The sequence below is a fragment of the Pseudomonas syringae pv. cilantro genome (assembly GCF_001293775.1).
GTDB classification, from domain to species: domain Bacteria; phylum Pseudomonadota; class Gammaproteobacteria; order Pseudomonadales; family Pseudomonadaceae; genus Aquipseudomonas; species Aquipseudomonas syringae_P.
Genome location: NZ_LGLN01000033.1, coordinates 371,532 through 472,417 on the forward strand (window position 1 = coordinate 371,532; position 100,886 = coordinate 472,417).

Consider the following 100,886-nt stretch of genomic DNA (forward strand, 5'->3'; position numbering starts at 1 on the left):
TTGCGCGAGCGCTGCGGGCGTGTCGTGCAACTGTACCGAAATAACTGCCTGTACGACCAGTGGGCCGCCATCGAGTTCCTCGGTGACGAAATGCACGCTGCAACCATGTTCGGCGTCACCGGCTTCCAGCACCCGCTTGTGAGTGTGCAAGCCTTTGTAACGCGGCAGCAGGGAAGGGTGGATATTAAGCAGGCGACCCTGATAGTGGCGCACGAATCCGGCGCTGAGGATGCGCATGAACCCGGCCAGTACCACCAGTTGCGGCTGGAACGTGTCGATCAGTTCGATCAGCGCTGCATCGAATGCCTCGCGGCCCTCGTAGGCGGTGTGGTCCATTGCGCAGGCATCGATGCCTGCGTCCCGGGCGCGTTGCAGACCGAAGGCATCTTCGCGGTTGGAAATCACCGCGCGGATGCGGACGGGGCTGTCCGCGTCCTGGAAACTGTCGATCATCGCTTGCAGGTTGCCGCCGGTGCCGGACAGCAGCACCACGACATCGCAGATGGCTGGCATCAATGTGCCTTGAGGTTTTTCAGCTCGACCTGTGCGGCACCTTCGGCGGCGGTCGCGATCTGGCCGATCACCCATGGCTGCTCGCCGGCTTCGCGCAGAACGTTCAGGGCTGTATCAACGTGTTCCTGAGCGACACAGATGACCATGCCAACGCCGCAGTTGAGCACGCGGTGCATTTCGTTTTCGTCGACGTTGCCTTGCTGCTGCAACCAGTCGAACACCGCCGGACGCTGCCAGCTCGCCACATCGACCACCGCCTGAGCGCCTTCCGGCAACACACGAGGGATATTGTCCAGCAGACCGCCACCGGTGATATGCGCCATGGCCTTGACCGCGCCGGTTTCCTTGATCAGCTTGAGCAACGGCTTGACGTAGATACGCGTCGGCGCCATCAGCAGCTCGGTCAACGGCTTGCCGTCCAGCTGGATGTTTTCGATGTCGGCACCGGCGACTTCGATGATCTTGCGGATCAGCGAGTAGCCGTTGGAGTGCGGGCCGGACGATGGCAGGGCGAGCAGGGCATCACCGGCAGCGACTTTCGAACCGTCGATGATTTCGGCCTTTTCCACGACGCCGACGCAGAAGCCTGCCAGATCGTAGTCTTCGCCTTCGTACATGCCTGGCATTTCAGCGGTTTCGCCGCCGACCAGCGAGCAGCCCGCCAGTTCGCAGCCAGCGCCGATACCGGTGACCACCTGAGTGGCGGTGTCGACGTTGAGCTTGCCGGTGGCGTAGTAATCGAGGAAGAACAGCGGCTCAGCGCCACACACCACCAGATCGTTGACGCACATGGCGACCAGGTCGATGCCGATGCTGTCGTGCTTGTTCAGGTTCAGGGCCAGACGCAGCTTGGTGCCCACGCCGTCGGTGCCGGAGACCAGTACCGGTTGCTTGTAGCCAGCCGGGATTTCGCAGAGGGCGCCGAAGCCTCCCAGGCCGCCCATGACTTCCGGACGCTTGGTGCGCTTGGCGACGCTCTTGATGCGTTCGACCAATGCTTCACCGGCGTCGATGTCTACACCGGCGTCTTTATAGCTCAGGGAGGGTTGCTTGCTCATAGAAAATCCAGGCCTTTAGGGGGGATTCGGAGGTATCGACCGCTGCGTTAGGACCCGTTCAGCACCGCGCTGTGAGGCGATGTTAAGGTTGGGCCTTGGCAATTGCCGGTCTGCGAAGGCGCGCGATTTTATCAGGCTTGCTCCTCAGGGGCCATCCTTGCGCCGACAACAGGGCGGTGTCGGGCTAAATAAACCTGACCTGAGGTCCACGATCAGTGCGATTCCAGACGGTTAAGGTGTACTTTATGCCGAAATTGAATGATTGGCGGCTCACGGCTGTCCCAGTCTGTGCACCTCCTGAAGCTGCTTCTTTATTACTTTTTTCCGTTCGGGAACTGTCCATGCGTTTTTCCAGAATCCTTCTCGTCGGCTGCCTGTCCCTGGTCAGCCTTCCCGGTCTTGCCGAAACGGTGAGCAATCTTTACCAGGTGCGCGAGCCCGTCAGCGGCCAGTCGCCTGATGAGCGCACCCGCGCGACCCAGGCCGCCGTCGAAACCCTGGTGCTGCGCCTGACCGGCGATGCCAAGGCCGCGCAGGGTTCGGCGATTGCCGCGTTGCGCAAGGACCCGCAGCAAATCATCAGTCAGTACGGCTATGAGGCCGGTCCGCCGGAAACCCTGTTGGTGGATTTCGATCCGGCGACCACCGAGCGTGCGTTGCGCGACGCCGGGCTGTCGATCTGGGGCAGCAATCGCCCCTCGATCCTTGGCTGGTGGCTGAATGACTCCGTTGAAGGTGCCAACCTGGTCGGCGACGGCCAGACTGCTGCCGAGCCATTGCGCCGAGCTGCGCAGCACCGCGGTCTGCCCTTGCGCCTGCCGCTGGCTGACCTGAGCGAACAAAGCATTGGTAACGCGAAGACCCTTGAGGGCACTGATCCTGCGCCGCTCAAAACGGCGTCCGAACGTTACGGCGCTGACGCGATTCTCGCCGTGCACGCCAGAGAAGAAGCCGGCCAGTGGCAGGGCAAGTGGCGCCTGTGGCTGGGCGATCAGCGTGAGCAGGGCACCGCGACCGGGGCAACCTCCGAGGCGCTGGCCGATGCGGTGCTGCTGTCAGTCAGCGAGCGCCTGGCGCCACGCTTCGTCGCCAGGCCCGGTGCTTCGACCGGCATGCTGGTGCAGGTGCAAGGCATGACGCTGGAGCGATATGCGCAATTGCTGCAGTTACTCGAACCGTTCGGCGTGCGTCTGAGTTCCGTACAGGGCGATCGGGTGGTCTTCGACGTCAGTGGCAGCGCCGATCAGCTACGCTCGCAGATGTCGCTGGCCAGATTGCAGGAAGTGCCTGCCGCTGAAGCAGCGGCTGCAACTGCGCCCGCCGTTGCTCCTGTCGATGCTGCGGCACCGGCACCGGCTGCGCCAGCCACGGCGCCTGCGACTGCGCAGGCACCGATGATTGTTCCGGCCGCAGCGCCACAACTGTATTTCCGCTGGTAACCCGGCAAGAATGCTTTTTCATTGGGTTGAGGGATGTTGATGACTGATACGCGGCGTTGGTTCTGGATTGGCGGGCTGGCCTTGCTGGTCGCTTTCGTGGTGCTGCTGCACACGATCCTCACTCCTTTTCTGGTGGCGTTGCTGCTGGCGTACATGGGCGATCCGCTGGTCGATCGTCTGGAGCGTGCCGGGTTGTCCAGAACCCTGAGTGTGGTTGCGGTGTTCGGCCTGTTCACCCTCATATTGATGGCGTTACTGCTGGTGCTGGTGCCCATGCTCGCCAAGCAGCTGTTCCGCCTGTACGAACTGGCACCGCAGATTCTCGACTGGTTGCAGCACTCGGCTCTGCCGTGGGTGCAGGCCAAGTTCGGTCTGGCGGACGGCTTCTGGAAATTCGACAAGATCAAGGCCGCCATTTCCGAGCACATGGGGCAAGCCGGGGACATCGTTTCCATTGTCCTGTCCCAGGCCACGGCGTCGAGCCTGGCGCTGATCGGCTGGCTGACCAATCTGGTGCTGATCCCGGTGGTGTGTTTCTACCTGTTGCGTGACTGGGACATCATGACCGGCAAGATCCGTGGGCTGCTGCCGCGTCAGCGTGAAGGACAGATCGTCAAACTCGCAGGCGAATGCCATGAAGTGCTGGGCGCATTCATTCGCGGGCAGTTACTGGTCATGGTCGGTCTTGGAGTGATCTACGCAGCCGGTCTGATGCTGGTCGGTCTGGAGCTGGGGCTGTTGATCGGGGTGATCGCCGGTCTGGCGGCCATCGTGCCTTATATGGGCTTTGTGATCGGCATTGGTTCGGCGCTGGTGGCTGGCTTGTTCCAGTTCGGCGGTGATCTGTACCCGATGATGGGCATTGTCGCGGTGTTCATGATCGGCCAGGCTCTTGAAGGCATGGTCCTGACGCCGCTGCTGGTGGGTGACCGCATCGGTCTGCACCCGGTGGCGGTAATCTTTGCGATCCTGGCGGGTGGTGAGCTGTTCGGTTTCACCGGCATTCTGCTGGCCCTGCCGGTGGCGGCGGTGATCATGGTGCTGGTGCGCCACATGCACGACGTCTACAAAGACTCGGAAATCTACGCCGGTGCGGACGATCCTGAGTTGTAACCTTTCAAACGGTTGCTTCATATCAAAAGGCCTCTGCACAGCCCCGTGTTGAGGCTCGCCGGAAGGGCGCATGCACTGCGCCAAACCGGCTCTCTCCGTCCGCGCTTTCCCTGTCCTGACGCAAACCTTTGATTTTGCTTGAGGTCTGTCGCATTGTGCGACCCGCCTCACGGGTATAAACTTCGTGCACTTTACACAGAGGCCCTTGACGGTTTGCATGAGCCGTTAGTCAGCATGAAACCGATTCAGCTGCCCCTGAGTGTGCGTCTGCGTGATGACGCCACTTTCGTCAATTACTATCCAGGCGCCAACGCCGCTGCACTCGGCTATGTCGAGCGGCTGTGCGAAGCCGATGCCGGATGGACGGAAAGCCTCATTTACCTATGGGGCAAGGACGGAGTAGGGCGCACGCACCTGCTGCAGGCGGCGTGCCTGCGTTTCGAGCAGATGGGCGAACCGGCGGTTTACTTGCCGCTGGCGGAAGTCATCGATGAAGGCATCGAGCTGTTCGACCACCTGGAGCAGTACGAGCTGGTCTGTCTCGACGACCTCCAGGCCGTGGTCGGCAAGCCGGACTGGGAAGAGGCCCTGTTTCACCTCTTCAACCGCCTGCGTGACAGCGGCCGTCGCCTGCTGATTGCAGCGTCCAAATCTCCCCGCGAACTGCCGGTCAAACTGCCTGACCTCAAATCCCGGCTGACCATGGCGCTGGTGTTCCAGATGCGCGGGCTGTCCGACGAGGACAAGCTGCGCGCGCTGCAATTGCGTGCTTCACGGCGTGGCCTGCACCTGACCGATGATGTAGGTCATTTCATCCTGACGCGTGGTACGCGCAGCATGAGCGCGCTGTTCGAATTGCTCGAGCGCCTCGATCAGGCCTCGCTCCAGGAAAAACGCAAGCTGACCATTCCCTTCCTTAAAGAGACGCTTGGGTGGTAGATCAGGCGCTGGTTCTGCAAACCGCCGCAGCGTTACGCCATGCACAGCGGATTCTGGTGATTACCGGGGCGGGCCTCTCGGCAGACTCCGGGTTACCAACCTATCGCGGCGTAGGCGGGCTCTATAACGGCAAGACCGATGACGGGCTGCCTATCGAAATTGCCCTGTCCGGGCCGATCCTGCGCCGCGATCCTGAGCTGTGCTGGAAATACATCGCCGAGCTGGGCAAGGCTTGCCTGGGCGGTGAGCCGAACGTTGCTCACTACGCGATTGCCCAGTTGCAACGCCTCAAGCCCGAGTGCTGGGTGCTGACCCAGAATGTCGATGGCTATCATCGCGCGGCGGGCAGTCCGCCCGAGCGTCTGATCGAGATCCATGGGCAACTTGCGCCGCTGTTCTGCCAGTCCTGCGGCGCGCAAGATTCGCAGCTTGGCGAGCACTTGCAGCGTCCGTTGCCGCCGTTGTGTCGTGTATGTAGTGGCGTTTTGCGACCGCCCGTCGTTCTTTTTCAGGAAATGCTTCCTGAAAAGGCCCTGGAAACACTGTATGAACAAATGGCTACAGGCTATGACGCAGTGCTGAGTATCGGCACCACCGCCAGCTTCCCCTATATCCATGAACCGGTCATTCGCACCCGCGTTTCCGGGGGATTCACCGCAGAAATCAACCCTCAGCCGACTGACCACAGTGCGCAGATGGACGTTTTTCTGCAGTGCCGCGCGGCACATGTCATGGCCGAACTCATAAGTCACATCTAGTTCGATTGAATTTGCAAATCGCTTTCATTGCGGGCATAGTCTCGACTTCTTAACAGTCAGCCACGGTTGTGCCCATGCAAGTTGTTCGCTTCGCACCCCTCGTGCCCCTCGCACTCGTCACCTTCCTGTTCGGTTGCTCGGCCAATATGCCGGTTGCACAGCAAGAACAGGCCCAGCCCGTTCCACGTTATCAGAACACGGTCACTGCACAGTCCGCAGCCCGCCGCGCCGATGCCGCAGCTCTGCAGGACGAGATGGCCACTGAAGATGAACTGGCCCAGTTCGCTGATAACAAATCCTACAAACTGCCGGTTCTTGCCGACAGCATCCTCGAACGTGGCAAGTCACTGATCGGTACTCGCTACAAGTTCGGCGGCACGTCCACGTCGTCAGGTTTCGATTGCAGCGGTTTCATCGGTTACCTGTTTCGTGAAGAGGCCGGCATGAGCCTGCCGCGCTCCACGCGCGAAATGATCAACGTTGATGCTCCGCTGGTTTCACGCAACAACCTCAAGCCTGGCGATCTGCTGTTCTTCAGCACTCGCGGCAAGAGCAGTGTGGTAAGCCACGCAGCAATTTACGCCGGTAACCAGCAGTTCATTCACTCCAGCAGTCGCCGCAGTGGCGGGGTGCGCATCGACAGCCTCGATGACGCCTACTGGAGCAGGACCTTCATTGAGGCCAAACGGCCTTTGGCGATGGTGCCGGGCACAGTCGCTGTAAAATCTACACCGGTTGCCACGCAGACAACGGCGATGACATCGACTACAGTCAAAACCGCGCAAAAGCAGCGTAAATAACCCAATAGAATGCGCAGACCAGGACCTTCGGGTCTTTCTGTGTTTTTGAGCTTCCCGGCAGCGTAAGCCGCATCCAGATCAGGTTGTTGTGGTTATGTCGATTGCGTTACGCCTGATGGTCATCTCTGTTGCCGCGCTGCTGGGGGCTTGTGCCAGCGCGCCGCCACCGCCCCAGGCGCCCCGGATCGCTCAGCGTCCGGTGGTCACCGCTCCCCCTCAGATTCTCTCTCCGGCTGCCGAAGACGTGCTTTTCCGTGCGCTTGGCCTGGTCGGTACGCCTTATCGCTGGGGCGGCAACACGCCTGACTCGGGTTTCGATTGCAGCGGCCTTATAGGTTATGTCTATCGTGATGCCGCGGGCATTTCCCTGCCGCGTTCGACCCGCGAAATGATCGTGATGGGCGCACCGAATATTCGTCGTGAGCAGTTGCAGTCAGGTGATCTGGTGTTCTTCGCCACGTCGGGTGGTTCGCAGGTGTCCCACGCGGGCATCTACGTCGGCGAAGGCCGCTTCGTGCATGCACCAGCCACGGGCGGCACAGTCAAACTCGACAGCCTCGACAAGCCTTACTGGCAGCGCGCCTACCTCAACGCCAAACGCGTGATCCAGCCAGCAAGCCTGGCGCAGATTCGGCCGTAGTGCCCCGCTCGGTCCTGCTCAAGATCGGACGCAGAACGGCATGCCGACGCAGAGCGTTGCACGATAGTTGATAATCGAAGCGCTTTTTTATCGCGATGGNNNCAGAACCGCTGTGTGACGCACACTCAAGGTCGGACGCAGAGCGTCCAGAACGGCATGCCTACGCAGAGCGCAGGCACGATAATCAAGACTTGTGTGACCGAAGAGCGCATAGGCGTTACTGAGCCGCCTTGGCCGATGTCACGCGCCAGATTTTGTTGCCGACGTCATCCGCCACCAGCAAACCGCCATGCTGATCATTGACCACGCCGACCGGGCGGCCCATGGCTTTTTCGTCTTTGTTGAGGAAACCGGTCAGCACGTCGACGGGCGCACCATTGGGTTTGCCACCGCTGAACGGGATGAACACCACTTTATAGCCGCTGTGCGGTTTGCGGTTCCATGAGCCGTGCTGGCCGACGAACAAACCTTCGTTGAACGGTGCGGCCAGTGTTTTGCCGTCAGCGAACACCAGGCCCAGCGAGGCCGTGTGCGGGCCGACGGCATAATCCGGGGCAATTGCCTTGGCGACCAGTTCCGGGTTTTGCGGTGTCACACGCTGGTCGACATGCTGGCCGTAGTAGCTGTAAGGCCAGCCATAGAAAGCGCCATCCTGCACCGACGTCACGTAATCAGGCACCAGATCGCTGCCGATCTCGTCGCGTTCGTTGACAGCGGTCCACAACTTGCCGGTTTTCGGCTCCCAATCCATGCCGTTCGGGTTGCGCAGGCCTGACGCGAAGATGCGGTGCTTGCCGGTGGCGGCATCCACTTCCCAGATCGCTGCGCGACCTTCTTCCTTATACATGCCGTTCTCGGCCACGTTGCTGTTCGAGCCGACGGTCACGTACAGCTTGCTGCCGTCCTTGCTGGCGATGACGTTCTTGGTCCAGTGGTGATTGAGCGTGCCGCCCGGCAGGTCGACCACTTTGGTTGGCTGTGCGCTGATCGACGTCTGACCCGCTTCATACGGGAAGCTGATCAGGCGGTCGGTATCAGCGACATACAGCTTGTTGCCCACCAGCGTCATGCCGAACGGCGAATTGAGGTTCTGCAGGAAGACGGTGCGGGTTTCTGCGACGCCGTCTTTGTCTACATCGCGCAGCAACGTGATGCGGTTGGCGCTCGGCACGCCAGCGCCTGCACGGCCCATGACTTTTTCCATGACCCAGCCGCGAATGCCCTTGGAGTCATCCGGTTTGGCGGGCGAGTTGGTTTCCGCCACCAGCACATCGCCGTTGGGCAGCACGTACAGCCAGCGCGGGTGATCCAGGCCTTCAGCGAAGGCAGCCACCTGGGTGCCGGATGCGGCCACCGGTCTGGCGCCTTTTTCCCAGCCGATGGCAGGCGCGATATTGACGGTCGGGATCAGCGTCTTGTTGGGCTCCGGCAGCTGGGGCGAGGGGCCTGTTCCGTCCGAGACTTGCAGCCTGGACGACTCGCCGCAGGCCGCAAGGCCGCCGGCAACCAGAAGCAGCACTGCGTAGTGGGGTCTGAGTTTGAACATGTTGGATCTCCATAAGTTAAGGCGTGGTCCTGTAACTGATAGAGGCGTGCTGATCCACCGAGGTTCAATCGCGTTCCATAACGCCTGCGCTGTCGATTGACGCTCCCGGCCCAACCCTCTACCCTTCGCGGCTTGTTTCAGGTGCTCTGCAATCCTCGATTGGCAGAGTGAAACAGGGAAGCCGGTGTGGATCGACCGATCCGATCCCGGCGCTGCCCCCGCAACGGTAAATGAGTCAAGGCTGTGCATCGTGCCACTGTGTTTCGACACGGGAAGGCGTTCAGCCGGGGTAACCCGCTCATGAGCCCGGAGACCGGCCTGAATCAGTCAATGGCATCACGGAGGGTGATGTTCTGTGCAGGCCGTTGCCGTGCTGTCCAGTGCTGTCCTTCCGTGTGCTTTCGCCTGCCCCGAGCGGAGAGCCGACATGAACGAATCCCCCGAACGCGACGAACGCCATCTGGCGCGCATGCAGCGCAAAAAAGCCGTGATGGACGAGCGCATTGCCAGTTCGCCCAATGAGTGCGGCCTGCTGCTGGTCTTGACCGGCAACGGCAAAGGCAAGAGCAGCTCCGCTTTCGGCATGCTCGCCCGAGCCATGGGCCACGACATGCAATGCGGTGTGGTGCAGTTCATCAAGGGCCGCAACAGCACCGGCGAAGAAATGTTCTTCCGGCGCTTTCCCGAGCAAGTGCGTTATCACGTGATGGGCGAGGGTTTCACTTGGGAGACCCAGGACCGCCAGCGCGACATCGCCGCCGCCGAAGCTGCCTGGGCCGTGTCGCAGGAAATGCTCCGCGACCCGAGCATCGGTCTGGTGGTGCTCGACGAATTGAATATCGCCCTCAAGCATGGCTACCTCGACCTGGAACAGGTGTTGACCGACTTGCAGGCGCGTCCGCCGATGCAACACGTGCTGGTCACCGGCCGGGGTGCCAAGCCCGAACTGATCGACCTGGCCGACACCGTTTCCGAGATCGGCGTGGTCAAGCATGCGTTCCAGTCCGGTATCCGCGCGCAAAAAGGTATCGAGCTGTGAGCCATTCGTCATGAGAGCACTGCAATGAGAGCCTGCCAATGAGAGCCCCGCGCCACTGCCCGGCGGTATTGATCGCCGCGCCAGCCTCCGGGCAAGGCAAAACCACGGTGACCGCCGCACTGGCACGCCTGCATCGCAATCAGGGCCGCAAGGTTCGGGTGTTCAAGTGCGGGCCGGATTTTCTCGATCCGATGATTCTCGAGCGGGCCAGCGGCGCGCCGGTATACCAGCTGGACATGTGGATGGTCGGCGCCGATGAAAGCCGGCGCCTGCTCTGGGAAGCGGCCGACGAAGCGGATCTGATCCTGATCGAAGGCGTCATGGGCCTGTTCGACGGCACACCGTCCAGTGCCGACCTGGCGCGGCACTTCGGCGTGCCGGTGCTCGGCGTGATCGACGGCACGGCCATGGCGCAGACTTTTGGCGCTCTGGCGCTGGGGCTGGCGCGCTACCAGCCGGACTTGCCGTTCGCCGGGGTACTGGCCAACCGCGTCGGCACGGTACGCCACGCGCAACTGCTGGAGAACAGCCTGACTGAAGGCCTGCGCTGGTACGGCGCGTTGTCACGGGAAGTCGGTTTCGAGTTGCCCAGCCGCCATCTCGGGCTGGTACAAGCCAGCGAGCTGAATGACCTCGACCTGCGTCTGGACATGGCTGCCGCCGCGCTGGCCAGCACTTGTGAGGTGGCATTGCCGCCTGCCGTGACGTTCACGGCACCCGACCCGGTTCAGGTCGAGCCGTTGCTCAGTGGCGTGCGCATAGCCATAGCGCGTGACGAAGCCTTCGCTTTTCTCTATGGCGCGAGCCTCGAGCTATTACTCAACATGGGGGCCGAGCTGAGCTTTTTCTCGCCGCTCCATGACAGCGAGCTTCCTGAAGCCGACAGCCTGTACCTGCCGGGCGGCTACCCGGAGCTGCATCACGTCGCGCTGGCGGCCAACCTGACGATGCAGGCCTCGATCAGGGCGCACCACATCGCCGGTAAACCGATCCTCGCCGAGTGCGGCGGCATGCTTTACCTGCTCAATGCCCTGACCGACGTGGACGGCGTGCGCGCCGAGCTGGTCGGGTTGCTGGCCGGTGAAGCGGTGATGCAGAAGCGCCTGGCGGCGCTGGCCTTGCAAGCGGTCGAGCTGCCCGAGGGCACGTTGCACGGGCACACCTATCACCATTCGCTGACCAGCACTGAGCTGCAACCGATTGCCCGTGGCCTCAGCCCCAATGGCGGGCGTGGCGCGGAGGCGGTGTATCGCCTCGGACGCCTGACCGCTTCCTACGTGCATTTCTATTTCCCGTCCTGCCCGCAGGCAATCGCGGCGCTGTTCAAACCATGACCGAGCCAGCGTTCAGCCCTGAAGAGCGGGCTGCGGTGTACCGAGCCATTGCCGAGCGCCGCGACATGCGGCACTTCATTGGCGGTACGGTGGCGCCCGAGCTGCTGGCCCGTTTGCTGGAAGCCGCGCATCAGGCGCCCAGCGTTGGCCTGATGCAGCCCTGGCGGTTCATCCGGATCAGCGATCCGGCGCTGCGCCGCAAGATGCAGGCGCAGGTGGAAGAAGAGCGCATTCGCACCGCCGAAGCGCTGGGCGAGCGCACTGACGAGTTCATGAAGCTGAAAGTCGAAGGCATCAATGATTGCGCGGAAGTGCTGGTCGCCGCGCTGATGGAAGGGCGAGAGCAGCACATCTTCGGTCGTCGCACCTTGCCGGAAATGGACATGGCCTCGCTGTCCTGCGCGATCCAGAACCTGTGGCTGGCCTCGCGTGCCGAAGGGCTGGGCATGGGCTGGGTATCGCTGTTCGACCCTGAAGCGCTGGCTGGATTGCTGGGCATGCCCGACGGCGCCAAGCCGTTGGCGATCATTTGCCTGGGGCCGGTCAAGGAGTTTTACCCGGCGCCCATGCTGGTCATGGAAGGCTGGGCGCAAGCGCGTCCGCTGAGTGAACTGCTGTACGAAAATCAATGGGGAGTCAGTCAATGAGTGTGGCGCTGTTGAGCGTCGCCGGGGTGGCGCTGGATGCGTTGCTCGGTGAGCCAAAACGCTTCCATCCGCTGGTGGGGTTCGGAGGCTTTGCCAGCCGCGTCGAACAACGTTTCAACAGTGGCGGCCGTGGCTGGCGCAGTCATGGCGTGACGGCGTGGTTCATTACCGTGGTGCCGCTCACGCTGCTGGCCACGCTGCTGAGCTGGCTGCCTTATATCGGCTGGCTGTTCGAGATTCTGGCGCTTTACTGCGCGCTGGGCATGCGCAGCCTGGGTGAACACGTCCAGCCAGTGGCGCAGGCGTTGCGCAGCGATGATCTGGTCGAAGCGCGGCAGCGGGTCGGTTATCTGGTCAGCCGCCAGACCAGCGAGCTGGACGCTACCGAGGTCGCCCGTGCTGCCACCGAATCGGTGCTGGAGAACGGCAGCGACGCGGTATTCGCTGCGCTGTTCTGGTTTGTAGTGGCCGGTGCGCCCGGCGTGGTGCTGTACCGGCTGAGCAACACATTGGACGCCATGTGGGGCTATCGCAACGAGCGGTTCGAGCGCTTTGGCTGGGCAGCGGCAAAAATCGATGACCTGCTCAACTACATTCCCGCACGCCTGGTGGCGTTGACCTACGCGCTATTAGGTAAAACCCGACTGGCGTGGCGCTGCTGGCGCACTCAGGGCCCGACCTGGGACAGCCCGAATGCCGGTCCGGTAATGGCGGCTGGCGCGGGCGCACTGGGTGTCGAACTGGGGGGCGCGGCGATCTATCACGGCGAGCTGCATCAACGTCCGCAGCTGGGCGAAGGCGTTCCGGCCGATGCGGACTCGATCGAACGCGGCTGGCAACTGGTGCAGCGCGGTGTCTGGTTGTGGCTGCTGGTGATCTGCGTGGCGGCTGAATTCTATGCTTGAGCACGGCGGGCGACTGCGCGCTGCGGCGCAACATTATGCGATCGATCAAGCCGACTGGCTCGACCTGTCCACCGGCATCGCACCCTGGCCGTGGGCGATTCCGGAGATTCCGCTGCGCGCCTGGGCGCGACTGCCTGAAACCGACGACGGTCTGGAAGCCGCGGCCTGCGCCTATTACGGTGTGCCTCGACTATTGCCGGTGTCCGGTTCGCAGGCTGCGATTCAGGCATTGCCCAGAGTGCGTCGCGGCGGGCGGGTGGGCGTCCTGTCACCGTGTTATGCCGAGCATGCGCATGCCTGGCGCAAAGGCGGTTACGTGGTTCGCGAGGTGGGTGAGCAAGAAGTCGATGATTTTCTCGACAGCCTCGACGTGCTGGTGGTGGTCAACCCCAACAACCCCACCGGCCTGCACCTCAGCGCCGAGCGCCTGCTGGCGTGGCACGCGCGGCTGGCTGAGCGCGGTGGCTGGCTGGTGGTCGACGAAGCGTTCATGGACAACACGCCGGACCTGAGCGTGGCGGCCGAAACCTGGCGTATCGGGCTGATTGTGCTGCGCTCGTTCGGCAAGTTTTTTGGTCTGGCCGGGGTCCGGCTGGGTTTTGTGCTGGCTGAACCGGTGCTGCTCAAATCTTTGGCGCAGGAAATAGGCCCCTGGTCTGTCAGCGGACCGACCCGCATCATCGGTCAGGCCTGCCTGAGTGATCGGCAAGGGCAGGCCCGGCAGATCGAGCGCAGTGATCAGGCGCGTGATCGGCTGGTGGCGCTGCTCACCCAATACCATCTTGCCCCGGACGGCGGCTGTGCACTGTTTCAATGGCGGGTGACTGCCGAAGCGCCGTCGCTCTACGAGTTCTGTGCCCGACGGGGCGTACTGCTGCGCCTGTTCGCGGGTGCCACACCGGAATCCGCCAGCCTGCGCTTCGGGCTGCCCGGCACCGAGGCTGACTGGCGGCGTCTGCACACTGTTTTGCTTGAATACCGCAAGGAATACCCATGGCCACGCTGATGGTACAAGGCACCACTTCGGATGCCGGCAAAAGCACGCTGGTGACGGCATTGTGCCGCTGGCTGACCCGGCAGGGCGTGAAAGTCGTGCCCTTCAAGCCGCAGAACATGGCGCTCAACAGTGCCGTGACAGCCGATGGCGGCGAGATCGGCCGCGCCCAGGCGGTGCAGGCGCAGGCGTGCTTTCTCGAGCCGCACACCGACATGAACCCGGTGTTGCTCAAGCCCAACAGTGACACCGGCGCGCAGGTCATCATTCACGGTCGTGCCGTCACCACCATGAACGCAGTGGCTTATCACGGCTACAAAGAGATCGCCATGCGGGCGGTGCTGGAGTCGCACCAACGGCTGGGCGAAAGCTACCCGGTGATCATGGTCGAAGGCGCCGGTTCGCCTGCCGAGATCAATCTGCGCGCCAACGACATCGCCAACATGGGTTTTGCCGAGGCGGTCGACTGTCCGGTGCTGCTGATTGCCGACATCAATCGCGGCGGGGTTTTTGCTCATCTGGTCGGCACGCTGGAGCTGCTGTCGCCCAGCGAGCAGGCACGGGTCAAAGGCTTCATCATCAACCGTTTTCGCGGTGACATTGCCTTGCTGCAACCGGGGCTGGACTGGCTGGAGGCACGCACCGGCAAACCGGTGGTCGGCGTGCTGCCTTATGTGATGGACCTGCACCTGGAGGCCGAAGACGGTCTCGATCAGCGCCAGACCGACAAGGCCGAGCAAGTGCTGAATGTGGTCGTGCCAGTGCTGCCGCGCATCAGCAATCACACTGATTTCGACCCGCTGCGCCTGCATCCGCAGGTCAATCTGCAATTTATCGGCCCTGGCCAGGCGATTCCGGCGGCTGATCTGATTATCCTGCCCGGCTCGAAAAGCGTGCGCAGCGACCTGAATTACCTGCGCGCCAATGGCTGGGACACGGCCATCGACCGGCACCTGCGCTATGGTGGCAAATTGCTTGGCATCTGCGGCGGCCTGCAAATGCTCGGCGAGCAATTGCACGACCCGCTGGGGCTGGAAGGCGCGGCGGGTTCCAGTGCCGGGCTTGGCCTGCTCGCGATGAGCACCATACTGGAAAGCGAAAAACAATTGCGCAACGTGCGCGGCCGCCTGACGCTGGAAGACGCAGAAGTCAGTGGTTACGAAATTCATGCCGGCGTGACGACCGGTGCGGCGCTTGAGCATGCTGCGGTTCGGCTGGACGATGGTCGTTGTGATGGCGCGCAGAGTGCCGACGGCCAGATTCTCGGCACGTACCTGCACGGCCTGTTCGAAGCGCCTGCTGCGTGCAGCGCGCTGTTGCGCTGGGCGGGGCTGGAAAACGTGCAGTCGGTGGATTATCACGCGTTGCGCGAGCGCGACATCGAGCGGCTGGCGGACCTGGTGGAAAATCACCTGGACGGCAAGTTGCTCCGCGAACTGTGTGGCCTGGAGGCAAACTGAATGCTGCAACTGATCCTGGGTGGGGCGCGTTCCGGCAAGAGTCGGCTGGCGGAGAAACTGGCGGCCGATTCGGCGCTGAAGGTGATCTACATCGCCACCAGTCAGCCCCTCGACGGCGAGATGAATCAGCGGGTTGCCAGCCATCGCGCCCGTCGTCCCGAGCATTGGGGGTTGGTCGAAGAGCCTGTCGAACTGGCGCGGGTGCTGCGCGAAAACGCCGCGCCTGACCGTTGCCTGCTGGTGGATTGCCTGACCTTGTGGCTGACCAATCTGCTGATGCTTGACGACGCCGAGCATCTGGTTCGAGAGCGTGAAGCGCTGCTCGACTGCCTTGCCGGCTTGCCGGGTGAAATCATTTTTGTCAGCAACGAGACCGGGCTCGGCGTTGTGCCGCTCGGTGAGCTGACCCGCCGTTACGTCGATGAAGCCGGTCTGTTGCATCAGGCGCTGGCCGAGCGTTGCCAGCGTGTCGTGTTAACCGTTGCAGGTCTGCCCCTGACTTTGAAAGGAACCGCGCTATGAGTAATTCCTGGTGGCTCACGCCCGCACAGGCCATTGATGTGCCGATGCGCGAAGCTGCACTGGCGCGTCAGCAGCAACTGACCAAGCCGGCCGGCTCGCTGGCGCAACTGGAGCGGCTGGCGGTGCAGCTTGCCGGGCTGCAAGGGCGCGAGCGCCCGGCTGCCGACACGCTGTGGATCGCGATCTTTGCCGGTGACCATGGCGTCGTCGCTGAGGGTGTGTCGGCGTATCCGCAGGAGGTCACCGGCCAGATGTTGCACAATTTCGTCAACGGCGGCGCGGCAATCAGCGTGCTGGCGCGTCAGCTTTCTGCGCAACTGGACGTGGTCGATCTGGGCACCGTGTCGCCGATGGATTTGCCGGGGGTGCGCCATCTGCGCCTCGGCGCGGGCACTGCCAATTTTGCCCATGGGCCGGCCATGACGGCCGAGCAGGGCATGGCTGCGTTGCAGGCCGGGCGTGACAGCGTATTACGTGCCAAGGCGGTCGGCACCGAGTTGTTCATTGGTGGCGAGATGGGCATTGGCAATACCACGGCAGCCAGCGCGGTGGCCTGTTCGATACTGGAATGCGCCGCGCCGCTGCTGGTCGGTCCGGGCACCGGGCTGAACGCCGAGGGTGTTGCGCGCAAGACTCAGGTCATCGAACGCGCATTGGCCTTGCACGCCGAACAGTCTGGCGATCCGTTGCAAAGCCTGTTCTGTCTCGGCGGCTTCGAAATTGCCGCGCTGACCGGCGCTTATCTGGCGTGCGCGCAGGAAGGTATCGTGGCGCTGGTCGACGGCTTTATCTGTAGCGTGGCAGCACTGGTGGCGGTGCGTCTCAACCCGTCCTGCCGCAACTGGCTGCTGTTTGGCCATCGTGGCGCCGAGCCGGGCCATCGGCATTTGCTGGAGACCCTGCAAGCCGAACCCTTGCTGGACCTCGGCTTGCGTCTGGGCGAGGGCAGTGGTGCAGCGCTGGCGGTGCCGTTGGTGCGTCTGGCCTGTGAACTGCACAACGGCATGGCGACATTTGCCGAAGCGGCTGTGGCGGATCGCCCGGCATGACCTTGCGTCTGGACCTGCTGCGCCACGGCGAAACCGAACTGGGCGGCGGCCTGCGCGGCAGCCTCGACGATGCGCTGACCGACCTCGGCTGGCAGCAGATGCGTTCGGCTGTTATTGACGCTGGCCCCTGGGACCGGATTGTCAGCTCTCCTTTGCAGCGTTGCGCGCGTTTTTCCGAGGAGTTGGCGCAGCGCTTGTCGTTGCCGTTGCAACTGGAGCCGGGTGTGCAAGAACTGCATTTCGGCGATTGGGAAGGTCACAGCCCTGCGCAACTGATGGACACCGATGCTGAAGGTCTGGGTCTGTTCTGGGCTGATCCGTATACCTTCACGCCGCCCAATGGTGAGCCGGTTGCTGATTTTTCGGCGCGGGTGCTGAGTGCCGTGCAGCGCTTGCATCAGGCGTATGCCGGTGAGCGCGTTCTGCTGGTCAGTCACGGTGGCGTCATGCGTCTGTTGCTGGCTCAGGCGCGCGGCTTGCCCCGCGAGCAACTGCTGCAAGTGGTGGTCGGTCACGGCGCACTGCTGTCGATTCAGGTCGCCGCAGGCGGCGTCCTCACAGAGGCCTGACATTCATGCTGCCGTTCTGGATCGCCCTGCAGTTTCTCAGTAGCCTGCCGATCCGCCTGCCCGGCATGCCGCGCCCCGAAGAGCTGGGGCGTTCGCTGCTGTTCTATCCGCCGGTGGGCGTGGTGTTCGGCACGCTGTTGCTGGTTTTCAACGCAGTGCTCGACGGTACGCCGCCGATGCTGCATGCGGCGTTGCTGCTCAGCCTCTGGGTGCTGCTCAGTGGTGGTTTGCACCTGGACGGTCTGGCGGACAGTGCCGACGCCTGGCTAGGCGGTTTCGGTGATCGCGAACGCACGCTGACCATCATGAAAGACCCGCGCAGCGGACCGATTGCCGTGGTCACACTGGTGTTGGTGCTGCTGCTCAAGTTTGCCGCGATTCTGGCGCTTGTCGACAGCCACAACAGCAGCGGATTGCTGCTGGCACCGCTGATCGGGCGCAGCGCGATGCTCGCTTTGTTTCTGGGCACGCCCTATGTGCGTTCTGGTGGTTTGGGGCAAGCGCTTGCCGATCATTTGCCGCGCAGCGTCGGGCGCAAGGTGTTGTTGGCCAGTGCGGTGGCCTGCGTGCTGTTGGCTGGTGGGTCAGGGGTCGCGGCGCTGCTGGTCTGCGTTGTGTGTTTCTTCTGGTTGCGGCACCTGATGATGCGCCGCCTGGGCGGGAGCACGGGCGACACGGCCGGGGCGCTGCTTGAGCTGTTGGAACTGGCGGTGCTGTTGACGCTGGCCTTGCTCTGACCCGCTGCCAATGCGTTGTTGACAGCTTTTACCGGCAGCGCGTAGCTTCGCGGCTCTTATGTAAAAAGATGTAAAACCATGTAACACAACGTGCAGGGAGCTCACCATGACATCGATCTGGCGTACCAGCGGCTGGATTCTGCTGGGCAGCGCGTTGATTCTGGCGTTATCGCTGGGTACACGCCACGGCTTCGGTCTGTTTCTGGCACCCATGAGCGCGGATTTCGGTTGGGGGCGTGAGGTCTTCGCGTTCTCCATTGCCTTGCAAAACCTGATGTGGGGGCTGGCACAGCCATTTGCCGGAGCGCTTGCGGACCGCTTTGGCGCGGCGAAAGTCGTGTTTGTCGGCGGTATCCTGTATGCCGTGGGGCTGCTGTGCATGAGTATGGCGGATTCGCCCCTCAGTCTTTCGTTGAGTGCGGGCTTGTTGATCGGCATCGGCCTGTCGGGCACCTCGTTTTCGGTCATCCTCGGCGTCGTGGGCCGAGCGCTGCCTGCCGAGAAGCGCAGCATGGGCATGGGGATTGCCAGCGCGGCAGGTTCATTCGGCCAGTTCGCCATGCTGCCCGGCACACTGGGATTGATCAGTTGGCTGGGCTGGTCGGGTGCCTTGCTGGTGCTGGGCGTGATGGTCGCGTTGATCCTGCCGCTGGTGGGTATGCTCAAGGACACGCCAAGCGTATCGACCGGTGTCGAATTGACCCTGGGCGAAGCGTTGCGCGAGGCCTGCGCGCACTCGGGCTTCTGGCTGCTGGCGCTGGGCTTTTTTGTCTGCGGCTTTCAGGTGGTGTTCATCGGCGTGCATCTGCCTGCCTATCTGGTGGACCAGCACTTGCCGGCCAAGGTCGGCACCACCGTGCTGGCACTGATCGGGCTGTTCAATATCTTCGGCACTTACACCGCCGGCTGGCTTGGCGGACGCATGTCCAAGCCAAGGTTGCTGACAGCGCTCTATCTGCTGCGCGCGGTGGTGATCGTATTATTTATTTCGGTTCCGCTCAGTCAGACCAGCGCCTACCTGTTCGGCGTGGCGATGGGCTTGCTGTGGCTGTCCACCGTGCCTCTGACCAATGGTACGGTGGCGACGCTGTTTGGCGTGCGTAACCTGTCGATGCTGGGCGGTATCGTTTTTCTGTTTCATCAGCTGGGTGCTTTTCTGGGTGGCTGGCTAGGCGGTCTGGTGTACGACCGAACCGGCAGCTACGACCTGATCTGGCAGGTCTCGGTGTTGCTGAGCCTGCTGGCGGCAGCGCTCAACTGGCCGGTGCGCGAACGCCCGGTGGCCAGGTTGCAGGCGCAGGGCGGCCTGGCATGAGCGGGCGCTGGCCTCTGCTGTCTGCCTTGCTCGCGGGCGCGGTGTTGTTGGGGGCGGTCTGGTGGGGCTGGCAACAGGTCGGGCTGGCGGCACTGCAATTGGGCCTGGGTGCCTGCTAGGCAGACGGCATTGCTTGGGGTAGCGTGTCGGCAGACGACAACACTCTTCAGGGACGCCATGATGAAAATTCGCTTTGTTTCGATCCCTCTTCTGCTGCTGGCCATGAGCGGCGCGGCAATGGCCGCCGATTGCCCGCCGTTGCTGCAAGGCGAGCTGCCGAAGCTGCGCGCCAAGGAAAACATCGACCTGTGCAAACGCTTCGCCGGCAAGCCGCTGGTGGTGGTCAATACCGCCAGCTTCTGTGGCTTCGCCCCGCAGTTCAAAGGGCTTGAAGAACTGAGCCAGCGCTACAAGGGGCAGGGGCTCGAAGTGCTCGGCGTGCCGTCCAACGACTTCAAGCAAGAAGCCAAAGACGGTGAAGAGACCGCAAAGGTCTGCTACGTCAACTACGGCGTGACCTTCACCATGACCGAGCCACAGCCCGTGCGCGGTGACGATGCCACCCACCTGTTCAAAGTGCTGGCCGAACAAAGCAGCGCACCACGCTGGAACTTCTACAAATACGTCGTTGATCGCCAAGGCAAAGTAGTGGCCAACTTCTCCAGCATGACCAAACCGGATGATCCTGAGCTGATTGCAGCGATTGAAAAGGCGATTGCGTCGAAGCCTTAGGGAGTGGTGGGGTATGAATACGGTGTCATGTCCTGCCAATAGCAGCGCTTTCTTACCGCTATGGCACTGACGACGCAGAGTGCGACGTCAGTGACAGGGCGAAGGAACCCGACGAAGTCGGGCCGGAAANCGCAGAACCGCTGTGTGACGCGCAGGCGCCACACAGAGGACGCAGAGCGTCCAGAACTGCATGCCGACGCCGAGCGTCGGCACGATAGTCAACCAATGCAGGCCTGAGGGCACCAAGCGCGCAACAAAAAGCCCGCAACCATCACCGGTTGCAGGCTTTTTTTCAGCCTTGCAGTTGTTTATCAGAAACGATAAGTAACCGAAGTGCCCAGGCCGTGCGCCGTGTTGCGGTAGTCGGCGCTGTACGACTGTTTGGTCGGGCTGCTGTCGCGGATCTTGGTTTCGTCTTCGCGCAGGTACGAGTACGCCACATCGATGGTCAGCTCGTCACTCGGGCTCCAGCCAGCACCGAAGCTGATGATCTTGCGATCGCCAGTCGGGATGCGTGGAGAACGGTTGTTATTGTTGGTTGGCGACTGATCGACCGAGAAGCCAGTACGCAGCGTCCACTCTTTATTGACCTTGTACGAAGCACCGATGGCGTGAGCCCAGGTGTCATGCCAGTTCTGCTCTTCGGTGATGGTGCCGATGCTTGGGGCCAATGGTGTGGGCACGCCGCTGTTTTCGACGGTAATGTCCTGCAGACGACTCCAGCGAGTCCAGGTACTGCCTGCGTAGACAGTCCAGTTTTCATCAATTTTCTGGGTGACGGAGAGATCCACCGACTCAGGTGTCGAGATGTCCAGCGAAGCGTCGTATTTCCGGCCGGAGAAACCGCCAAAGCCCGACCCCTCGATCTTGGTCTTGCCTTCAAGCTTGTAGTCGACCTTGGAATGGTAGGTCAGGCCCAGGCGCGTGGTATCAGTCGCCTGCACCAGAATGCCCGCATTGAAACCGATAGCAGTGTCATCGCCTTCGATCTTCACCTTGCCGTCATTGCGGCCAGGGCTTCGGGCGTTCAGCGTAGCCGAGGTCAGCTCGCCATCAATGCGGTTGATGGTCGGGCCGAAACCGATGGAAACCTTGTCATTGAACGCGTAGCTGACAGTCGGTTGGAAAGTGACCACCTGGACGTGGCTCTTGTCACCCCAGTAGCGGCCTGCGAAGCCTTTTTCATAATCAGTGACCAGGCCGAACGGTACGTACACGCCCAGGCCGAATGCCCAATGATCGTCGATAGGTTTTACGTAGTAGCCCATCGGCACGCCAACCACGGGAACCATGTCACCGTCGTTGCTGCCGCCGAAAGTGCCACGACCGTTGTCGATGTCGGTCTTGGCGATCACGGCTGCGGCGCCTACGCTGATTTGTTCGCGTTTGAGACGGGACATGCCGGCAGGGTTGCCAAACACAGTGCTGGCGTCATCAGCTGAAGAGGAGCGACCTGCGAAACCGGTGCCCATGCCGCTGATACTTTGTTCGTTGAGGGCGAAGCCGGCAGCGAGCAGTTGAGAAGATGCCAGACCCAGAGCGAGCCCAAGCGTTGTCCGGTTAAGTGTTTTTGTCATTATTTTCATTATTAGAACTCCTTGTTGTTCACCGCTGGAAAATTACCAACATTTTCGATGGTGCGCTATAGCCTGAGGAGCCCGATTTAGAGCTATTCTTGTAGGACAATCCCGATAGTGCAGTAGGAATTTTATTTTCGGCGAAGTTCTGGTGTGGATGCGTCAGCTGGTTCAGTCATTAAAAGAACGCACAATAAAAAGCCCCGCCTTGCAGGGCGGGGCTTTTCAGTCGCGTGCGTTCAGAACATCACCGCTGTCAGGCAACGAGTGCCTGACGAGTACGCTCGATCACGGCCTGCAGCGGCTCTGCGCTTGCATACTGATCGGGGTACAGGCGTTCGCTGTGACGAGCGATGCCGTGTTCGTTGACAATAGTGAAACTGAAGCAGCCTTTGCGAGCAGCCATTATCAGGCAGTTCATTGGGGCAAACGCGTGGGTAAGCGTGTGGATAGCGTGTTGAGTTTGAGTGTTCATAATCAAGGTGTTCCTGAAGCAACACGGAACAATACCGTGCATAAATAAAGATTCCAGTAAACGCGGGCCGACATTTGATATAAAAGCCTGGCTGGGCGGAGAACCTGACTGGAACAAAGACAGGCAGTTTAAGCGCACTTTTATCGTATGGCGCTCTTGCTGACCGGTAGGTACTTAGGAGGGCAGGCAACACAACAGGAGCAAAGGTTCGACGCTCCGGGTGAAGATCCTGATCAATTGCAGGCTGGTTGAAGCAGGCCATGAGCGCCGTGTCTACACTGTCACCTGACTGGGTGGATCAGTGCGAAAGGTTCATGCCTGGAAACCATCGAGGTGGTCGATCCCTTGTTGCCAACATTCTCGTCGCATGGAGGAGTGTCTGTCGGGGGACGTGTCGACCGGAATTGATTTTTCAGCTTGGTACTAACGGCGGCAATGTTATCTGCGCTGTTCGATCATTGCAAGAGGCGCATGAAATAAATTTACCAGTGCCCGGCCAGTCGGTAGGTAAGCACCGTCGCAGATGCGACCATCGAGCATCCCAGCACGTAGGCAGCGATGGTCAGGTGCAGCGGGTGTCGATCTCTGATAGCGCGCATGATGTCACCGGACTCGTTGATACGCCCTTTGCTCAGGCCGCTGCAGATGATCAGCATCAGAGCGATGGCAGACAACAGCACGGTATAGGCAAAGACGCCGCCGTCCGGTGGGGGCAGAACGATGCTTGTTGCCAGGGCGATGAAGCAGACGGCCATCAGCAGCAAGAAGAATTTCGATATCTCCTTCATGGATCCCTTTACTGAATCGATAGTGACTGGCGATAAAGCCTTCAGGCACGCCTTTTTCTAATTTTTCGCCTTAACGACTTCCACGGCTGGCGCGGAGTATGAAACAGGCGAGTGCAGAATGGAATTTACTGTTGCCAAAACAGAGCTGTGGGCCGCGTATTCATTGAGAATTCGACGCAATTGAGCCATTTTGTGCAAGTGCGTGAAATGCCTGGAAAAAGCCCCGGCGGTGAATTGTGCACATTAGCTTCACAAGCTGCCACATCACTGTCACAAGCGTGGCTAAGGGTTTGATTTATGATGGTGAATTATTAAGTCAATGAAAAACATCGTTTTTTTTAGCTGGTGAAAAAATCGTCAGTTTGAGTGCAGGCCCCATCCCGTCTACGTTTGCGGAGGTTAAAGGGGGGTTGTCCACTGAGTTATCCACAGCTTCTGTGGATTGTCCCGAATCAAATGTCCCCAAAATGGGGGCTGTGCGTGGCAGTGAAAGCGCGTAGAATCCGATCCCCCGATTTGCTCCCGCCTGTGATCTCGCCTCGCCTGAGAGGCTGTTTCTGCTGCACTATCCACGCTTTCATCACACTGCCGCTGGCGCCGATTCAGCCTGCATGGAGTCTTTATGGCACTGGACCTCAACAGCCTGTTACTGGGGCTTGCCGCATCAGGATTGCCATTGTTGGCACTGCTCTGGCACATGCAGCGGCGTCTGGCGCTGCGTCAGGCCGAGAGCGCCTTGCTGGACGAGCGCCTGAGCATGGCGCAGATGGCCCAGGAAGGTCTTAACGCGCAACTGGATGCCTGCCGTGATGAGGTCAGCGATCTGGGGCAGGCCAATTCCGCCAAGCAGGCTGATCTTGCCGCGCTGCGCCGTGAAGTCGAATTGCTGCGCGAGGAAAGCGACAATGCCCGCGAAATGGCCCAGGGCTGGGCTGTCGAGCGTGCCGGCAGAGAAGCCGAGCTGCGTCGCCTGGATGCCCAATGTGCAGCGCTGAGCGCCGAGCTGCGGGAGCAACAGGATAGCCATCAGCAACGCCTTAACGATTTGCAAGGCTCACGGGACGAGTTGCGTGCGCAGTTTGCGGAACTGGCAGGCAAGATTTTCGACGAGCGCGAACAACGGTTCGCCGAGACCAGCCAGCAACAACTGGGGCAACTACTCACGCCGCTCAAGGAGCGCATCCAGTCGTTCGAAAAGCGCGTCGAAGAAAGCTATCAGAACGAGGCGCGTGAGCGTTTTTCGCTGGCCAGGGAGCTCGAGCGTCTGCAGCAACTGAATCTGCGCCTGAGCGATGAGGCCACCAACCTGACCCGCGCGCTCAAAGGGCAGAAAACCCAGGGCAACTGGGGGGAGCTGATTCTGGAGCGGGTGCTTGAGCATGCCGGGCTGGAAAAGGGGCGTGAGTATCAGACCCAGGTCAACCTCAAGGGGCCGGATGGCGAGCGGTTTCAGCCAGACGTGTTGATCATGTTGCCGGGCGACAAGCAGGTGGTCGTCGATGCCAAGGTCAGCCTGACCGCTTACCAGCAATATGTGTCGGCCGACGATGACGTGATTGGTCAGGCGGCGCTGAAACAGCACGTATTGTCGCTGCGCAATCACGTCAAAGGTCTTTCCGGCAAGGATTACAAGCGTCTGGAAGGGCTGCACAGCCTGGATTTCGTTTTGCTGTTCGTGCCCATTGAAGCCGCTTTTTCGGCGGCATTGCAGGCTGAGCCCAATCTGTTTCAGGAGGCGTTCGACCGCAATATCGTGATTGTCAGCCCGACCACGTTGCTGGCGACCTTGCGCGTCATCGACAGCCTCTGGAAGCAGGAACGACAGAGTCAGAACGCCCGGGAAATCGCCGAGCGCGCAGGCTGGCTGTACGACAAGTTCGTGCTGTTCATTCAGGATCTGGACGAGGTGGGTAACCGCTTGCAGCAACTGGACAAAGCTTATTCGGCGGCGCGCAACAAGCTGACCGAAGGGCGCGGCAATCTGATCAGTCGTAGCGAACAGCTCAAGTTGCTGGGCGCGCGTGCCAGCAAGAGCCTGCCTGCCGACTTGCTGGAAAGAGCGATGACCGATGGAGAAGGGCTGATTCGCCAGCCAGAGTGACGCCTTCGAGGCGTTGGTGTAATGTCCGGTAACAGGCCGTCCGTCGTAAAGACTAGAAGCGGCCCTGCACAAATGTCACATTGGCTGCATCGGAAAAATTGTTTTCCGTGTCACTCGGCTAACGGTTCATTTGCTTCTATGATCTATTAGTGAGTAATGAGTACAGATTGACTGCCGGGTTTTTCCCTCAAGGGGGCTTTATGAATAGCAAGTTGCAAGAGTGGCTCCATGATCTGGGCGTTGCGCTGGGTCTTATCGAACGACCTAAACTGCAACCCATTCCGGTTCGTGCCGACGATAACCGTCGTCGCCCACGCCGCTAAGCGTTTCGCTTCACCCTGTTGACTGGGGGCGCATGCTTAGTCACCTCAAGTATCGCAGCGGGGCGTAAAGGACGTCCCGGCAGTAGACGTTTACTCAATGCCGATGCCTCGGCCTTGCTCCTTACCGGCTTTTCTTGCCCTCGTTCGATTGTGTCTCTCGTTCCGATTCCCGCCCCAGCAACAGAATCATGTCGACTACCATGGTCAGTGCGGTGGTTTGCGTTGTCATGAAGTCAGGGAACGTGAAACCGAACTTTTCTCCCAGGGTGCCGAGCAGCTTCTCGATGTCTTCGTCATCCAGAACCAGGTCCTCAAACGTGGCTTCTTCGCGAATTTCGGATTTGTCCACCAGGATGATGCCCAGCGTGTCAAACACACTCTGTTTAATTGCCGCGCGATTCATGAGTACTCCTGATAGTGATCTTCAGGATTAGGCAGGCGTACATCATGTCACCAGCTTGGACCGTTCAGATTAGTTCAAATAGGCGGCACGACCCGGGATGACAGGGGCGCAAGTGTGTGAAGTTGTTTAAACTGCGCGATTGTTCGACAGGCGGTGGCTGCACGAGCCGCTCGCCATCCCCGCTGCTGATGCGGATCTTCGCTGTTGACCCTTGCCGCAGGGCTGCCCGAGAGAGAATCGATGTCCCGTGCCCGCTGTGAACGTTGTCTGCGCCCGACTGCCTATTGTCTGTGCGCATTGATCCCGCAATTGGGCAGTCGCACCCGCGTGCTTATCCTGCAACATCCCGGTGAGGTCAATCACGCGCTGAACACGGCGCGGCTGGCCGCGTTGGGGCTGCTCAACGCAGAGTTGCGCATAGGTGAGGTATTCGACGATCTGCACACGCTGTTGAACCCGCCTGGCTATCAGCCGCGATTGCTGTTTCCCGGCGAAACTGCCGAAACACTCACGCCTTATGCCGGTGAGTCGCTGCCGATGCTGCTGGTCGTGCCGGATGGCACCTGGCGCAAAGTGCGAAAAATGCTGCACCTCAACCCGTTGCTGGCGGCATTGCCGCGCGTCAGCCTGAGTGACGTGCCGGCGTCGCGTTATCGGTTGCGCAAAGCGCCGGGGCCGGATGCGTTGTCGACGCTGGAGGCGATCGTGCATGCCTTGCAAGCGCTGGAAGCATCGAGTTCCTTCGACGCGCTGCTTGAGCCCTTCGATGCCTTGATCGAGGGCCAGATTCAAGCGATGGGCAGCGAAACGTATCAACGTAATCACGGCGGTTGAGCGGCGGTAACACAATTTGCGGCATTAACCGCGCCCGGTTGTGGCTATCGCTTTCCTGCATTGCACCTTAGGCAAAGTGGCTACACTCGGTGATGCTGCGTTAAAAACAGGCTCGTGCGCGAGTCCGATCGGAATGCTCATTTACAACCAGTAGAGTCGGGCGCGACCCCGGCCGTTCCTTGCCTGACCTTCGCTCGCCGACTTTTCGTACAGAGCCTAAAATGATGCTGTCGTTCCACTTCTCACGGGATTTCCGATGCATATTTCTTCTGGTCGCCGGGCCTATGGGCTGTGTCTGTCGCTTCTGACTGCGCTGCTCTGGGGCATTTTGCCTATCAAGCTCAAGCAGGTTTTGCAGGTGATGGATCCGGTGACTGTCACCTGGTTTCGGCTTCTGGTCTCTGGCGCTTTGTTATTCGTCTGGCTGGCTTCGGCCAAGCGTCTGCCCAGTTTCAAGGTGCTGGGTCGCAAGGGCAAAATACTGGTGCTGCTGGCGGTGTTCGGGCTGGTCGGCAACTACGTGCTGTACCTGATCGGCTTGCGCCTGCTGAGCCCGGGCACCACGCAATTGCTGGTCCAGGTCGGGCCGATTTTTCTGTTGATCGGCAGTATCTTTCTGTTCAAGGAGCGCTTCAGCGTGGGGCAGGGCATCGGCCTGCTGGTGCTGTTGATCGGCTTCGGGTTGTTTTTCAATCAGCGTCTGGTCGAACTGTTCACCTCGCTGGGTGATTACACCCTCGGGGTGCTGGTTGTGCTGCTGGCGTCGACCATCTGGACGTTTTACGGGTTGAGCCAGAAACAGTTGCTGACCGTATGGAATTCGCTGCAGGTCATGATGGTGATCTACCTGTTCTGCGCCTTGCTGCTCACGCCGTGGGCACACCCTGCCGAGGCCTTGTCGCTGAGCCCGTTGCAGGGCTGGTTGCTGCTGGCCTGCTGCCTGAATACGCTGGTCGCTTATGGCGCGTTCGCCGAGGCTCTGGCGCATTGGGAAGCGTCGCGGGTCAGTGCCACGCTCGCTTTGACACCTCTGGTCACGCTGGCGGCTGTGGCGTGCGCCGCCTGGTTATGGCCGGATTATGTGCAGGCCGAAGAGCTGAATGTACTGGGTTATGGTGGGGCGCTGCTGGTGGTTTTGGGGTCAGCACTGACCGCGCTCGGGCCTTCGCTGATTGCCGGGCTGCGGGCGCGCAAGGCGAGGCTGGCCCAGGCCTGACGGCTTGTGTTCAACGTTGAATGAACGTCAGCGTTTGCCCAGCCTCTGTGCTTGCAAAATCCACTCCTGACGCTGTTGCTCGGTAGCACTGTGCACCGGGGCGAACTCGGTCAGGCGTTTGGTCTTTATTCCGCAGAACCCGAGAATGGTGCGGACCATCTGGCGGTGCGCAGGTGCGCCGTATATCCAGTGAAAGTAGCGGGCGGGCGTGTCCATGGCGACCAGCAATTCCGCGGTGCGGCCCTTGAGCAGCTCATTGGAAGCATGCTTGCGGCCGTGGGTCTTGAACGCAAAACCGGGCATCAGCACCCGGTCGAAGAAGCCTGTCAGCAGGGCAGGCAGGCCACCCCACCAGACGGGATAGATGAACACCAGATGTTCCGCCCAGTGAATCTGGCGCTGGGCGTCGAGCAGGTCGGCTTCCAGGGTCTGCGTCTGGCCGTAGCCGTGGTGCAGAATCGGGTCGAAATCCAGTTCGCCCAGTTTGATGATCCGCACCACATGGCCTTCGCCCCGCGCCGCCTGCGCATAGGCGTCACCCAAGGCGTGACAAAAACTGATGGCTTTCGGCGTGCCGTACACCATCAGGATTCGTTTGCCATTGCCTTCCAGTGGCGTTGCGCCGCTTTTGGCATCAGCCATTGCTGCCTGCCTCGAGCATTTTTTCCGGCCGGACCCAGGCGTCGAACTCCTCATCGGTCAGGTAGCCCAGCGCCAGCGATGCTTCGCGCAGTGTCAGGCCTTCGGTATACGCCTTTTTGGCAATTTGTGCGGACTTGTCATAGCCGATGTGCGGATTGAGTGCAGTCACCAGCATCAGGCCACGTTCCAGGTGCTCGGCCATTTTTTCCGCATCCGGCTCCATGCCGGCGATGCAGTGTTCGTTGAAATTGCTGCAGCCGTCGGCCAGCAGGCGGATCGATTGCAGAATGTTGTGAATGATCACCGGCTTGTATACGTTCAACTGCAGATGGCCCTGACTGGCCGCAAAGCCGATGGTCACGTCGTTGCCCATAACCTGACAGGCGAGCATCGACAGCGCTTCGCATTGGGTCGGGTTGACCTTGCCAGGCATGATCGAACTGCCTGGCTCGTTGGCTGGCAAGCGGACTTCTGCCAGCCCGGTACGCGGACCGGAGCCCAGCAGGCGCAGGTCGTTGGCGATCTTCATCAGCGTCCCGGCCAGGGTTTTCAGGGCGCCGGAGAGTGCCGCAAGCGGTTCGTGCCCGGCCAGCGCGGCGAATTTATTGGGCGCCGTGACGAAGGGCAGCCCTGATAACGCAGCCAGTTCTGCCGCGATGGCCTCGGCAAAACCTTTCGGCGAGTTAAGCCCGGTGCCGACAGCGGTGCCGCCTTGCGCCAGCTCGTAGACGGCGGGCAGGGCGGCACGAATGGCTTTTTCTGCGTAATCGAGTTGGGCAACGAAGCCTGACAGCTCCTGGCCAAAGGTGATCGGCGTCGCGTCCATCATGTGCGTGCGCCCGGTCTTGACCAGTTTCATGTGCCGGGCGGCCTGTTCGGCCAGCCCGCTGGACAGCTCGGCAATCGCTGGCAGCAGGCTGTTCCTGACCGCCTGAGCGGTGGCGATGTGCATGGCGGTCGGGAAGCAGTCGTTGGAGCTTTGCGAGCGGTTGACGTGGTCGTTGGGGTGAACCGGCGACTTGCCGCCACGGCCTTGACCCGCAAGTTCGTTGGCGCGACCGGCGATCACTTCGTTGACGTTCATGTTGCTCTGCGTGCCGCTGCCGGTCTGCCAGACGACCAGCGGGAACTGCGCGTCGTGCTGGCCGTCGAGCACCTCGTCGGCAGCCTGTTCGATCAGGCGGGCGATGTCGGCAGGCAGATCGCCGTTACGGTTGTTGACCCGCGCGGCAGCCTTCTTGATCAGGGTCAGCGCGTGCAGCACGGGCAGCGGCATGCGCTGATCGCCAATCGCAAAGTTGATCAGTGAGCGTTGGGTCTGAGCCCCCCAATAGGCGTCTTCGGGGACTTCGATCGGGCCGATGCTGTCGGTTTCGGTGCGGCTCACAGGTCTTACTCCTTTAAGTACGTTGCAGGGTTAGGTCATCATAAGCAGACAGGGTTCCCGAACAGTGCTTTTTAACCGCTCGGTGAACCGGGGGTTGAGCCAAAAGCCCACATAAGCGCAGAATGGTCGGCCCTGGGGTAAAGCCTCGTTTGCAAGATAAGGAAACTCGATGACCCGTCTTCGTGCCATCTGTACCGCGGTAGCCCTGGTCTGTGCCAGCGGTCAGGTCTTCGCCGACACCGCCAGTCACAACGCGAGCGCCGAAACGTTCCTGAAGCTCGCCAACGCCGATCGCCTGGGCGCTCCGGTCTATGCGCAGGTTCAGCAGATGTTCGCTCAGCGTTTCGCTGAAACCAAGGCGCCTGCATCGAAAAAGGCTCTGCTTGAAACCTATCAGGCCAAGGCCAACACTGCTCTGGACCAGGCCATTGGCTGGAACAAGCTCAAGCCTGAAATGGTCAAGCTCTACACCGCCAATTTCACCGAAAGCGAGCTGAAGGACCTGGTTGCGTTCTACCAGTCGCCACTGGGCAAGAAAGTGATGACCAAGATGCCTGAGCTCGCTCAGCAATCTGCTCAGCTGACCCAGAGCAAACTGGAAAGCGCCGTGCCTGTCGTCAACAAGCTGCTGGCTGACATGACGGCCGAGCTGGAACCTGCCAAGGCCGCCGCACCTGCTGCTGCCCCGGCCAAGAAGCCCTGATCGGCGAGTCATACCATGACCATGCAAAAACGAATCGAGTCGGCACTCGCGCTGCTGCAACCGCACCATCTGCAAGTGCTCGACGAGAGCCACATGCACAGCCGGGGCGAGCAGACGCACTACAAAGCGATTCTGGTCAGTGACCAGTTTCAGGGCCTCAATTCGGTCAAACGGCACCAGAAGGTTTATGCCACGCTGGGCGGTCTGATGGGCGAATTTCATGCTTTGGCACTGCACACCTACACCCCGGAAGAGTGGGCGAAGACCAGTGCAGCGCCGGCGTCACCCACCTGTGCCGGTGGCCACTGACGGGCACGCGTGGTGATCTTGCCCCTTTTGCAGGGGCATTATTTGCTGCGCTGACCCGCCTGTACCCGTTTGGTTTTTGCTAGAATCCGCACCGCGCCGCCTGGCCGGTGCGTTTTTTTTGTCCGGAATTTTTGCCCGGTAGGCCCTTTGCGAGGGTCGCCACTGGAGAGATGCATGACTCAAGAGCCGATGACTCAGCCGATCGTCGTAGCTGCGCTATACAAGTTCGTCACCCTCAGCGATTACGTAGCCCTGCGCGAGCCGCTGTTGCAGGCGATGGTCGATAACGGTATCAAGGGCACGTTGTTGATTGCCGAAGAAGGTATCAACGGTACGGTGTCCGGCAGCCGCGAAGGCATCGATGGCCTGATGGCCTGGCTGAAGAACGATCCGCGCCTGATCGACATCGATCACAAGGAATCCTACTGCGACGAGCAGCCGTTCTACCGCACCAAGGTCAAGCTCAAGAAGGAAATCGTGACCCTGGGTGTCGAGGGCGTTGATCCGAACAAGAACGTGGGGACCTACGTCGAGCCGAAAGACTGGAACGACCTGATCACCGACCCTGAAGTGCTGTTGATCGACACGCGTAACGATTACGAAGTGTCCATCGGCACCTTCGAAGGCGCAATCGATCCCAAGACCACGTCGTTCCGTGAGTTTCCGGACTACATCAAGGCGCATTTCGACCCGGCGGTGCACAAGAAAGTCGCCATGTTCTGCACCGGTGGCATTCGTTGCGAGAAAGCCTCGAGCTACATGCTTGGCGAGGGCTTCGAAGAGGTCTACCACCTCAAGGGCGGGATTCTCAAGTACCTGGAAGAAGTGCCTGAGCAGGAAAGCCAGTGGCGGGGCGAGTGTTTCGTGTTCGACAACCGGGTGACAGTGCGTCACGATCTGACCGAAGGTGATTACGATCAGTGTCACGCCTGCCGCACGCCGATCAGCGCCGAAGACCGCGCCAGTGAGCACTATTCGCCGGGTATCAGTTGCCCGTATTGCTGGGACTCGCTGAGCGAGAAGACCCGCCGCAGCGCCATCGACCGGCAAAAGCAGATCGAACTGGCCAAGGCTCGCAATCAGCCCCACCCTATCGGGCGCAACTATCGTCTGCCATCCGAGGCCTGAGCCATGTCCGCCCGCCTGATCTATGTCATGGACCCCATGTGTTCCTGGTGCTGGGGCTTCGCGCCGGTGGCCGATGCGCTGGTGCAGAAGGCTCGGGCGGCGGGCGTGCCTCTGCATCTGGTGATGGGCGGCTTGCGCTCCGGCACGGTAGCGCTGGAGCCCGCCAAGCGGCGTTACATTCTTGAGCACTGGCGTGCCGTTGAAGAGGCGACCGGCCAGCCTTTTCAGCATGAAGGCGCCTTGCCTGAAGGTTTCATCTACGACACCACGCCGGCCTGTCTGGCGGTCACTGCTGCACGCTATCTCGACCCGGACCGGGCCTGGGCGCTGGTCGGGCTGATTCAGCAGGCGTTCTACACCCAGGGGCGGGACGTGACGCTGCCTTCGCTGCTGGCCGAGCTGGCCGAACAGACAGGCCTGTCGCGGCAGGCCTTTGCCGATGCGTTTGAAAGTCGTGAGCAGCAGGCGGCGACCGCGGCTGACTTCACCTGGGCGCAGGACCTGGGCATCGCCGGGTTCCCGACCCTGCTCGCCGAACGCAACGGTCAACTGGCACTGCTGACCAACGGTTATCAGCCGCTTGGCGACCTTTCGCCCTTGTTGGGGCGCTGGCTCGAGCGTGCTGCCAGTGAGTGAAACTTCGTCTGACGGGGCCTCGTCCAGTCGCACCGATGCACTGAGCTGGGCCGAGATCCGGCGCCTGGCGTTGCGCCACAAAAAGTCGCTGTGGCTGGCCAACGGTGTGGCGGTTCTGGCGACGCTGTGCAGCGTGCCGATTCCGTTGCTGCTGCCGTTGCTGGTTGACGAGGTGCTGCTGGGGCGCGGCGATGCGGCGCTGAAAGTCATGGATCACCTGCTGCCTGACAGCCTGCAAAAGGCTGTCGGTTACATCGGCCTGATGCTGGTGCTGACCCTGCTGCTGCGTGTCGGGGCGCTGGTGTTCAACGTGTTGCAGGCGAGGTTATTCGCCGGTCTGGCCAAGGACATCGTTTATCGTATCCGGCTGCGCTTGATCGAGCGCCTCAAGCGCATTTCTCTGCGCGAATATGAAAGCCTGGGCAGCGGCACGGTGACCACCCATCTGGTCACCGACCTCGACACGCTGGACAGGTTTGTCGGCGAAACCCTCAGCCGCCTGCTGGTCGCCACGCTGACTCTGGCCGGCACTGCGGGCATTCTGATGTGGATGCACTGGAAGCTTGCGCTGCTGATCATGCTGTTCAACCCGCTGGTGATTCTGCTCACTGTGAAGCTCGGCAAGCGGGTCAAGCACCTGAAGAAGCTGGAGAACGACAGCACATCGCGCTTCACCCAGGCGTTGAGCGAAACGCTGGAGGCGATTCAGGAAGTGCGCGCGGGCAATCGGCAGGGCTTTTTCCTCGGTCGCCTGGGGTTGCGAGCGCAGGAAGTGCGCGATTACGCGATCAACTCGCAATGGAAAAGCGACGCGTCCGGGCGGGCCAGCGGGCTGCTGTTTCAGTTCGGTATCGATATCTTTCGCGCGGCGGCAATGCTTACCGTACTGTTCTCGGACTTGTCCATCGGCCAGATGCTGGCGGTGTTCAGTTACCTGTGGTTCATGATGACGCCGGTTGAGCAATTGCTGAATCTGCAATACGCCTACTACGCGGCGGGCGGTGCATTGACACGTATCAACGAGCTGCTGGCGCGGGCTGACGAGCCGCAGTATGCGGGCGGCACTGACCCGTTCGCAGGGCAGGAGACGGTCGGTATCGAAGTGCGCGGCTTGAGTTTCGGCTACGGCGATGACCTGGTGCTGGATCAACTGAACCTGAACATCGCGCCGGGCGAAAAGGTCGCAATTGTCGGTGCCAGCGGCGGCGGTAAAAGCACACTTGTGCAACTGCTGCTCGGGCTGTACACCGCCCGCACCGGGGTCATTCGCTTTGGCGGGGTCAGTCAGCAGGATATCGGCCTGGAGACCGTTCGCGAGAACGTCGCCGTGGTGCTGCAGCATCCGGCGCTATTCAACGATACCGTGCGCGCCAACCTGACCATGGGCCGTGATTGCACGGATGAGGCTTGCTGGCGGGCGCTCGACGTCGCACAGCTGGAATCGGCTATTCGAGAGATGCCCAAGGGCCTGGACAGCGTACTCGGGCGTTCCGGCGTGCGCCTGTCGGGCGGCCAGCGCCAACGTTTGGCGATCGCGCGCATGGTGTTGTCCGATCCGAGAGTGGTGATTCTCGACGAGGCAACGTCTGCGCTGGATGCGGCGACCGAATACAACCTGCATCAGGCGCTGGCGAGGTTTCTGCGCAGCCGCACGACGCTGATCATTGCGCATCGTCTGTCTGCCGTTAAACAGGCTGACCGCGTACTGGTCTTCGACGGTGGGCGTATCGTCGAAGACGGCGACCATCAGCAGTTGATTGCCGATGGAGGTCTGTATGCAAAACTGTACGGGCATCTGCAGCAAATCTGATGGGCAAACGCTCGCGCTCATTTCCGGGAGATTCAACTGCCATCATGGCTGAATTTAGCCTAGTCTCTGCGCTAGACGTTTATTCAGGCACGTTGACTTGAAACCCATGAAGCAAGCATGGACCTTCACCAGGCCCCGTCTACTGGGCATCGTATGGCCTTTCATTGCAGTCGCGCTGTTCCAGGCGTTGCTGGGCTGCGTCAGCCTCTACACGATGTCAGCTGTGCGCAGCTACGCAGTGGGCGAAAGTCTCTGGTCCAAGGGCCAGAAAGACGCCATTCATTACCTGAGTCTGTACGCCAACTGGCACGACGAACGTGATTACCTGAAGTATCAGAGCGCCTTTGCCGTGCCGCAGGGTGGCCATGCCTTGCGTGAAGCGCTGGATCGGCCCAAGCCCTCGTTAGCCGATGCGCGGGCTGGGATCATTCAGGGTGGCAATCATCCGGATGACGTGAATGGCGTCATCTGGATGTACCTGAATTTTCGTGATTTCAGCTTCATGAAGCAGGCCATTCACTTCTGGGCCGTGGGTGACGGCTACCTCATGCAGCTCGATGAACTGGCCCGGCAGATTCATGCCCGCGTCACGGAAGGCAATGTCAGCCCCGCCGAGATCGCCAGGTGGCGGGTGCAGATCAACGACATCAACGAAAGCGTCACGCCCGCCGCCCGCGCATTCAGCGATGCGCTGGGTGAAGGGTCACGCGTCATTCTGAAATTGCTGGTGGCGGTCAATCTGATCACTGCCGTGCTGCTGATTCTGCTGGCGTTGCTGCGCGTACGTCGACTGATTGCTCAGCGAAGACTGTTCGCCGACGCGCTGGTGCTGGAAAAAGAGCGCGCGCAGATCACCCTCGAGTCGATTGGCGACGGGGTCATCAGCACCGACATGGCCGGTACCATCGTCTACATGAACCCGGCGGCAGAAGGGCTGACCCACTGGCAAAGCGCGCAGGCATGCGGGTTGCCGCTGGCCGCATTGTTCAATCTGGTGGATGAGAACGATCAGCGCGACAGTGCGACGCTGATCGACCAGATACTCGCCGGTAAACTCAAGGGCGGCAGCGCCAACAGCAAACTGATCCAGCGACTCGACGGCAGCACGGTGTCGGTCGCGCTGGTCGGCACGCCGATCTACGCGGACGACATGGTCAGTGGTGCGGTGCTCGTGTTGCACGATATGACCCAGGAACATCAGTACATTGCCGAACTTTCCTGGCAGGCAGCCCATGACCCGTTGACCGGGCTGGTGAACCGCAGCGAGTTCGAGCGTCGTCTGCAACTGGTCCTCGACGATGTCGGGACAGGCAGCCATTGCCTGATGTTTCTCGATCTCGACCAATTCAAGCTGGTCAACGATACCGGCGGTCACGCTGCCGGTGACGAACTGTTGGGCAAGCTGTGCAAAGCGCTCCCGCAGGGATTGCGTGAAGGCGACACGCTGGCCCGTCTGGGGGGCGACGAGTTTGGCGTGTTGTTGGTCGATTGCCCGCCGAATACGGCTCACGACATCGCCGAGGTCTTGCGTCAGATTGTGCAGAGTCTGCATTTCATGTGGAAAGGTCGACCATTCATGACTACTGTCAGTATCGGTCTTGTCCATTTGGATGAAGACTCCGCCACGCTGGAATCCTCGCTGTCAGCGGCTGATATGGCCTGCTACATGGCCAAGGAGAAGGGTCGCAACCGGGTTCAGGTCTACAGTATCGATGACCTGACGCTGTCGATACGCTTTGGCGAAATGGCCTGGATACAGCGTTTGCGCATGGCCATCGAGGAAAATCGCTTTTGTCTGTACGCACAGGAAATCGCGTCGATCAAGGAATCCGGCGACGGAGTCCGGCATATTGAAATTCTTCTGCGGCTGCGGGACGAGTCGGGAAGGATGGTGGCTCCGGACAGTTTCATTCCGGCGGCCGAGCGTTATGGCCTGATGAGTACGCTGGATCGCTGGGTGGTGCGCAATGTATTCAAAATCATCGCCGAATGCACAAGCGATGACCGTCACAAGGCACCGCAAGCCCTGTGTGCAATCAATCTGTCCGGTACCAGCATCGGTGACGATACTTTTCTCGAATACCTGAAACTGCAATTCGCTACCTACAATATCGCGCCCGACATGATCTGCTTTGAAATCACTGAGACCAGTGCTATTGCCGATCTGGGAAGTGCGATTCGATTCATCAACGAGTTGAAAGCGCTGGGCTGTCTGTTTTCTCTGGACGATTTCTGCTCCGGGATGTCTTCTTTTGCGTACCTGAAGCATCTTCCAGTGGACTTTTTGAAAATCGATGGCAGTTTTGTAAAGGATATGCTCGACAATCCGATCAACCGGGCGATGGTTGAGGTCATTAATAACATCGGCCATGTCATGGGCAAGCTCACGATTGCCGAGTTCGTTGAAACGCCGCAGATCGAATCCGCATTGCAGGAAATGGGCGTGGATTTTGCACAAGGCTATCTGATCGGACGCCCCGAGCTGTTTACGTGTGAAAGTCTGTACATTGAGCCCGTACGCCCTGATCCCTTGATGTTCGGCGCGCCAGGAACGCTACGTTAAACCAGTCGCAAACTTTTATAAGGAGCTACACAGTGATCGACACTTTCGAAAGAACCGGTCCGCTCATGGAAGCCAGTAGTTATCCCGTCTGGGCACAGCAGCTGATCAAGGATTGCAGCGCTGCCAAGGCGCGCGTGGTCGAACACGAGCTGTATCAGCAAATGCGTGATGCAACGCTCAGTCCCGTCATCATGCGCCAGTACCTGATCGGCGGCTGGCCGGTGGTCGAGCAATTTGCGGTGTACATGGCCAAAAACCTGACCAAGACCCGTTTCGGTCGTCATCCCGGTGAAGACATGGCGCGCCGCTGGCTGATGCGTAATATCCGCGTCGAACTCAATCATGCCGACTACTGGGTGAACTGGTGCGCTGCCCATGGTGTAACCCTTGAAGACCTGCATGATCAGAAGGTTGCACCCGAGCTGCACGCGCTGAGCCACTGGTGCTGGCAGACCAGCTCTTCGGATTCGCTGGCAGTTGCCATGGCGGCAACCAACTACGCAATTGAAGGGGCGACAGGCGAGTGGTCGGCGGTGGTATGTTCGACTGGCGTCTATGCCGAGGCCTTTCCTGAAGAGGCCCGTAAGAAAGCCATGAAATGGCTCAAGATGCATGCCCAGTACGATGATGCGCACCCTTGGGAGGCGCTGGAAATCATCTGCACGCTGGTGGGCAGCAAGCCGAGCACGCAATTGCAGGCCGAGTTGCGTCAGGCGATCACCAAGAGCTACGACTATATGTATCTGTTTCTGGAACGCTGCATGCAACTGGAGAAGGTGAAGTCCCCTCGCGGTCGTGTGGCCGAAATGGAAGTCTGAGGACAGGCAGTGCAGAGAGGGCTGGCTAACTGGCCATGGCAAGTCGGTTGCGGCCCTGGCGCTTGGCGACATACAGAGCGTTGTCGGCGCGGCGCAACAGGCTGTCGGCGGTTTCCGTCGGCAACAGCGTCGAGCAGCCAAGGCTGACGGTCATGGTCAGGGCCGGGTCGAGTTCGCGAAATTCCAGACTGCGCACCGCCCGGCGCAGGCGTTCGCCGACCATCTGCGCCGCATCGGCGCTGGTGTTCGACAGAATGACCACGAATTCTTCTCCGCCATAGCGGAACACGCGGTCGATGTTGCGCAGCTGTGCTTTCAGGCTGTGCGCGACCGTTTTCAATACTTCATCACCTGTGTAATGCCCGTAGTCGTCGTTCACTCGCTTGAAGTGATCGATATCGAGCATCAGCAGCGACAACGGCTGCTTGTGGCGCCGCGAAATCTCGATTTCCCGGGCCAGATTCTGATCCATGGCAATGCGATTGCCGGTATTGGTCAGCGGGTCGCGAAGCGCACTCTGAGTAGCAATCCGGTACAACAGCGCATTGAGCAACGGGTACAGCAGGCATGCCAGCAGCGATTCCAGGTCACTCAACTGGCGGCTGTCGAAAGGCTGCGCGCTTTGAAACTCCACCTCGCCGATGCATTCGCCTTCATGGCGCAGGCGGAACCTTGCGCTGTCGGACGCGGTTTCTCCCAGACACAGGTGCAGGTCACTTTCAACATGACGATAGACCAGGCCGCTCAGGGGCATCAGCCGTTGCACGCCCTGAAAAAACAGCGTGAGTATCCGCTCTGCTTCCAGACTGGTCTGCAATTGGCGCCCGAGCTGGTGGACCAGCTCGGGCAGTGACGGGGGTGCAAGTGTGGCGTTGGGCCGATCTCGAAAACCGAGTCGCTGCAACTCAGCCGTATCGAAATCGATCGCATGGGTCTGGGTAGGAGAATTCATTTCATCGCTCCTCAGCACATATCGCTGGCTTGGCTGGGTTAGAGCGACATGCCGACCATTCGGTTCAGTGAGGCGAGCATATTAAAAATCAATGGCTTGGCAAACTCTGCCTGTCTGACAGCGCCAGTTTTCTGACCCGATCCGATCGGGTCTGCAATCCGGGACGACTGTCTTGCGAATGCACTGCAGCCTATTGAGCGTTCAACGCCTGCCCGTTGATGCCTTTGCTGTCCGGCCCCATCAGGTAAAGGTAGACCGGCATGATCTCCTCAGGAGTCGGATTGTTCAGCGGGTTTTCGTCTGGATAGGCTAATGCGCGCATGTCAGTGCGGGTCGCGCCGGGGTTGATGCTGTTGGCGCGAACCGTGGTGACGTCCTGCAGTTCGTCTGCCAGGGTTTGCATCAGCCCTTCAGTGGCAAATTTCGATACGCCGTAGGCGCCCCATTGCGCACGACCCTTGCGGCCTACACTGCTGGAGGTGAAGGCTATCGAGGCGTCGGCCGAGCGTTTGAGCAACGGCAGCAGCGCGTGGGTCAGCATAAAGGTGGCATTGACGTTGATGTGCATGACCTGCATGAAGTCTTCACCGGACAATTGCTCCAGCGGCGTGCGCGGGCCAATGATCGATGCGTTGTGCAGCAGGCCGTCAAGCCGACCGAATTCACTGTCGATCAGGGTTGCCAGCTCGTCATACCGAGCCGGCCCGGCGCTTTCCAGGTCGAACGGAATGATCTTTGGTTGCGGCTGGCCGGCGGCCAGGATCTGATCCCGGACCCGGGCGAGATTGGCTTCGGTCTTGCCCAGCAGCAAGACGGTTGCACCCAGAGCAGCGTAGTTTCTGGCCGCTGCAGCACCGATGCCACGACCGGCGCCGGTCACCAGAATGATCCGGTCTGCGAGCAGGCCGGGGCGGGCGGAATAATCAAACATTTCAGGCCTCAACTTAGGGGGGCTGCTCAGCAGCTGCACAGCGCGTTATCCAGCACCTTGCGCAGTTCCAGCGGATGATCGACCACCACGTCGGCACCCCAGTGATCCGGGTTGTCATCGGGATGGATGTAGCCGTAACGCACGGCAGCGGTTTTGGTGCCTGCATCGCGCCCGGATTCGATATCACGCAGGTCGTCGCCGACGAACAGCACACTGGCCGGGTCGAGGTCGAGCAGCTTGCAGGCCAGAATCATCGGCTCAGGGTGCGGTTTGCTATGCGTGACGTGATCCGGGCAGATCAACACCGCCGAACGCTCGGAGAGTTTGAGTTGCTCCATGATCGGCTGGGCGAAGCGCACCGGCTTGTTGGTCACGACGCCCCAGATCAGCCCGGCTTTTTCGATATCGGCCAACAGCTCGGGCATGCCGTCGAACAGCCTGCTGTGGGTGGCGCAGTCACGCTGGTAGCGCTCCAGAAACTCCAGGCGCAAGGCCTCAAACTCCGGTGCTTCGGGCGCCAGGGCAAAAGCGGCGGCGACCATGGCTTTGGCGCCCCCCGAGATTTCGTCGCGAATCAGTTTGTCCGCCACTGCCGGAAGGCCGCGATCGGCCAGCATCGCCTGAGCAATGGCAATGAAGTCCGGCGCGGTGTCGAGCAGGGTGCCGTCCATGTCGAATAAGACCGCTCTCAAGCGCATGGCTTATGCCTCCCGCAGGGTCTGGATCATGTAGTTGACGCTTACGTCGGAGGCCAGCTTGTAATGCTTGGTCAGCGGGTTGTAGGTCAGGCCGATGATGTCCTTGACTTCAAGGCCCGCATCGCGGCTCCAGGCACCCAGTTCCGAGGGGCGAATGAATTTCTTGAAGTCATGGGTGCCGCGCGGCAGCAGGCCCAGAATGTATTCCGCGCCGATCACGGCAAACAGATAAGCCTTGGGGTTGCGGTTGATGGTCGAGAAAAATACCTGGCCCCCCGGCTTGACCATGCGGTAGCAGGCGCGAATCACCGAAGACGGGTCAGGCACGTGCTCGAGCATTTCCAGGCACGTCACCACGTCGAACTGCTCAGGCATTTCTTCAGCCATGTCCTCGGCGGTGATCTGTCGGTATTCGACGCTCACGCCGGACTCCAGCTGATGCAGTTGCGCCACAGCCAGCGGTGCCTCGCCCATGTCGATCCCGGTCACGGTTGCGCCACGCAGCGCCATCGCTTCACTGAGGATGCCGCCGCCGCAACCGACGTCCAGCACCTTTTTGCCTGCCAGATTGACGCGTTCGTCGATCCAGTTGACGCGCAGCGGGTTGATGTCATGCAGCGGCTTGAATTCGCTTTCGCGGTCCCACCAGCGATGGGCCAGGGCCTCGAATTTGGCGATTTCTGCGCGGTCGACGTTGCTCATGGGTGTCCCTCTTGAACTCGAAATTCGTTTCATCAGTCAGAATATAGATAAGCCTGACCGTCATGTGTTCGATCCGGCTGTGTTATTCAGCCTTGCCTGCAATGCGCCTGCCCCAGGCAATGGCGGTTTCGCACAGAGCCTGCTCGTCCATCCGGGTCAGGCGGCCGTGGTCAAGCAGCTGTTTGCCCGCGACCCAGACGTGGCTCACGCAATCGCGGCCGGTGGCATATATAAGCTGGGATACCGGGTCATAGATCGGTTGCTGGGCCAGCCTGGACAAGTCGAAAGCGACCATGTCGGCTGCCTTGCCGAGCTCCAGCGAGCCGGTTTCGTCCTGCATGCCAAGCGCCCGCGCGCCGTTCAGGGTGGCCATGCGCAAGGCCCGGTGGGCATCCAGCGCCGTGGCTGAACCGGCGACAGCCTTGGCGAGCAGGGCAGCGGTGCGGGTTTCGCCGAGCAGATCCAGATCGTTGTTGCTGGCCGCGCCGTCGGTGCCCACTGCAACGTTCACACCGGCCTGCCATAGTCGCTCGACCGGGCAGAAGCCACTGGCCAGTTTCAGGTTGGACTCGGGGCAATGGATCACGCTGGAGTTGCTTTCCACCAGCAGTTCCAGGTCGTCATCGCTGATTTGCGTCATGTGCACGGCCTGAAAGCGCGGGCCGAGCATGCCCAGGCGGTGCAGGCGGGCGAGGGGGCGCTCTTGGCGTTGCTCGACAGCCTGTTCGACTTCGAACGCGGTCTCGTGCACATGCATCTGGATCATGGCGTCCAGCTCATCGGCGATGACCCGGACTTTTTCCAGGTTGTCGTCACCGACGGTATAAGGCGCATGCGGGCCAAAGGCGATTTTGATGCGCGGGTGATGGGCGAGGTCGTTGAACAGCTCTATGCCGTTGTGCAGGGCTTCGTCCGTGGTGCGAGCGCCCGGAATCGGGAAGTCCAGCACGGGCACGGTGATCTGTGCGCGCATACCGCTGGCATGGACACGTTCGGCCGCGACCTTGGGGTAGAAATACATGTCCGAGAAACAGGTGATACCGCCCTTTAGCTGTTCGGCAATGGCCAGATCGGTGCCGTCACTCACGAAATCTTCATCCACCCATTTGCTTTCGGCAGGCCAGATATGGTCTTGCAGCCAGGTCATCAGCGGCAGATCATCGGCCAGGCCGCGAAACAGGGTCATCGCCGCGTGACCGTGGGCGTTGATCAGGCCGGGGCTGAGCAGCATGCCGGGCAGCTCCCGGACCTCTACCGCATTCTGCCGCAACGCCTCGGCCCGTGGACCGATATAGACGATGCAACCGTCGCGAATGCCGATGCCGTGGTCCTTGAATACCACGCCTGCGGGCTCGACCGGCACCAGCCAGGCGGGCAGGAGCAAAAGGTCAAGCGGTGGCGTGGCGTTCGGCATGAGAAGGTTTCCAGAGCTTATTACGTTGATGACGAAGTATACCCGAGCGTCTTCGCGGACGGCTCGCTATAATCAGCCGCTTTTGATGCTGAGTTTCGGATGTTCAAGATGGAGTTGGCGATGCGCGATCGACTGTTGGCTGCGGAGAAAGTAAAGGCCATCGATTGGCGAGACAGCACTCTCTACCTGCTGGATCAGCGGGTACTGCCGTTCGAGGAAATCTGGCACCCCTACACCACTGCGCAGGGTGTTGCCGAGGCCATTCGCACAATGGTGGTGCGGGGCGCGCCAGCCATTGGCATCAGCGCTGCCTATGGCGCGGTGCTCAGTGCGCGTGCGCGGATTGCCGAAGGCGGAGACTGGTACGCAGCACTGGAAGAAGATTTTCTGATGCTGACCGATTCGCGTCCGACCGCGGTCAATCTGGTCTGGGCGTTGAACCGCATGCGTGACCGTCTGCTGCGGGTCAAGGAAGGTGATGACCCGCTGGTCGCGCTGGAAGCCGAAGCCGTGGCAATCCATCTGAGTGACCGTGAAGCCAACCTGACCATGGCGCAGCTGGGTGCCGACCTGATCCGCAGGCATCAGGGCAATCTGCAGACCGTCCTGACCCATTGCAACACCGGTGCGCTCGCCACCGGCGGTTTCGGCACTGCGTTGGGGGTGATTCGCGCAGCGCATCTGGAAGGCATGATCGAACGTGTCTACGCCGATGAAACCCGCCCGTGGCTGCAGGGTTCGCGGCTGACCGCCTGGGAGCTGGCCAATGAAGGCATCCCGGTGACCCTCAATGCCGATTCCGCCGCCGCGCACCTGATGCGCACCAAAGGCATCACTTGGGTGATCGTCGGCGCCGATCGCATCACCGCCAATGGCGACGTGGCGAACAAGATCGGCACTTATCAGCTGGCGGTGGCAGCGATGCATCATGGTGTGCGCTTCATGGTCGTGGCGCCGAGTTCGACCATCGACATGGACATGGCCAGTGGCGATGATATTTTCATCGAGGAGCGCGACGGTCGCGAGCTGCTTGAAGTCGGCGGGCAGCGGGTCGGCGCGAACGTCGAGGCGTTCAATCCGGTGTTCGATGTGACGCCGGCGGACCTGATCGACGCAATCGTGACCGAGAAGGGCATCGTCGAGCGCCCCGACACCGCTCGAATGGCGCAATTGATGAGCCGTAAACATCTGCATTGAACGGTCTGGCGCACCGCTTGCTACTTGAGCAGAGCGCCTGCGCGGGCCTGTAAGCGTCTCTCAGGCGTCTTGTGCGCAGGTGGCTCGTTTTCAGCGCCTGCAAAGGATGTGAGCACCTCCGCGATTGTGGTAACATCCGGCGCTTTCCGGGGACACTGATAGTGGTCGCCCACCCTGCGTAGCTGCATGGCATAACTCGTTGATTTGTCGTAAGTCGCTGCCTGCAAATGCTGGCAGTGGCGAGCTTCGTGAATCCCGCATGGATTTATGAGGTTTCACCAGAAAAAGGAATCAGGCTTCTCATGGGCGAACTGGCCAAAGAAATCCTCCCGGTCAATATCGAAGACGAGCTGAAGCAGTCCTACCTCGACTACGCAATGAGCGTAATCGTCGGTCGAGCACTGCCCGATGCGCGCGACGGCTTGAAGCCCGTGCACCGGCGCGTGTTGTTCGCTATGAGCGAGCTGGGTAACGACTGGAACAAGCCGTACAAGAAATCCGCCCGTGTGGTTGGTGACGTGATCGGTAAGTATCACCCGCACGGCGACACGGCTGTGTACGACACCATCGTTCGTATGGCTCAGCCATTCTCGCTGCGCTACCTGCTGGTAGACGGCCAGGGCAACTTCGGTTCGGTCGACGGCGACAACGCTGCGGCGATGCGATACACCGAAGTGCGCATGACCAAGCTGGCCCACGAACTGCTGGCCGACCTGCATAAAGAAACCGTGGACTGGGTGCCGAACTACGACGGCACGGAAATGATCCCTGCGGTCATGCCGACCCGTATTCCCAACCTGCTGGTCAACGGTTCAAGTGGTATCGCCGTGGGCATGGCGACCAACATTCCGCCGCACAACCTCGGTGAAGTCATCGACGGTTGTCTGGCGCTGATCGACAACCCCGAGTTGACGATCGACGAACTGATGCAGTACATCCCCGGCCCGGACTTCCCGACAGCGGCGATCATCAACGGTCGCGCCGGTATCATCGAAGCCTACCGCACCGGGCGTGGACGCATTTACATGCGTGCCCGTTCCATCGTGGAAGATATCGACAAGGTGGGCGGTCGCCAGCAGATCGTCATTACCGAGCTGCCTTACCAGTTGAACAAGGCGCGTCTGATCGAGAAGATCGCCGAGCTGGTCAAGGAAAAGAAACTCGAAGGCATCACCGAGCTGCGCGATGAGTCCGACAAGGACGGCATGCGCGTGGTCATCGAGCTGCGTCGTGGCGAAGTGCCTGAGGTTGTTCTGAACAACCTTTACGCCCAGACCCAGCTGCAAAGCGTTTTCGGCATCAACATCGTTGCCCTGATCGACGGCCGTCCACGCATCCTGAACCTCAAGGATCTGCTGGAAGCGTTCGTCCGACACCGTCGTGAGGTGGTCACCCGTCGTACTGTGTTCGAACTGCGCAAGGCGCGTGAGCGTGGTCACATCCTTGAAGGTCAGGCGGTGGCGCTGTCCAACATCGACCCGGTCATCGCGCTGATCAAAGCTTCGCCGACACCTGCCGAAGCCAAGGAAGGGCTGATCAAGACGCCTTGGGAATCGAGCGCGGTGGTCGAGATGGTCGAGCGTGCCGGTGCCGATTCCTGCCGCCCGGAGAACCTCGATCCGCAATACGGTCTGCGTGATGGCAAGTATTTCCTGTCGCCTGAACAGGCCCAGGCCATTCTGGAACTGCGTCTGCATCGCCTGACCGGTCTGGAGCACGAAAAGCTGCTGGGCGAATATCAGGAAATCCTGACCCAGATCGGCGAACTGATCCGCATCCTGAACAGCGCCACGCGCCTGATGGAAGTGATCCGCGAAGAACTCGAACTGATCCGCTCCGAATACGGCGATGCCCGCCGTACCGAGATTCTCGATGCGCGTCTGGACCTGACCCTGGGTGATCTGATCACCGAAGAAGAGCGTGTCGTCACCATTTCCCATGGCGGTTACGCCAAGACCCAGCCACTGGCGGTCTACCAGGCGCAGCGCCGTGGCGGCAAGGGCAAGTCGGCCACCGGCATCAAAGATGAGGATTACATCGCTCACCTGCTGGTTGCCAACAGCCATACCACGCTGCTGATGTTCTCCAGCAATGGCAAGGTGTACTGGCTCAAGACCTACGAGATTCCGGAAGCGTCCCGCGCGGCCCGTGGTCGCCCGCTGGTCAACCTGCTGCCGTTGAGCGAAGGTGAATACATCACCACCATGCTGCCGGTCGACCTCGAAGCCATGCGCAAGCGTGCCGACGAAGAAGGCGAAGCCCTCGAAGGCGAGCTGGACGACGCAGAAAACAGCAGCGAGACCGAAGAAGAGCGCAAGGCGCGCATCAAGGCCGCTGACAAGAAGAAGGCTCCGTTCATCTTCATGTCCACGGCCAACGGTACCGTCAAGAAGACCCCGCTGGTGGCTTTCAGCCGTCAGCGTAGCGTCGGCCTGATCGCGCTGGAGCTGGACGAAGGCGACATCCTGATTTCCGCAGCCATCACCGATGGCGAGCAGGAAATCATGCTGTTCTCCGACGGCGGCAAGGTCACCCGCTTCAAGGAATCCGACGTTCGCGCCATGGGCCGTACCGCTCGCGGTGTGCGCGGCATGCGTCTGCCGGAAGGCCAGAAGCTGATTTCGATGCTGATCCCGGAAGAAGGCAGCCAGATTCTGACCGCGTCCGAGCGCGGTTATGGCAAGCGCACGGCGATTTCCGAGTTCCCCGAGTACAAGCGTGGCGGTCAGGGTGTTATAGCCATGGTCAGCAACGAGCGTAACGGCCGTCTGGTCGGTGCAGTTCAGGTGCTCGATGGCGAGGAAATCATGCTGATTTCCGACCAGGGCACGCTGGTTCGTACTCGCGTCGGCGAAGTCTCCAGCCTGGGCCGTAACACCCAGGGTGTGACCCTGATCAAGCTGGCCAGCGATGAGAAACTGGTCGGTCTGGAGCGCGTTCAGGAGCCATCGGAAGTCGAAGGCGAAGAGCTTGAGGGTGAAGAAGCTGTCGACGGTGTGATTGCCGACGTTGCCGACGCGCAGGCGGATGACGCAGGTGAAGATCTGCAGGCGGACGCGGCGCCGGACGAAGACGAACCTCAGAACTGAGTTGTAACGTAAATCAGGTAAGGGCTGGCTCGTCTGTGATTGCAACCGCATCGCAGGCAAGTCCAGCCCTTGCGGCATTCGGCCAGCCTGAGCCGGATCAGAATTCCCGTAACGAGCTTTCAGCTCGTGATGCAGCATCCAGAAACAAGCACGTACAGCCCCAACGTATTTGACGAGAGTGGATATGAGCAAGCGAGCCTTTAACTTCTGCGCAGGTCCTGCTGCGCTTCCTGAAGCTGTTCTGCTGCGTGCCCAGGCGGAGCTCCTCGACTGGCATGGCAAAGGCCTGTCCGTCATGGAGATGAGCCATCGCAGCGACGAGTTCGTCTCCATCGCCACCAAGGCCGAGCAGGATTTTCGCGATCTGCTGTCCATTCCCTCCAATTACAAAGTGCTGTTCCTGCAAGGCGGCGCCAGTCAGCAGTTCGCACAAATCGCGCTGAACCTGCTGCCCGAAGACGGCAAGGCCGATTACATCGATACCGGCATCTGGTCGCAGAAGGCAATCGAGGAAGCCTCGCGCTATGGCACGGTCAACGTCGCAGCCAGCGCCAAGGCCTACGATTACTTCGCCATTCCCGGCCAGAACGAGTGGAAGCTGTCCAGCGACGCTGCCTACGTTCACTACGCACCAAACGAAACCATTGGTGGCCTGGAATTCAACTGGATTCCGCAAACCGGTGACGTGCCGTTGGTGGCCGACATGTCTTCGGACATTCTTTCGCGTCCGGTGGACATCTCGCGTTTCGGCATGATCTACGCCGGTGCGCAGAAGAATATCGGCCCGAGCGGCGTCGTGGTGGTGATCATTCGCGAGGACCTGCTGGGTCGCGCGCGTTCGCTATGCCCGACCATGCTCAATTACAAGGTCGCGGCCGACAACGGCTCGATGTACAACACGCCGCCGACGCTGGCCTGGTATCTGTCCGGGCTGGTCTTCGAATGGCTCAAAGAGCAGGGCGGCGTCGAGGCCATCGGCAAACTGAATGACATCAAGCAGCGCACGCTGTATGACTTCATCGACGCCAGCGGGCTGTACAGCAACCCGATCAACAAGCCCGACCGCTCGTGGATGAACGTCCCGTTCCGTCTGGCCGACGCCCGCCTCGACAAGCCGTTTCTGGCGGGGGCCGAGGCGAACGGTCTGCTCAACCTGAAAGGTCACCGCTCGGTCGGTGGCATGCGCGCGTCCATCTATAATGCGGTCGATCTCAACGCGGTCAACGCGTTGGTGACCTACATGAAAGACTTCGAGAAGGAGCACGGCTGATGTCCGAGCAAGAACTCAAGGCGCTTCGCGTCCGTATCGACAGCCTCGATGAAAAGGTCCTGGAGCTGATCAGTGAGCGCGCCCGCTGCGCTCAGGAAGTGGCCCGTGTAAAAATGTCCTCGCTGGCAGAAGGCGAGGTGCCGGTGTTCTATCGCCCGGAGCGTGAAGCGGCGGTCCTCAAGCGGGTCATGGAGCGTAACCGTGGTCCGTTGAGCAACGAAGAGATGGCGCGGCTGTTCCGCGAGATCATGTCTTCCTGCCTCGCCCTTGAACAACCGCTCAAGGTTGCCTATCTCGGTCCTGAAGGCACGTTTACCCAAGCGGCGGCCATGAAGCATTTCGGGCATGCGGTCATCAGTTTGCCGATGGCGGCCATCGACGAGGTGTTCCGTGAAGTGGTTGCCGGTGCAGTGAATTTTGGCGTGGTCCCGGTGGAAAATTCCACCGAAGGCGCGGTCAATCACACGCTGGACAGCTTTCTCGAACACGACATGGTGATCTGCGGCGAAGTCGAGCTGCGTATTCACCACCACTTGCTGGTGGGCGAAAGCACCAAGACGCAAAGTATTTCGCGTATCTACTCCCACGCCCAGTCGCTGGCCCAGTGCCGCAAGTGGCTGGACGCGCACTACCCGAATGTCGAGCGGGTTGCTGTGGCCAGCAACGCCGAAGCCGCCAAGCGGGTCAAGGGCGAATGGAACTCGGCGGCCATCGCCGGTGACATGGCGGCGGGGCTCTATGGTCTGACCCGTCTGGCAGAAAAAATCGAGGACCGTCCGGATAACTCGACGCGCTTCCTTATCATTGGCAATCAGGAAGTCCCGCCCACCGGTGATGATAAAACGTCGATCATTGTCTCGATGAGCAACAAACCGGGCGCGCTTCATGAGCTGCTGGTGCCCTTCCACGAAAGTGGCCTGGACCTGACGCGTATCGAGACCCGTCCGTCGCGCAGCGGTAAATGGACCTACGTGTTCTTCATCGACTTCGTCGGACATCATCAGGATCCCCTGGTCAAGGCCGTACTGGAGAAGATCAGCCATGAAGCCGTTGCCTTGAAGGTGCTGGGTTCTTACCCCAAAGCAGTCCTTTGAAGGGAGCATTAATGAGCGATTCCTTTTCTGATCTGCCGGGTTATCAGGTGCGTGCGCGTGGTTGAAGTGATTTCAGGGCGATCGGCCCGGCCCGTTATCGGCCGTCTGGTGGTGGTGGGGCTCGGCCTGATCGGCGGGTCTTTTGCCAAAGGCGTTCGCGAGAGCGGTCTGTGTAGCGAGGTGGTCGGCGTCGATCTTGATCCGCAATCGCGTGTGTTGGCGGTAGAGCTGGGCGTTGTGGATCGTTGTGAAGCGGACCTTGCTGCCGCGTGCAGCGGTGCCGATGTGATTCAGCTGGCAGTCCCGATACTGGCGATGGAAAAACTCCTCGGGCTGCTGGCGTCCATGGAGCTTGGCAATGCGATTCTGACCGATGTCGGCAGTGCCAAAGGCAATGTGGTCCGGGCGGCGCGCCTGGCGTTTGGCGACGTGCTGCCGCGTTTCGTGCCCGGGCATCCGATTGCCGGGTCCGAGCAGAGCGGGGTGGAAGCGTCCAATGCCGCGTTGTTCCGGCGTCACAAGGTGATCCTTACACCGCTGCCCGAAACCGACCCTCAGGCTGTCGCGATTGTCCACCAGCTGTGGGCTGCGCTGGGTGCCGATGTCGAGCACATGCAGGTCGAGCGTCACGACGAAGTGCTGGCTGCCACCAGTCATCTGCCGCATTTGCTGGCCTTCGGCCTGGTCGATTCGCTGGCCAAGCGTAACGAGAACCTCGAAATATTCAGGTACGCCGCTGGCGGCTTTCGTGATTTCACGCGGATTGCAGGCAGCGACCCGACCATGTGGCACGACATCTTCATGGCTAATCGCGAGGCGGTGTTGCGCACGCTGGACACGTTCCGCAGCGATCTGGACGCCTTGCGCGATGCTGTAGATGCAGGCGATGGTCCGCAATTGCTGGAAGTGTTTACCCGTGCCAGGGCTGCACGCGAACATTTCGGCCGGATTCTTGCCAGTCGCGCCCGAGTCGAAACCACTGCTGTGGACGGTCCGGTTGCCCGGGTTCGCGCCGGAGATGGCGTCAGCCATGCCATCAAAGGGCCGGTCGATGAGGCTTCTGCAGTGTTTTTCATGGTCGCAGTGTCGATCAGCGAAGGCTGCGACCTGCTTCTCGACGATGTCGGTATCAGCGCTGCCTGTGCGGGTGCCGTCGATATTCTGCGCCTCATGGGGGCGGATATCGTGCTGCAAAACGTCCGCGAACGGGCGGGCGAATCATTGGCCGATGTGCATGTGCGTTCGGCTCGTTTGAAGGGCGCGGATATTCCAGAGGCGCTGGTGCCGATTGCACTGGATATGTTTCCGGTGCTGCTGGTTGCCGCAGCGTTCGCAGAAGGGCGTACCATTCTGCGCGGAGCACAAGCGTTGCAGGCTGAAGAGGCTGAGTGCGTCAAACTGATGGCCGACGGTCTGCTGGCCCTTGGCATCGATGTCGAACAGGTGCTGGATGGCATCATTATTCAAGGCGGTATGCCGGGGGGCGGCGAGATCGATGCTCGCGGCGACCCGCGTGTCGTCATGGCATTTCGAGTGGCATCATTACGGGCTTCGGCGCCCATCCGTATTCACGATTGCGCGGATGCCGCCACAGTATTTCCCCATTTTCTGGCGCTGTGCGCTCAAGTCGGTATGCGTGTAGCGCAAGAGGACAAAAAGTGAAGATCAAACCCCCCGTTATCACCATCGACGGACCTAGCGGTTCCGGAAAAGGCACGGTTGCAGGATTGCTGGCCAGACGGCTGGGCTGGTGCCTGCTTGATTCCGGTGCGCTCTACCGATTGCTGGCCTTCGCCGCACGTAATCACGGCGTCGACCTGACTAATGAAGAAGCGCTCAAACTGCTTGCCGCCCATCTGGATGTTCAGTTCGAGGCGACGAAAGGCGGGCAGGGCCAGCGCATCATTCTTGAGGGTGAGGATGTGACGCAGGCGATCCGCAATGAGCAGATCGGCAGCGGCGCTTCGCAAGTCGCGTCCCTGCCTGCAGTGCGCGACGCCCTGCTGCTGCGCCAGCGCGCCTTCCAGGAAGAGCCGGGGCTGGTTGCGGATGGACGCGACATGGGAACGGTGGTTTTTCCGGAAGCGCCATTGAAGATATTCCTCACTGCGAGTGCCGAGGAACGTGCGCGCCGCCGTTACTTGCAGTTGAAGGCCAAAGGCGATGATGTTAGTCTGTCGAGTCTGCTAGATGAGATATGTGCACGCGACGAGCGTGACACCCAGCGAGCGGTAGCGCCGCTCAAGCCGGCGCACGACGCCATACAGCTGGATTCCACTGAGTTGTCCATCGAGCAGGTGCTGGAACGCATTCTGAGCGAAATCGCGCTTCGCGATATTGCCGGGTGACGAAGAAGCATGCGGGAGACCAGTCATAGTCCTGCACGCTTTCTTTTACTTGAACGAAACCCACGTTGTCTGGAGCGTGGCAGATGGGCGTATCCTTCGCCCTTGATCAACAGGAATTAAAATGAGCGAAAGCTTTGCAGAACTTTTTGAAGAAAGCCTAAAGACCCTCAACCTTCAGGCCGGTTCGATCATCACCGCGATCATCGTGGATATCGACTACCAGGCAGGTTGGGTTACGGTTCACGCCGGTCTGAAATCTGAAGGCCTCATCCCGCTGGAACAGTTTCACAACGACGCTGGCGAGCTGACCATCAAGATCGGTGATGAAGTTCACGTTGCGCTGGACGCGGTCGAAGATGGCTTTGGCGAAACCAAGCTGTCCCGCGAAAAAGCCAAGCGTGCCGAGTGCTGGATCGTTCTGGAAGCGGCTTTCGCAGCTGAAGAAGTGGTCAAGGGCGTTATCAACGGTAAGGTTAAAGGCGGCTTCACTGTCGACGTTAACGGCATCCGTGCGTTCCTGCCTGGTTCTCTGGTTGACGTCCGCCCTGTGCGTGACACGACTCACCTGGAAGGCAAAGAGCTCGAGTTCAAGGTCATCAAGCTGGACCAGAAGCGCAACAACGTTGTCGTTTCCCGTCGCAGTGTCCTGGAAGCCGAGAACAGTGCCGAGCGCGAAGCTCTGCTCGAGTCCCTGCAGGAAGGTCAGCAAGTCAAAGGTATCGTCAAGAACCTCACCGATTACGGCGCATTCGTCGATCTGGGTGGCGTCGATGGCCTGCTGCACATTACCGACATGGCCTGGAAGCGTATCAAGCATCCATCGGAAATCGTCAACGTCGGCGATGAGATCGATGTAAAGGTTCTGAAGTACGATCGCGAGCGCAATCGTGTTTCCCTGGGCCTGAAGCAACTGGGTGAAGACCCATGGGTTGCTATCAAGGCTCGTTACCCGGAAAGCACCCGCGTTACCGCGCGTGTTACCAACCTGACCGACTACGGCTGCTTTGCAGAGCTGGAAGAAGGCGTGGAAGGCCTGGTACACGTTTCCGAAATGGACTGGACCAACAAGAACATCCACCCGTCGAAAGTCGTTCAGGTTGGCGACGAAGTGGAAGTCATGGTTCTGGACATCGACGAAGAGCGTCGTCGTATCTCCCTCGGCATCAAACAGTGCAAATCCAACCCATGGGAAGATTTTTCTGGCCAGTTCAACAAGGGCGATAAAATCTCCGGCACCATCAAGTCGATCACCGATTTCGGTATCTTCATTGGTCTGGACGGCGGCATCGACGGTCTGGTTCACCTGTCCGACATCTCCTGGAACGAAGTGGGCGAAGAAGCCGTACGTCGCTTCAAGAAGGGCGACGAGCTCGACACCGTGATCCTGTCGGTTGATCCTGAGCGTGAGCGTATCTCGCTGGGTATCAAGCAGCTGGAAAGCGATCCGTTCTCCGAGTACGTCACTGTCAATGACAAGGGCGCTATCGTTCGCGGTATCGTTAAAGAAGTTGACGCCAAAGGCGCCATCATCACCTTGGCCGACGACATCGAAGCGACCCTCAAGGCTTCCGAAATCAGCCGTGACCGCGTTGAAGACGCGCGTAACGTTCTGAAGGAAGGCGAAGAGATCGAAGCCAAGATCATCAGCGTTGATCGCAAGAGCCGCGTAATCAGCTTGTCCATCAAGTCGAAAGACGTTGAAGACGAGAAAGAAGCAATCCAGAGCCTGCGTAGCAAGCCTGAAGTTGCTGAAAGCACTGGTCCTACCACCATTGGTGACCTGCTGCGCGCGCAAATGGAAAAACAGAACTAAGTTCTGCTTGACCAGAAAAAGGGCGACTTCGGTCGCCCTTTTTCATGCCCGCTGTTCCGGCTTTTCGAGCCCGTTGCTCTGTCACCCGCCTGCAATATGTTTATGCCTGGTTGACAATGCTAAACATAAGTCAATACATGGGCTGTTCAAATTCTTCCGGTCATGCTAAAACCTTCGGAGCGCTGATCTAGCTGCTTGAAAAAGAAGGGAAAAATATGACGAAGTCGGAGTTGATCGAACGAATTGTCACCCATCAAGGGCTGCTCTCATCCAAGGATGTCGAGCTGGCCATCAAGACCATGCTTGAACAAATGTCCCAGTGCCTGGCCACCGGTGACCGGATAGAAATTCGCGGGTTTGGCAGCTTTTCCCTGCATTATCGGGCGCCGCGAGTAGGGCGTAACCCCAAGACCGGCCAGTCAGTCAGCCTCGATGGCAAGTTTGTCCCGCATTTCAAGCCGGGCAAGGAGCTGCGAGACAGGGTCAACGAGGATGAAGAAGAGGGCGTTTGACGCCGTCAATCACAGGATCACCCGATGCGTATTTTTAAAAAAGTCATTCTTTCTGTAGCTGTGTTGCTGGTTGCTTTGGCGACCCTGGTGTTTGTGCTTGAAAACAGGCAGTCCGTTTCCATGAATTTCTTTGGCTGGTCTGCGCCCGATCTTCCGCTGGCGCTGCCCGTCGTCCTTGCTTTGCTTCTGGGCATGCTCATCGGCCCGGTGTTCGCCTGGATAGCCAGCTTGCGTAAAAGGCGCACGTCGACCGCTCGCTCGGTCTGAGTTGCCTAGGCAAGCCTCGTCGGATGCACATCCGGCGAAATGATACCTCGTCCCCTTTTTTCTCTCCTCTGGGACCCTCGCGTAAAGCGCGGCTATCGGGTCCTGCGCAGCCTGTCTCCGGGCATTATCCAAAAACAGTATATTTTTGTAAGGTTATTCGCTGCTTAGTTGAATAGCGGTTACCTTTTTGTGTAGGAATGTTCGCTTTTTAAACTGGTGTCGCCATTTTAAAGATCACTCCGGTTATATTCTTTTCGCAATGTTGATAGCGCTGGTTTCAACTGTCTTTTGTCAGATCTGGAAAGCAAGCATTTCGAGCCTGAAATGTATCGAAACATGTGCTCCGGGCCTGATGGTGGAAAGTGCCAGGCGACAACTCCAGATCGGCGAAATAAGGGAACTGCATGTATTATCCGGATATCATTCATCATGGCGCAATCGATACGGTCACAGGCTCGAGTCATCAACTGTGCATGGATGCGTTCAGCAACCTGCTGATCGATTGCGGCTCGGTACAGGAACGAACCGGGCAGGCAGAGGCCAGCTCATTCACGTTCGTCCCCGAGTCGATCAGCGCGCTGCTGATCACTCACGTACACAATGACCATGTCGGGCGTATTCCCGAGCTGCTGGCTTCGGGCTACACGGGGCCTATTCTATGCAGCGAGCCCAGTGCCCACCTGCTGCCGCTTGTCATGGAAGACATCCTTAAAAACCAGTTGGGGCATGATCCGCTGCTGGCCGGGCAAACCTTGAAGGACATCAACAAGCGCATTATCGCCTTGCCATTCGACAACTGGTTCAGTCTGGTCGATAACGAAGCGCTGCGGTGCAAGGTTCGGCTGCAGCGCGCGGGGCATATCCTGGGTTCGGCTTATATAGAGTGCGAGTTGTACTATCCGCTGGAAGAGCGTTCCGTGCGGGTGGTTTTTTCCGGCGACCTGGGCGCGAGCGAGACGCCTTTTCTGCCAGCTCCCAAGCCACCCGAGCGCGCTGATATCCTGATTCTGGAAAGCACCTATGGTGACCGTCTCCACGAGGATCGTGGCATTCGTCAGCAAACCCTTGAGCAAATCATCGACAAGGCGCTGGAAGATCAAGGTACCGTTCTGATACCGGCGTTCAGCATCGGGCGCACCCAGGAATTGCTCTACGAGCTGGAAGATATTCTACGTCGCAAGGCGCTATTGGCTACTTCCGCCGAGAGCGTAGGTGACGCAGGCCCGGCGGACTGGTCGCGGTTGCCAGTCATCCTCGATTCGCCGTTGGCGAAGCGCTTTACAGGGGTCTATCAGTCTTTCGAAGACTACTGGGATGACGATGCTCGTGAACGCATCGACGAGGGCAGGGCACCGTTGGGCTTCGCTCAACTGGTCACTGTCGACACGCATGAAGAGCACATCCGTACTGTCAATTACCTCGCCAGCACGGCGCGGCCCGCTATCGTGATTGCCGGTAACGGCATGTGTGCCGGAGGCAGGATCGTCAACTACCTGAAAGCCATGCTGGGCGACAGTCGGCATAACGTAGTGTTTGTCGGTTATCAGGGCAAGGAAACACCTGGCGCTGCCATTCAGGCTCACGGTCCGCTGGGTGGCTACGTGGAGCTTGATCGAGAGCGTTATGACATTCGTGCCGGTGTCCATACGGTCAAGGGGTATTCGGCCCATGCCGATCAGGCAGGCCTGGTCGAGTTCGTGACCGGCATGAGCGAATGGCCAGGGCAGATCCGCCTTGTACATGGCGAGGCCGGGGCGAAGAAGGCATTGGGAAGTGTTCTGGCGCGCAAATATATGCTTGAAAAGCGCATCGTGGATCTGATCATTCCCTGATAGCCAATGCCGTTGAAGTGGCTCTTTAACATGAATCACTTCAACGGCGACAGTTGAATCCCGCTTTGCCGAGTGTCTATATAAGATCGTTTCGATGGAGAAGCCTGTGTGTCCAAAAAAGTTGTCTGATAAATAGAAAATATTTTAGTTGTCAAAAAGCGTTACATGAGGAATATTTGATTGATTTGAAGGCGCTTCTGTATGAGTGTTGCATTGGTTGCGATAACAGGTGCGACGGGTTTTGTAGGGCGTGCGGTAGTTCGCCATTTGCTCGACAAGACTGACCATTCTGTCCGGGTTGCTGTCAGGGGGGCATATGCGTCACCTGCGGATCGCGTCGAAAGTGTGCAGGTGAGCTCACTTGCGCCGGATAACCAATGGGGGTCTTTTGTAACCGGCGCTGATGTGGTTATTCATTGCGCCGCCCGTGTGCATGTAGTGAGCGAGCACGCAGCTGAGCCGGATCAGGAGTACTTTCAGGTCAACGTTGCCGCCACACTCAACCTTGCAGAACAGGCTGCTGCTGCGGGCGTAGGGCGTTTCATATTTCTGAGCTCTATCAAAGCCAATGGAGAGCTAACGCTGCCGGATGCGCCTTTTCGGGCCGATGACCCGTGTGAGCCACTGGATGCTTATGGCGTCTCCAAGCAGAAAGCCGAAGAAGGGCTGCGTGAGCTGGCGGCCCGCACGGGCATGCAGGTGGTGATCATTCGCCCGGTTCTGGTTTACGGCCCGGGTGTGAAGGCCAACTTCATGAACATGATGCGCTGGCTGGACAGAGGCATACCCCTACCGCTGGGTGCGATTCACAATCGCCGAAGTCTGGTGGCAGTGGACAACCTCGCTGATCTCATCCTGGTCTGCGTTCATCACCCTGCTGCGGCGAATCAGACCTTTCTGGTCAGTGATGGGGACGATGTATCAACGACCCGGTTGCTGCAAGCAATGGGCAACGCGCTTGGCAGGCCTGCCCGATTGTTGCCGGTGCCTGTGGGAGTCTTGAAGGGCGCAGCGGCGCTGCTGGGGAAAAGAGCGTTTTCGCAGCGGTTGTGCAGCTCTTTGCAGGTCGATATCAGTAAAACCTGTACGATGCTGAACTGGCGTCCACCGGTGAGTATCGAGGAGGCCATGCGGGATACTGCTCGATATTATTCACGGTCTGAAAAGCCACGGTATGAACAGCTGGAACATGATAAGCATGATTGAGTGGCTGTCAGTAATCGCTATTGCGCTTCTGTCTCTGATTTTAACGTCGTTGTTGCGCAAGTATGCCTTGGCCAAAAGTCTGATCGACCTGCCGAACGCGCGCAGCTCGCATTCGATACCCACGCCACGAGGCGGCGGTGTTTCGATTGTCATTGCCTTTCTGCTGGCGATATCGATGCTTGCCTGGGCCGGTCAGGTGTCGATAGCGACACTGGTGGCCATCGTCGGGTCTGCAGGTCTGGTCGCATTGATCGGCTTCATGGACGATCATGGCCATATCGCTGCACGCTGGCGTCTGTTGGGGCATTTCGTTGCTGCTGGATGGGCACTCGCCTGGCTGGGCGGGCTGGCACCGCTGAATATCCTGGGATGGACCTTTGCACCCGGCCTGATCGGACAGATTCTCGCGGCGTTTTATCTGGTGTGGATGCTGAACCTTTACAACTTCATGGACGGTATCGACGGTATCGCCAGCGTCGAAGCCGTCACCGTATGTGCAGGCATGAGTCTGATTTACGTTCTGGCAGGTTTTGCCGGGCTGGCGTGGAGCCCTTTGCTTCTGGCTGCGGCTGTCGCCGGTTTTCTTTACTGGAATTTCCCGCCCGCGCGAATATTCATGGGGGATGCCGGCAGCGGGTTTCTCGGGCTGGTCCTGGGTGTGCTATCCGTTCAGGCATCCTGGGCGTCATCTCAGCTATTCTGGTCCTGGTTGATTCTGCTGGGCGTCTTTATCGTCGATGCTACCGTGACGCTTGGTCGTCGCCTGATGCGCGGGGAAAGGGTCTATGAAGCCCATCGAAGCCATGCCTATCAGTTTGCTTCACGGCGCTACGGCAAGCATTGGCCCGTCACACTGGCTGTCGGCCTGATCAATCTGGTCTGGTTGCTGCCCGTGGCGATGTGGGTGGCGTTGAAGGGGGGAGATGGGCTGATATGGACGACCATTGCCTATATACCCCTTGTTTTACTGGCATTGAGGTTCAGTGCTGGCGGGGCAGAAAGGATGTAACGAAGCGATTTTCTGGTTGTCTCAGACACGTAGCTGTTTCACAGTCCGCTGTTTGAGTGGTGTTTCAGTCGGTGCATAACGGAGCATTAAACAATTGATGAGCAGGTTGCGAGCCAGATTGCTGGCTCTACCCCGCCGCAAGAAGCGCATCCTTCAGGTTGCTGCTGATGTGGTTCTTGTCTGGCTCGCCCTCTGGATGGCGTTCGTCGTGCGGCTGGGCATCGATGAGCTCGTCAACCCGCTGGAAAAGCACACCTGGCTTTTCATCAGTGCGCCGTGTGCCGCCATTCCGCTGTTCATCCGTTTCGGCATGTACCGCGCAGTCATGCGTTACTTCGGCAACGATGCCCTGATTGCGATCATCAAGGCCGTAACCATGGCCTCGTTGATTCTCGGCTGCCTGGTCTACGTCTACAGCAATCATCAGCAACTGGTCCCGCGCTCGGTCATCTTCAACTACTGGTGGTTGAGCATGGTGATGATTGGCGGTCTGCGCCTGGCGATGAGGCAGTACTTTCTGGGGGACTGGTTCGCGGCTGCCCAGCACGTGCCGTTCGCCAAAAGCAATAACGGTTTGCAGAAGGTGGCGATTTATGGCGCCGGGGCTGCGGGCAATCAGTTGGTCGCTGCACTGCGCATGGGGCGACTGATGCACCCGGTGGCGTTCATCGATGATGATGAATCTATCTCCAATCGAGTGATTTCCGGCCTTCAGGTCTACAAGCCGCGCAATATCCAGCGCATGATCGATACCACGGGAGCCCAGGAGATCCTGCTGGCGATTCCGTCTTCGTCGCGCGGCCGTCGTCGCGAGATACTCGGTTTTCTGGAAGGTTTTCCGCTCAAGGTACGAAGTGTTCCCGGGTTCATGGATCTGGCGGCAGGCAGGGTCAAGGTCGACGACCTGCAAGAAGTCGATATCGCCGACTTGCTGGGACGCGATTCCGTACCGGCGCGCGATAATCTGCTCGAGCACTGCATCAAGGGCAAGACCGTGCTGGTGACCGGCGCCGGTGGTTCGATCGGTGCTGAACTGTGCCGTCAGATTCTATTGCTGCAGCCTACCCAGTTGCTGTTGCTGGATCACAGTGAATTCAATCTTTACAACATTTTGTCCGAGCTCGAACACCGCTCGGCGCGTGAGTCACTCTCGGTCAAATTGCTGCCTATTCTCGGCTCGGTGCGCAATCATCCCAAGTTGCTGTCGATCATGAAAACCTGGAAAGTTGACACGGTTTACCATGCGGCGGCCTACAAACACGTACCGATGGTCGAGCACAACATTGCCGAAGGCGTGATCAACAATGTCGTGGGCACCCTCCATACGGCTCAGGCGGCGCTACAGGCCGGGGTCGCCAACTTCGTTCTGATCTCCACCGATAAGGCTGTCCGGCCAACCAATGTCATGGGCAGCACCAAGCGTCTGGCCGAACTCATCCTGCAGGCGCTGAGTCGCGAAGCGGCCCCGGTCATTTTTGGTGACAAGGCCAACGTCCATCAGGTCAACAAGACCCGCTTTACCATGGTTCGCTTCGGTAACGTACTGGGCTCATCGGGGTCGGTCATTCCACTTTTTCACAAGCAGATCCAGTCTGGCGGGCCGCTGACGGTGACCCATCCGAAGATCACCCGTTACTTCATGACCATCCCCGAAGCGGCTCAACTGGTCATTCAGGCAGGCTCGATGGGGCACGGCGGGGACGTGTTCGTTCTGGACATGGGCGAGCCGGTCAAGATTGTCGAGCTGGCCGAGAAGATGATTCACCTGTCAGGCCTGGCCATTCGTTCGGAAAAAAATCCGCAAGGCGACATATCCATCGAGTTTACCGGTTTGCGGCCTGGTGAGAAGCTCTACGAAGAGCTGTTGATTGGCGATAATGTCGTGGCCACCGAGCACCCGATGATCATGAGCGCAAGTGAAGATTTTCTGCCTTGGGATGTGTTGAAAGGTCGACTGAACAAACTGCTGGACGCCGTTGAGCGCGACGATTACAACAGTGTCCGCCAATTGTTGCGCGAAACAGTAAATGGCTATACGCCGGAAGGCGAAATTGTTGACTGGATGTATCAGGAACGCAGCGGTGAAAGTGATTCCTACTGAAAATCTGCGTGTTTTGCGAGTGTCGAAATACGCTGATTGATATGGACATACGTCGCAACGCAGCACTTCTTTTTTACCGGGACGCATTGGTCTAAGTTTCGGGCACAGCATGTGGAATGCTGCCTTGAACTGCTATGGAGCTTTAACTATGCGAACCACTTTCTTCAGCGCTCTGATCTTTGCCTTGCTCACCAGTGCTTCGGTTGCGGTAAATGCCGCCCCCGCGTCTCAGCCTCCAATGGAGACCGCAGCTAGCGCCGTTGTTCAGGAGCAGCGCAACGACAGGGTCAATCTGAATACGGCCGATGCATTGACCCTTCAGAAGGAGCTGGCCGGTATCGGCAAGAACAAAGCTGACGCCATTGTTGCCTACAGAGAAAGTAATGGCGAGTTCACGTCGGTGGATGAGTTGATTGAAGTAAAGGGAATAGGCAAAGCCATTCTGGAAAGGAATCGTGACAAGCTTGCCATTGACTGAAAGTTGTAACCTTTGAAAAGAAAGGCCGATCAATGATCGGCCTTTCTTTTATCCACCGTGGTGTAGAAAGTTATTCTGCAGTGCCTTCCGCTTCCACCGTATCAGTTTGCAGTTTTTCTGATCTCCTGTTTGAGATAGTCCTTGGTGGTATTCAGGATACGCTCTGACAGTTCCTCGTCGAACGCACTGCGCGACAGCACAAGACCGCCTACCAGGGTAGACAATATCGGCAGGCTTCTGGACTCGGAACCTGCCGCGGGAATGGTTTTATCAAACAGTTCGAGCAAATGAAGGATGATTTCATCTGTGACCTCGCTGGGTTGGTCGCGCTGCCCCAGTTCCAGGCATATGCTGGGCAGGGGGCATCCGCCATCAGGGGCGTCGCGGCTGGCTAGTGAGAGGTAGAGATCAATGAATTCACTGAGCGAGTCCGGTCTGGCAAAAACTTCGCTGGTGATTCCTTTTACCTCGTCGAGGGCGTGACTCATTGCCTGTTCGACCAGATCATCCTTGGATTTGAAATGCGCGTAGAAGCCACCGTGGGTCAAGCCGAGTGCTTTCATCAAAGGTTGCAAGCCGGTAGCACCAATGCCGTCGCGGCGAAAGCGCATAGACGCTTCCTTGACGATGCGTTGGTGGGTTTGGGCCTTATGATCGAGCGCGTAACGCATGCGCTGAGTCTCCAGAGATGACCAAAGTGTCAGCGCATTTATACATGGATAGATGAATCGATGCAGCAGGCTTTCACTCCTGATTGCCGCCTGAAACCGAATCCTGCGAACCAATTCCGCTTTGGGCGCCCAGGTAACGGGTCAGGCTGGCTCTGGACATTTCGCCGAGATGGCTGCCGGTCAAGTGTCCTTGCCGGGAGTAGAACAGCGTCGTGGGGAGCGCCACAGAGCCGACCTGCCGGGCAAACTCGCCGTCCGTGTCGAGCAGACTGTTGCGCAGTTCCAGGCCTTGGGCCGACAGATAGCGACTGACCGTATCGGCACTTTCGGCCTGATTGACGAACAGAAATACAACGTCCGTCCGCTCCCGCTGCATATCTCGCAGTACCGGCATTTCCCTTCTGCACGGCGGGCACCAGGTAGCCCACAGGTTGATGACCACTGGTTTGCCTTGGTAGTCAGAGATTCTGACGGGTTCGCCCTTTATGTCGCGCAGCGTTGTTTGCGGCAATGGCGTGCCTTGTTGATAGCTGCTCAGAATCAGGCTGCCCAACGTCCAGACAAACAGCCCGGTGCCCAGCCCGAATACCAGCGCGCGACGCCGCTGCGGGTGTCGCCAACCGAGAATCAACGCGCCCAGCACGGCACCGGCAATACCCGGCCAGACCAGAAAGCCACCGTCACGGATGTCCAGCATCTGCCACGGCGAGTCACTGTATTGAGGGAAATAGGCACCGACAAAGGCAATACGTGCCGTGAGAAGGCCAACAATGAACAGTCCGAATACGGCGGTCTTTTTTGGCTCGAGATGCCGTACGCATCGGCCTTCGACCAGTGTTGCCAGCACAAGGGCGGTCAGCAGCAGCACGTGCGTCACTGCGATGGCAAAGGGTCCTGCATTGATACTCAACATGTATTCCGGCTCTTGAAGGCGCTTTAGCTGATCTGCGCAGTGACCTGCGCAGCTGAAAACTCACTGGCCTGACGTGCGCGCGGCGATGGTATCGCCTGTCCCTTTTTATGCAAAACGCGCAACTGTGCCTGAATGTAAGGTGATTGATGGGCCTTCGATCAGCCGACCGCGTAAAAAACGCCTTGCGCACGACAAGAGGTCGATTGACCGCCAGGCCTTGCTCCAGAAGGCGTGCGCCACGGAAAGGCCCTACGGAATGACAACTATTGTCCTACAAGCCTTTGACTTCTGGCGCCAATCCCGGACAATCTCGCCCGCTGTTTTCGAGGGAGGTGCCGAGCTGCCGGCGTTTTTGACGCACTTCTCTTTTTGATAAACCGGCCACGGAGAGTCGACCGGATGAATGATCAGGCTAATGGCGTCGTAGAACGTCTGGACGTAGCTCCCGAGAGCATCGCCTCTTGGAACCGTAATGACACCACCTGGATGCTCGGATTATTCGGTACCGCCATTGGTGCAGGTACTCTGTTTTTGCCAATCAATGCAGGCATCGGGGGGTTCTGGCCTTTGATGGCCCTGGCGCTGCTGGCGTTTCCCATGACGTTTTATGCGCACCGTGGCCTGACTCGTTTCGTGCTGTCCGGCCGTGAAGGTGCCGATATAACGGAAGTGGTCGAGCAGCACTTCGGCAAGAGCGCCGGAGCGATGATCACCTTGCTGTATTTTTTCGCGATCTTCCCGATCCTGCTGATCTACAGCGTCGCTCTCACCAACACGGTGGGCAGCTTTCTAGAGCACCAGTTGCACATCGCGCCACCGCCGCGTGCACTGCTGGCTTTTGTGCTGATCATGGGCCTGCTGGCGCTTATTCGCTGCGGCGAGCGGTTCATCGTCAAGGCCATGAGCGTGATGGTGTATCCGTTTATCGTTGCATTGTTGTTTCTGGCCGTGTTTCTGATTCCGCACTGGACCGGCGGGATCCTCAGTACCGCAACCACCTTGCCTGAGCCCTCGGCGTTTTTGTCGACCCTTTGGCTGGCGATTCCGGTGATGGTGTTCTCTTTCAACCATGCGCCGATCATCTCGGCTTTTGCGGTCGATCAGAAACGCCAGTACGGCGAGCATGCCGAGGTGCGCAGTTCGCAGATTCTGGCCCGCGCCCATGTGTTGATGGTGGTGATGGTGCTGTTCTTCGTGTTCAGTTGCGTGCTGACCCTGTCACCCGCGCAACTGGCTGAAGCCAAGGCACAGAACATCTCGATCCTGTCCTATCTGGCCAACCACTTCAACAACCCGACCATCGCATTTGTCGCGCCGCTGATTGCGTTCGTGGCCATTTCCAAGTCATTTCTCGGCCACTACATTGGTGCCAGCGAAGGCTTGAAAGGGCTGGTTCTGAAATCCGGACGCCGTCCGCAGGCGAAAGCGCTGGACCGTATGACGGCGGCGTTCATGCTCGTGGTGTGCTGGGTGGTGGCGACGCTCGACCCAAGCATTCTGGGCATGATAGAGAACCTGGGCGGTCCGGTGATTTCGGTCTTGCTGTTTCTGATGCCGATGTATGCGATCTACAAGGTGCCTTCCATGCGCAAATATGCAGGCGCATGGTCCAACTATTTTGTGGTTGCTGCGGGTATGGTGGCGATCTCGGCACTGATTTTTTCGCTGACCCGTTGACCGCTTGAGTCATGCGAGCTGCGCCGGGGTGTCGGTGCAGCTCACGGTCAGCTCTACAATGCCCGGTCAGTCCACTGGCTCAGGATATAACGGCCTGGACAAATGCATGATGCTCGCATAATCGTAAACGTACTGCCGTCCTGCATGGCTGGTCGACCGAAGTTGGTCGATCAATTGTCGCTCTTTTTGGTTCAGGTACCTCAACGCCGGATCTTGACTGGACTTCAGGCGATCACGTTCATGGGCGTCAGGGAATGCTATGACGTTCGTCATGAAAAATCTCCTTGGTGTTAGTCCTTGCTCGCTTTGATGTAGCCCCTGTTGCAGTAGTTTTTAGCGACGGCCCACCTTACCCATAAAAACTTGGCGTGATCAACCCTGTAATTGCGGGCTGTGTCACAAGGCTTGTGTGATCACGTAGGATTGTCCGCTGCCATTGATGACAATCTGCACCTCATCGTTCTCGAGTTTGCCGAGCAGACTCTGCCCCAATGGCGCACGAGCGGTAATGACCGTGATCAATCGTTCATGGGTGAACACCTTCAGCCCGGCAGCGTCCGGGCCCAGAAACAGATGCTGCGTCTGCCCGTTTTCTGTTTCGACGACGACCAGATCACCGGTCTGAATGCCGCGCGATTCATCAAACGGCTTTAGTGACCAGCTGTGATAGTGCGCAAGCGATTGGCGTATCTCTTCGACCCTTCGCGCCTGGCCTGCAGCCAGATAAGATGCCTCCAGCCCCAGCGTGTCGTATTTGTTCTCGGCGATGTTTTCTTCGTGGGTGGCCGTTTCGTAAGCGGTCTGCGCTGCGCGTTGCGCAATGTCCAGATCGATTTTCAGCGTGTCGATGATCAATTGCAGTACGTCTTGCTTGTTCATGAGTTATCCGCAGAACTGATTGATGCTGGCACGGCTTTTTTCGCTGGGCGCAGTGCGGTCCTGCTGTAGCCAGAAGTCGCATTTCGAGCGGCTGAAGGTGCGCTGTTGCTGCTCCTCAACCTGTTCGCGAGCCTGCCGGGCCTCGCTTTCACGCAGGCTTTGCTCGTATTTGCGAAACATTTCGGTCTGCGGTTCGGCCACGTTCCCGGCCTTCTGTGCAGGCGGAGCGCTGAGTCGTGCGGCTGCCTGTTCCAGCGCCTGGGTCTGGGCCGGTGGCAGACTTTTGTAATACAGCAGGCCGGTCAGAAAGACAGCCATTGCACCCAGCCAGATGCCCAGTGCGATGCAGACAATCAGCTTCAATGACACATACAGGTCGCGACGGCGGGTGACGGATGACATGGCTGAACTCCTTCAGGGACAACAGATGCAATTGTGCCATGCCTGATGGCCGGGCATGAAAACGCTGACGCACGTATTTCCGGGTGGCAGGCTGGTGGCGAGCGGTCGTTTTGAACGACAATCCGCGTTTTGCCATCCAGACTCAGGGAGCAGGATGAAAGCCTCTTGGGATATTTTTTGCAGCGTAGTCGACAACTACGGTGACGCGGGCGTGACCTGGCGTCTGGCGCGGCAGCTGGTTGCCGAGCACGAGCTGAACGTGCGCTTGTGGATAGACGACTTGTACGCTTTTGCCCGGTTGTATCCGGACGCCGATCCACAGGCCCCCCAGCAGGTGCATGCTGGCGTGACGGTCTGTCACTGGCCTGCCGAATGGGTAGACACCGATATCCCGGATGTCGTCATCGAAGCGTTTGCCTGCCGGCTGCCGCCGCCTTATGTCGAATCGATGCTGCAACGTTCGCCCCGGCCTTTGTGGCTGAACCTTGATTACCTCAGTGCCGAAGACTGGGTGTCGGGTTGTCACGGTTTGCCTTCACCGCAATCCAACGGCCTGAAGAAGTTCTTCTTTTTCCCCGGTTTTCCGGAAACCACCGGTGGCCTGTTGCGTGAAAAGGATCTGATCGGCCGGCGACAGGCCTTTCAGCAAGACTGCGCCGCACAGCAGAATTTTTTGCGCGGACTGGGTGTCGAGCCCATGGCAGGCGCACGCCTGATGTCGGTATTTTCCTACGAAAATCCGGGGCTGGGCAGTTGGCTTTCATCACTGGCCAGCGACATCCGCACGACCCATCTGCTGGTGCCGGAAGGGCGCATTCTTGGCGATCTGCAGCGCTGGCTTGGGGTTGAGGAGACGCTGAAAAGCGGGGCGCTACAGGTGCGCGGCGCGCTGACGGTTCAGGTGTTGCCGTTCATCCGCCAGGAACATTACGACTTGTTGCTGTGGAGCTGCGATTTCAACGTGGTGCGCGGCGAAGATTCGTTCGTTCGCGCCCTGTGGGCCGCGCGGCCGATGCTCTGGCACATCTATCAGCAGGAAGACGACGCCCATCTGCCCAAGCTCGATGCATTTCTGAAGCTCTATCTGGACGGACTTTCGCCACTTGCCGGACAGGCTTTGCACCGGTTCTGGCACAGCTGGAATGCGGGCGGCGACCTGGCCAGTGACTGGCAGGTCATAGCGGATCACTGGCCGGAAATCGAAAAGCACGCCGAGCGCTGGTGTCTGCAACAGGCCTCACAGACTGATCTTGCCACGACGCTGGTACAGTTTTATGGAAATTCGCTATGATACGCGGCCTTGATATAAGGCTCTGTACGAAAAGTGCCTGCGCAGGCCATTTCTCGTACAGAGCCTTTGGTTAATTCATCCAAATTCGGATATATGCAATGAAAACTGGTAAAGAGCTGAAACCCGGTACCGTGATCCGTCTCGAAAACGATCCTTGGCTGGTTCAAAAAGCTGAGTTCACCAAGTCCGGTCGTAACAGCGCGATCATGAAGACCAAGCTGAAAAACCTGCTGACCGGTTACAAGACCGAGATCGTTTACAGCGCTGACGACAAGCTGGACGACGTGATCCTCGATCGCAAGGAAGCCACCCTGTCTTTCATCAGCGGTGACACCTACACGTTCATGGACACCACGGATTACACCATGTACGAGCTGAACGCCGAAGACATCGAAAGCGTTCTGCCATTCATCGAAGAAGGCATGACCGACGTCTGCGAAGCCGTGTTCTTCGACGAGCGTCTGGTGTCCGTAGAGCTGCCGACCACTATCGTGCGTCAGGTTGACTACACCGAAGGCTCCGCTCGTGGCGATACGTCGGGCAAGGTCATGAAGCCAGCCAAGCTGAAAAACGGCACCGAGCTGAGCGTTGCTGACTTCATCGAAATCGGCGACATGATCGAGATCGATACCCGTGAAGGCGGTTCCTACAAAGGCCGTGCCAAATAAGCACGGTGTTGTAACCCCGTTACGCAAAAACCCGCATCGCTGCGGGTTTTTTTACGCGTGAAGTTTGCGGTGTGCAGGTATCTCAAGTGCTACTTCAAGTGTTCTTTCAGCTCTTGAGACGCCTGCAGGATCGCCGAGCGAACGGCCGGGACCTGGCTGACCACATTGAGCAGCCCGTAATCGTGGATCATCCCGTTGTAACGCACGGCCGTGACCGGCACGCCAGCCTGATCCAGCTTGCGGGCGTAAGCTTCGCCTTCATCACGCAATACGTCAGCACTGGCCGTCTGCACCAGCGCAGGCGGCAGACCCTTCAGCTGTTCAGTGGTCGCACGCAGTGGCGATGCATAGATCTCGTTACGCTGCGCAGCATCTGTGGTGTAGTTATCCCAGAACCACTTCATCATGTTGCGGGTCAGGAAATGGCCTTCGGCGTACTGGTCATAAGAGCCGGTGTCGAAGTTGGCGTCGGTCACTGGCCACAGCAGCACTTGATACCTCAGCGCCGGCGTGCCTTTGTCTTTGGCCATCAGTGCCACCACCGCCGCCATGTTGCCGCCGACACTGTTGCCGGCCACCGCCAGGCGCTTGCCGTCGACATTGATCTCTTTGCCGTGCTCGGCGACCCATCGGGTCGCAGCATAGGCCTGGTTGATCGCCGTCGGGTAATGCGCTTCGGGTGACGGCGTGTAGTTGACGAACACAGCAACGGCCCCTGAACCCACCACCAGATCACGAACCAGACGCTCATGAGTCTGGAAGTCACCCAGTACCCAACCGCCACCATGGAAGAACATGAAAACCGGCAACGTCCCCTTGACGCCAGCAGGTCGCACGATATTCAAACTGATTGACTGGCCATCCACCTTGATCGTCTTTTCGCTGACATCAGCCTTGGGCAGGGTCAGTTTGACGCTCGCTTGCGCGCCAACCAGCACGGCACGGGCATCTTTGGGCGACAACTGCTCGATGGGCTTGCCGGTGCCTGAGTTCAAGGCGTCGAGAAAGGCCTGAGTGTTGTGCTCGATGGCTGAATCACCTGCGGCAAAGGCGCTGCCGATGGACAAAGCGAGAAGGGTACCGGTCAAGACTTTGCTGATCGTTTTCATGTTCTTTTCCAGAGGGCGAGTGGGTTCAGACCGTCACGTGCAGACGTACGTCAACATTGCCGCGTGTGGCGTTGGAGTAAGGGCAGACCTGATGCGCCGCGTCGACCAGTTGCTGAGCGTCGGCTTGTTCAAGGCCTGGCAGGCTGACGTGCAGGTCGATGTCCAGGCCGAAACCGCCGGGGATCTGGCCGATACCGACATGCGCCGTGATCGACGAGTCGGCGGGAATGCTGCGTTTGCTCTGGCCGGCCACGAATTTGAGCGCGCCGATGAAGCAGGCCGAATAGCCCGCTGCGAACAATTGCTCTGGGTTGGTCGCTTCGCCGCCTGCACCGCCGAGTTCTTTTGGAGTCGCGAGCTTGACGTCGAGAATCTTGTCGCTGGAAACGGCGCGACCATCACGGCCGCCGGTGGCGGTGGCTACTGCAGTGTAGAGAGTGTCCATGGATTTTCTCGCTTTCTTTGGTTGATGTACGCAAAATACTTGCGCGCTAAATAATCGAGGGATAAAGGTAGCTCGCAGATAGTTTGCGCGCAAGCTAAATTTTCAGAACGACAACGAGGTACTGATCAGAGGAGGGGGTTATCGATGTTCTTGCAGCGCGTGCCGAGATGTAACGAAGGCAGGCTGGTCGGCGAATGCCTCATTGCAGGCGACAGAAAGTCGCCCGCAGAGGTGATGTCAAAGGCTCTGCTGCAGATGGGCACGCAAGTCCAGCAACCGGGCTTGCAGCTCGCGAAGTTTGTCCATGGTCAGTCCGCTGGACGAGAGGATACAGCCGGGCACGCTCAGGGCTTTGCGTTGCAAGGCCCGACCTTGTTCGGTCAGGTGCAGCAACACCACGCGCTCGTCTTCCTTGCTGCGCGTGCGGCTGATGAAGCCTTCGCCTTCAAGGCGCTTGAGCAAAGGCGTCAGCGAGCCCGGATCGGTCAGTAGCCGCGTGCTGACATCACCTACCGTCAGCCCGTCCTGTTCCCACAACACCATCATCGCCAGGTACTGCGGATAGGTCAGTCCCAGTGCCTGCAACAAAGGCTTGTAGACCTTGGTCATCATCAGCGAGGTGGAATAGAGGGCAAAACACAATTGGTTGTCCAGCAGCAACGAGTCACAGTCGGCGGCTTGAAGGTGAAGCGGGCTCTTGTCTGCACTCATGTCAGATCCTCGTACTCGGTGAAATGAGTTTAACTCAGTGTTGCGCTGTGCAACGCGCCGGATAATTTCCCCGCGTGCAGGCGGGCGGCAATGTCATCATGTGCGGCAGATGAAAAAACAGGCATTACCGGGTGTCGATCGCGGGCAGGACTGCGTAGCATTTGGCCATTGGATGGTTGGGGACCTAGTGTGATTGAAATTGTGATGTTCGTGTTGCTCGGCGCGGCGATGGGTACGCTGGGCGGGTTGTTCGGGATTGGCGGTGGACTGGTGGCGATTCCGGCATTGGGCGTGCTGTTCGGGCTGGATCAACAGCTGGCGCAGGGCACCGCGCTATTGATGGTACTGCCGAACGTATTGCTCGCCTTGTGGCGTTATAACCAGCGTAACCGGATCTTGCTGCGCAATGCGCTGATGCTGATCATCCCCAGTTTCTTTTTTGCCTGGCTCACCTCGCTGCTGGCGGTGCGCGTCGATCCGCAAGGCATGCGCCTGGGCTTCATCGGCTTTCTGGTGGTGTTGACGGTGTTCAACGTTGTGCAAATGTATTGGCATAGCAGGCAGGCTGGCATCGGGCTGCGTCATGAAAAATGGCTGTGGCTGCTGGGCGTCGGTTCCGGCGTGACCGGTGGCCTGTTTGGTGTGGGCGGCGGAGTCGTGGCAACGCCGATCCTCACCAGCGTGTTCGGCGCAACGCAGGTGGTGGCGCAAGGGCTGGCGCTGTCGCTGGCCGCGCCGAGCACCGGGATCACTCTGGTGACCTACGCACTGCACGATCACGTCAACTGGTCAATGGGCGTCCCGTTGGCGATCGGCGGTCTCGCCAGCATCAGTTGGGGCGTCAAGTTGGCGCATTCGCTGCCGGAGCGCACGCTGCGCCTGATGTTCTGCGTGTTTCTGGTGCTGTGTGCGGTGATTCTCGCGCTTAAAGTCTGAACCCGTCGATGATGTAGTCAGCCATACATTCGGTGATGGGCGAGGGCGTTTTCGGGTTGCGCAGCAAGACGATGCTGGCGGTTGGCAGCTGCGGCAATTGCTCCGCCTCGCCCAGAATGCGCAGCTCTGGTGTTACCAGGCTTTGCAACTGCGCGGTCACGGCCAGCCCGGCGCTGACCACCGCAGTAATTGCCGCCATGCTGGAGCTGGTGTAGGCGATGCGATAGTCGCGCTCTACGCTGTCCAGCGCGTTGCAGGCCCAGTCGCGACAGAAGCAGTGAGTGTTGAACATCGCCAGCGGGATGGGTTTCTGCTCGTGAGGGGCAAAGCCGATGGCCTCGATCCAGACCAGACGTTCCTGACGCAGCAGTGTGCCGATCTCGGTGCCGGGCTTGCGCGTCACGATGGTCAGATCCAGATCGTGGCGCTGCAACAGCAGGTCCGAAGGTTCGCAATGCACCTCCACCTGAACCAGCGGATAGGCCTGCGCGAACTGCGACAGAATGCCTGGCAGAAAGCGCATCACGTAATCGTCGGGAGAACCGATCTTTACCACGCCGACCATGTGCGGCTCGCGTAGCGTATTGAACACCTCGCTGTGCAGCTTGAGGATACGCCGCGCGTAACCGAGCAGAACCTGACCCTCTGCCGTCAGGTTCAGGGTGCGGCCGTCACGCTGGAACAGCTGGCGCTGCACCACGTCTTCCTCCAGCCGCTTCATCTGCATGCTGACCGCCGACTGCGTACGGTTGACGGCTTCGCCTGCACGAGTAAAACCGCCGTGATCGGCAATCGCCACGAAGGTGCGCAGCAGTTCGGTATCAATGCTCGGATAGTGGGCCAATACATCAATCTCCCAAATGGAATGCATAAGAAACATTCGTTGGATTGATCCTATGCCGGGCGCGAGACTTTAGTCATCCCACATGGAGGACTAAATGATGAAAGGTCAAAAAGAGTGTGCAGGGGTCGCCGCATCTGTGGGGCATTTTCAGTTGGGCAAGTCGTTGATTGCGCTGAAGCGGCGCTTGCAACGCTGGCTGGAACTGCATCGCCAGCGTCGCTTTCTGGCGCAGATGAGCGATGGAGCGTTGAAGGATCTGGGGCTGAGTCGGGCCGACACTCAGCAGGAAGTCGAGCGTCCGTTCTGGGACGACCCGCTCAAGCGCTGAGCGGGTCTTTTTGCTCTGTTTAGCGCCTGACCTGCTTGAGGGTCTCGGCAATCAGGAAGGCCAGTTCCAGTGACTGATCGGCGTTCATGCGCGGGTCGCAATGGGTGTGGTAGCGATCCGAAAGGCCGTCTTCGGTGATCGGTCGGGCGCCGCCGATGCATTCGGTGACGTTCTGGCCGGTCATTTCAATGTGGATACCACCGGCGTAGGTGCCTTCGGCCTGATGCACCTGAAAGAACTGCTTCACTTCATTGAGAATCTGCGCAAAGTCACGGGTCTTGTAGCCACTGCTGGCCTTGATCGTGTTGCCGTGCATCGGGTCGGAACTCCACAGCACCTTGCGGCCTTCGCGCTCGACGGCACGGATCAACTGCGGCAGATGGTCAGCGACCTTGTTGGCCCCCATGCGCGCAATCAGGTTCAGGCGCCCCGGATCGTTATCCGGATTGAGGATGTCGATCAGACGAAGCAGGTCGTCGGTGTTCATGCTCGGGCCGACTTTCACGCCGATCGGGTTATTCACCCCGCGCAGGAACTCGACGTGCGCGCCGTCCGGCTGACGGGTGCGGTCGCCGATCCACAGCATGTGCGCCGAGCAGTCGTAATAGTCGTTGGTCAGGCTGTCGCGGCGGACAAAGGCTTCTTCATAATTGAGCAGCAACGCCTCGTGGGCGGTGAAGAAGCTGGTTTCGCGCAATTGCGGCGAGCTGTCCATGCCGCAGGCACGCATGAACGCCAGGGTTTCATCGATACGCCCGGCCAGCTGACTGTACTTGTCGGCCAGCGCCGAGTTGGCGATGAAATCCAGGTTCCATTTGTGCACCTGATGCAGGTCGGCGAACCCGCCCTGGGCAAACGCGCGCAGCAGGTTGAGGGTCGCGGTGGACTGGTTATAAGCCTGAATCAGGCGTTCCGGGTCTGGCACACGGCTTTTCTCGTCAAAACCGATGCCGTTGACGATGTCGCCGCGGTACGCCGGAAGCGTCACGCCGTCGATGGTTTCGTCATTGGCCGAGCGCGGCTTGGCGAATTGCCCGGCCATGCGTCCGACCTTGACCACCGGGCAGCCGGCCGCGAAGGTCATGACGATCGCCATCTGCAACAGCACCTTGAAGGTGTCGCGAATCTTCGCCGCAGAAAACTCCATGAAGCTTTCGGCGCAATCGCCGCCTTGCAGCAGGAACGCACGCCCTTCGGTCACCTCGGCAAACTGGCGGCGCAGCTCTCGGGCTTCGCCGGCGAACACCAGCGGCGGGTAGCTGGCCAGCGTCTGTTCGACCTTCAGCAGGTGTGCGGCGTCGGGGTAGTGAGGTTGCTGCTGAATCGGCATTGCCCGCCAGCTGTCGGGGCTCCAGGGTTGGCTCATTATTGGCTCTAGGGTTGTGCAATCGGAGCGGTATGTTAGCAGTTAGTCGCGGCCCTGGCAGTGTGGCACGTAGCAGTCAAATAGCCTTGCAGGCCGCAAGATGTGACAAAGCCGCGCGCTTGCCTGACAATTCGCGTTTTGCGCCCGGCGCAACCAGAACCAGGAACGGTAATGACGGAAGAGCGTGAGCGCGTAGAGCGAATACTGGCCGAGGTGCATGACGCTTTCGGCATGATCCGCGTGCTGGAAGTGGAGGATTACCGCTTCCTCGAGTTTGGCGATGCGATCGAGCAGAGTTGTACGTTCGTGGCCGACCCGAGCTGGCTGGAGTACGACTACACCCGCGCCATGCTGATTGGCGCGTTGTGTCACGACGCACCGGACAGCGCGCTGTTCCTGGGCCTGGGGGCCGGGACGCTGACGCAGGCGTGCATGAGGTTTTTGCCGCTGGAAGACGTGGAAGTGATCGAGTTGCGCCCGGACGTGCCGCGTCTGGCCATGGAGTTCATGGGTCTCGACGACGATCCGCGTCTGTATATCCGCATTGGCGATGCGCTGGACCTGCTGGACAGCGCCGAACCGGCCGACCTGATCTTTGTCGACCTGTACACCGATGTCGGGCCTGGCGTCGGGCATCTGGCCTGGAATTTTCTGCAGAGCTGCCAACAGCGCCTCAACCCTGGCGGCTGGCTGATTATCAACCAGTGGGCCACCGACGATGGCAAACCGCTGGGCGCGGCATTGTTGCGCGGTCTGTACCATCGCCATTACTGGGAACTGCCGGTCAAGGAGGGCAACGTCATTCTGATTGTCCCTGCCGATCTGGATCAGACGCTCGATATCGAGGCGTTGCGCCAGCGAGCGCACGCGCTTGCGCCTCGATTGGGCTACTCGCTGGAATCGTTGATCAACGCCGTCCGCTCTGCAACCTGAACGGGGTCGTTCATGGCAAGCGTGGTCTGAATTCCAGGTGGGACAATTCGCCACACCATGCAGGTCGCAATACGCATTAGTTGCAGGAACAGATGAAACGTTTAAGCGACAAGCCCCGCAAATGCAGGGCCGCGCCGTGTCAGGTGAGTTTTGCCACGCGTTCGAGGCCTGTTATTGCTCGGGTTGAGGGTAATGTTTCGTAAAAAAAGACTCACTCATGCGCATAATTCCGGTATAGTACGCGCCGGCCTTAACAGGGCCCTCGTCGAGGTATTGCAGTTCCCCGAAGCCAGCTTCGGTCGCTTGTTCGCCTAGCGGACTAGCCTGGACGATTCATTCATCAAACGTTTTCGCAAATCCCCGCCGACAAAGCAGCCAGGGTGACCTCAAGGTCGTACACGGCACGCGCAGCTTTGAAGCATGGGTCTTTGCGGATGCACTAGAGGCAGACCCATGACCCAGGAAATCGGCGGCTTCGCCGCTCTCGAACTTCATCCAAATATCGTTGCAGCTGTCGTCGCCACTGGCTACGAAGAGCCTTCGGCCATTCAGCAGCAATCGATCCCGATTATTCTCGCCGGTCACGACATGATTGGTCAGGCGCAAACCGGTACGGGTAAAACCGCTGCGTTCGCACTGCCTATCCTGCACCTGATCGACCCGAGCAAGCGCGAGCCGCAAGCACTGATCCTGGCCCCGACCCGCGAACTGGCACTTCAGGTTGCCACCGCGTTCGAGACCTACGCAAAACAAATGCCGGGCGTAACCGTGGTAGCGGTCTACGGCGGCGCGCCTATGGGCCCTCAGCTCAAGGCCATCCGCAATGGCGCACAGATCGTTGTCGCCACCCCGGGCCGTCTCTGCGACCACCTGCGTCGCGACGAGAAAGTTCTGGCGACCGTGAACCATCTGGTTCTCGACGAAGCGGACGAAATGCTCAAACTGGGCTTCATGGACGACCTCGAAGTCATCTTCAAGGCCATGCCTGAAACCCGTCAGACCGTACTGTTCTCGGCGACGCTGCCACAGTCGATCCGTGCCATCGCCGAACGCCATCTGCGCGATCCGAAGCACGTCAAGATCCAGACCAAGACTCAGACCGTTACCGCGATCGAGCAGGCTCACCTGCTGGTTCACGCTGACCAGAAGACCTCGGCTGTATTGAGCTTGCTGGAAGTCGAAGACTTCGATGCCCTGATCATGTTCGTCCGCACCAAGCAGGCGACCCTTGATCTGGCCAGCGCCCTTGAAGCCAAAGGCTACAAGGCTGCCGCACTGAACGGCGACATCGCTCAGAACCAGCGTGAGCGCGTCATCGAATCCCTCAAGGATGGCCGTCTGGACATCGTTGTGGCGACCGACGTGGCTGCCCGTGGTCTTGACGTTCCGCGTATCACCCACGTCTTCAACGTGGACATGCCTTACGATCCAGAGTCCTACGTTCACCGTATCGGCCGTACCGGCCGTGCAGGTCGCGAAGGTTGTGCACTGCTGCTGGTCACTCCTCGCGAGCGCCGCATGCTGCAAGTGATCGAGCGTGTGACTGGTCAGAAGGTTGCGGAAGTCCGCCTGCCGGATGGCCAGGCTGTTCTCGATGCGCGCATCAAGAAACTGACCAACAGCCTGTCGCCGCTGGTGGCCGACGCCGAGTCGACTCACGGTGATCTGCTGGATCGTCTGACTGCCGACATCGGTTGCAGCCCTCGTGCCCTTGCTGCTGCACTGCTGCGCAAAGCTACCAACGGTCAGGCCCTGACCCTGGCAGCCATCGAGCGCGAGCGTCCACTGGTTCCGAACAACGCCCCTCGCGGTGATCGTCCAGAGCGCAGCGGCAGCAGCGACCGTGGTGATCGTCCTGAGCGTGAACGTCGTGCGCCTGTTCCATTGGCCGAAGGCCGTGCCCGTTGCCGTACCGCGCTGGGTGCGCGTGATGGCATCGCTGCCAAGAACCTGCTGGGTGCCATCCTCAACGAAGGTGGTCTGGCTCGCGAAGCAATCGGTCGCATTCAGGTCCGTGACAGCTTCAGCCTGGTCGAACTGCCGGAAGATGGTCTTGAGCGTCTGTTGACCAAGCTCAAGGACACCCGCGTTGCTGGCAAGCAGCTCAAGCTGCGTCGCTATCGCGAAGACTGATCGGCTCTTGAGCTGATCGGCCAATAAAAAATCCCCGACCGGTTCGGGGATTTTTTTGCTTTGAGTTTTACCAGACGCGGGATAGTAGTTTGATTTTTAAGTGCGATTGAACAACTAAGCTGTCTCCCGTTGACGTGGCAAGAGCGATGTCCGCTGCCACTATATGTCAGTAATCATGTCATGTCGGTGCCGTCCATTTATGAAGAAACCGACTAAGGTGCGTTGATGTCCTCAGACTGTCATATGGGCACCGTACTGTCCGCGTAAATGTAAGGAAGTATTTCCGGTGAATGAAGTTCAATAACGCTTCGCCAACTGCTGTTGGTGTTGGTTAGGGACTGTTATGAGCCTGTTTCGGCCTGGAAATTTAGGCCTTGAGCGGTGTAGACGCATAACGTTCCAAGTGATCTGTCTGGTCTGGCAAAAACGTGCCCTGTGAATGCACGCCACCCGACGGTTACTTCCTGGCCGACACGAATAGGTACTACAGATGACAAGCGCGACTCTCTTAAAGAAACTTGACCTGTTACGTAGTTCGCACCCATGACCACGCAATGGACAATTGCGCTGGCGGTGAGCGCGATAATGGCCGCGAGTTGCGCGGCAAGTGGTGCGAAGCCGCCCGCTGAAACAACCGTCGTCGCAGTCATCAAGTTCGTGAAACGTGCAGGTGGTCCTGTCATACGCTTCGATTCGGCCAGTTGCCCTGCCTGCGCACCTGTCACTGATGCGTACTGGAACGCCGACAATGTTCGCGAAACGGTCATTGCGTTGAAAGTGCCGCGCTCGCGCTCGCTCGAACTGGCCTTCAGTGGCGCGATAGAGAATGTTGCCCGGGTCATTCTGGAGAGCGGTGACATCCCGTTCAGGCTCGAAGACGGTCGGTTGATTGTGGCACTGGCTCCGCTAACAGCTGACGCGATAACGGCCGCCGAAGTGTCGACGCACATTGTTGAGCCAGGCATGGTCCTGCGCCTTGAACATGCTGATCCCGTGCGCTATGCGGGTCTTTATGCGCAGCAGCCCGATCCTGCTGTCCAGCGTGCTGCCGCGAACGTACTCGAGTTTGCGCAGCGGGAAGTCGTGCGCGACCTGGAACTGGGTGTTCACGTGCAGCGCCGCGGGCTGGGCAATATTCAGATCATGGGGTTCGACACCAACGCCCCCCATGGCCACCAGGACGCGCCACCTCACGTGCACATGCATCTGCGCTGGCCGGCCAATACGGGTACGCAAATCGCCCATTACTACATCGGCACCGATGGTTTGCTGACGCATAACATCGTCGGCGTGAAAGGCTCCGATACCCCCGAAAGGCGCTTCGAGCGGGGGGCTTCATTTACCACCGTCGGGCCCGATGGTCTTGCTGTGTACACCCATCGCATCACCCCCGAGGGCTTCTTGCAGATCAGTCGTCCGGACGGGGCCATGTGCGTGATCGAGCCCGCCAGGGCCGGAGAATCGGGTTTTGCGAGCGGCGCCAGCATCACCTGCACGACTGGCACCAAACGCACCATCAATGTCCATGACGATCTGCACAAGGGTCGGCTGAGCGTCAGTATCGATGACGTCGTGGAGGTTTTTTCCTACGACCCGGACACCGGCGTTCTGCGATCTCCCACGCAACCACCTCCCGCACCACCCTCCGTGTATGTGGAAGCGATGACAGGTAAAGACCTGCCATCGGCACTGCCCGACTGACGTAATGCTCACTTGAAGGGGATTAAGCTTATGTTACGTATACCGAGATGGGTTTTAACATGTGCAAGTGCGATGCTGATTACGCCCTGTATATCTTTTGCTGCAGAGTACAACACCGACAAGATCGGTGACGTGCTCATGCACGCGCACAATGATCTGACGATCGTCTGTGCTCACCGAGGTCTGCACGGCACCGCCACAGGTACCAACTCCCACCAGGACTGGCTGCGCAATGTACCGGAAAACTCGATTGCGGCTATCAGGCAGGCCCACAGTGCGGGAATAGAATGCTCGGAAATCGATCTGCAACTGGACCGGGCGGGCAACGTTATCGTTATGCACGATACGAATCTGGGCCGAACCACTAACGCGTTCGCTTTCACAACCGGACGCACAGGTGAATATGACCCTTACACCCGAGTCGGCTACAACCCCAGCCTGTCGAATTACTTTGGAAATACCCTGGGTTTGTCACTTCGCAACCCATCGCTGAACGGCTTCACCAATCAGAACGTGCCTAGTTTCGACGCCATTCTGGACACCATCAAGAACGAAAAGATTGCCATGATCCTTTTGCTTGACGTGAAGAATATCGAGGCCGCGAAAAAAGCCTGGCAAAGCGTGAAAAATCACACCAACTGGTGGGGAACACCCGCTGAGAAATGGGTGTATTTCAAGATGCCGGTGAGCTCGATCGGGGTCACCCCGGCCGGTTTCGAGTCCAAGGGCATCATGAATGTGCAGAGCGAAGCAGGCCGCTTCCGCCTGATACCGGTCTTTGGCGCCGATTTCATTGACACCAGTGGCACTAGAGAGAATGCACTGCGCAACTGGGAAAGCTATTTTGGCAAAAACTACGTCTATGCGACTGAAGTTCGCCTCAAGGAGTTCGATAGCACGCTAAGGTTTCCACTGAACAACATTATGAATATTTACACGGCCATGAGAACGACACAGCATCAGGTAAAAACACTCGGTGCCTATCAGCCCGTGCCTGAAACCAAACCGTACACCTACTTTACCGGCGAAGGTTATTGCTGTACAGAACCCAAGGACTGGCTCTGGAAATCTCAGCGTGGCAATGGACGGGAGACAGGGGACAATCGACCTAGCCTCAACTGGCTGATGAATACCGCAGGAGGCAGTTTTCGATACATCATCACGGATGATCCTCTTACCGCTATCACCACGTTGAGGAATGATAATCGGCGTAATACGGCGCTTATTTCAAACTGACCGCCAAATAGTTGCTCATCTTTTATACCTTTACTGCGTTGGACGGGCACTGATTAAGCGCCCGGCCAATCGCAGTATTTTTAGTTCTCAACGCATAATTTTTAATTAGCTAGCTCACTAATGGGCTGTCACAAAATCAGCATGAAATTATCATGCAGTTGGCCCTGTGTAACAAGATCATCGATGATTGTCCGACGCTGAAAGCATCATGTTGTCGACACACTAATCACTCAAACATGAAACTTAGGAGCAAGTTTCTCGTTCGTCACATTACGTACATATTGCCCATAGTAGCATCGCCCAACTTTTAAAAGCGGCACACTCTTAGGTGTTCCGCCCTGAACTGGTGATGTCATGCCTGCGTTACTTTCATCCCGTCGTCCACCCCAACTGTTTCGCGAACAGGCGCTGCTGCAGACACTGCCGATATCCAGATTCGATGTTCCAGCCGCGCCCTTACCGGCTGTAGCGGTACCGCGCGTGGGCGCCGGTTACATTGCACTGGCATGCCTTATCGTGTTGAGCCTGCATGGGGCAGGTTTTTTATGGTTACGCGACAGTGCGCCTGCGCAGCCGTTACCACCCGTCACTCAGCCCATGCCGATCGCCATGCAGATGGTCGCTGCGCCAAAACCGCCAACGCCTTCAGCACCCGCCGCAGCAACGCCTCCCATTGAACAAGCGCCACCATTGCTGCCTCCGACGCCGGTGGAGCCTCCCAAACCCGTGGCCGCCGCAGCGAAACCCAAGCCTGCGGCCCCCCATCAGCAGCCTGCCAAGCCGCAGGCCAAGCCTACAGTTGTCGAGAAATCAGTTGCTGATGCACCTCAGGCCGCCGCCAAGCCTTCAGCACAACCACAGCCACCACAAGCGGCGGCTGCGCCTCCCGGCAGCGAGCCACGCACTACTGCGCCTATTGGCCGTGCCGGATACCTGAACAATCCGCCACCTGTTTACCCACCCGCAGCCGCCAAACGCCGTCAGCAAGGCACCACGCTGTTGCGTGTACACGTTCTGGCCAGCGGCCATCCTGATCAGGTCGAAGTCGCTCAGTCCAGCGGTTTTCCGGCCCTCGACGATGCGGCCAAGGCTGCCGTTCGGCAATGGTCATTCACTCCTGCCAAGCGTGGCGATACCCCGGTCGATGGCTGGGTCAACGTTCCGCTTGCCTTCACACTCGCGCCTTGAGGCTCCATCATGACAATCGATTACTCAACTCTGATTCAGCAAAGCTCCATGGGCATTCTGCTGCTGTTTTCCTTGGCGACCTGGGCGGTTCTGCTGCTCAAGGCGTGGCAGCAGGGCAGGTTGAAAAGCCAGAACAAACGCTATACCGAGGCATTCTGGGCCGCCCAGGATTTTGACACCGCACTGCGTAGCGCCCCGCAAAAAAGCCAGCTGGCACGTCTTGCGCAAGTGACCACCAAAGCGCTCTCCAGCAGCCAGGATGGTCATGAGCCGGTTGACAGCTGGAGCCGTCAGGAGCTGTTGGAACGCAGCCTGCATCAACAGATTCACTGTGAACGACGCAGCCTTGAAAGCGGCATGATCGTACTGGCCTCGATCGGCAGTACGGCGCCCTTCATTGGCCTGTTCGGTACGGTGTTCGGGATCATTCATGCGCTTCAAGCCATCAGCACGGCCAAGTCAGCCAGCATTGCCGTTGTGGCAGGGCCTATCGGCGAGGCTTTGATCGCCACCGGTATCGGCATTGCCGTCGCGGTACCCGCGGTGTTGGCGTACAACTTTTGTGGCCGTCGCTTGAAACTCATGGTGGCCGATATGGATGCCTTCGCGGTTGATCTGCTTAACCGGGCCCAGCGCCACGCCTTCAGATTGAAAGGCGAGCGTGACGGTGTCCGTAATCTCAGCGGGGTCGCTTGAAATGGCCTTTTCTTCGAGCAATGACGACGATGCGATCAGTGACATCAACATCACACCTCTGGTGGACGTGATGCTGGTGCTGTTGGTGGTGTTTATCGTGACAGCGCCGCTGTTGACCAACGCCATACCACTGAATTTGCCGCAGACGGTGGCCACTGCGCCGCTCGATGACGCCAAGCCGGTCGCCATCAGTATCGACGCCAAAGGCGGGTTGTTTATCGACGGCGAGTCCCTGGCCGAAGAGCAGCTGCCCGACACTTTGCAGAACCTGCATGCGCGTGACCCAGAGGTTGCGCTGACCCTGCGTGCCGATACCGTCACTGACTACGGACATGTCGCCCGGGTACTGGCCGACGTGCAGAGGTCAGGCATTACACGCCTGGCAGTGATCACCGAAAGCCCCTGATTCAAGCACCCCTGATTCAAACCAAGCCCGGCCAGCTACAGCAGGGCCATAACCTGTCGACTCATTACGTCCTGGATATTCTTTCATGATCTCGTTATCGACCGCGCGCGCTTCACGTTTTCCTCTCCAACGCCTGGTGTTGTTGATCGGACTGTACACGTTAAGCCTGGCCAGTCACGCCCAGGACGTGGCTGTTGACACAGCGTCGACGGAGGAGCCCGCAGCAGGTGCGACTGCCACAACGCTGGGCACCGTTTCAGTGATCGGCCAGGGAGAAACGCGCCAGGTGCAGCGGGTGAGTGAAAAGGATATCCAGGCGTATTCGGCAGCGACCAACCCGATGAAAGTGCTCCAGCGCCTGGCAGGGGTCAGCTTTCAATCGGGCGATCCGCTGGGGCGCGAGGAAAGCAGCCAGCGTATCAGCCTGCGTGGTTTCGACATGCACCATCTGGGCTACACACTGGACGGCGTCACACTCGGCAACATGAGCTTTGCCAACTTCAACGGCCTGAGCATCACCCGCGCGATCATCGCGGAAAACATCGCCAGCAGTGAAGTCGCGGCCGGCATTGGCGCGCTAGGCACCGCATCCAACAGCAACCTGGGTGGCACCATCGCGTTCACCAGCTCCAATCCCGACAAGGAGTTCGGCGCGCGCCTGTCGCAAACACTGGGCAGCTATGACACCACGCGGACCTACATGCGCGTCGACACCGGCGAATACAACGGTCTGGCGGCTTATATATCCGGGGAGAAGTACGATGCCGATGCCTGGAAGGGCCATGATAATCCTCAGGAGTCCAATGCCCTTAACGCCAAGGTGACTTATGACTTCGGCAGCAACCACCTGAGCTTCTATCACAGCACGTCCACGCATAACGAGGCCAACTTGCCGGCGATGTCGAGCAGCATGCTGAAGCGTCTGGGCTATAACTGGAGTTATTACACGCCTGACTGGACCCGTGCGGTAAACGCTGCCAACGGTATCTTTACCGGTGGTGTCACCCGAGCGGCAGATGCAACCTACAACGGCAGCAGCCTGCGGGACGATGAACTGGACATCCTGAGTGGCAACTTTTCACTCAGTGATGACTTACTGCTGGACGCGGCGGTCTATCACCATCACGACTCGGGCCGAGGCAACTCTTACTATCCATTCGTCTACACCAGTGGCAGCACCACCGTGCCCACCAACTCCATTCGCAGCACGGTCTATGGCATCAACCGCTCGGGTTTCCAGACTTCGCTCACATACTTCCTCGGCCAGCATGAAATACAGGGCGGGTTCTGGATTCAGTCCAACAAGAACGACGTATCCCGCTACCTGTACGATCCGACAGGCACTGCGCCGCAAAATCACATTGTGAGAACCGACGGCTTGCCGCGGGTGGCGACCATCCTTGCGCAGGATTACAACGACCTGACCCGACAGTTCTACCTGCGCGACAGCTACACCTTGCTCGACGACCGCTTGAAACTGGAGTTCGGCGCCAAGAATACGGTCACCATCTCGACGGCGGAAGGCAAGGGCGGCGGGTATGCCAGTGGCTCGCTGGAGGCACGGGATCGTTTTCTGCCGCAGTTGGGCGCTACTTATAAACTCGATGAACAGGACGAGGTTTTCACCTCCTATTCCGAGAACGTCGCCGCATTCCCCAGTGGCGGATACGGCCCTTTCTTTACCACCCAGGTGGCGGTCGACGCGGCAGGCGGGTTCAAGGACCTCAAGCCGGAAACCTCAAAAACCGTTGAAGTGGGGGTGCGTCGCAGCACGCCGCTGTATTCGACGTCGGCTGCGGTCTACAACACCAAATTCGACAATCGCCTCGTGGCGATCACCAATTGCACCGGTATCGTGATCTGTCAGAACAGCGTGGCCAACGTCGGATCGGTCACCAGTCGAGGCCTTGAAGTCACCTTCGCGCTGACGCCTGATGAAAACTGGCGCTGGTCGAACTCCGCTTCCTATAACCGCAGTACCTACGACGACGATTATCAGAGTGGCACCAGTCAAGTTCACGTCAAGGGCAAAACCGTAGTCGATACCCCCAAGTTGATGTATTCCAGCAGTCTGGACTGGCACTGGCAGCAATGGAATGCCGGGCTACAGGGGAGTTACATGAGCAAGCGTTATTACACCTACACCAATGATTCGAGCGTCGCAGGTTATTGGTTGGCCAACACCACGCTGGGCTACGACTTCGGCAAGTTGGGCGCAGTGAAGGACACGACCGTATCGCTGAACGTGGTGAACCTGTTTGATAAGCGTTACATCTCGACCCTGAATACCGACGCCAGTGCAGCGAGCGATTCGGCTGGCAACCTGCAGATCCTTCAGGTGGGCAACCCGCGCAGCGCCTTCGTCACGCTGGGGGTTCGTCTGTAACCGCAACAACGCTGCACACGAGCCTGCATTAGCGTGGCTGATGCGGCGCTGTCGATCAGTCTGGCGAGGATTCAAGTGGATGATGCGTCGCCACCGTAAGCCTGTACCAGGTCAGCGTGGCTTCACGCTGCTGGAAATGCTCGCCGCATTGACCCTCATGGCCCTGTGCAGCACGGTATTGCTGGTCGCCTTCGGCCAGAGCGCGCGTTCCCTCTCGCAGGTAAACGAGAGCGACCGTCTGAGTCAGGCGGCCATGAGTGTGATAGATGAGCAAACCACCGGGCCGCTGGTCAGCGGAGTACGCCGCGGCAGTATGGGCGAAGGTATCGAATGGGAGCTGAGCATCGCCCAGCAACCGACCCGTCCTGGTCGCCCGCGTTTGTATCGTCTGGACCTGAGCGTCAGCGACGCTCGTCACCAGGCCCGATTCAGCACCTTGAGACTCCGCGCCGCCGCTGACACGGGGCGCCTGTGAGCGGCGCATCCCAAGGGCAACGGGGTATCGCATTGCTGCTCGTGTTGTGGGTGCTGGTCATGCTCAGCCTGTTGCTGGGTTCGCTGGCCGGTTGGGTCCAGCTGGAAAGTCGTCAGGCCTTGCTCCTGCGTCAACACACTCAGGGAACGCTGGCTGCCGAAGCGGGCGTCGAGTTGGCGGTTCAGGCCCTGGCTGACCCTGGGCAACGCAAGAAATGGGCGGCCGATGGACGTGAAATTCCTCTGACCTTCAATGACATACCGTTGTACATCAGCCTGCACAGCGAGAATGGAAAACTCTACCTGAACAACGCCGAACCTGAAGATCTTTCCCGCCTCGCGGTCGCTTGCGGTGCTACTCAGGCTCAGGCCAGCGAGATTGCCGGCGAACTCGAAGCACGAAGAAATAACGGCCAGTCGCCGTTTCGGCTGCTGGAAGAAGTGCAGCAGTTGCCAGGTATGACCCAGTCGCTTTACCGCAGGCTGCTGCCTGAAATCACCCTGTGGAGCGGATTTGATCGACCGGACCCGGCGTTCGCCAGCCCTTTGATGCGTGCTGCACTGGATTTGCCTCGACCGGGCGCGTCCGCTGGAGACCCGGGTGACGTGATAGTGATCGACAGCAGGGCGCTCATGCCAGGGGGGTATACCGCCCGTTTGCAGGTAACGGTTTTGCTGACCCCCGCGCAGGGAGGAGATAAGGCTTATGAGGTTTTACGGTGGGAGAACTGAGCTTTGTAGGCGTCAATCGAAACGATAGATATCCATCCCGAGTGCGCCCAGGGTGAAGCCCTGATAAGCAATACGGAACGTGCCACCTGCGCCACGCGCGAAATACAGCGGCAGCAGATGCTCGTCAGTTGGATGTGCACGCACGGCATGTGGGGCGAGACTGCGGTAGCGGTGCAGGGCGGCTTCATCGTTGTGTTGCAGCGTGTCGATCATCCAGTCGCGAAACGCGGCAGCCCAAGGCTCGGCGCTTTCCGGCCCGGCGTTCCAGTCCAGATCGCGCAGGTTATGGGTAATGCTGCCAGAGCCGATCATCAACACACCTTGCGCACGCAAACCCGCCAGCGCCCGGCCGACCCGCGTTTGCAGTTCAGGCCCCTGGCGACTGGGCAGTGAAATCTGCACCACCGGAATGTCAGCCTGCGGATACATCAACGACAGCGGCACCCAGACGCCGTGGTCAAAAGGGCGTCTGCTGTCGATGCGCGCAGTCAGGTCGCTGGCAGCCAGCAGCTCGACCACCGTCCGGGTCAGTTCCGGCAGCCCTGGCGCGGGATACTGAATAGCGAGTAGCTCAGGCGAGAATCCGCCGAAGTCATGCCAGGTTTCCGGCTGAGGGTTGCCGTTGACGACAAGCTCGTGGCTTTCCCAGTGGGCCGATACCATCACAATCGCGCGAGGCCTTGGCAGGCTGGCCGCCAGTTGCGCCAGTGCCGGCCCGCTCTCGCCAGGCTCCAGCGCCAGCGTGGGGGACCCGTGGAAAATAAAAAGGCTAGGGAACATCTGGATATAAGCTCCAGGCTGTGGGGATAACCCATAGTCAGTCATTCCCATGATCTAGATCCAATATAAGTTATGGCGCTTTCTGATCGATTTTTCAGATGGTTTGGGAAGGTAAGTGAAGTTTTCGTGCCATGCGCAGCGCTCATCGTTATATGCAGGTCTTGAAGAGTCCGGAAAACGGGGCTGAAACCACGGTCGTTCCCACGAGATTTATGCACAACGCTGCACGCGCAGCATGGGCGGGACTACTAACAAGAGCGCGGGGGGCAATAAAAGCGCGGGGGCGGCAGCCATCCCCCGCTTACCGGCATCATCAACCGCGACGGCGCAGCGCTTCGATGCGTTGTTCCAGCGGCGGGTGGCTCATGAACAGGCCCGCAAGGCCTTTCTTGAGACCGGAGTTGATACCAAACGCCGTCAGGCTGTCAGGCATGTTCACCGGTACGCCCTGTTCGGAGCGCAGGCGTTGCAGTGCGCCAATCATCGCATCGGTACCCGCCAGGCGGGCACCGGCATCGTCAGCGCGGAATTCACGCTTGCGCGAGAACCACATGACGATAGCGCTCGCCAGAAAGCCCAGTACCAGTTCGGCAAAGATCGTCGTGATGTAATAGGCGATGCCCTGACCGTTCTCGCTCTTGAAGATCACCTTGTCGACAAAGTTGCCGATGATGCGGGCAAAGAACATCACGAAGGTGTTCACCACACCCTGCACCAGCGCCAGCGTGACCATGTCACCGTTGGCAACGTGGCCGATTTCGTGCGCCAGTACGGCTTTCACCTCATCCGGCGAAAAACGCTCCAGCAAACCCTGGCTGACCGCAACCAGTGCATCGTTCTTGTTCCAGCCCGTGGCGAACGCGTTGGCCTCGTAGGCCGGAAAGATACCGACTTCCGGCATCTTGTTGCCTGCGTCCCGGGACAATTGTTCAACGGTCTGCAGCAGCCATTGCTCATGACGAGTACGGGGCTGGGTAATGATCTGAGTACCGGTGCTCATCTTCGCCATCCACTTGGAGATGAACAGCGAAATCAGCGAGCCCGCGAAACCGAACACAGCGCAGAAAACCAGCAGCTGATTGAGGTTCAGATCAACCCCGTTGGCCGCCATGAACCCATTGAAGCCAAAAAGGCTCAAGGTGATGCTGGCAATCAGCACGACCGCAAGGTTAGTGGCCAAAAACAGCAAAATGCGCATCATGGTCGAAACGTTCTCCTCAGGTATAAATATGTAACTCGATGCCGGGTATATAAGGTGGTGACCGCTGCTATTCAACACAGGGACTATTTCAAACTGTGTCGTCTTGACGTAATCGATGGTAATACCGACAAGCTGAACGGCAGCTGAGCCAAGGTGTCCGGCCCCTGAAGGCATGTGAGGCACTGGCTCGGGCGATTGAGGCGGGTCTGAAATAAACTGCCCCGAACAGGTCGGGGCAGAGGCGAAGCAATCAAAACCTGGGTTTCTTACTGACGATAACCCTTGAGGAAGTTACCGATCCGGCCGATGGCCTGTTCCAGTTCGTCAACGCGTGGCAGGGTCACCACGCGGAAATGGTCAGGGTAGGGCCAGTTGAACGCCGTGCCTTGCACCACCAGCAGTTTTTCCGAGAGCAGCAGGTCAAGCACGAACTTCTCGTCGTTGAGGATCGGGCAGACTTTCGGGTCGATACGCGGAAACGCGTACAGCGCACCCATCGGCTTCACACAGCTGACGCCGGGAATGTCGTTGAGCAGTTCCCAGGTGCGGTTGCGCTGCTCCAGCAGGCGGCCTGGCGGCAGAATCAGGTCGTTGATGCTCTGGTAGCCGCCCAGCGCGGTCTGGATCGCATGCTGGCTCGGTACGTTGGCGCACAGACGCATGTTGGCCAGAATGTCGATACCTTCGATGTAGCTTTGCGCGTTGTGCTTGGGCCCGGAAATGGCGATCCAGCCGGAACGGAAGCCCGCGACCCGATACGATTTCGACAAGCCGTTGAAGGTCAGGCACAGCAGGTCTGGTGCCAGCGAGGCCGTGCAGATGTGCACCGCGTCGTCGTAAAGAATCTTGTCGTATATCTCGTCGGAGAACACCACCAGATTGTGCTGGCGGGCCAGTTCCAGCATGCCCAGCAAGACTTCCCGCGAATACACCGCGCCGGTCGGGTTGTTCGGGTTGATGATCACCATGGCCTTGGTGTTCGGGGTGATCTTGGCCTTGATGTCTTCCAGGTCGGGCCACCAGTTGGCCTGTTCGTCACACAGATAATGCACCGGGTTGCCACCGGACAAGGCCACTGCGGCGGTCCACAGCGGGTAGTCGGGCGCTGGCACCAGTACTTCATCGCCGTTGTTGAGCAGCGCCTGCATCGACACCACGATCAGTTCGGAAACGCCGTTGCCCAGGTAGATGTCTTCAATGCCGACACCTTCGACCTGCTTCTGCTGGTAATACTGCATGACGGCCTTGCGAGCGCTGAACAGCCCCTTGGAGTCACTGTAACCCTGCGCGGTCGGCAGGTTGCGGATCACATCCTGGAGAATTTCGTCCGGCGCTTCGAAACCAAACGGTGCCGGGTTGCCGATGTTCAGCTTGAGGATGCGGTGACCTTCCTCTTCCAGGCGTTTGGCGTGCTTGAGCACAGGCCCGCGAATGTCGTAGCAGACGTTTGCGAGCTTGTTCGATTTGCTGAACTGCATGGTGATGTTCCCGAAAGTGGAGCGGTTGCCGGCTTGCAACGAGGGTCGCGGCACGCACGCCATGAAAATGGGTTTGTGTGCGACAAACGCGGGTGCCAGACTGACGTCTGACCTGGCGCAATCATACGTGCCACCCGATCTGCGGAAAAGACACAGATCGGGCTTTTTCCGATTCGGAGGTGTACCTGTGGACAAGTTGCAGAAAACGCTCGAAGAGTGGAAGCAGATGCTCGACCCCGAGCAATACAACGTTTGCCGTCTGAAAGGCACCGAGCGGCCGTTTTCCGGCAAGTACAACGACACCAGGACAGCTGGCGTCTATCACTGCATCTGCTGCAATGAGGCTCTGTTCGATTCCACCACCAAGTTCGATTCCGGCTGCGGCTGGCCGAGTTTCTATGCGCCACTGGAAGGCAGCGCGGTGGTCGAAGTGCGCGATGTCAGTCACGGTATGATTCGTACCGAAGTGGTCTGCGCCAGATGTGATGCGCACCTGGGGCATGTGTTTCCCGACGGTCCGCCACCGACCGGTCTGCGTTACTGCATCAATTCGGTGTGCCTGATGCTGGAGCCTCGCGGATAACGCGAACGCGTTCATTCAGCGGTATCAATTCCGGAAATCGGCGTGCGTGCTGTTCAATTGCACGCTAACGTCAAGCGTTCTGACACCGTCACAGCCCCGAGGCATTTGTACATGAGCGAAAACCTGCTGAGCATTCCCGTTACCACGATCAAAGGCGAACAGAAAACCCTCGCCGATTTTGCGGGCAAAGCAGTGCTGGTGGTCAATACGGCGAGCAAATGCGGTTTTACTCCGCAATACAAGGGGCTGGAAAAACTCTGGCAGGACTACAAGGATCAGGGGCTTGTGGTGCTTGGTTTTCCCTGCAATCAGTTTGGCAAGCAGGAGCCGGGCGATGATGGCGCGATTTCCGGTTTTTGCGAGTTGAACTACGGCGTCAGCTTTCCGCTGTTCAAGAAGATCGATGTCAACGGCGATCAGGCCCACCCGCTGTTCGTCCAGCTCAAGCAGCAGGCGCCCGGCTTGCTTGGGACGGAGCGGATCAAGTGGAACTTCACCAAATTCCTGATCGGCAAGGACGGCACGCTGGTCAAGCGTTTTGCACCGTTGACCAAGCCGGAAGAATTGACTGGCGAAATCGAAGCGCTACTGCGCTAGTTTCAGCAGTTTCAGCGCTCTTCGGTGAGCGGAATCCACTGATCGAGAATGCTGACCAGTTCGGCACGCCTGAACGGCTTGGCCAGATAATCGTTCATGCCCGCCGCCTTGCAGCGCTCGCGTTCGTCGGGCATGGCGTTGGCGGTCAGGGCAACAATCGGCAGGTTTGGCCAGCGACCGCTGCTGCGGATCTGCCGACTGGCCTCGTAACCGTCCATGACCGGCATATTGCAGTCCATCAGCACCAGATCGAAGTGGCTGTGTTCCAATTGCTCCAGCGCCTCGCCGCCATGGCTGCTGATCACCACTTCGCAGCCGAGTTTGCCGAGAATGCCCCTGGCCACCAGTTGATTGACCGGATTATCCTCCACCAGCAGCACGCGCGCCTGATGTTGCGTCGCGTGTTCAATGGCCATCGGGTCGCGTGAGCCGGGCTCTTCCTGATTCAGCACCCTTCGCAGGGTGTGGTAGAGCGCGTTACGCGCCAGCGGCCGCGCCTGTTGCTGCAACGGCGCCAGGGCGGCGACCTGCTCGGCAGGCATGAAGTTGCCGTAAGCGGTGACCAGCATAATCGGCACTGGCGTGGTCGGCCGGATCGCGAACAGGCACTCGGGGCAGTCGGTAATCACCAGGTCCGGGCCGCGGTCGAGGTCCAGATCGTCCGGACGGTCGTCGATGCTGCGTCGTTTTAGGTCGACGCCCCAGAAGGGAAGCAGGTTGCCGAGCAGTTCCACCAGGCCGCTGCCTGCCGAGCTTATCACCGTCACCCGGCCCTTGAGCGGCGTCTGGGCGACCGCAGGCAGGTTGATCGGCAAGGGCAGCTCGGCGCAGAACTGGCTGCCAAAGCCGGACTGCGACTGAATGCTCAACTGGCCGTTCATGGCTTCACACAGGTTGTTGGTCAGCGCCAGCCCCAGCCCGGTGCCGCCGTACTGACGGGTGATGGCGGCTTCCGCCTGGGTGAAGGGCTGGAATATTTTCGCCTGAGCGTCCTGCGCGATGCCGATTCCCGTATCGCGCACCTCGATGCGCACCCGGTTTTCCCCGCTTGCGGAATCCAGATGGTGCGTCAGGCGCACGTCCACCCGGCCGAAGCGGGTGAACTTGAGCGCGTTGGACAGCAGGTTGCTGACGATCTGCCGGACCCGGGTCGGGTCGCCGGTGACCGGTGCCGGGAAGTCTGGCGCGATCAGGCAGGTCAGCTCCACACTCGGCGCGGCGTTCTGCGACAACAGGTTGGCGGTGTCCTCGATCAGCGCGCCGAGGTCGAACGGGATGCGTTCGATCTCCAGATGGCCAGCGTCGAACTTGGACATGTCGAGAATATCGTTGAGCAGTTCCACCAGCACTTTGCCCGAATCATGGGCAATCATCAGTTGCTGGCGTTGCTCGGCCCCGAGCGGGCTGTCCAGCGACAGGGCCAGCATGCCCAGCAGGCCATTGAGCGGGGTGCGGATTTCATGGCTCATGTGCGCCAGAAATGCCGAGCGCGCGTGAGCCATGTCCAGCGCGGTACTGCGCGCGATCTGCAGTTCCTCGTTGGACTGGCGCAGGCGCATGTTGCTGGCCTTGAGTTCATTGGTGCGTGCCGAGACGATGTTTTCCAGCTGATTCAGGTGATCGGTCAGGCGGTCCTCCGCCGCGCGCCGCCTGGAAAACTCGGCGCTCATGGTCTCGATCTGACGATTGAACGTGGCGACCAGCACACCGATTTCATCCTGTTCATGGTGTGGCGGGCAGTTGATCCTGGCCTGATCCGGACTGCGCGGATCGCGGCTGCTCAGTTCCCGGATCACCCTGACCAGCGGTTTGGTGAGCGTCGCGTAGAACAGAATGGTCAGAATTCCCGCCAGCGCCAGGCTGCGCACGAAGCCGTTGAGCAGCGTTATTTCCGCGCGTTGCAGGAAATGGCTGCCGAAAGCGAAGGTGTCGACGGTCAGGTACAGTGTGCCGATGGTTTCGTCCGGCAGATGGTCAAGGTGCAGCTGTTCCCGAAACTGTCGGCTTTCCCCGAACAGCCAGTCACTGAACATCCGATAACGGCCGTTGGCCATCGGTCGTTCAACACTGGCGAGCACAGTGTCATTGTTGTCAGTCAGCCTCGCACTCACCACCGCAGGGGAGTGCAGCAGCCCGAGAGTCAGTTCCTGGGCCAGCTCGGCGTCGATGTTATAGGCAATGCGCGAGGCAGGATTCTGGGTGATTTCCAGCAGGGATTTGATTTCGCGATTGATGGAGGCGTCTTCGCTGGCATAATCAAGCGCAATCTGCGCAAAGCTCAGCAAGGTCCCAAGCGCGAAGCCGATCAACACGGCAAGGCGCGCCTGTTTGAACGAAAGCCTGTTTTTGAGCGATATGTCCATGAATACCTACTGCCACTTCGGGTGCACTGTGCCGGCCAAGCATAGCTGATCGGCATCGGTGACCAATCAGTTAAATATAAGGAGATCCCGTGGATTCTCGGTTGGATGCTTTTCTGCAGCGCGCCGATGCGGTGCTGGCCCGTCTGGAGCCTCTGCTACCCGCCATACGCGAGCCGGTCGAGTGGACGCAGGTGCTTGCCGCCCGTTGGGTACGCGAGGGGCGCAGTGGCTATCTGCTGCCGCTGCAGGTCAGTCTGGAGACGCGCCTGACCGATCTGATCGGCGTCGACCTTCAGCGCGATCAGCTAGGCCGCAACACACGCCAGTTCATTGAAGGGCTGCCAGCCAACCATGCGTTGCTCTGGGGTTCGCGCGGCACGGGCAAGTCCTCGTTGATTCGCGCACTGCTGGCCGAGTACGCCCCGGCAGGTCTGCGCCTGATAGAAATCGAGCGTGATCACCTGGGTGACTTGCCCCGCGTGGTCGAGCAACTGCAAAAGCTGCCGCAGCGTTTCGTGCTGTTCTGTGACGATTTGTCGTTCGAATCTGGCGAAGGCGATTATCGCGTACTGAAAAGCGTGCTCGACGGCTCGCTGGAGCAGGCGCCGGACAATCTGCTGTTGTATGCGACCTCCAATCGCCGCCATCTGGTGCCCGAAAAGGAAAGCGACAATGCCAACTGGGCGCACGTTGACGGCGAATTACACCCCAGTGAAGCGGTGGAAGACAAGATTGCCCTGTCCGACCGGTTCGGCCTGTGGCTGTCGTTCTACCCGTTCACGCAGGACCACTACCTGAATGTGGTCGAGCACTGGATCACCCAACTGGCGCACAAGGCCGGGTTGCAGTGGCAGCGCGACGAACAACTGGAAAAGGCCGCGATTCGCTGGGCCACCGCGCGGGGCAATCGCAATGGCCGCTGCGCTTATCAATTTGCGCGTTATTGGGTAGGACTTGAATTGTTGGAGCAACACACATGATTGATTTGCAAAATACCGGCAGTGGACTGGATGGCTATGGCCTGCTGGTGGCGCAACTTGAGGCTCTGCTCGCCGATGAGCGCGACTTTATCGCCAATGCCGCACAGTTTTCGGCGTTCCTGTACACCCAGATCGAGGATTTGAACTGGGCGGGCTTTTACCTCAATCGCAATGAAGAACTGGTGCTCGGGCCGTTTCAGGGGCAGATCGCCTGCGTACGCATTCCCTTTGGCCGCGGCGTCTGCGGGGCAGCGGCGCAAAGTCGGCAAACCCAGCGTGTCCAGGACGTGCACGAATTTCCCGGACACATCGCGTGCGACAGCGCATCGAACAGTGAGTTGGTGGTGCCGCTGGTCAAGGATGGGCGTCTGATCGGCGTGCTGGACCTGGACAGTCCAAGCGTGGGGCGTTTCAAGGAAGTGGATCAGGTAGGGATCGAACGTCTGGCCGCCATCTTTCTGGCCACGACCGACTGCTGAGCCGGTCGGTCGCTGCCCGTTTCAATGAACGGGCAGCGGCGGGGCGGTCATCAATCGTAGATGACCTTCTTCTTCCATTCCGACTCGGTGTCGTCCTGTTTCAGGCCTTCGGTCAACGCGTTGTCGTCGTCTTCGGTCGGCGCGGTGTTGGTCAAGACCACCGAGTTGGCGCGGGCCAGTTGCTTTTCCATGGCCAGCAGTTGCTGCTGATAGGTGACCGGGTCCGGCTGGTTGCGCAAGTACTGCACGCCGCGCTCGAACGCCAGACGCGCCTGACCCGGCTGATCCTGAGCAAGCGCAGTCTGGCCAAGGTTGTTGAAGAACTCGATGTGCAGGTTGACCAGAATGGTGCGGATTTCACGAATCCAGTGCTTCGCTTCGCTGGTCTGCAGAAAACCGTCGTGCGCAGCCCGCGTGACCTGACCGTGCAGGGCTTCGAGCAGAAAACGAACGTCCTTGGCCTTGGCTTCGGTCTGGATCGGCGTCACCGGGTTGGGTATCTCGATGCCTTCACCTTTGGCAATCTGTTCTTCCAGTTCGCCGATGCGGTGTTTGAGCTGGGCGTTGCCTTTTTCCATGTTCAGCATGCGCTGCACAACGTTGAGCTCCAGGCGAGTCAATAGCAGCTTCAACGCTGGCGACATCAACTGGCCCGGGAAGACCTCGGTGATCTCGCTGCAGCGACGCAGTCGATCACTCAGTTCAACCTTGGTGCGGGCCTTTTCCAGTTTGCCGTTTTCAGCGACGTGATTCAGGTAGCCGATCGCAATGAGCAGTGCGATGCCTGCTACTACCATCAGCGTGATCATGAGTGGAGTCACTGTGCAAACCTCATTTGTGCAATTAGTTTTAATGCGAGTGTAGTGGCTAAGCACTACTGCGCATAGATGTCCCTTTCGGAGGTTGTCGGCATCTCTTCTATATAGATGAGGGCAGATCAGGCAACTGAAGGATATTGCTCAGGCGGACGAGCGGTCAGCTGCCGTCGGTCAGCGTCTGAACGGCAGCGAAGTTATTGATTTCAATAAATTTTCAGAATGGGGTTGACGACCCCTCAAACCATCCATAGAATGCGCGCCACTTACAGCGTAAAGCACACAGCGTAGCGCAAATAAGTAGTGAATGTTGTACGTGTGTCCCCTTCGTCTAGTGGCCTAGGACACCGCCCTTTCACGGCGGTAACAGGGGTTCGAGTCCCCTAGGGGACGCCATTTTGCGGGAATAGCTCAGTTGGTAGAGCACGACCTTGCCAAGGTCGGGGTCGCGAGTTCGAGTCTCGTTTCCCGCTCCATTTTTAAGCAATCTTGCTCACGGGCAGGGTTGAGTGAAACCAGCACACATCTTCGGATGGCGTCTGGAACTGAAATACACACCATGTGTTTCAGGCTGTGTCCCCTTCGTCTAGTGGCNTGCGGGAATAGCTCAGTTGGTAGAGCACGACCTTGCCAAGGTCGGGGTCGCGAGTTCGAGTCTCGTTTCCCGCTCCATATTCACAAAAACGCCGCTCACTAGAGCGGCGTTTTTGTTTGTGCGTTTTGAACAACATGCACCCACAAGACTGTCCCAGCTGAGCATTCTGCTCAGCTCTGCCTGGAAGCTAATACCTCGTCGAGCGCCGGCAGCAAGGTCACGCTTTCCTGCTCATCAGGATCGGTGCGCGCAACCAGAGCTGTGGCTGCATGCTTGTTGCTGCGGTTGTAAGGCACATGCGGCATGCCTGCCGGGATGTAAAAGAAGTCGCCTTCTTCTACGACAGCATGTTTTTCCAGCGACTCACCATACCAGCAGCCAGTAGCCCCGCTCAGTGCATAAATAGCGGTTTCGTGTTCCTGATGCTTGTGTGCCTTGCCTTTGCCTCCGGGCGGGATCGTCAGCAGCTGCATGTGAATATGACGAGCGCCTGCGCTTTGGGCTGAAATGCCGACTTGATAATCCAGCCCTTGCTTGCCTTGAGAGGTACGGGCGGGCTTCAGAAGAACACAATCACGTTGTCGATCATTGCGCATGTTTTCACCTCACCTGATGTCCGATCAAACAGCCAGGATGCTCGCGGCCGGTTCAGGGCCGCTAACAAGGGCGGTTCGGCGGAGCGTGGATCAGGCCGTAGCACTGATCAAGTGAAAGAAACGCTAAGTCTTTCTGATGCCATTGCCATGCATCAAGGCATCTGCGGCCTTTCATTGGGCCGCATGTCAAACACCAGCACTTCTGCATCGACCCCGTCTTTCAGGCTGATCAACTGTTCGCTGCGCACGCGCACACCGTCGCCTTCGCGCAGTTGCTCGCCATTCAGCATCACGCTGCCACGGGCGACATGCACGTAGGCATAGCGATTGGCGGCCAACTCAAGTGTGGCGGTTTCATCGCCATCGAACAGACCGGCGTACACACGCGCATCCTGGCGAACCTTGAGCGAACCGTCTTCACCTTCAGGTGAGATGATCAGTTGCAGGCGACCGCGTTTCTGTTCAGCGCTAAAGTGCTCCTGCTGATAGCGTGGCTCTGCGCCTGCAACATTCGGCACGATCCAGATTTGCAGGAAATGCACACCTTCGGTTTGCGAGTGGTTGAACTCGCTGTGTGCCACGCCGCTGCCGGCGCTCATCAACTGCACGTCACCTGGGCGTATCACCGAGCCGGTGCCCAGTGTGTCCTTGTGTTCCAGCGCGCCTTCCAGCACGTAGGAAAATATTTCCATATCGCGGTGCGGGTGCTGGCCGAACCCTTTACCCGCAGTCACGCGGTCGTCATTGATGACTAGCAGATCGGAAAAGCCCTGTTCCTGCGGATTGCGGTAGCTGGCAAAGGAAAAGGTATGAAAGGATTTCAGCCAGCCATGATCTGCTGCGCCGCGATCGGAAGCTTTGCGAAGAGTCAGCATGATTCTTTCTCCATCAGATATCGACGCTGCACATTCAGCAATCGATCAAGTGAGATCAAGATTACTGGTTATCCAGTGGTGCAATAAGTAGCTGAAAGATGAATAACTGTCTCGCTGCGGTTGACAGTACGAGGCGGTTATTTCAGCGATTCTGCAGCCAGCCTAGAAATCCGCCTTTCTTCACTTGAGGCGCCCGGGCCAACAGGGTCGATTCAGCATTTTTCTGGCGCAATGCCAGAAGCTTGTGAAGCGCCGTGTTGACCTGGGTGGACTGGGCCAGGCAATCACGTGCCAGATTTTTTTCGATGCGGTAGACGAGGCTGGACGTCAGTGCGGTAAAGCATGCCTGCGAGGGGGTGTTATCAAGAATGCCCTGTTCGCCCAGGATCTCGCCCGGCCCCATGCGGCCCGCTTCGATGCGTCGTACGCCGTCGGCGATTACGACGCTGATCACACCGGCAGCGATCACCAGCAGGCCGTCGGGCATTGCATCAAGATCCAGTAATACCTGCCCGGCCGAGTAGCGTTGCGCGGTCATGTTCTGCGCCAGATGATCGCGTTCTTCCGGGCTCAGCGAGCCAAATACTTTCATGTTTTCGAGCAACGCACGCGCCTTGGAAAAAGGCGCGCCATTCGATTCGGGCTGGCGGATAATGTTCGCGGCTTCCAGATGCCGATAGGCCAGGTCGAACAGTTGGTTGCGCACTTCACTTTTAGTGGTCAGGTCGGCAATGAATCCGCTGGCCACGTATTCGGACATGGTTTCTCCAGACGCCTGAAGCAGCGCTTTCGGCGCTGGCGTCGGCAGCAGGCTGGCGCAGCCTTGCAGGGCTCGCTCAAGCGCGTCGAGGACCCGACGCGGGCGGATATGGTTGGGCACCTGAATGCTGATCGACACGCCGTACATATGAGCAGGGCGGCTAAGGTTGACGATCCTGGCTTTGGCTGCGACCGAATTGGGCACAACGGCGGTACTTCCAGAGGCCGTAAGCAGATGCGTGGCGCGCCAGTCGATGTCCACCACTTTTCCCTCGACGCCATCGATCGACACCCAGTCGTCGACCCGATAAGGCTTGGTGGTGTTCAGCACAATCCCGGAAAACACGTCGCTCAACGTGCTTTGCAAGGCCAGGCCGACGATGATCGCAACCGCTCCCGATGTCACCAGCAAACCTCGGACGGGCAGCTCCAGCACATAACCTGCGGCCGCCACCACGCCAATCAAGAATACCAACGCGCCGATCACGTCCTGTAACAGGTGCCCGCCCTGGCGCCCGAGGCGTGGCATCAAGGCCAGGCCGATCAGCCCGGTGAGCACGCGCGCGGCATACATCCACCAGGCAATCGCCAGGGCCGTGGTGCCCAATTGCATGACGCTGTCATCTGGCCAGGTCGGAGCCTGCAGCGGGCTGATCCCGGCGTTGGCGATCACTGTGCTGAACGCCAGAAACAGCGCCAGACGCACTGCTACGCGAATGATCTGCAGCCGTGTCGGCGTGGCATGCCAGGCCGCTGCGTCCGCCAGCAACAACACGGCGCCCCACACGAGAGGATGGCTCGACAACAGTGACATCGACAGCTCCTGGGTTTGAGGGTGAGTAACCGGCCTGACAACTGGCGTCTGCCAGCCACCCGCATTGATACTGTGTCAGATATTTCAAAAAACGCTATAAAGCCTTTAATTGTCAGCCGGTCGCGATCATGAACCCTTTTGAAGACATGCGTATTTTTTGCCAGGTCATGGAATCCGGCAGCTTCACAGCGGCGTCCGATAAACTCGGGCTGTCCAAGCAGTTCGTCAGTCGTCGTCTGATGCAACTGGAGGAACGGCTGGGTGTGCGTTTGCTCAATCGCTCGACTCGGCGTCTGGATGTCACCCCGCTGGGCCAGAGCTATTACGAATCGGCCTTGCGCCTGCTGGCCGAAATCGAACAGGTCGAGCAGGGCATTACCGGGCAGAGCAGTGAACCGCGTGGCACGTTGCGTCTGAGTGCGCCGTTATCGTTCGCCGTTGCTCATCTGGGCTGCCTGCTGCCGCAGTTCTTGCAGCGCTACCGGGATGTCGCGGTGGAAGTCGACCTGAGCGACCGGCCGGTGGACGTTATCAGCGAGGGCTACGATCTGGCGCTGCGCATCGGTGTGCTGGAAGACTCCAGCCTGATCGCGCGCCGTATCGCTTCAATCGATCGGGTCTATTGCGCCAGCCCCGGCTATCTCGCCGCGCGCGGTACGCCGCAAACGCCTGACGACCTGCACCAGCACGATTGCCTGCCCTATGGTCACAGCCGTCAGGTGCAGTGGCGTTTTCAGGGTGCGGGCAAAGTGTCGAGCCTGAGTGTCAGCGGGCGAATGCGGGTCAATAACGGCGAGTTGCTCAGAGATGCCGCGGTCGCCGGGCTGGGGATCACCTACCTGCCGACGTTCATCGTCGGTGCAGCCCTGCGCAACGGCAGTCTGGTCCGCGTGCTGGACGACCGGCGGCCCGAGCCGGTGACGCTGTCGGCGGTGTACCCGCAACACCGCCAGGCGTCACGACTGGTGCAAGTGTTCATCGAGTTTCTGCGCGAGCGTCTGGATTCGGCTGTCGAGCGGGATGACCGCCAAGGATGATCGGCGCGTCTCATACTATCCTTATTGCGTCTGGCAAACGCCGCTTTGCCCACACCGGCAAGCACTGCGTCGTTCTGCGGCGTATGCACTCGGCCGCACAGTACATTGCGTTAGTGATGTTGCTGCGCGACAGGCCCTAAGTTAATTATAAAAAATATGCATTATTAAATTGCCTGATAATTAAAGTTCTATGCGAAGACATTCTGTACCGGGCAGGGCATCATCAACGCTCGTTGATTCGCCATATGATGGGTATCATGTTCGTCTGTATTTGCTGGAGGGGCATCCATGCCTGCCGAAAAACCTGAAGTCATCATTACCTATTGCATTCAGTGTCAGTGGCTGCTGCGCGCGGCCTGGCTGGCCCAGGAACTGTTGAGCACCTTCAGTGACGATCTGGGCAAGGTGTCCCTGCAACCTGGCACTGGCGGCGCGTTTCGCATTACCTGCGACGGCGTACAGATCTGGGAGCGCAAAGCAGACGGCGGCTTTCCCGAGGCCAAGGTACTCAAGCAGCGGGTCCGTGACCAGATTGACCCGGCGCGTGATCTGGGCCACAACGACCGACCCGCACCCGCTGGCCCGCAGTAATACGAGGCGATTGTCACGACATCGCCACGCGCGTGTCACATTCAGTTAACCGGCATGCACCACTCTCTTCAAAACCATGCCGGAGGTCGTCCCATGAGCAGCGCTCAGCTCGCCACACCCAGTCGCAAACAACGTGTGCGGACCTTGTGGATTTCCGACGTCCACCTCGGCACGCGTGATTGCCAGGCTGAGCACTTGTCTGCATTCCTCAAGCGCTACCAGGCGGACAAGGTGTACCTGGTCGGCGACATCATCGACGGCTGGAAACTGCGCGGCGGCATGTACTGGCCGCAAGCGCACACCAACGTGATTCGCCGCCTGCTGACGATGAGCAAACGTGGCACCGAAGTGATTTACGTCACCGGCAATCACGACGAATTTCTGCGCCGTTACTCGAAACTGGTGCTGGGTAATATCCAACTGGTGGACGAAGCCGAACACATGACGGCCGATGGCCGTCGTCTGCTGGTCATTCACGGCGACCAGTTCGACGTGATTACCCGCTATCACCGCTGGCTGGCCTTTCTCGGCGACTCGGCCTACGAGTTCACCCTGACCCTCAATCGCTGGCTGAACCACTGGCGCGCCAGGTACGGCTATGGCTACTGGTCGCTGTCTGCGTATCTGAAATACAAGGTCAAGAGTGCGGTGAACTTCATCAGCGACTTCGAGGAAGCCATCGTCCACGAATGCGTGAAGCGCGGGCTGGACGGCGTGGTATGCGGGCACATCCATCACGCAGAAATCCGTCAGGTGGGCGGGGTGGAATACCTCAATTGCGGCGACTGGGTTGAATCCTGCACCGCCCTGATCGAACACCTGGACGGCAACATCGAACTGTTCCGCCTGGCCGATGCGCATGTAAAGGCGCAACAGGTGGTGGTGCAGGAGCCTGTCAGCGAGCCGGTTGCCTGAGCATTGGAAAAGCGCTCCTTTAAAAAGGGACCTTGCCCAACAACATGTCACGGTACATGACGAAATCACCGAGCAGGCTGTAAAACGGATGCTTGAACGTGGCCGGCCGGTTTTTCTCGAAGAAGAAATGCCCGGCCCAGGCAAACCCGTAGCCCGCAACCGGCAACCACCACAACAACCCCCAGCGGCCACTGCCCACACCAAACGCCAACAAAAAGATCACCAGCGACGTACCGACAAAATGCAAGCGCCGACTGGTGCTACTGCTGTGCTCGGCAAGATAGAAAGAATAAAACTCGGCAAAGCTTGAGAAACGCTTGATCGTATCCACGGCGGGCACCCTCGTGTTGGTTCTTGTTGTTATACACAAGTCCTGATGAGCCACAAAATACGGCTATGACTCGTGCCCACTCCGTGAACATGCATTCGTGAGGCTCTGCGTAACACAGCAACTGCGGCACGGTGTTATGCCTTGCCCGCAATCACTGCACATAAAAGAAAGCGCTCTTTTATCACGATGGCACTGACGCCGCTGATTGCGACGTAAGTGACAGGACGAAGGAACCCG

At 59.3% G+C, this 100,886-nt stretch carries 99 protein-coding genes, 3 tRNA genes and 1 riboswitch (1 of these 103 only partly in view); of the genes, 69 read left to right on the forward strand and 33 right to left on the reverse strand.

The window, feature by feature from the left end:
* Both purN and purM read right to left on the reverse strand, forming a co-directional pair.
* Positions 1-513: the 5' portion of a phosphoribosylglycinamide formyltransferase gene (gene purN / locus ABJ99_RS08615; protein ID WP_054085463.1), read on the reverse strand. It extends 138 nt beyond the left edge of the window; 513 of the gene's 651 nt are visible here — the first part of the coding sequence; it begins with the start codon at positions 511-513; its stop codon lies off the left edge, out of view.
* Complete coding sequence (gene purM, locus ABJ99_RS08620; RefSeq protein WP_054085464.1) at positions 513-1,571, reverse strand: phosphoribosylformylglycinamidine cyclo-ligase; 1,059 nt, start codon at positions 1,569-1,571, stop codon at positions 513-515. The genes purN and purM overlap by 1 nt, the downstream gene beginning before the upstream one ends.
* Before the next feature lie 341 nt (positions 1,572-1,912).
* Between purM and ABJ99_RS08625 the strand changes: the two genes are divergently transcribed.
* The 6 genes from ABJ99_RS08625 (at position 1,913) to ABJ99_RS08650 (ending at position 7,260) form a co-directional block, all read left to right on the forward strand.
* The gene (locus ABJ99_RS08625; RefSeq protein ID WP_054085465.1) at positions 1,913-3,010 is read left to right on the forward strand and encodes a DUF2066 domain-containing protein; all 1,098 of its coding nucleotides are present in this window, start codon (positions 1,913-1,915) and stop codon (positions 3,008-3,010) included.
* Positions 3,011-3,049: 39 nt separating this feature from the next.
* Positions 3,050-4,123: an AI-2E family transporter gene (locus tag ABJ99_RS08630; RefSeq protein ID WP_054085781.1), complete on the forward strand. Its 1,074-nt coding sequence runs from the start codon at positions 3,050-3,052 to the stop codon at positions 4,121-4,123.
* A 234-nt stretch (positions 4,124-4,357) separates the two neighbouring features.
* The gene (hda, locus tag ABJ99_RS08635) at positions 4,358-5,062 is read left to right on the forward strand and encodes a DnaA regulatory inactivator Hda (RefSeq protein WP_007251488.1); all 705 of its coding nucleotides are present in this window, start codon (positions 4,358-4,360) and stop codon (positions 5,060-5,062) included.
* The gene (locus tag ABJ99_RS08640) at positions 5,056-5,820 is read left to right on the forward strand and encodes an NAD-dependent deacylase (protein WP_054085466.1); all 765 of its coding nucleotides are present in this window, start codon (positions 5,056-5,058) and stop codon (positions 5,818-5,820) included. Before hda ends, ABJ99_RS08640 begins: the two co-directional genes overlap by 7 nt.
* A 74-nt stretch (positions 5,821-5,894) precedes the next feature.
* The gene (locus ABJ99_RS08645; RefSeq protein WP_054085467.1) at positions 5,895-6,620 is read left to right on the forward strand and encodes a C40 family peptidase; all 726 of its coding nucleotides are present in this window, start codon (positions 5,895-5,897) and stop codon (positions 6,618-6,620) included.
* Between the two features lie 94 nt (positions 6,621-6,714).
* The gene (locus tag ABJ99_RS08650; protein ID WP_054085468.1) at positions 6,715-7,260 is read left to right on the forward strand and encodes a C40 family peptidase; all 546 of its coding nucleotides are present in this window, start codon (positions 6,715-6,717) and stop codon (positions 7,258-7,260) included.
* Positions 7,261-7,477: 217 nt separating this feature from the next.
* On the opposite strand, the gene ABJ99_RS08655 is transcribed toward ABJ99_RS08650, so the two are convergent.
* Positions 7,478-8,806, reverse strand: coding sequence for a PQQ-dependent sugar dehydrogenase (locus ABJ99_RS08655; RefSeq protein WP_054085469.1), 1,329 nt, complete (start codon positions 8,804-8,806; stop codon positions 7,478-7,480).
* Positions 8,807-8,928: 122 nt separating this feature from the next.
* A riboswitch (cobalamin riboswitch) is annotated at positions 8,929-9,142 on the forward strand.
* 91 nt (positions 9,143-9,233) lie between these two features.
* Between ABJ99_RS08655 and cobO the strand changes: the two genes are divergently transcribed.
* From cobO to ABJ99_RS08720, 13 genes are all read left to right on the forward strand, one after another.
* Positions 9,234-9,845 (forward strand): cob(I)yrinic acid a,c-diamide adenosyltransferase, encoded by a 612-nt coding sequence (gene cobO / locus ABJ99_RS08660; RefSeq protein ID WP_005766671.1) that lies wholly within the window; start codon positions 9,234-9,236, stop codon positions 9,843-9,845.
* A 38-nt stretch (positions 9,846-9,883) separates the two neighbouring features.
* Positions 9,884-11,179 carry a cobyrinate a,c-diamide synthase gene (locus ABJ99_RS08665; protein WP_054085470.1) on the forward strand — a complete coding sequence of 432 codons (1,296 nt, stop codon included), beginning with the start codon at positions 9,884-9,886 and terminating at the stop codon, positions 11,177-11,179.
* On the forward strand, positions 11,176-11,826 hold the full coding sequence (gene bluB, locus ABJ99_RS08670) for a 5,6-dimethylbenzimidazole synthase (protein WP_054085471.1): 651 nt from the start codon (positions 11,176-11,178) through the stop codon (positions 11,824-11,826). The genes ABJ99_RS08665 and bluB overlap by 4 nt, the downstream gene beginning before the upstream one ends.
* Positions 11,823-12,731, forward strand: coding sequence for an adenosylcobinamide-phosphate synthase CbiB (gene cbiB / locus ABJ99_RS08675; RefSeq protein WP_054085472.1), 909 nt, complete (start codon positions 11,823-11,825; stop codon positions 12,729-12,731). Before bluB ends, cbiB begins: the two co-directional genes overlap by 4 nt.
* A complete protein-coding gene (cobD, locus tag ABJ99_RS08680) occupies positions 12,724-13,737 on the forward strand; it encodes a threonine-phosphate decarboxylase CobD (RefSeq protein ID WP_054085473.1) in 1,014 nt (337 codons plus the stop codon). Before cbiB ends, cobD begins: the two co-directional genes overlap by 8 nt.
* Positions 13,725-15,185 (forward strand): cobyric acid synthase, encoded by a 1,461-nt coding sequence (locus tag ABJ99_RS08685; RefSeq protein WP_054085474.1) that lies wholly within the window; start codon positions 13,725-13,727, stop codon positions 15,183-15,185. Before cobD ends, ABJ99_RS08685 begins: the two co-directional genes overlap by 13 nt.
* Entirely contained in the window at positions 15,186-15,707 is a 522-nt protein-coding gene (gene cobU / locus ABJ99_RS08690; RefSeq protein WP_054085475.1) for a bifunctional adenosylcobinamide kinase/adenosylcobinamide-phosphate guanylyltransferase, read from the forward strand. It abuts the gene before it with no gap.
* Positions 15,704-16,756 carry a nicotinate-nucleotide--dimethylbenzimidazole phosphoribosyltransferase gene (cobT, locus tag ABJ99_RS08695; RefSeq protein WP_054085476.1) on the forward strand — a complete coding sequence of 351 codons (1,053 nt, stop codon included), beginning with the start codon at positions 15,704-15,706 and terminating at the stop codon, positions 16,754-16,756. The genes cobU and cobT overlap by 4 nt, the downstream gene beginning before the upstream one ends.
* Positions 16,753-17,325 (forward strand): alpha-ribazole phosphatase family protein, encoded by a 573-nt coding sequence (gene cobC / locus ABJ99_RS08700; protein WP_054085477.1) that lies wholly within the window; start codon positions 16,753-16,755, stop codon positions 17,323-17,325. Before cobT ends, cobC begins: the two co-directional genes overlap by 4 nt.
* A 5-nt stretch (positions 17,326-17,330) precedes the next feature.
* Positions 17,331-18,062 carry an adenosylcobinamide-GDP ribazoletransferase gene (locus ABJ99_RS08705; RefSeq protein WP_054085478.1) on the forward strand — a complete coding sequence of 244 codons (732 nt, stop codon included), beginning with the start codon at positions 17,331-17,333 and terminating at the stop codon, positions 18,060-18,062.
* Between the two features lie 106 nt (positions 18,063-18,168).
* Positions 18,169-19,377, forward strand: coding sequence for an MFS transporter (locus tag ABJ99_RS08710; protein WP_054085479.1), 1,209 nt, complete (start codon positions 18,169-18,171; stop codon positions 19,375-19,377).
* Positions 19,374-19,496 carry a hypothetical protein gene (locus ABJ99_RS29495; protein ID WP_054085480.1) on the forward strand — a complete coding sequence of 41 codons (123 nt, stop codon included), beginning with the start codon at positions 19,374-19,376 and terminating at the stop codon, positions 19,494-19,496. Before ABJ99_RS08710 ends, ABJ99_RS29495 begins: the two co-directional genes overlap by 4 nt.
* Positions 19,497-19,557: 61 nt before the next feature.
* Positions 19,558-20,109, forward strand: a complete 552-nt coding sequence (locus ABJ99_RS08720; protein ID WP_007251473.1) for a glutathione peroxidase — start codon at positions 19,558-19,560, stop codon at positions 20,107-20,109.
* A 311-nt stretch (positions 20,110-20,420) separates the two neighbouring features.
* On the opposite strand, the gene ABJ99_RS08725 is transcribed toward ABJ99_RS08720, so the two are convergent.
* The 3 genes from ABJ99_RS08725 to ABJ99_RS08735 all read right to left on the reverse strand — a co-directional run bounded on the left by ABJ99_RS08725 (position 20,421) and on the right by ABJ99_RS08735 (position 22,949).
* Positions 20,421-21,695: an OmpP1/FadL family transporter gene (locus tag ABJ99_RS08725; protein WP_080378078.1), complete on the reverse strand. Its 1,275-nt coding sequence runs from the start codon at positions 21,693-21,695 to the stop codon at positions 20,421-20,423.
* Positions 21,696-21,942: 247 nt separating this feature from the next.
* Positions 21,943-22,161, reverse strand: coding sequence for a hypothetical protein (locus ABJ99_RS08730; protein ID WP_024644563.1), 219 nt, complete (start codon positions 22,159-22,161; stop codon positions 21,943-21,945).
* 482 nt (positions 22,162-22,643) lie between these two features.
* Positions 22,644-22,949, reverse strand: coding sequence for a hypothetical protein (locus ABJ99_RS08735; RefSeq protein WP_054085481.1), 306 nt, complete (start codon positions 22,947-22,949; stop codon positions 22,644-22,646).
* Positions 22,950-23,685: 736 nt separating this feature from the next.
* On the opposite strand from ABJ99_RS08735, the gene ABJ99_RS08740 reads away from it, so the two are divergent.
* A complete protein-coding gene (locus ABJ99_RS08740; RefSeq protein ID WP_162839092.1) occupies positions 23,686-25,050 on the forward strand; it encodes a DNA recombination protein RmuC in 1,365 nt (454 codons plus the stop codon).
* Positions 25,051-25,250: 200 nt separating this feature from the next.
* Entirely contained in the window at positions 25,251-25,373 is a 123-nt protein-coding gene (locus tag ABJ99_RS29500) for a PA1414 family protein (protein WP_104442737.1), read from the forward strand.
* A 121-nt stretch (positions 25,374-25,494) separates the two neighbouring features.
* Here the strand turns inward: ABJ99_RS29500 and ABJ99_RS08745 are convergent, their stop codons facing one another.
* Positions 25,495-25,776, reverse strand: coding sequence for a hypothetical protein (locus ABJ99_RS08745; protein WP_054085483.1), 282 nt, complete (start codon positions 25,774-25,776; stop codon positions 25,495-25,497).
* A gap of 240 nt (positions 25,777-26,016) precedes the next feature.
* Between ABJ99_RS08745 and ABJ99_RS08750 the strand changes: the two genes are divergently transcribed.
* Both ABJ99_RS08750 and ABJ99_RS08755 read left to right on the forward strand, forming a co-directional pair.
* Positions 26,017-26,610, forward strand: a complete 594-nt coding sequence (locus tag ABJ99_RS08750; RefSeq protein ID WP_054085484.1) for a tRNA-uridine aminocarboxypropyltransferase — start codon at positions 26,017-26,019, stop codon at positions 26,608-26,610.
* A 256-nt stretch (positions 26,611-26,866) separates the two neighbouring features.
* Positions 26,867-27,826 (forward strand): DMT family transporter, encoded by a 960-nt coding sequence (locus tag ABJ99_RS08755; protein ID WP_054085485.1) that lies wholly within the window; start codon positions 26,867-26,869, stop codon positions 27,824-27,826.
* 27 nt (positions 27,827-27,853) lie between these two features.
* Here ABJ99_RS08755 and ABJ99_RS08760 read toward each other — a convergent pair whose 3' ends face one another.
* Both ABJ99_RS08760 and ABJ99_RS08765 read right to left on the reverse strand, forming a co-directional pair.
* Positions 27,854-28,468, reverse strand: coding sequence for an NAD(P)H-dependent oxidoreductase (locus tag ABJ99_RS08760; RefSeq protein ID WP_054085486.1), 615 nt, complete (start codon positions 28,466-28,468; stop codon positions 27,854-27,856).
* Positions 28,461-29,855 (reverse strand): class II fumarate hydratase, encoded by a 1,395-nt coding sequence (locus tag ABJ99_RS08765; RefSeq protein ID WP_054085487.1) that lies wholly within the window; start codon positions 29,853-29,855, stop codon positions 28,461-28,463. The genes ABJ99_RS08760 and ABJ99_RS08765 overlap by 8 nt, the downstream gene beginning before the upstream one ends.
* A 169-nt stretch (positions 29,856-30,024) precedes the next feature.
* Between ABJ99_RS08765 and ABJ99_RS08770 the strand changes: the two genes are divergently transcribed.
* The 7 genes from ABJ99_RS08770 (at position 30,025) to ABJ99_RS08800 (ending at position 37,822) form a co-directional block, all read left to right on the forward strand.
* Complete coding sequence (locus tag ABJ99_RS08770; protein ID WP_007251461.1) at positions 30,025-30,558, forward strand: DUF2059 domain-containing protein; 534 nt, start codon at positions 30,025-30,027, stop codon at positions 30,556-30,558.
* A gap of 15 nt (positions 30,559-30,573) precedes the next feature.
* Positions 30,574-30,867 carry a BolA family protein gene (locus ABJ99_RS08775; protein ID WP_054085488.1) on the forward strand — a complete coding sequence of 98 codons (294 nt, stop codon included), beginning with the start codon at positions 30,574-30,576 and terminating at the stop codon, positions 30,865-30,867.
* Between the two features lie 189 nt (positions 30,868-31,056).
* Positions 31,057-31,995, forward strand: coding sequence for an oxygen-dependent tRNA uridine(34) hydroxylase TrhO (gene trhO, locus ABJ99_RS08780; protein ID WP_042913738.1), 939 nt, complete (start codon positions 31,057-31,059; stop codon positions 31,993-31,995).
* 3 nt (positions 31,996-31,998) lie between these two features.
* The gene (locus tag ABJ99_RS08785) at positions 31,999-32,631 is read left to right on the forward strand and encodes a DsbA family protein (protein ID WP_054085489.1); all 633 of its coding nucleotides are present in this window, start codon (positions 31,999-32,001) and stop codon (positions 32,629-32,631) included.
* Positions 32,624-34,441, forward strand: a complete 1,818-nt coding sequence (locus tag ABJ99_RS08790; protein WP_054085783.1) for an ABC transporter ATP-binding protein — start codon at positions 32,624-32,626, stop codon at positions 34,439-34,441. The genes ABJ99_RS08785 and ABJ99_RS08790 overlap by 8 nt, the downstream gene beginning before the upstream one ends.
* Before the next feature lie 106 nt (positions 34,442-34,547).
* Positions 34,548-37,004: an EAL domain-containing protein gene (locus ABJ99_RS08795; protein WP_054085490.1), complete on the forward strand. Its 2,457-nt coding sequence runs from the start codon at positions 34,548-34,550 to the stop codon at positions 37,002-37,004.
* A gap of 65 nt (positions 37,005-37,069) precedes the next feature.
* Positions 37,070-37,822, forward strand: a complete 753-nt coding sequence (locus ABJ99_RS08800; RefSeq protein ID WP_375232733.1) for a TenA family transcriptional regulator — start codon at positions 37,070-37,072, stop codon at positions 37,820-37,822.
* A 25-nt stretch (positions 37,823-37,847) separates the two neighbouring features.
* Here ABJ99_RS08800 and ABJ99_RS08805 read toward each other — a convergent pair whose 3' ends face one another.
* From ABJ99_RS08805 to ABJ99_RS08825, 5 genes are all read right to left on the reverse strand, one after another.
* Positions 37,848-38,774: a GGDEF domain-containing protein gene (locus ABJ99_RS08805; protein WP_054085492.1), complete on the reverse strand. Its 927-nt coding sequence runs from the start codon at positions 38,772-38,774 to the stop codon at positions 37,848-37,850.
* Between the two features lie 190 nt (positions 38,775-38,964).
* Complete coding sequence (locus ABJ99_RS08810) at positions 38,965-39,705, reverse strand: YciK family oxidoreductase (protein ID WP_054085784.1); 741 nt, start codon at positions 39,703-39,705, stop codon at positions 38,965-38,967.
* A gap of 26 nt (positions 39,706-39,731) precedes the next feature.
* Entirely contained in the window at positions 39,732-40,403 is a 672-nt protein-coding gene (gene mupP / locus ABJ99_RS08815; RefSeq protein ID WP_054085493.1) for an N-acetylmuramic acid 6-phosphate phosphatase MupP, read from the reverse strand.
* 3 nt (positions 40,404-40,406) lie between these two features.
* The gene (gene ubiG, locus ABJ99_RS08820; RefSeq protein ID WP_024675842.1) at positions 40,407-41,105 is read right to left on the reverse strand and encodes a bifunctional 2-polyprenyl-6-hydroxyphenol methylase/3-demethylubiquinol 3-O-methyltransferase UbiG; all 699 of its coding nucleotides are present in this window, start codon (positions 41,103-41,105) and stop codon (positions 40,407-40,409) included.
* 82 nt (positions 41,106-41,187) lie between these two features.
* The gene (locus tag ABJ99_RS08825; RefSeq protein ID WP_054085494.1) at positions 41,188-42,519 is read right to left on the reverse strand and encodes a TRZ/ATZ family hydrolase; all 1,332 of its coding nucleotides are present in this window, start codon (positions 42,517-42,519) and stop codon (positions 41,188-41,190) included.
* A 120-nt stretch (positions 42,520-42,639) separates the two neighbouring features.
* On the opposite strand from ABJ99_RS08825, the gene mtnA reads away from it, so the two are divergent.
* The 14 genes from mtnA to ABJ99_RS08895 all read left to right on the forward strand — a co-directional run bounded on the left by mtnA (position 42,640) and on the right by ABJ99_RS08895 (position 60,735).
* Positions 42,640-43,716 (forward strand): S-methyl-5-thioribose-1-phosphate isomerase, encoded by a 1,077-nt coding sequence (gene mtnA, locus ABJ99_RS08830; protein WP_054085785.1) that lies wholly within the window; start codon positions 42,640-42,642, stop codon positions 43,714-43,716.
* Positions 43,717-44,018: 302 nt separating this feature from the next.
* Complete coding sequence (gyrA, locus tag ABJ99_RS08835) at positions 44,019-46,805, forward strand: DNA gyrase subunit A (RefSeq protein ID WP_054085495.1); 2,787 nt, start codon at positions 44,019-44,021, stop codon at positions 46,803-46,805.
* 184 nt (positions 46,806-46,989) lie between these two features.
* A complete protein-coding gene (gene serC, locus ABJ99_RS08840) occupies positions 46,990-48,075 on the forward strand; it encodes a 3-phosphoserine/phosphohydroxythreonine transaminase (protein ID WP_054085496.1) in 1,086 nt (361 codons plus the stop codon).
* Positions 48,075-49,169 carry a prephenate dehydratase gene (gene pheA / locus ABJ99_RS08845; RefSeq protein WP_007251444.1) on the forward strand — a complete coding sequence of 365 codons (1,095 nt, stop codon included), beginning with the start codon at positions 48,075-48,077 and terminating at the stop codon, positions 49,167-49,169. The genes serC and pheA overlap by 1 nt, the downstream gene beginning before the upstream one ends.
* A gap of 57 nt (positions 49,170-49,226) precedes the next feature.
* On the forward strand, positions 49,227-50,831 hold the full coding sequence (locus ABJ99_RS08850; protein ID WP_054085497.1) for a prephenate dehydrogenase/arogenate dehydrogenase family protein: 1,605 nt from the start codon (positions 49,227-49,229) through the stop codon (positions 50,829-50,831).
* Positions 50,828-51,517, forward strand: coding sequence for a (d)CMP kinase (cmk, locus tag ABJ99_RS08855; protein WP_054085498.1), 690 nt, complete (start codon positions 50,828-50,830; stop codon positions 51,515-51,517). The genes ABJ99_RS08850 and cmk overlap by 4 nt, the downstream gene beginning before the upstream one ends.
* A gap of 121 nt (positions 51,518-51,638) precedes the next feature.
* Entirely contained in the window at positions 51,639-53,330 is a 1,692-nt protein-coding gene (gene rpsA, locus ABJ99_RS08860) for a 30S ribosomal protein S1 (protein ID WP_002554562.1), read from the forward strand.
* Between the two features lie 215 nt (positions 53,331-53,545).
* The gene (gene ihfB, locus ABJ99_RS08865) at positions 53,546-53,842 is read left to right on the forward strand and encodes an integration host factor subunit beta (protein WP_003218804.1); all 297 of its coding nucleotides are present in this window, start codon (positions 53,546-53,548) and stop codon (positions 53,840-53,842) included.
* 24 nt (positions 53,843-53,866) lie between these two features.
* Positions 53,867-54,109 (forward strand): lipopolysaccharide assembly protein LapA domain-containing protein, encoded by a 243-nt coding sequence (locus ABJ99_RS08870; protein ID WP_054085499.1) that lies wholly within the window; start codon positions 53,867-53,869, stop codon positions 54,107-54,109.
* A gap of 404 nt (positions 54,110-54,513) precedes the next feature.
* Complete coding sequence (locus ABJ99_RS08875) at positions 54,514-55,941, forward strand: MBL fold metallo-hydrolase RNA specificity domain-containing protein (protein ID WP_054085500.1); 1,428 nt, start codon at positions 54,514-54,516, stop codon at positions 55,939-55,941.
* Between the two features lie 201 nt (positions 55,942-56,142).
* On the forward strand, positions 56,143-57,147 hold the full coding sequence (locus ABJ99_RS08880; RefSeq protein ID WP_054085501.1) for a UDP-glucose 4-epimerase family protein: 1,005 nt from the start codon (positions 56,143-56,145) through the stop codon (positions 57,145-57,147).
* Positions 57,140-58,156 (forward strand): MraY family glycosyltransferase, encoded by a 1,017-nt coding sequence (locus ABJ99_RS08885; protein WP_054085502.1) that lies wholly within the window; start codon positions 57,140-57,142, stop codon positions 58,154-58,156. Before ABJ99_RS08880 ends, ABJ99_RS08885 begins: the two co-directional genes overlap by 8 nt.
* A gap of 97 nt (positions 58,157-58,253) precedes the next feature.
* A complete protein-coding gene (locus tag ABJ99_RS08890; protein WP_054085503.1) occupies positions 58,254-60,257 on the forward strand; it encodes a polysaccharide biosynthesis protein in 2,004 nt (667 codons plus the stop codon).
* Between the two features lie 148 nt (positions 60,258-60,405).
* On the forward strand, positions 60,406-60,735 hold the full coding sequence (locus ABJ99_RS08895) for a ComEA family DNA-binding protein (protein WP_054085504.1): 330 nt from the start codon (positions 60,406-60,408) through the stop codon (positions 60,733-60,735).
* A gap of 101 nt (positions 60,736-60,836) precedes the next feature.
* Here the strand turns inward: ABJ99_RS08895 and ABJ99_RS08900 are convergent, their stop codons facing one another.
* Together ABJ99_RS08900 and ABJ99_RS08905 are read right to left on the reverse strand one after the other, a co-directional pair.
* Positions 60,837-61,406: a TetR/AcrR family transcriptional regulator gene (locus tag ABJ99_RS08900; RefSeq protein WP_054085505.1), complete on the reverse strand. Its 570-nt coding sequence runs from the start codon at positions 61,404-61,406 to the stop codon at positions 60,837-60,839.
* Between the two features lie 73 nt (positions 61,407-61,479).
* Positions 61,480-62,319, reverse strand: coding sequence for a TlpA disulfide reductase family protein (locus ABJ99_RS08905; RefSeq protein ID WP_054085506.1), 840 nt, complete (start codon positions 62,317-62,319; stop codon positions 61,480-61,482).
* A 399-nt stretch (positions 62,320-62,718) separates the two neighbouring features.
* Here ABJ99_RS08905 and ABJ99_RS08915 point away from each other — a divergent pair, with 399 nt between their 5' ends.
* The gene (locus ABJ99_RS08915) at positions 62,719-63,996 is read left to right on the forward strand and encodes an aromatic amino acid transport family protein (protein WP_054085508.1); all 1,278 of its coding nucleotides are present in this window, start codon (positions 62,719-62,721) and stop codon (positions 63,994-63,996) included.
* Positions 63,997-64,062: 66 nt separating this feature from the next.
* Here ABJ99_RS08915 and ABJ99_RS08920 read toward each other — a convergent pair whose 3' ends face one another.
* The 3 genes from ABJ99_RS08920 to ABJ99_RS08930 all read right to left on the reverse strand — a co-directional run bounded on the left by ABJ99_RS08920 (position 64,063) and on the right by ABJ99_RS08930 (position 65,277).
* Positions 64,063-64,269, reverse strand: a complete 207-nt coding sequence (locus ABJ99_RS08920) for a hypothetical protein (protein ID WP_007251432.1) — start codon at positions 64,267-64,269, stop codon at positions 64,063-64,065.
* A 123-nt stretch (positions 64,270-64,392) separates the two neighbouring features.
* A complete protein-coding gene (locus tag ABJ99_RS08925) occupies positions 64,393-64,875 on the reverse strand; it encodes a GreA/GreB family elongation factor (RefSeq protein WP_054085509.1) in 483 nt (160 codons plus the stop codon).
* A gap of 3 nt (positions 64,876-64,878) precedes the next feature.
* Positions 64,879-65,277: a hypothetical protein gene (locus ABJ99_RS08930; RefSeq protein WP_054085510.1), complete on the reverse strand. Its 399-nt coding sequence runs from the start codon at positions 65,275-65,277 to the stop codon at positions 64,879-64,881.
* A gap of 154 nt (positions 65,278-65,431) precedes the next feature.
* Here ABJ99_RS08930 and earP point away from each other — a divergent pair, with 154 nt between their 5' ends.
* Both earP and ABJ99_RS08940 read left to right on the forward strand, forming a co-directional pair.
* Positions 65,432-66,568, forward strand: a complete 1,137-nt coding sequence (gene earP / locus ABJ99_RS08935) for an elongation factor P maturation arginine rhamnosyltransferase EarP (RefSeq protein ID WP_054085511.1) — start codon at positions 65,432-65,434, stop codon at positions 66,566-66,568.
* 98 nt (positions 66,569-66,666) lie between these two features.
* Positions 66,667-67,236: an elongation factor P gene (locus ABJ99_RS08940; RefSeq protein WP_054085512.1), complete on the forward strand. Its 570-nt coding sequence runs from the start codon at positions 66,667-66,669 to the stop codon at positions 67,234-67,236.
* Between the two features lie 89 nt (positions 67,237-67,325).
* Here ABJ99_RS08940 and ABJ99_RS08945 read toward each other — a convergent pair whose 3' ends face one another.
* From ABJ99_RS08945 to ABJ99_RS08955, 3 genes are all read right to left on the reverse strand, one after another.
* Complete coding sequence (locus ABJ99_RS08945; RefSeq protein WP_054085513.1) at positions 67,326-68,345, reverse strand: alpha/beta hydrolase; 1,020 nt, start codon at positions 68,343-68,345, stop codon at positions 67,326-67,328.
* Between the two features lie 25 nt (positions 68,346-68,370).
* Positions 68,371-68,790: an organic hydroperoxide resistance protein gene (locus ABJ99_RS08950; RefSeq protein WP_054085514.1), complete on the reverse strand. Its 420-nt coding sequence runs from the start codon at positions 68,788-68,790 to the stop codon at positions 68,371-68,373.
* A gap of 237 nt (positions 68,791-69,027) precedes the next feature.
* Entirely contained in the window at positions 69,028-69,501 is a 474-nt protein-coding gene (locus tag ABJ99_RS08955) for a MarR family winged helix-turn-helix transcriptional regulator (protein WP_054085515.1), read from the reverse strand.
* Positions 69,502-69,690: 189 nt separating this feature from the next.
* Here ABJ99_RS08955 and ABJ99_RS08960 point away from each other — a divergent pair, with 189 nt between their 5' ends.
* The gene (locus ABJ99_RS08960; protein ID WP_054085516.1) at positions 69,691-70,437 is read left to right on the forward strand and encodes a sulfite exporter TauE/SafE family protein; all 747 of its coding nucleotides are present in this window, start codon (positions 69,691-69,693) and stop codon (positions 70,435-70,437) included.
* Here the strand turns inward: ABJ99_RS08960 and ABJ99_RS08965 are convergent.
* On the reverse strand, positions 70,427-71,308 hold the full coding sequence (locus ABJ99_RS08965) for a LysR substrate-binding domain-containing protein (protein WP_375232732.1): 882 nt from the start codon (positions 71,306-71,308) through the stop codon (positions 70,427-70,429). The two genes, ABJ99_RS08960 and ABJ99_RS08965, sit on opposite strands and share 11 nt — an antisense overlap.
* 67 nt (positions 71,309-71,375) lie before the next feature.
* Between ABJ99_RS08965 and ABJ99_RS08970 the strand changes: the two genes are divergently transcribed.
* Entirely contained in the window at positions 71,376-71,609 is a 234-nt protein-coding gene (locus ABJ99_RS08970; protein WP_054085518.1) for a DUF1127 domain-containing protein, read from the forward strand.
* A gap of 19 nt (positions 71,610-71,628) precedes the next feature.
* On the opposite strand, the gene ABJ99_RS08975 is transcribed toward ABJ99_RS08970, so the two are convergent.
* Positions 71,629-72,975, reverse strand: a complete 1,347-nt coding sequence (locus ABJ99_RS08975) for a class II 3-deoxy-7-phosphoheptulonate synthase (protein ID WP_054085519.1) — start codon at positions 72,973-72,975, stop codon at positions 71,629-71,631.
* A gap of 171 nt (positions 72,976-73,146) precedes the next feature.
* On the opposite strand from ABJ99_RS08975, the gene ABJ99_RS08980 reads away from it, so the two are divergent.
* From ABJ99_RS08980 to ABJ99_RS09025, 10 genes are all read left to right on the forward strand, one after another.
* The gene (locus tag ABJ99_RS08980) at positions 73,147-73,908 is read left to right on the forward strand and encodes a spermidine synthase (RefSeq protein ID WP_054085520.1); all 762 of its coding nucleotides are present in this window, start codon (positions 73,147-73,149) and stop codon (positions 73,906-73,908) included.
* A 420-nt stretch (positions 73,909-74,328) separates the two neighbouring features.
* Positions 74,329-76,041 (forward strand): DEAD/DEAH box helicase, encoded by a 1,713-nt coding sequence (locus tag ABJ99_RS08985; RefSeq protein ID WP_174518449.1) that lies wholly within the window; start codon positions 74,329-74,331, stop codon positions 76,039-76,041.
* A 543-nt stretch (positions 76,042-76,584) separates the two neighbouring features.
* Positions 76,585-77,742, forward strand: a complete 1,158-nt coding sequence (locus ABJ99_RS08990; RefSeq protein ID WP_054085522.1) for a hypothetical protein — start codon at positions 76,585-76,587, stop codon at positions 77,740-77,742.
* Between the two features lie 72 nt (positions 77,743-77,814).
* Positions 77,815-78,978: a glycerophosphodiester phosphodiesterase family protein gene (locus ABJ99_RS08995; protein ID WP_054085523.1), complete on the forward strand. Its 1,164-nt coding sequence runs from the start codon at positions 77,815-77,817 to the stop codon at positions 78,976-78,978.
* Between the two features lie 354 nt (positions 78,979-79,332).
* Positions 79,333-80,166, forward strand: a complete 834-nt coding sequence (locus tag ABJ99_RS09000) for an energy transducer TonB (RefSeq protein WP_054085524.1) — start codon at positions 79,333-79,335, stop codon at positions 80,164-80,166.
* A gap of 9 nt (positions 80,167-80,175) precedes the next feature.
* On the forward strand, positions 80,176-80,862 hold the full coding sequence (locus ABJ99_RS09005) for a MotA/TolQ/ExbB proton channel family protein (protein WP_007251415.1): 687 nt from the start codon (positions 80,176-80,178) through the stop codon (positions 80,860-80,862).
* A 1-nt stretch (position 80,863) separates the two neighbouring features.
* Positions 80,864-81,268, forward strand: coding sequence for an ExbD/TolR family protein (locus tag ABJ99_RS09010; RefSeq protein ID WP_054085525.1), 405 nt, complete (start codon positions 80,864-80,866; stop codon positions 81,266-81,268).
* A gap of 85 nt (positions 81,269-81,353) precedes the next feature.
* Entirely contained in the window at positions 81,354-83,654 is a 2,301-nt protein-coding gene (locus tag ABJ99_RS09015; RefSeq protein WP_054085526.1) for a TonB-dependent receptor, read from the forward strand.
* A gap of 79 nt (positions 83,655-83,733) precedes the next feature.
* Positions 83,734-84,129 (forward strand): type II secretion system protein, encoded by a 396-nt coding sequence (locus ABJ99_RS09020; protein ID WP_054085527.1) that lies wholly within the window; start codon positions 83,734-83,736, stop codon positions 84,127-84,129.
* Between the two features lie 59 nt (positions 84,130-84,188).
* Complete coding sequence (locus ABJ99_RS09025; protein ID WP_054085786.1) at positions 84,189-84,860, forward strand: general secretion pathway protein GspK; 672 nt, start codon at positions 84,189-84,191, stop codon at positions 84,858-84,860.
* A gap of 12 nt (positions 84,861-84,872) precedes the next feature.
* On the opposite strand, the gene ABJ99_RS09030 is transcribed toward ABJ99_RS09025, so the two are convergent.
* The 3 genes from ABJ99_RS09030 to ABJ99_RS09040 form a co-directional block, all read right to left on the reverse strand.
* A complete protein-coding gene (locus ABJ99_RS09030; protein ID WP_054085528.1) occupies positions 84,873-85,640 on the reverse strand; it encodes a DODA-type extradiol aromatic ring-opening family dioxygenase in 768 nt (255 codons plus the stop codon).
* A gap of 313 nt (positions 85,641-85,953) precedes the next feature.
* Positions 85,954-86,841 (reverse strand): protease HtpX, encoded by an 888-nt coding sequence (gene htpX, locus ABJ99_RS09035; RefSeq protein WP_054085529.1) that lies wholly within the window; start codon positions 86,839-86,841, stop codon positions 85,954-85,956.
* Between the two features lie 266 nt (positions 86,842-87,107).
* On the reverse strand, positions 87,108-88,319 hold the full coding sequence (locus ABJ99_RS09040) for a pyridoxal phosphate-dependent aminotransferase (RefSeq protein WP_054085787.1): 1,212 nt from the start codon (positions 88,317-88,319) through the stop codon (positions 87,108-87,110).
* Positions 88,320-88,506: 187 nt separating this feature from the next.
* Here ABJ99_RS09040 and msrB point away from each other — a divergent pair, with 187 nt between their 5' ends.
* The gene (gene msrB / locus ABJ99_RS09045; protein WP_054085530.1) at positions 88,507-88,902 is read left to right on the forward strand and encodes a peptide-methionine (R)-S-oxide reductase MsrB; all 396 of its coding nucleotides are present in this window, start codon (positions 88,507-88,509) and stop codon (positions 88,900-88,902) included.
* 111 nt (positions 88,903-89,013) lie between these two features.
* Entirely contained in the window at positions 89,014-89,499 is a 486-nt protein-coding gene (locus ABJ99_RS09050) for a glutathione peroxidase (RefSeq protein WP_054085531.1), read from the forward strand.
* A gap of 11 nt (positions 89,500-89,510) precedes the next feature.
* Here ABJ99_RS09050 and ABJ99_RS09055 read toward each other — a convergent pair whose 3' ends face one another.
* The gene (locus ABJ99_RS09055) at positions 89,511-91,862 is read right to left on the reverse strand and encodes a hybrid sensor histidine kinase/response regulator (RefSeq protein WP_054085532.1); all 2,352 of its coding nucleotides are present in this window, start codon (positions 91,860-91,862) and stop codon (positions 89,511-89,513) included.
* 89 nt (positions 91,863-91,951) lie between these two features.
* Between ABJ99_RS09055 and ABJ99_RS09060 the strand changes: the two genes are divergently transcribed.
* Both ABJ99_RS09060 and ABJ99_RS09065 read left to right on the forward strand, forming a co-directional pair.
* Positions 91,952-92,842, forward strand: coding sequence for an ATP-binding protein (locus ABJ99_RS09060; protein ID WP_054085533.1), 891 nt, complete (start codon positions 91,952-91,954; stop codon positions 92,840-92,842).
* The gene (locus tag ABJ99_RS09065; protein ID WP_054085534.1) at positions 92,839-93,321 is read left to right on the forward strand and encodes a GAF domain-containing protein; all 483 of its coding nucleotides are present in this window, start codon (positions 92,839-92,841) and stop codon (positions 93,319-93,321) included. The genes ABJ99_RS09060 and ABJ99_RS09065 overlap by 4 nt, the downstream gene beginning before the upstream one ends.
* Positions 93,322-93,371: 50 nt before the next feature.
* Here the strand turns inward: ABJ99_RS09065 and ABJ99_RS09070 are convergent, their stop codons facing one another.
* The gene (locus ABJ99_RS09070; RefSeq protein WP_080378081.1) at positions 93,372-94,130 is read right to left on the reverse strand and encodes a hypothetical protein; all 759 of its coding nucleotides are present in this window, start codon (positions 94,128-94,130) and stop codon (positions 93,372-93,374) included.
* Positions 94,131-94,456: 326 nt separating this feature from the next.
* Between ABJ99_RS09070 and ABJ99_RS09075 the strand changes: the two genes are divergently transcribed.
* The 3 genes from ABJ99_RS09075 to ABJ99_RS09085 all read left to right on the forward strand — a co-directional run bounded on the left by ABJ99_RS09075 (position 94,457) and on the right by ABJ99_RS09085 (position 94,808).
* Positions 94,457-94,532: transfer RNA gene (locus ABJ99_RS09075), tRNA-Glu, on the forward strand.
* A 4-nt stretch (positions 94,533-94,536) separates the two neighbouring features.
* Positions 94,537-94,612 (forward strand) — tRNA-Gly (locus tag ABJ99_RS09080).
* Between the two features lie 120 nt (positions 94,613-94,732).
* Positions 94,733-94,808 (forward strand) — tRNA-Gly (locus tag ABJ99_RS09085).
* Positions 94,809-94,901: 93 nt separating this feature from the next.
* On the opposite strand, the gene ABJ99_RS09090 is transcribed toward ABJ99_RS09085, so the two are convergent.
* The 3 genes from ABJ99_RS09090 to ABJ99_RS09100 all read right to left on the reverse strand — a co-directional run bounded on the left by ABJ99_RS09090 (position 94,902) and on the right by ABJ99_RS09100 (position 97,775).
* Positions 94,902-95,327, reverse strand: a complete 426-nt coding sequence (locus ABJ99_RS09090; protein WP_054085535.1) for a cupin domain-containing protein — start codon at positions 95,325-95,327, stop codon at positions 94,902-94,904.
* Between the two features lie 152 nt (positions 95,328-95,479).
* Entirely contained in the window at positions 95,480-96,202 is a 723-nt protein-coding gene (locus ABJ99_RS09095) for a pirin family protein (protein WP_054085536.1), read from the reverse strand.
* Positions 96,203-96,344: 142 nt separating this feature from the next.
* The gene (locus tag ABJ99_RS09100) at positions 96,345-97,775 is read right to left on the reverse strand and encodes a mechanosensitive ion channel family protein (protein ID WP_054085537.1); all 1,431 of its coding nucleotides are present in this window, start codon (positions 97,773-97,775) and stop codon (positions 96,345-96,347) included.
* Between the two features lie 128 nt (positions 97,776-97,903).
* Between ABJ99_RS09100 and ABJ99_RS09105 the strand changes: the two genes are divergently transcribed.
* The 3 genes from ABJ99_RS09105 to ABJ99_RS09115 all read left to right on the forward strand — a co-directional run bounded on the left by ABJ99_RS09105 (position 97,904) and on the right by ABJ99_RS09115 (position 100,318).
* Positions 97,904-98,812 carry a LysR family transcriptional regulator gene (locus ABJ99_RS09105; protein ID WP_054085538.1) on the forward strand — a complete coding sequence of 303 codons (909 nt, stop codon included), beginning with the start codon at positions 97,904-97,906 and terminating at the stop codon, positions 98,810-98,812.
* Between the two features lie 288 nt (positions 98,813-99,100).
* Positions 99,101-99,403, forward strand: a complete 303-nt coding sequence (locus tag ABJ99_RS09110; protein ID WP_054085539.1) for an Rdx family protein — start codon at positions 99,101-99,103, stop codon at positions 99,401-99,403.
* A gap of 93 nt (positions 99,404-99,496) precedes the next feature.
* Positions 99,497-100,318, forward strand: a complete 822-nt coding sequence (locus tag ABJ99_RS09115) for a UDP-2,3-diacylglucosamine diphosphatase (protein ID WP_054085540.1) — start codon at positions 99,497-99,499, stop codon at positions 100,316-100,318.
* A 19-nt stretch (positions 100,319-100,337) separates the two neighbouring features.
* Here the strand turns inward: ABJ99_RS09115 and ABJ99_RS09120 are convergent, their stop codons facing one another.
* A complete protein-coding gene (locus ABJ99_RS09120) occupies positions 100,338-100,649 on the reverse strand; it encodes a DUF962 domain-containing protein (protein ID WP_054085788.1) in 312 nt (103 codons plus the stop codon).
* Between the last annotated feature and the right edge of the window lie 237 nt (positions 100,650-100,886).

Excerpts from the sequence above, each read along its gene's own strand:
- ABJ99_RS09100 (WP_054085537.1), bottom strand. The coding sequence starts at position 97,775 with ATGTCACTGTTGTCGAGCCATCCTCTCGTGTGGGGCGCCGTGTTGTTG.
- ABJ99_RS09070 (WP_080378081.1), bottom strand. The coding sequence starts at position 94,130 with ATGATCACGCTGATGGTAGTAGCAGGCATCGCACTGCTCATTGCGATC.
- ABJ99_RS08785 (WP_054085489.1), top strand. The coding sequence starts at position 31,999 with ATGTCCGCCCGCCTGATCTATGTCATGGACCCCATGTGTTCCTGGTGC.
- ABJ99_RS08980 (WP_054085520.1), top strand. The coding sequence starts at position 73,147 with ATGACGGAAGAGCGTGAGCGCGTAGAGCGAATACTGGCCGAGGTGCAT.
- ABJ99_RS08975 (WP_054085519.1), bottom strand. The coding sequence starts at position 72,975 with ATGAGCCAACCCTGGAGCCCCGACAGCTGGCGGGCAATGCCGATTCAG.
- ABJ99_RS08905 (WP_054085506.1), bottom strand. The coding sequence starts at position 62,319 with ATGTTGAGTATCAATGCAGGACCCTTTGCCATCGCAGTGACGCACGTG.
- gyrA (WP_054085495.1), top strand. The coding sequence starts at position 44,019 with ATGGGCGAACTGGCCAAAGAAATCCTCCCGGTCAATATCGAAGACGAG.
- earP (WP_054085511.1), top strand. The coding sequence starts at position 65,432 with ATGAAAGCCTCTTGGGATATTTTTTGCAGCGTAGTCGACAACTACGGT.
- ABJ99_RS08625 (WP_054085465.1), top strand. The coding sequence starts at position 1,913 with ATGCGTTTTTCCAGAATCCTTCTCGTCGGCTGCCTGTCCCTGGTCAGC.
- cobO (WP_005766671.1), top strand. The coding sequence starts at position 9,234 with ATGAACGAATCCCCCGAACGCGACGAACGCCATCTGGCGCGCATGCAG.
- ABJ99_RS08630 (WP_054085781.1), top strand. The coding sequence starts at position 3,050 with ATGACTGATACGCGGCGTTGGTTCTGGATTGGCGGGCTGGCCTTGCTG.
- ABJ99_RS08710 (WP_054085479.1), top strand. The coding sequence starts at position 18,169 with ATGACATCGATCTGGCGTACCAGCGGCTGGATTCTGCTGGGCAGCGCG.
- ABJ99_RS08810 (WP_054085784.1), bottom strand. The coding sequence starts at position 39,705 with ATGTTTGATTATTCCGCCCGCCCCGGCCTGCTCGCAGACCGGATCATT.
- ABJ99_RS08650 (WP_054085468.1), top strand. The coding sequence starts at position 6,715 with ATGTCGATTGCGTTACGCCTGATGGTCATCTCTGTTGCCGCGCTGCTG.
- ABJ99_RS08775 (WP_054085488.1), top strand. The coding sequence starts at position 30,574 with ATGACCATGCAAAAACGAATCGAGTCGGCACTCGCGCTGCTGCAACCG.
- ABJ99_RS08870 (WP_054085499.1), top strand. The coding sequence starts at position 53,867 with ATGCGTATTTTTAAAAAAGTCATTCTTTCTGTAGCTGTGTTGCTGGTT.
- ABJ99_RS09005 (WP_007251415.1), top strand. The coding sequence starts at position 80,176 with ATGACAATCGATTACTCAACTCTGATTCAGCAAAGCTCCATGGGCATT.
- ABJ99_RS08945 (WP_054085513.1), bottom strand. The coding sequence starts at position 68,345 with ATGAAAACGATCAGCAAAGTCTTGACCGGTACCCTTCTCGCTTTGTCC.
- ABJ99_RS09010 (WP_054085525.1), top strand. The coding sequence starts at position 80,864 with ATGGCCTTTTCTTCGAGCAATGACGACGATGCGATCAGTGACATCAAC.
- ABJ99_RS09055 (WP_054085532.1), bottom strand. The coding sequence starts at position 91,862 with ATGGACATATCGCTCAAAAACAGGCTTTCGTTCAAACAGGCGCGCCTT.
- ABJ99_RS08925 (WP_054085509.1), bottom strand. The coding sequence starts at position 64,875 with ATGAACAAGCAAGACGTACTGCAATTGATCATCGACACGCTGAAAATC.
- ABJ99_RS08685 (WP_054085474.1), top strand. The coding sequence starts at position 13,725 with ATGGCCACGCTGATGGTACAAGGCACCACTTCGGATGCCGGCAAAAGC.
- ABJ99_RS09000 (WP_054085524.1), top strand. The coding sequence starts at position 79,333 with ATGCCTGCGTTACTTTCATCCCGTCGTCCACCCCAACTGTTTCGCGAA.
- htpX (WP_054085529.1), bottom strand. The coding sequence starts at position 86,841 with ATGATGCGCATTTTGCTGTTTTTGGCCACTAACCTTGCGGTCGTGCTG.
- ABJ99_RS08725 (WP_080378078.1), bottom strand. The coding sequence starts at position 21,695 with ATGAAAATAATGACAAAAACACTTAACCGGACAACGCTTGGGCTCGCT.
- cobD (WP_054085473.1), top strand. The coding sequence starts at position 12,724 with ATGCTTGAGCACGGCGGGCGACTGCGCGCTGCGGCGCAACATTATGCG.
- ABJ99_RS09040 (WP_054085787.1), bottom strand. The coding sequence starts at position 88,319 with ATGCAGTTCAGCAAATCGAACAAGCTCGCAAACGTCTGCTACGACATT.
- ABJ99_RS08645 (WP_054085467.1), top strand. The coding sequence starts at position 5,895 with ATGCAAGTTGTTCGCTTCGCACCCCTCGTGCCCCTCGCACTCGTCACC.
- ABJ99_RS08665 (WP_054085470.1), top strand. The coding sequence starts at position 9,884 with ATGAGAGCCCCGCGCCACTGCCCGGCGGTATTGATCGCCGCGCCAGCC.
- ABJ99_RS09015 (WP_054085526.1), top strand. The coding sequence starts at position 81,354 with ATGATCTCGTTATCGACCGCGCGCGCTTCACGTTTTCCTCTCCAACGC.
- ABJ99_RS08735 (WP_054085481.1), bottom strand. The coding sequence starts at position 22,949 with ATGAAGGAGATATCGAAATTCTTCTTGCTGCTGATGGCCGTCTGCTTC.
- ABJ99_RS08885 (WP_054085502.1), top strand. The coding sequence starts at position 57,140 with ATGATTGAGTGGCTGTCAGTAATCGCTATTGCGCTTCTGTCTCTGATT.
- ABJ99_RS09020 (WP_054085527.1), top strand. The coding sequence starts at position 83,734 with ATGATGCGTCGCCACCGTAAGCCTGTACCAGGTCAGCGTGGCTTCACG.
- bluB (WP_054085471.1), top strand. The coding sequence starts at position 11,176 with ATGACCGAGCCAGCGTTCAGCCCTGAAGAGCGGGCTGCGGTGTACCGA.
- ABJ99_RS08875 (WP_054085500.1), top strand. The coding sequence starts at position 54,514 with ATGTATTATCCGGATATCATTCATCATGGCGCAATCGATACGGTCACA.
- ABJ99_RS08705 (WP_054085478.1), top strand. The coding sequence starts at position 17,331 with ATGCTGCCGTTCTGGATCGCCCTGCAGTTTCTCAGTAGCCTGCCGATC.
- ihfB (WP_003218804.1), top strand. The coding sequence starts at position 53,546 with ATGACGAAGTCGGAGTTGATCGAACGAATTGTCACCCATCAAGGGCTG.
- ABJ99_RS08655 (WP_054085469.1), bottom strand. The coding sequence starts at position 8,806 with ATGTTCAAACTCAGACCCCACTACGCAGTGCTGCTTCTGGTTGCCGGC.
- ABJ99_RS08895 (WP_054085504.1), top strand. The coding sequence starts at position 60,406 with ATGCGAACCACTTTCTTCAGCGCTCTGATCTTTGCCTTGCTCACCAGT.
- ABJ99_RS09090 (WP_054085535.1), bottom strand. The coding sequence starts at position 95,327 with ATGCGCAATGATCGACAACGTGATTGTGTTCTTCTGAAGCCCGCCCGT.
- cobC (WP_054085477.1), top strand. The coding sequence starts at position 16,753 with ATGACCTTGCGTCTGGACCTGCTGCGCCACGGCGAAACCGAACTGGGC.
- ABJ99_RS08995 (WP_054085523.1), top strand. The coding sequence starts at position 77,815 with ATGCTGATTACGCCCTGTATATCTTTTGCTGCAGAGTACAACACCGAC.
- ubiG (WP_024675842.1), bottom strand. The coding sequence starts at position 41,105 with ATGAGCAACGTCGACCGCGCAGAAATCGCCAAATTCGAGGCCCTGGCC.
- purM (WP_054085464.1), bottom strand. The coding sequence starts at position 1,571 with ATGAGCAAGCAACCCTCCCTGAGCTATAAAGACGCCGGTGTAGACATC.
- cobU (WP_054085475.1), top strand. The coding sequence starts at position 15,186 with ATGCTGCAACTGATCCTGGGTGGGGCGCGTTCCGGCAAGAGTCGGCTG.
- ABJ99_RS08720 (WP_007251473.1), top strand. The coding sequence starts at position 19,558 with ATGAAAATTCGCTTTGTTTCGATCCCTCTTCTGCTGCTGGCCATGAGC.
- mupP (WP_054085493.1), bottom strand. The coding sequence starts at position 40,403 with ATGCGCTTGAGAGCGGTCTTATTCGACATGGACGGCACCCTGCTCGAC.
- mtnA (WP_054085785.1), top strand. The coding sequence starts at position 42,640 with ATGCGCGATCGACTGTTGGCTGCGGAGAAAGTAAAGGCCATCGATTGG.
- ABJ99_RS08795 (WP_054085490.1), top strand. The coding sequence starts at position 34,548 with ATGAAGCAAGCATGGACCTTCACCAGGCCCCGTCTACTGGGCATCGTA.
- ABJ99_RS08880 (WP_054085501.1), top strand. The coding sequence starts at position 56,143 with ATGAGTGTTGCATTGGTTGCGATAACAGGTGCGACGGGTTTTGTAGGG.
- cobT (WP_054085476.1), top strand. The coding sequence starts at position 15,704 with ATGAGTAATTCCTGGTGGCTCACGCCCGCACAGGCCATTGATGTGCCG.
- ABJ99_RS08800 (WP_375232733.1), top strand. The coding sequence starts at position 37,070 with ATGGAAGCCAGTAGTTATCCCGTCTGGGCACAGCAGCTGATCAAGGAT.
- ABJ99_RS09105 (WP_054085538.1), top strand. The coding sequence starts at position 97,904 with ATGAACCCTTTTGAAGACATGCGTATTTTTTGCCAGGTCATGGAATCC.
- ABJ99_RS08825 (WP_054085494.1), bottom strand. The coding sequence starts at position 42,519 with ATGCCGAACGCCACGCCACCGCTTGACCTTTTGCTCCTGCCCGCCTGG.
- ABJ99_RS08750 (WP_054085484.1), top strand. The coding sequence starts at position 26,017 with ATGTCCCGTGCCCGCTGTGAACGTTGTCTGCGCCCGACTGCCTATTGT.
- ABJ99_RS08755 (WP_054085485.1), top strand. The coding sequence starts at position 26,867 with ATGCATATTTCTTCTGGTCGCCGGGCCTATGGGCTGTGTCTGTCGCTT.
- cbiB (WP_054085472.1), top strand. The coding sequence starts at position 11,823 with ATGAGTGTGGCGCTGTTGAGCGTCGCCGGGGTGGCGCTGGATGCGTTG.
- rpsA (WP_002554562.1), top strand. The coding sequence starts at position 51,639 with ATGAGCGAAAGCTTTGCAGAACTTTTTGAAGAAAGCCTAAAGACCCTC.
- ABJ99_RS08955 (WP_054085515.1), bottom strand. The coding sequence starts at position 69,501 with ATGAGTGCAGACAAGAGCCCGCTTCACCTTCAAGCCGCCGACTGTGAC.
- pheA (WP_007251444.1), top strand. The coding sequence starts at position 48,075 with ATGTCCGAGCAAGAACTCAAGGCGCTTCGCGTCCGTATCGACAGCCTC.
- hda (WP_007251488.1), top strand. The coding sequence starts at position 4,358 with ATGAAACCGATTCAGCTGCCCCTGAGTGTGCGTCTGCGTGATGACGCC.
- ABJ99_RS08920 (WP_007251432.1), bottom strand. The coding sequence starts at position 64,269 with ATGACGAACGTCATAGCATTCCCTGACGCCCATGAACGTGATCGCCTG.
- ABJ99_RS29495 (WP_054085480.1), top strand. The coding sequence starts at position 19,374 with ATGAGCGGGCGCTGGCCTCTGCTGTCTGCCTTGCTCGCGGGCGCGGTG.
- ABJ99_RS08730 (WP_024644563.1), bottom strand. The coding sequence starts at position 22,161 with ATGAACACTCAAACTCAACACGCTATCCACACGCTTACCCACGCGTTT.
- ABJ99_RS08890 (WP_054085503.1), top strand. The coding sequence starts at position 58,254 with ATGAGCAGGTTGCGAGCCAGATTGCTGGCTCTACCCCGCCGCAAGAAG.
- ABJ99_RS08760 (WP_054085486.1), bottom strand. The coding sequence starts at position 28,468 with ATGGCTGATGCCAAAAGCGGCGCAACGCCACTGGAAGGCAATGGCAAA.
- ABJ99_RS08770 (WP_007251461.1), top strand. The coding sequence starts at position 30,025 with ATGACCCGTCTTCGTGCCATCTGTACCGCGGTAGCCCTGGTCTGTGCC.
- trhO (WP_042913738.1), top strand. The coding sequence starts at position 31,057 with ATGACTCAGCCGATCGTCGTAGCTGCGCTATACAAGTTCGTCACCCTC.
- ABJ99_RS08900 (WP_054085505.1), bottom strand. The coding sequence starts at position 61,406 with ATGCGTTACGCGCTCGATCATAAGGCCCAAACCCACCAACGCATCGTC.
- ABJ99_RS09050 (WP_054085531.1), top strand. The coding sequence starts at position 89,014 with ATGAGCGAAAACCTGCTGAGCATTCCCGTTACCACGATCAAAGGCGAA.
- ABJ99_RS09115 (WP_054085540.1), top strand. The coding sequence starts at position 99,497 with ATGAGCAGCGCTCAGCTCGCCACACCCAGTCGCAAACAACGTGTGCGG.
- serC (WP_054085496.1), top strand. The coding sequence starts at position 46,990 with ATGAGCAAGCGAGCCTTTAACTTCTGCGCAGGTCCTGCTGCGCTTCCT.
- ABJ99_RS08930 (WP_054085510.1), bottom strand. The coding sequence starts at position 65,277 with ATGTCATCCGTCACCCGCCGTCGCGACCTGTATGTGTCATTGAAGCTG.
- ABJ99_RS09025 (WP_054085786.1), top strand. The coding sequence starts at position 84,189 with ATGCTCAGCCTGTTGCTGGGTTCGCTGGCCGGTTGGGTCCAGCTGGAA.
- ABJ99_RS09110 (WP_054085539.1), top strand. The coding sequence starts at position 99,101 with ATGCCTGCCGAAAAACCTGAAGTCATCATTACCTATTGCATTCAGTGT.
- ABJ99_RS08970 (WP_054085518.1), top strand. The coding sequence starts at position 71,376 with ATGATGAAAGGTCAAAAAGAGTGTGCAGGGGTCGCCGCATCTGTGGGG.
- ABJ99_RS08805 (WP_054085492.1), bottom strand. The coding sequence starts at position 38,774 with ATGAATTCTCCTACCCAGACCCATGCGATCGATTTCGATACGGCTGAG.
- ABJ99_RS08915 (WP_054085508.1), top strand. The coding sequence starts at position 62,719 with ATGAATGATCAGGCTAATGGCGTCGTAGAACGTCTGGACGTAGCTCCC.
- ABJ99_RS08990 (WP_054085522.1), top strand. The coding sequence starts at position 76,585 with ATGACCACGCAATGGACAATTGCGCTGGCGGTGAGCGCGATAATGGCC.
- ABJ99_RS08985 (WP_174518449.1), top strand. The coding sequence starts at position 74,329 with ATGGGTCTTTGCGGATGCACTAGAGGCAGACCCATGACCCAGGAAATC.
- ABJ99_RS08950 (WP_054085514.1), bottom strand. The coding sequence starts at position 68,790 with ATGGACACTCTCTACACTGCAGTAGCCACCGCCACCGGCGGCCGTGAT.
- ABJ99_RS09065 (WP_054085534.1), top strand. The coding sequence starts at position 92,839 with ATGATTGATTTGCAAAATACCGGCAGTGGACTGGATGGCTATGGCCTG.
- ABJ99_RS09095 (WP_054085536.1), bottom strand. The coding sequence starts at position 96,202 with ATGCTGACTCTTCGCAAAGCTTCCGATCGCGGCGCAGCAGATCATGGC.
- ABJ99_RS09030 (WP_054085528.1), bottom strand. The coding sequence starts at position 85,640 with ATGTTCCCTAGCCTTTTTATTTTCCACGGGTCCCCCACGCTGGCGCTG.
- ABJ99_RS08745 (WP_054085483.1), bottom strand. The coding sequence starts at position 25,776 with ATGAATCGCGCGGCAATTAAACAGAGTGTGTTTGACACGCTGGGCATC.
- ABJ99_RS29500 (WP_104442737.1), top strand. The coding sequence starts at position 25,251 with ATGAATAGCAAGTTGCAAGAGTGGCTCCATGATCTGGGCGTTGCGCTG.
- ABJ99_RS08965 (WP_375232732.1), bottom strand. The coding sequence starts at position 71,308 with ATGCATTCCATTTGGGAGATTGATGTATTGGCCCACTATCCGAGCATT.
- ABJ99_RS08940 (WP_054085512.1), top strand. The coding sequence starts at position 66,667 with ATGAAAACTGGTAAAGAGCTGAAACCCGGTACCGTGATCCGTCTCGAA.